The following is a 114,231-nucleotide window of genomic DNA, read 5'->3' on the forward strand; positions in this document are numbered from 1 at the left end:
GAAAATGCCGATCTGATCGAGTTCGGAAATCAAAGGCGCGGCGCATTTCGGCGCGGCTGGCGCGGGACGATGGGGCTCGAACGCGGGCTCGACACGCGCACTTCCGCCGCGGCCTATTTCCACAGCCTGATGATCGAGAATGTCCGCTATAATTATGGCGAGGTAGCGCTGCGCCGGTCGATCGGGCCGACCTTGTTGGAGGTGGGCGGAAGCTATGCCGACAATGGAGGTCTGGCGGCGCGCGCGAGCTGGCTTGCGGCATTCGGCGAGACCTATATTCGCGCCGATGCGATGCGCGGGTGGGGCGGGTTTGTTTCGGACCGTTTGATCAATAATATCAACGGTATCTCTTCGGTGTCGATCGACCAGTCGGTCAAGCTGGGGCGGACGGTGCTGCCGCTGCATTTCGACGTGCGGCACGTCGAACGATGGTCGGGGGTGGACAGTCTGGAAGCGAGCGCCCGCGCGTCGGCGAGTTTTCGCGCGCTGACCTTTACCGGGCAGCTCGATTGGAGTCGGACGAAGGTGCCGGTTGGTCCCGATCCGCCTGACAATCTGTCCGCCAGCCTGCTCGCCAACGCCCGCATCGGGCGCGTTCGCGTCCGTGGTGAGGCGCGTTTTGCGCTGTCGGGCGCCAATGCGGATTCGCGCATGACGCTGATCGGCGAATGGGCCGGAAGGGGCGATGCCGAATGGCGCACCGAACTCGGCTATGACCGGGGCCTCGATCGCGCGCGGGCGGGTCTGGGATATACGCGCCGTTTCAATAAGCTGCAGCTTACGGGCTTTGGGGAGGTCGCGAGCGACGGATCGGTCGCGGCATCGCTGGCGCTCGCCTTCAGCTTTGGGCCGAAATCGAACGGCGGCTGGCGCGTTTCGAGCGAGAAGCTCGCGAGCCGCGGACAAGTCGTCGCCGAGGTATGGATGGACGAGAATGGCGACGGGGTCCGCCAGCCCGGCGAAACTGCGTTGCCCGACGTGCCGCTGACCGCTGGCAATGCGTTCGTCGATGCGGCGACCGACAGGGCGGGGTTTGGCGCGATCGACGGCCTTGAACCTTTCCGCCCGGTGATGATCGGGATCGATGCGGGCAGCCTGCCCGACCCCTATGTCCAGCCCGCGTTGCCGGGTGTCGTGGTGACCCCGCGGCCTGGGGTGGCGACGCGCGTGCTGCTGCCCATGGCGGCGGCGGGCGAAATCGAGGGTGTGTTGCGCCGCGACGGCGGCAATCCGGTCGAGGGATTGAGCGTCGAACTGGTCGATGCCGAGGGACGTTTGCGCGCGACGACGATCACCGAATTCGACGGCTATTTCCTGTTCGAGGGCGTCGCTTACGGCCGTTACACGGTGCGGCCGGGCAAGGCGTCGGCGGCGGCGCTGCGGCTCGACGGCGCGCTTGTGCTGAGCGCGGCACCCGGCAAGGCGATGCCGCGGGTGCGGCTGGGGACGGTGGCGCTGAAGCCGCTGAGCCGCGACGTTGCGATACGGGCCGAAGCGCAATCGGGCGGCAACTTGGCCCGCGGTCCGCCGGGCGAGGGGGATGGCGGGTTGTAGTTGTCAGGTTGTTTTGGGGTAGTGAGCGGGCGTTGCGTCAGCCACTTCGTCATCCCGGGCTTGACCCGGGATCCCGCTTTTATTCGCATCCACCGGCCTTCGAAATCAAGCGGGACCCCGGATCAAGTCCGGGGTGACGATGATGGAGAGGTCGGCAACCGCTCGAATGGGGACCTTCGACCGGTATCGATGTGCCTACCCCGCCGTGGTCGGCCGCGTTAGGTCTCGAACTGCGCCCATCACCACAATTGACTTCGTTCAGGCTTCGGACGATATCGGCGGCAACGGGCCGGTGCGGACGCCCGTTCAGGCGGGGTCTTCCGCCCAAGTTCCGCTCCATCCGCTGCATTTTGCGGCGCTCGGAGCGTTAATATGACAACCGATCTTGCCTCAACCCGCCCGTCAGAGCTCAGCCTGGCGGCATTGTTCCTGAAATTCCTGCGTTTCGGATGCTTGGCCTTTGGTGGACCGGTCGCGCAGATAGCGATGATCCGGCAGGCGCTGGTCGACGAGGAGCGCTGGATCGATCCGGGGCGTTTCAACCGGCTGCTCGCGGTGCTGCAGGTCCTGCCCGGGCCGGAGGCGCACGAGCTTTGCGTGCATCTGGGCATGGTCGCGCGCGGCCGGATCGGCGGATTGCTCGCGGGGCTAGGGTTCATGCTGCCGGGGCTGGCGCTGATGCTCGTCGCCGGCTGGCTTTATGTCGAGTGGATCGCGGGCAGGACCGGGTTTGCGGGAATATTGCTCGGCGTGCAGGTCGCGGTGCTGGCGATCATCCTGCGCGCGGTGGTTCGGATCGGGCAGCATATCGTCGAGGATTGGCTGCTCGCGCTGATTGCCGCGGCGAGCTTGCTCGCCACGCTGGCGGGCGTGCCCTTCTGGATTCCGCTCGTTGCCGGGGGCCTCGTCTATGCCGCGGCGCATCGTCCCGCGGTCGCAATAGCGACCCTGATCGCCGCGACGGGCGTCGCGGTGGCGATCGATCTGATGGCTCAGCCCGCGATGTCGGCTGCTTCGGCTGCGACCGCAGCTCCCGTCACGCTCGCGGCGCTGTTTGTCGCGGGGCTGAAGGGTGGGCTGTTGACCTTTGGCGGCGCCTATACCGCGATCCCCTATGTTCGAGCCGATACCGTAGGGCGCGGCTGGATCGGCGACGGGACTTTTCTCGATGGGATCGCGCTGGCGGGCGTGCTTCCGGCGCCGCTGGTCATTTTCGCGACCTTCGTCGGTTATGTTGCGGGGGGTCCGGGCGGCGCGCTGGCGATCACCGCAGGCATGTTCCTGCCGGCCTTCGCCTTTTCGCTGATCCTGTTCGAGCGATTGGAGGCGATTGTCGAGAATCCCGCACTGCACCGCGTTCTCGCCGGCGTTGCCGCGGCGGTGGTCGGCATCATTGCCGCGACGTTCGTCCAGCTGGGGCAAGCAACGGGCGCACGGGTGGCGGATCCCCTGTTTGCGCTGTTACTCTTTGCCGCGGCGCTGGCGGTGGTGTGGCGCGTCAAGGGCGCGTGGGTCACGCCGGCGATCGTCGCGGGCGGGGGGCTTGCGGGGTGGCTCGGGATGGCGGGTTAGGGGTGGGGAGTTGCCGTTGCCCTCTTTGGACATCGCTCGGCTGGATCCGGGATCGGGTCGGCGCAATATTCCAAAGTTCAGGAAAGTTCAGCCCTGTGAGAGCCCTGATTTGCAAGTCGCGGAGTGCTGGATGTGCGCGGCACGTCCGATCATGGTCGCACCCGCAAGCAGGCAGAGACCGCTTTTTGTTCACCGAATGAAAGAGCCGGATTAAAGCTGGCACGGCCGGATAATGTAGGAAAGACCTATTTGAAGGCGATGTTTGTTTTGGGGTGAGAAGCGGGCGATCAGCCACCCACTTCAGTCATCCCGGGCTTGACCCGGGATCCCGCTTTTTGACTCACTCACTGACTTCGATTTCAAGCGGGACCCCGGGTCAAGCCCGGGGTGACGAGGAGAGAATCTGTCCGCTTCCCGTCGAAAGCTGCTGTTTGATCCATTCAGCTCAGCAACGGTTCCAGCGCGTCCCATTCGCGGTCGACGGCGCGGCGGCCGGCGTCGATTGCGGCGCGGATCTTTGCCGGGTTGAATTCGAGCGTTTCGGCGACCTCTTCCTCGGGTTCGATGATGCGGATCGGCGCGAAACGGTAGCGCGCGATCTGGACGTCGAGCGGGCGGAGGATGCGCGCGGCCTGCGCGCCGCCGATGCCTTCGTTCTGGAGCGCGCGGAGCTGGCCCTCGCGCGCCGCGATCAGGTCGTTGATCAGCGCGGCGCCGGCGAGGTCGTTCGCCGACACCTCCGATTGCAATATGTCGACCGCGCGCAGCCCGATCTTGATGAGGTTGGGAAAGGTGCGCACGGGTCCGGGGCGCGGCGCGGGAGAGGCGCGGACCGCGATCACACCGCGCGGATTCATTTCCAGCGCCGAGCTGAGGGGCGTCACATCGCGGACGCCGCCGTCGACCCATTGCTCCTCCGTTCCGTCGCTTGCCCGCGTCTTTAGCGGATCGAAGAAGAGCGGCATCGCGCAGCTTGCATAGACCCAATTGTGGATACCGGGCACACTCTCGTCGATCGTGCGATAGGTGCCGGTGCCCAAGTTGACTACACCAAGGAGCAGCTTGCGCCCGCTCGCGCGGAGTTTTGCGTCGTTCGCGAAGCCCTTGAGCAGCCGTTTGAGCGGCGCGGTGTCGTAAAGCGCATCTTCGCCGAGCAGCCCGCCGACGACGCCGAGCGGGCGCGATTTGTAGATTGAGCTGTTGCCACGAATGGCAAGCCATGTGTCGAGCAGGGCGGGGATATCATCCTGCGCTACGCCGAGCGCCTGAATCGCGCCGGTCGACACGCCCGCGACGATGTCGAGCCGGACCCCGCGATTGACGACGAGTTCGTGGACGACGCCGACCTGAAACGCGCCCTTTGCGCCGCCTCCGCTCAATACGATTGCCAAACCGCCTGCCATATCGCGCCTCCTGGCTGTCGCCAGTTTACCGCAACAGCGCCCGAAGCCCAAGGTTTGAAGCCGCGTTTTCGCGAGAATCGAGGCCCGATGTTAACCACTTTTTATCCATGATTGGCCACAGGGGTAGCGAGCAAGAATTTGCCTGTGGGGAACAATCGAAAATGTCCGAAGCCTTTGGTTCGAAAAGCCGTCCGACGGGCGTCGACGTTGCTATCATCGGCGCGGGGCCGGCGGGGCTTACCGCCGCCTATCAGCTGACACAGCAGGGTTACCATGTGACGGTAATCGAAAAGGACCCGGTCTATGTCGGCGGGATCAGCCGCACGGTCGAGCATGAGGGCTTTCGCTTCGACATCGGGGGACACCGCTTTTTTTCGAAGAGCCGCGAAGTCGTCGACCTGTGGAACGAGATTCTTCCGCATGATTTCATCGAACGCCCGCGGATGAGCCGCATCTATTACGAGGGCAAATTCTATTCCTATCCGCTGCGCGCGTTCGAGGCGCTGTGGAACCTCGGCATCTTTCGCTCGACGCTGTGCATGGTGAGCTATGCGCAGGCCAAACTGTTCCCGAACAAGGCGGTCCGCAGTTTCGAGGACTGGACGATCAACCAGTTCGGGCGGAAGCTCTATTCGATCTTTTTCAAAACCTATACCGAGAAGGTGTGGGGCATGCCGTGCGACGAAATGTCGGCCGACTGGGCGGCGCAGCGTATCAAGGGCTTGTCGCTCGGCGGCGCGGTGATCGACGGCCTGAAGCGCAGCCTCGGGCTCAACAAGAAGCCGAACGATGGAATGGCGACGAAGACGTTGCTCGAAACCTTTCGCTACCCGCGGCTCGGCCCCGGCATGATGTGGGAAGCCGCGCGCGACAAGGTCGTCGCGGGTGGCAACCATGTGCTGATGGGCCATAGCTTCAAGCAGCTGACGCAGGACCAGAAGACAGGGCGCTGGCGGATGACCGCGACCGGTCCCGACGGCGATATCGTGATCGACGCCGCGCATGTCATCAGTTCGGCGCCGATGCGCGAACTGGCGGCACGCATCCATCCGCTGCCCGCGTGCGCGCTGAATGCCGCGCCGAACCTCAAATATCGCGACTTCCTGACCGTTGCGCTCAAGATACGCTCCGAAGACCTGTTCCCCGACAATTGGATCTATATCCACGACAGCAAAGTGCGGGTCGGACGGGTGCAGAATTTCCGAAGCTGGTCGCCCGAAATGGTGCCCGACCCCGAACTGGCGTGCGTCGGGCTCGAATATTTCTGTTTCGAGGGCGACGGACTCTGGGCGTCGAGCGACGAGAAACTGATCGCGCTGGCAACCAAGGAAATGGAAGTTCTGGGCCTTTGCGACCCCGAAGATGTCGTCGGCGGCGCCGTCGTCCGGCAAGAAAAGGCCTATCCGGTTTACGACGATGATTATGCCGCGCATGTCGAGACGATGCGCAGCGAACTCGAGGCGCGCTATCCGACGCTGCACATGGTCGGGCGCAACGGAATGCACCGCTATAATAATCAGGATCACGCGATGATGACCGCGATGCTGACGGTGCGCAACATCGTCGCTGGCGAAAAACTCTATGATATCTGGGGCGTTAACGAGGATGCCGAATATCATGAGAGCGGCACCGAGGGCGAACAGGCGGCACTGGCCTCGGTTCGCGAAGTGCCGGCGCGCGTGGCGAAAGCCGCGTAGGGCCGGGCCGGGGGATCGGCATGCTGCCTGTGACAAAATTGGTCGCGTCGGTGCGGCGCGGCGAAATTCGCTGGCTGAACTATCTGCTCGCCAGCGGGCTTGCGCTCGGCAGCGACGCGGGGCTGTTCCTGTTGTTGCTCGACGCCGGTATGTCGTCGGTGATGGCGTCGGCGACGGGCTATTGCGCCGGGATCCTGGTGCATTGGATGGTGTCGAGCCGGCTCGTCTTTGCCGACGGCGCCGCGGCGCGCGGTACGGGCGAGCGGCATCGCCAGAAGCTGCTGTTTGTCGGATCGGCGCTCGTCGGGCTTACGGTCACCACCGCGATCGTCGGTGGCGGCAGTGCGCTCGGCCTTGATCCTCGGCTCGCGAAGCTCGCCGCGATCGCCGTCAGCTTCCAGACCACATATTTGCTGCGCCGTCATATCGTGTTCCGGACCGCCGCAGCATGAGCGACGCGCGCGCGCTTGCCGCGGGCGCGCCGCCGGCTCGGGCGCCGTCGTCTGATGGGATCATGCTCGGCCCATGGTTCACGCCGGTCCGTATCGCGCTGATCATCTGGGGGCTGATGAGCCTCGTCGCGATCATCGCGAAATGGCACGGCATCGGCGCGCTCGATCTGTCCGACACCGACGATGCCATGCGCATGGCGCAGGTCCGCGACCTGCTCGCCGGGCAAAGCTGGTGGGACCTGTCGCAATATCGCGTCAATCCGGCAGGCGGCGGGGTGCTGATGCACTGGTCGCGTATCGTCGACGCGCCGCTGGCGGCCGGCATCCTGCTGCTGAAGCCGCTGTTCGGACAGGCGATGGCCGAACGGATCGTGATGACCCTATGGCCCCCGCTGCTCGGCGCGGCGCTCAGCGTCGCTTGCGTCCTCGGTTATCGCAATCTCTCCGACCGGCGGATCGCCTATGCCGCGCCGCTCTTCCTGATCATGTCGGGCTATATACTGGTGCAGTTTCGTCCGCTTCGGGTCGACCATCACGGCTGGCAGATTTTCTTCGCGATGCTGATTATGGCGCAGGCGCTGCGCCCCGCGACCTGGCAGGCGGGCGTGCTCGGGGGCATTTTTGCAGCGGCGTTGCTAGCGGTGTCGATCGAAGGATTGCCGATCGTCGCACTGTTCGCGGGGCTTGCCGCGCTGCGCTGGGCACTGGGCGGAGGCGCTGAAGATCGCGCGCGGCTGTGTGGCTATATGGGATCACTGGCAGCCGGAGCGTTGCTGTTACAGTTCGCGACGCGCGGTCCGGTCGGCCTTTCGGGCACATGGTGCGATTCGCTTTCGGCGCCCTATATGGCAGCCTTCGCCGCCGCGGCGGCGGTGACCTTTTCCGCGGCCCGGATCAACCCGGCCCGGGCATCGATCCGCTTCCTGCTGCTCGGCGTTGCGGGCGCTTCGGCGGCGGTCGCGCTGGTGTGGACCGAACCGCAATGCGCGAACGGACCGTTCGCCGCGCTCGATCCGATCGTCGTGAAATATTGGTATCGCAATGTCCTTGAAGGCCAGCCCTTGTGGATGTCGCGCGCGCATGATGTGATCCATGTGCTCGTCCCCTCGGTGATCGGCCTTGCGGGATCGCTGCTTGCGTGGCGGAGCTGCACCCTCGCGGCCGACCGCAGAAACTGGGCGACGATCATCGTCGCGCTGATCGGTGCGGCCGCGCTGTCGCTGTTGGTTCTGCGCAGCGCATCGACCGCGCATCTTTTCGCCTTGCCCGGCTGCGCCTGGCTCGGCGTGCGTGCATGGGTCCGGGCGCGGACGATCACATCGACGGTGCCACGCGTTCTGGCGTCGGTCGCCGCGGTGCTGACGTTGCCGCTGCTCGGCAGCATCGCGGTCGCAGCGGTGCTCGGTCCGCTCGTCCCGTCGCTGAAAGCTGAGGACAAAAAGGCCGAGGCGGACGCTGCGCTCGCAAATCCCTATATGGCCAACTGCCTCGATCCCGCTGCCATCGCCGATTTGGCGGGGCTGCCGACGACGACGATCCTGACCCCGATCGATCTTGGCGCTCCGGTGATTTTCTGGACGCGTCACAGCCTTGTCGCGACGCCGCACCACCGCAACAAAGAGGCGATGGCCGACACAATCCGCATTTTTGCGGACGATCCGGCGAAGGCGGAAGCGCTCGTGCACAAGCAGCAGGCGACGCTGATCGTCTATTGCCGGACGGCGAATGATTTCACCCGATATCGGGGCGCCCGCAAGGATGCGCTCGCGGCGCAGCTTTATGCCGGAAAACCGCCGGCATGGCTCGAGGCCGTGCCGATCGCGTCGCGCGCAGGCCTGTCGGTGTGGCGGGTGAAGCCCCGGTAAGGCGGTCTCAGGCGGGGCGGAAGCGCAATGCCGCGCCGTTCATGCAATATCGCTTGCCCGTGGGCTTCGGCCCATCGTCGAACATATGACCGAGGTGCCCGCCGCAGCGCCGGCAATGCACTTCGGTGCGCGGGTAGCCGAGTTCGCGATCGGTCGCAGTGCCGATTGCGCCCTTGAGGGGGGCCCAGAAGCTGGGCCAGCCGGTGCCGCTGTCGAACTTGGTCTTGCTCGAATAGAGCGGCAGCGCGCAGCCCGCGCAGTCGAAGGTGCCGGCGCGCTTTTCCTTGTCGAGCGGGCTGGTAAAGGCGCGCTCGGTCGCCGCCTCACGTAGCACGCGATACTGAAGCGGGGACAGGCGTTGTTTCCATTCGGCGTCGGAAAGCTGCCAGCCGGCCTGACCTTTCGGGCGCGCGCCGGGCCTGGCGAACAGCATCGGCGCGGCGATCACCGCGCCGCCGAGCGCGAGACCGGACAAGATGGTACGGCGTTCGATCATATCGGGACTCCTTACCCGAAATACGCGCGCCGATCGCGACCGGTTACATCACGCGTCAATATCTTTCGAGTTCGACCTGCATGTGGCGATAGCCGTGGACGAAGCTGGCGTTGACGCGCTCGGGTTCGGAGAGGACGTTCACGCGCAGACGGCGCTTCTGCATTTCGGAGATCAGCGTCGTGAGCTGCAACTCGGCGACGCGCGCGCCGACGCAGCGATGGATGCCATAACCGAAGGCCAGGTGACGACGGGCATTTTCGCGGTCGACGATGATCCGGTCGCCGTCGGGGAAAATCTCCTCGTCCCGGTTCGCCGAGGCGTACCACAGGGCCAGCTTGTCGCGCTTCTTGATCTGGTGACCGAACAGTTCGGTATCTTCCATCGCGGTGCGGCGCATGTGCGCCAGCGGCGTCTGCCAGCGGATGATCTCGTGCATCGCGTTGACTGCGAGGTCGGGATCGTGATTTGCTTCAAGCTTTGCGCGCTCTTCGGGAAAACAGTGAAGGCCATAGGCATAGGCCGACATCGAATTGCGCGTCGTGTCGTTGCCGCCGACGATGAGCAGAATCAGATTCCCCATGAACTCATGCTCGCTCATATGGTTCATCGCGTCGGACTGAAGCATGATCGAGATGAGGTCGTGCTTGCCGGGATTCTTCGCCTTGTGATCCCATAATTCCTTGAACGCCGCACCCATTTCGAACGCCGTCGCGGTGCGCGCATGCCGTAGTTCGGCCGTGTCGAAAGATTCGATGTCGCCGAGCGCGTCGGACCAACGGGTGAGGTTGTGGCGATCGGCCCAGGGGAAATCGAACAGGATCGCGAGCATGTCGGTCGTCAGCTCGATCGAGAGTTTCTCGACCCAGTCAAAGGGCTGACCGACCGGCAGCGTATCGATCAACGCCGCGGTACGCGCGACGGTGTCGGCGCGCATGCGCTCGATCTCCGACGGACCAAAAGCGGGCGCGACAGTGCGGCGCTGCGCAGTATGTTGCGGCGGATCCATCGCGATGAACATCGGCATCGGGATCTCGCCCTCTTTGAGATATTCGACCCCGTCGCCGGCGACGGTGATGCCGCCATATTCCCATGAGGAAGAGAAGATTTTCGGCAGCGCTTCGATATGCTGGATCGGCTTGTAGGTCGTCACCGACCAATAGGGACCGAACTTCGAATCCTCGCAATAATAGATCGGCGATTCGGCCCGCAACTGGCGCATCGGTTCCTGCCAGACATCCTTGCGCCACAGCTCGGCGCGGCTGACGTCCAGCGGGTTGATTTCGGGTTCGACGCGGATCTGGGTGGCCATGGGGTGCTCCTCTCACGGCCGTCTTGTCCGCGGCCAATTGAGTTGCAGAATGCCACTATTTACAGCTTTGTCAACGATGGGGAGGGGGGCTTTGGGGTGGGAAGATTACGCCGCGTCGACATCCCGGACTTGATCCGGAATCCCGCTTCTTTTGACGCAGTTTCCGGATTCGGTATCGAGCGAGCCCTCGGATCAAGTCCGGATGGCGGTAACGGACGGGTTGGCGACTCCGTCGAACCCGCCGGCTCAGGCGGTCTTTCTCTTCTTCCAGAATTTCCAGCCGCTGCCGCTGCTCAGCACGCCGGCGCGGAAGAGGCGGACCGAAAGCCATATGACGAGCGCAACCCAGATCGCCTGCCAGCCGAGCGCGAGCAGGTGGACGGCTCGCGCATCGTCGGTTGCGGCGCGGGCCGCCATCGCGAGCGGGGAGGAGAAGGGAAATATCTGCGCGAAATGTGCAAGCCCGCTGCCCGGCGCGCTCGCCGCGCCTGCCGAGAGGCTGAACATGCCGACCTGAAAGATGGTGATCGGCAGGCTGAGCATCTGGATTTCGCGCACCGACCCCGCCTGTGCGCCGACACCGAGGAAGACCGCGCCGAGGAGGAGGAAGGACAGGATGAAATAGGCAAAGCCGATACCGAGGAAAAAGGGCCAGCCGGTCGCGGGCATCGCGGCGAGCGCGGTCGCCGCCTTGCCGGCCTTGCCCGCGGCGGCGATGGCAGCGGGATCGACCTGTGTCGCAGCGACCAGCCCGCCGCCCATCGCGACGACCATCCAGAAGGCGATGAACAGCACGGCGACGCCAAGCATGCCGAGCAGCTTACCGAGAAAAACGCTTTCGAGCGGGACCGCGGCGGCGAGAATCTCGATGACCTTGTTGCCCTTTTCCTCGGCGAGCGAACTCACCGTCTGGCCCGCCAGGAGCAGGGTCAGGAGGAAGATGACGAACACTGCGCCGAACCCGATCGACTGTTGCACCGCAATGCTCGCGCCGCCGCTGGACAGCGCTTCGAAATCGGGGGTGATCGATGGGAGCGGGCCGGCGGCGCGCGCGCGCTGTACATCGCCCGCGAGCAGACCGAGATAGCGGCCCGCGCTGCTGCCCCGTTCGCGTTCGACGATGCGGGGGGCGGTGAGCGGGCCGCTCATGACGGCGTAGGTGTCGCTGCCTTTTTCGCGCGCGATCGCGACGGGATCGGCATTCGCGGGCCCCGCGATCCGGATATCGAGCGTCGCGGGTTCGCGCGCCATCGCAGCGCGAAGGCGCATGTCGGCGGCGCGTAACGCTTCGATGTCCGCAGGGTCTGCGACGACGACGATTCGGCCAGCACCGCGCGCGCTGTCGGCAAGCTGTGACGCGCCGACACCGCCGGCGAGGCCCATCGCGACCATGAACAGCGGCGCAAGCAGGAACAGGAGAAAGGTCGGGGTCGCAACGATCGCGAGAAAGTCGCGCCGCGCAACAACGAACATGCTGCGGATAAAGGGGGTCATGCGCTTGCCTCCTCGACGGCGTCCTCGGTCGCATCGGCATCGAACCCCGCATCGACCTGCCGGACGATATGGACAAAGGCATCGTGCAGCGCGGGACGGCTGATCGACAGGCCGATGACGCCAAGGCCGCTCGCGGTGATGCGCGCGAGCAACGGCTCGACGTCGCTGTCCCCGATCGCAAAATGCCAGGCATCGCCGCGCAGCTCGGCTCCTGTGGGCAGGTTCGCAGCGACCGTGGCGTGATCGCTCGCCGTGCGCGGGGTGTAGCGCACCTGCATCGGCAGCAGCGCGCGCGCGTCGTCGACCGTGCCTTCGAACCGGCGCGCCGACCGCGCGATGATTGCGATGCGGTCGCAGAGCCGCTCGGCGTGCGCCATGACATGCGTCGAAAATAGGATCGTCGCGCCGCGGTCGCGTTCGCGCCGCACGAGCATTTCGAGTCGCTCCTGATTTACGGGATCGAGCCCCGAAAAAGGTTCGTCGAGAACGATGAGGTCGGGGGAGTGGACGATCGAGCCGATGAGTTGGATCATCTGCGCCATGCCCTTCGACATCTTGCGGATCTTGGTATCGACGACGCGTTCGAGCCCGAGTTCGGTCATGAAGCGTTCCGCGCGGCGGCGGCCCTCGGCCCAGTCGAGCCCGCGCAGCGCGCCCATGAAGGCGATCGCCTCGCGCGCTTTCATCCCGGGATAGAGCCCGCGCTCCTCGGGAAGATAGCCGATACGATTGCGCACGCTTTGCGGCTTGTGTCCGCCGAAGAGCTGGCTTGCGCCCTCGTCGGGGTCGATAATGCCGAGCGTCATGCGCAGGCTCGTCGTCTTGCCGGCGCCATTGGGGCCGAGTACGCCGTAAATGCTGCCCGTCGGCACCGCGAGGCTGACATGATCGACCGCCTTGTAATTGCCGAAATATTTGGTGAGGCCATTCGCCTCGACGCTGAAATCGTTCAAATTTCGGTCCCCGATCATTCGCTCACCGGACTATGGCACGGCGAGGCGGCTCGCGTATAGAGCGCCAATGGTTGCCGAAGCCTTGCCTTCCCTGGAACAACGCCTCGAAGCGGTCGCGCGCGAGCATGGATTCGCGGCGTTCGGAATCGCGCGTGCCGACGCGGCACCACAAACGGCGGCGCGGTTGAACCAGTGGCTCGCCGAGGGGCGCCACGGCGACATGATCTGGATGGAAAGCCGCGCCGAGCAGCGCGGATCGCCCAAGGGGCTATGGCCCGAGGTCCGGTCGGTGATTGCTTTGGGCATGAGCTATGCCCCCGCGCTCGACCCGCTGGCGCTCGCCGAGCATCCGACACGCGGGCGCATTTCGGTCTATGCGCAGGGCGGCGATTATCATGACATCGTCAAAAAGGCGCTGAAGGCTGTCGCACGCTGGCTCGTTGCCGAGGTCAAGGATGCCGAGGTCAAAGTGTTCGTCGACACCGCGCCGGTGATGGAAAAGCCTCTATCAGCGGCCGCCGGGCTCGGCTGGCAGGGCAAGCACACCAACCTCGTCAGCCGCGACCATGGCAGCTGGCTGTTTCTGGGGGCGATCTACACGACGTTGGAGCTTACGTCGTCAACGCCCGGGCGCGATACGTGCGGAAGCTGCGCGGCATGTCAGGACGCCTGCCCGACGCAGGCATTTCCGGCGCCATATCGGCTCGATGCGCGGCGCTGTATCTCGTACCTTACGATCGAACATAATGGTCCGATTCCGGTCGCGTTGCGGCGCGGGATCGGCAACCGGATCTATGGCTGCGACGATTGCCTTGCGGCGTGCCCGTGGAACAAGTTTGCCGACACCGCGCACACGCACCGCGCCTTCCTGCCGCGCGCCGAGCTGGTGGCGCCGTCGATCGGGGACCTGCTCGCGCTCGACGATGCCGATTTCCGGCAGGTGTTTGCGGGGTCGCCGATCAAGCGGATCGGGCGCGGGCGGATGGTACGCAACGCTGCGATCGCGGCGGGAAACAGCGGCGATGCGCGCTTCGTGCCGGCGCTCGAGCGGCTGGCGATGGACGAATCGCCTATGGTCGCCGACGCGGCATTATGGGCCCTTGCCGAACTGACGTCGTGACGTCGCTTAGCGCTGCAGGGCCTGCGCGCAGCTGTTGACCTCGGCATTGCGGCCATCCGGAGTGCGCGCGTCGACATGCGTTGCGACGGGATTGGCGCCCGCGCGCGGCGCGTAAAAATAGATATCGAGGATACAGTTCGATCCGGCGAACTGCAGCTTGCGGCCGGCGCCCTCGGAGATGTCGAGCCGCGGCTTGCCGAACATGCGGCCGATCGCGTCGGCGCTGTTTCCGATCAACGCATTGTTCTGCACCGGTTTCACGACGGTAGTTGGCGGCGGCGCAGTCGTCCGGGGCGGGGGTGTCGCGCGCGGAATCGCGGAGCCGGCGCAGGCGCCCAGCGTCAAAGTTAGAAGCAGCGAGGGGCCGGCGATGGCGGCCAGGCGGCGTTTTTCGATCGTCAATTCTGGTCCCCCTTGCCGAGATGCAACATATGGACGGCCATAGCGGCGCCGAGAATCGGCGCCAACAGATTGGCGACGGGTACCACGAAGCTTGCGGCGGACAGCAGGCCGAGCGACCAGCGCGCCGGCCGGTCAAAGCGCGCATGGCCGGGGTGGCGCGCGAGCACCATCGCCTCGAGATCGCGGCCGAGGAGCAGGGCGTTGACGAGCAGGGCAAAGATCGGCGTGCCGATGCCCGTGACGAGCAGCAGGATATAGACTGGCAGCGCGAGCAGGTTGCCGCCGATCAGCCGGCCGAGCGATGCGAGCGCGAGGCCGATATTCTGGCGCCAGCCGACATCGACGGCGCGACGGGCGGCGGCGGGATAATGGCGCCCCTCGACATCGGCGACGATCGCATCGGCGAACAGGCCGACGACCACGATAGCGACCGCGCGAAACAGCAGCCAGCTTCCCGCGATGATGAGGAGAACGATCAGGACCCCCGCCATGTCGAGCTGTGCCTCGTCGAGCCATTTCCAGTGGGCGAGCGCCCAGCGCGTGCCGAGGAAAAGCGCCGCGCCCGAAACGGCGAGGAGGAGCAGGGTGAGCGCCAGGCTCTGCGCTAGGACGCGGAGCACGCGCGGCTGGGGCAGGTCTTTGAGCGCGAGCAGGAAAGCGTGGACGGCGCGGGCCATCACCGGTGGATGAGCGGCGCGGCGCGCTGCGTCAAGCACCCGCGCTTGCGTTGACGCGCCGTCGCCCCTAAAGGCGCGCGCAGCTTTTCCCATATAGCACTGGATTTTTCATGGCCTCCACCGCCCGTTTCGACGTTGTCGCCATCGGCAATGCGATCGTCGACGTTCTTGCCCGCGCCGACGACGCGCTGATCGAGTCCGAGGGGCTGACCAAGGGATCGATGCGGCTGATCGACGGTGAAGAGGCTGAGCGGCTGTACGCGGCGATGGGCCCGGCGGTCGAGGTTTCGGGCGGCAGCGCCGCGAATACGCTTGCGGGCATGGCGGCGCTCGGCGAACGCTGCGCCTTCATCGGGCAGGTCGCCGACGACCAGCTTGGCCATGTCTTCACCCACGATCTGCGCGCGCTCGGCGTCGCTTATGAAACCCCGCCGCTCAGCGAAGGCGCGCCGACCGCGCGCTGCCTGATCCTCGTCACCCCCGACGGGCAGCGCACGATGAACACCTTCCTCGGCGCCAGCCACCTTCTCGAACAACGCATGATCGACGAGGCTTGGATCGCCGATAGCGAGATTCTGTATCTCGAAGGCTATCTGTGGGATCCCGAACTGTCGCGCGCGGCGATGCGGCGTGCAATCGACGTGTCGCGCGCGGGGGGCCGCAAGGTCGCCTTCACGCTGTCGGACGCTTTCATCATCGACCGCCACGGCGCCGATTTCCGCAAGCTGATCGCCGAAGGGCTGTTCGACATCCTGTTCGCGAACGAGGTCGAAATCTGCGCGCTCGCCGAGACCGACGATTTCGAAGCGGCGGTTGCGAAGATCGCGCCGCAGGTGCCGCTGCTGATCGTCACGCGCGGTTCGCATGGCGCGATCGCGTTGCAGGGCGGAACGCGCACCGAGGTCGGCGCCGAACCGATCGAAACCGTCGTCGACACGACGGGCGCTGGCGACCTGTTCGCGGCGGGGTTCCTCTCGGGTCTTACCGAAGGCCGTTCGATCAAGGATTGTCTGACGATGGGCGCGGTATGCGCGCGCGAAATCATCGCGCAGGTCGGCCCGCGTGCGCAGACCGACCTCAAGGCCAAGGTCGCCGAACGCCTCGGCTAGGAACTTTATCGGTCACGGAGCGTCCTATGCCGCATCACAGGCACAGGAGGATTTTCCCATGGCCGATGAAATCCACACGACGCGCGATCCCGACGGGACGACGCACACCACCACGGTTATCGATCGCGAACCGCGGCGCGGCGGGGGAATGGGCCTTGGCCTGATTTTCCTCGTTGCGATCCTGATCGCCGCCTTTTTCGCCTTTCAGTTTCTTTCTAGCGAAAAGGCCGAGAGCGGGGCGATCGCCGAAGCGGCGCAAAAGGTCGGAGACGCTGCCGAAGACGTCGGCGATGCGGCCCAGAAAGCCGTCGACTGACGATCAGGCGGCGGAGGACGCCGCCGGATCGGGGTGTTTCCTGAACAGTTCGCGGTCGGCAGGGCCGAAGCCGCGTGTCCAGATCAGCCAGCCATAGACCCCGAGGATGAAGGGAACGCCGATCAGCAGCTCGGCCCATTCGGGAAGCTGCGTCGCGCCATAGCCGAGCACAGTGGCGCCCGCGGTGGCCCAGACGAGCGCCCAACGCAGGCTGTTCACGGGCGCGCCGAGGATGCGCGCGAGCAGGCGTGCCTTCACCAGCGACGCAAATCCGAGCGCGAGCATGAGTGCGAGCGCGACGGCTCCGGCATAATAGATCGGCGGCAGGCCCATCGATTTGGCGATCAGGATCAACGCGACGCTGAATCCGGCCTGCAGCGCGAGCGTTGCGATGCTGATCAAGAGGTTGCGATGGCGCGCGACATAGACGAGCGCCGCTTCGCTCACCACTGCGGTCGCGGCGACGACCTCGGCAGCGAGCAGGAAGGCGAGCGCGGCCGTGCCGCTGACGAATTCGGGGCCGACCAGGCCCATAACCGCTTCGCCGGGGATGCCGAGCGCGAGCGCGACTCCTGCTTGGGCTGCAATGATCCAGAATCCGACCTGGCTGACCTGCGCGGCGACGGCTGCGAGCCGGTTCTCGGCAAGATTGCGTGTTATGACGGGGCCCAGGATCGGCTCGAAACTGGTCTTGAGCTTCTGCGGCAGCGAGGCGACCTGCTGCGCCATATAATAGATGCCGTAGATCGTCGGCGAGGTGAACTGACCGAGGATGAACAGGTCGAGGCGGCGTGTGCCCCATTCGATCGCGTCGGCGGCGGCAAGCGGCGCGTTGCGCCGCGCAACTGCGATCAAGTGCGCCGGGTGCGGCTGCCACCCCTGAGGGCCCCCATAATGGCGTAGCATCGGGATCAGCGCGGTCAGGAAGGCGCCGAGCATCGCGGCGCCATAGGAAAGCATCAGCCCGTCGCGCGCCGAAATGAACCAGAATCCGGCAGCGGCTATGCTGATGACCCACGGCTCGACGACCGCGCGGGCGCGCACCGTGGCGCCGACGTCGAATTTATAAGCGCAGGCGGCGAGTGCGATATCCGTCCCCGCGATCGCGAAGACGAGCAAGGCCATCCAGCGATCTGCGCTGTCGATGCCGCCCGAGGGGAACATCAACTGGGGGAATAGCACCAGCAGCAGCGATCCGGCGGCCGAGGCGATGAAGGCAACGAACATGCCGTCCCAAACGACGGTGCGCTGGTCGGCGCCCGGAGCGCTTAGCTGTTCCGCAAGGCCGCGCTTCAGCCCCAGCGTCGCGAGCTGCGCGACGAGTTCGATGACGAGCACGGCGAAGGCAAAGCGGCCGACCGCTTCGGGCCCGTACCAGCGACCCGCCACATAGAGAAAGGGCAGGCGTGCGACGAGGCGGAGGATGAAGCCGAAGAAATTGGTGCGCCCGCCCTTGGCCAACGCGGCAGTATCCGCGTCTCCCGACGGGGCGTCCGGCGATCGGGGCGCGGCTGCGCTATCGGTATGGCTCAAGCCTGGCGCCCCTTCTGCTTTACCCCGTTGCGCAGTTTAGCGCGGTCGGGGGAGGCAGGCAATTGTACGAAGCAATTCATCGCCCTTCGGGTCGCAGCGGTCGGCTGAGCAAAGCCTGAATGGCGTCGCCGACGCGTGTTTCGCCGGCTACGAGGCGCGCGACAGTGTCGGTAATCGGCATGTCGATGCCATCGGCGCGCGCGGCAGCGGCGACGACGGGTGCGCTGAAGGCACCTTCGGCAACGGTGCGGCGGTCGGCCATCAGCACGTCGGCGGCTTCGCCGCGCCCGAGCCCCTGGCCGAGCGCGAAGTTGCGCGAGGCGGACGAGGTGCAGGTGAGGACAAGGTCGCCAAGGCCAGCGAGGCCCGCGAGCGTTTCAGCTTGCGCGCCGCGTGACAGGCCGAAACGCGTCATTTCGGCAAAGCCGCGGCTGATCAGCGCCGCGCGTGCGTTGAGCCCGAGCCCGGCGCCGTCGACGATGCCGCACGCGATCGCGAGGATATTCTTGACCGCGCCGCCGATCTCGGCCCCGATGACGTCGGTCGAGACATAGGGACGGAAATGCGGGCGCGCGAGCGTCTGCGCGATGTCGGCGGCGACGCCCGCATCGGCGGCGGCGAGGGTGATCGCGGTCGGCAGCCCCGCGGCGACTTCGTGCGCGAAGGTCGGGCCGGAAAGGACGGCGTGCGGCCGCTTCGGCGCAAGATCGCGCGCCATGTCGATCGGGAAGGCGAAGCTTCCGGCCTCCATGCCCTTGCTGCAAAGGACCAGCGGCGCTCCGCCCGCGGGTAGCTCGGCGAGCACGGCGCGCAGGAAGGGGACGGGGACGACGACGAGCAACGCGTCAAGATCGGCCATGTCGGTAAGATTGCCGGTTGCGGTCAGCGAGGACGAGAGTGCTGCACCGGGAAGGAAGGCCGGATTGCGATGTTCGGCGTTGATCGCGGCGACGACATCCGCCTCGCGTGCCCACAGGCGCACGGGAGTGCCGTCGGCGGCGAGAAGCTGCGCGAGCGCGGTACCCCACGCGCCGCCGCCGATCACGCCAAAATTCCGATATGACGTCATGCTTTCACTCCCGCGCCGCGCACCGCTTCGGCCTCTGGATCAAGCGGCCAGCGTGGACGCGCGGCGGTGTCGAGCGGATCGGTGAGCCCCGCAGCGAACCGTTCGGCGCCCGCCCAGGCGATCATCGCGCCATTGTCGGTACAGAGCCACAGCGGCGGCGCGACGAAAGGCTTGTCGAACCGCGCGGCAAGATCGGTCAGCGCTCCGCGTATCGCGCCATTGGCGGCGACCCCGCCCGCGACGACGAAAGCGGTCGCATCCGGGCAAGCCGCGAGCGCGATTCGACTGCGGTCAACAAGGCAGTCGACGACCGCCTGCTGAAAGGAAGCGGCGAGATCAGGGATGCTGTGCGCGCCTGATGCGGCGGCGCGGGCGACGGCGCTCTTGAGCCCTGCGAAAGAGAAATGCGGTTCGGCGCTGCCGATGAGCGGGCGCGGCAGCGGCACTGCAAAAGGATCGCCGTCCTTTGCGACGCGCTCGACTGCGGGGCCGCCGGGATAGCCGAGCCCAAGCAGCTTCGCGGTCTTGTCGAAAGCCTCGCCTGCGGCATCGTCGATCGTCGTCGCAAGGCGGCGATAGTCGCCCACGCCGCGCACGAGCAGCAACTGGCAATGGCCCCCCGAAACGAGGAGCAAGAGGTACGGAAATTCGAGGCTTGCATCGGCAAGGCGCGGGCTGAGCGCATGGCCTTCGAGATGATTGACCGCAATCAGCGGCTTGTTCGCGGCGTGCGCAAGCGCTTTGCCGGTGACGAGCCCGACCATCACGCCCCCGATCAGCCCGGGGCCAGCGGTCGCGGCGATCGCGTCGACGTCGGCGAGCGACAGCCCCGCGTCGGCGAGCACGCCCTCGACGATCGGCGCGAGCCGGTCGACATGCGCGCGCGCCGCGATCTCGGGAACGACCCCGCCATAGGGGCTGTGCTCAGCCTCCTGCCCCGCGACGCGATGCGCCAAAATGCGCCGCTCGCTGTCGACGAGCGCTGCCGCGGTTTCGTCGCAGCTCGATTCAAGGCCGAGGATCAGGGTCATATTATTGCGCGTTCCTTTACCCGCCCCTTTATCGGCAGGGCAAGCCGCGCTAGCAGCAAAGCCCATGAACCAACTTCCGACCCCCGAAAACCCGCTGCGCATCGGTACGCGCGCGTCGCCGTTGGCAATGGCACAGGCGCATATGGCGATGGCGGCGCTGATTGCCAGCCATGGCATTGAGATGACGGCGCTCGAAATCGTGCCGATGACCGCGACGGGGGACAAGATCCAGGACCGCGCGCTTGCCGAAGTTGGCGGCAAGGCGCTGTGGACGCGCGAACTCGATGCGGCGCTCGATGCGGGGACGATCGATATCGCCGTCCACTCGCTGAAGGATGTCGAAACGATCCGCGACGCGCGATTTTTCCTCGGCGCGATGCTCGAACGCGCTGATCCGCGCGACCGGCTGGTGGTGCGCGAGGGAATCGGCGTGGCGACAATTGCGGAACTGCCGCCGGGGGCGCGGTTGGGGACGAGCAGCCCGCGCCGTGCGGCACAGGTGAAGCGGATCCGCCCCGACCTTGAGACGGTGCTGCTGCGCGGCAATGTCGCGACGCGGCTTGCAAAGATTGCGGCGGGCGATGCCGATGCGACCTTGCTCGCGGCGGCGGGGCTCGACCGCCTCGGAATGCATGACGTCGGGACGGTACAAGAGGCGAGCCTGCTGCTTCCGGCGGCATCGCAGGGCGCGATCGGGATCGAGTGCCGCGCCGACGATGCGGATACCCGCGCGTTGCTCGCCGCGGTCGATCATGCGCCGACCCATCTTGCTGTCGCAGCCGAGCGCGCGTTTTTGGCGGCGCTCGGCGGCGATTGCCGCTCACCGGTCGCGGCACATGCGTGGTGGCAGGACGACGGCGCGCTGCGCCTCGATGCCGAGATTTTCTCCGACGATGGCGCCGATCATGCGGCGGGGCATGTCATCGTCGCCGATGATGCGGCCGCGGCGGGGTTGGCACAGCGGTTGCTCGATGAAGCGCCCGATAGCGTCCGGCGGCTGTTCGCGGCATGACCGATGGCCCGCCGCTGATCGTGACGCGGCCCGAGCCGGGCAATGCGGCGACGGTGGAGCGGGCGAGGGCGATGGGATTCGACGCGCATGCGATGCCGCTTTTCGCCGCGCGACCGGTCGACTGGATGCCGCCGCAGGCCGGCGATTTCGATGCGCTGTTGCTGACCAGCGCCTTTGCCGCGCGTTTGGCGGGTCCGGGGCTGGCCGCGCTCGCGTCGCTGCCTGTCCATGCCGTCGGCGCGGCGACGGCGCGCGCGGCCGAGGCCGCGGGGCTGGCCGTCGCGATGACCGGATCGTCGGACGTCCGGCGGCTTCTTGACGATATGACGTCAGGAGATATTCGAAATATATTATGGCTTTGCGGCCGCGATCGGTCCGAATTCGATGCCCCGGGGGCCGCGATCGTGCCGGTTCCCTGCTATGCGGTGGATCCGGTCCCGCCGCCCGCCCGATGGGCCGAACTGACCGGCGCCCCGGCCACCTTGCTCGCGCATTCGCCGCGCGCTGCACGCCGTATTTCCGATCTGGTCGGCACGGCGCGCGGACATCTGTCGCTGGCCGCAATCAGCCCCGCGGCCGCGGCGGCGGCGGGTGAGGGCTGGGGCGCGCTCGTCATTGCGGCACAGCCGGACGATGTCGCAATATTGGCACAGGCGCGTGCTTTGTGGCACAAGGGTGCAAAATAGGGTCGTTCGAAAGAGAAACATGGCAATCGACAGCATCGACACGTCCTCGTCGGCGGACGAGGCGGTACCTGCACAGGGACTATCGTTTCGCGCTATCGCTATCGGTGCCTTCCTGCTGCTTCTGATCGGCATCGTCGGCGGCGGGTGGGCTGTGAATCGTTGGCTGACGGGGAATAATCTGCCGCCGCCGGCGAAAATGATTGCGGCGCCCGCAGGAACCACCGGCCCACCTGCCGTAAAGGGCACAGCCAATGCCGTGCCGTCCATGGTGGCGCCGATCGATAGCGCCAACGCGCTTGCGACGCGCGTCGCCGAACTCGAACAGCGGCTGTCGCGGATCACGCTCGAAGCCGAATCTGCATCGGGCAATGCTTCGCGCGCCGAAGGGCTGCTCGTGGCTTTTGCGGTGCGCCGCGCGCTCGATCGCGGGCTCTCGCTCGGCTATCTCGACGCGCAGCTACGGCTGCGCTTCGGCGACGACCAACCGAATGCGGTCAAGACGATCATCGATACGTCGCGCGAGCCGGTGACGCTCGAACAGCTTCGCGCCGAACTCGACGCGATGGCGCCGCAGCTTGTCGGGCGCGGCGACGACGGAAACGGCAGCCTGTGGACCGGGCTGCGCCGCGAGCTGGGCGAGCTGTTCGTCGTGCGCGCTGCGGGAACCCAATCGCCGCGCGCTTCCGAACGGCTCGATCGTGCGCGCCGCTATCTGACGGCCGGACAGGCCGACCTTGCGATCGCCGAGGTCGAGGCGATGCCGGGTTCGGAAGTGGCGAGCGAGTGGCTGATCGAGGCGCGGCGTTATCATGAAGCGCGGCGCGCGCTTGACCTGATCGAGACCGCGGCGATATTGGAGCCGCGCGACAGCCCTGCTGCCGCAATGGCCCGCAAAACGGCCGAACCGACCCCGTAGCGCGCAAGCCTCTCAAAGGGCTGCCCGCCTTTTTGAGAGAAAGCCCGTTCCATGGCCCTCGCCGATCCGCAGCGCATCGAAGCGCTCGACCCGCTCGATCCCCTCCAGCTCGACGCGGAGCTCAGCGAAGAGGAGCGGATGGTCCGCGATACGGCGCGCTCCTATGCGACCGACGCACTGCTGCCGCGCGTGACTTCGGCGTTCCTCGACGAACGATTCGACCGTGAGATCATGTCCGAAATGGGCGCGCTCGGGCTGCTCGGCGCGACGATCGACCCCGAATATGGCGGCGCGGGGCTGAATTATGTCAGCTACGGGCTGATCGCCCGCGAAGTCGAGCGGATCGATTCGGGTTACCGGTCGGCCTGTTCGGTTCAAAGCTCGCTCGTGATCCACCCGATCAACGCCTATGGCAGCGAGGAACAGAAGCGCAAATATCTGCCCGGGCTGACCTCGGGCGAGCTCGTCGGCTGTTTCGGCCTGACCGAGCCCGACGCGGGTAGCGACCCTGGCGGGATGCGCACGCGCGCCGAGAAGATCGAAGGCGGATACCGCCTCAAAGGCGCGAAAATGTGGATCACCAACTCGCCGATCGCCGACGTGTTCGTCGTGTGGGCGAAGTCGGAAGCGCATGACGGCGCGATTCGCGGCTTTGTGCTCGAAAAGGGCATGAAGGGGCTTTCAGCCCCCAAGATCGAAGGCAAGGTGAGCCTGCGCGCGTCGGTTACCGGTGAAATCGTGATGGATTCGGTCGAGGTCGGCGAGGATGCGCTGTTGCCGCATGTGTCGGGGCTGAAAGGACCGTTCGGCTGCCTCAATCGCGCACGTTACGGTATTGGCTGGGGCGCGATGGGCGCCGCCGAATTCTGCTATGAAGCGGCGCGCAACTACACCGGAGAGCGCAAGCAGTTCGGACGTCCGCTCGCAGCGAATCAGATCGTGCAGTTGAAGCTCGCCAATATGCTTACCGAAATTGCCCTTGGCACGCAGGCAGCGCTGCGCGTCGGGCGGTTGATCGACGAGGGGCGGCTCATCCCCGATGCGATCAGCTTCTTGAAACGCAACAATTGCGGCAAGGCGCTCGATATCGCCCGGGTCGCGCGCGACATGCACGGCGGCAACGGGATTTCGGCCGATTATCATGTGATCCGTCATGCGGTGAATCTCGAAACGGTGAACACCTATGAGGGCACCCACGACGTCCACGCGCTGATCCTTGGCCGCGCGATCACGGGCATTTCGGCTTTTGCCTAAACCGCTGGAGGGCATCCGCGTCGTCGAACTGGCGCGGGTGCTCGCGGGCCCCTGGTGCGGGCAATTGCTCGCCGATCTGGGCGCCGAGGTGGTCAAGGTCGAGCGCCCCGGCGCAGGCGATGATACGCGCGAATGGGGGCCGCCCTTTGTCACCGGCGCGGATGGCGAAGCGCTCGGCGCGGCTTATTATCATAGCTGCAACCGCGGCAAGCGGAGCGTCGCGATCGATATCGCGAGCCCCAAGGGGCAGGCCGAAGTGCGCGCGCTGCTCGCCGACGCCGACGTCGTCATCGAAAATTACAAGGTCGGCGGGCTCGTCAAATATGGGCTCGATCCCGCGCGGCTGCGTGCCGATTTTCCGCGGCTGGTCGTCTGTTCGATCACCGGCTTCGGCCAGACCGGGCCTTATGCGCATCGTGCCGGCTATGATTATATCGTGCAGGCGATGAGCGGCTTTATGTCGCTGACCGGCGAACCCGACGGAGCGCCGCAAAAGGCGGGGATCGCTTACGCCGACATTTTTACCGGCATGTATTCGGCGGTCGCAATCCTTGCGGCGTTGCGACGTCGTGACGTCACGAATATGGGTGCGCATGTCGATATGGCGCTGCTCGACAGCCAGGTCGCGGTGCTGGCGAATCAGGCGGCCAATTATCTTGCGAGCGGCGTCGCGCCGAAGCGGATGGGCAATGCGCACGCCAATGTCGTGCCCTATCAGGTCTTTGCGACCGCCGACGGCCAGCTCGTCATCGCGGTCGGGAACGACGGGCAATATCGGAAGCTCTGCGCGGTATTGGGTGTGCCCGAATGGGGTGACGATCCGCGTTTCGCCAACAATGCCATGCGGCTTGCGAATCGGGCCGAGCTGGTCCCGCTGCTTGCGGCGAAGATTGCGGCGTGGGACGCGCAGCCGCTGTCGCTTGCGCTTGAGGCCGAGGGTGTGCCTGCGGGGCCGATCAATGATCTGGCGCAGGTGTTCGCCGATCCGCAGGTTATTGCGCGCCGGATGCGCTTCCGGCCCGCGGGCGCGTCAATCGACGGCGTCGCGAGCCCGATCGTCATCGACGGCGAGCGTATGGTTTCGCCCAGCGGCGCGCCGCCGCTGGGCGGCTGACGACCGGAAGTTGCCGTCCCTCTAATCGTCACCCCGGACTTGATCCGGGGTCCCGCTATTCTGCGAAGTGTATCGATGCTTTCAAAAAGCGGGATCCCGGGTAAGCCCGGGATGACGAAGAAGGATGAAGCACTCCCTGCTCACCACCCCATGGCGGACGTTTCGCCGACCGGTGCGCAAGAAAAAGGGGCGCCGCGATGGACGCCCCTTTCTCCCCCTTATCCGAAAATCAGAATTTGACCGTGCCGCTCACGAAGACCTGCCGCGGGTTGCCGTAAAAGGCGGTGACCACGCCCTCCTGCCCCAGGCTGGGTGACACATTGCCGGCGGGCGTCAATATGGGGACGCCCGTCGTCGGATTGACCGCGATGAACTGATAGCCCGATGTCTTGTACTGCTTATCCAATATATTCTTGGCGTGGAGGCCGATCGAAAAGCTGTCGTCGCTGGAGGACCAGACCAGATTCGCGTCCCACAGCGCATAGCCCTTTTGATCGAGGTAGGGGCTGGGGGTTTCGAACTGGGTGGTCTTGCTGCGATAGGACAGGGTGGTTGATGCGTTGATCGAGCCCGAGAAGCCCGGCAACTGCCCCGAAAGCGTGCCCGATGCCGTCCATTTGGGCGTATTCTGGATGCGACGGAAATCGGCGACATCGACGCCCAGATTGTTGATGAACGTCAGATATTTTCCATCGATATAGCCAAGCGTGCCCGCCAGGTTGATCGCCGATCCGTCGCCGGCGAAATCGCGTGCCAGCGTGGCGGAGCTTTCGACTTCGACCCCCTGCAAACGGGCTTTCGAGGCGTTGGTGGTGATACCGGCAAAGGTTTCGAACACACCGTCGCCATTATTATCGACACCGACCGAACCCGGGATCTGCACATCCTTGTAATCGGCGCGGAAGCCGGTGACGGCAAGGCGCAGGCGGCCGTCAGCCAGCGATCCCTTATACCCGATTTCATAGCTGTCGACCGTTTCGGGGTCGAAGGTCAGAAAATTGAATATCTCGTCATAGCTGCGCACGCCGTCGCGATTGCTGTCCGGTGCGCCGGTGGAGTTGCCGCGCGGGTCGAAACCGCCGCCCTTGAAGCCGCTCGAATAGGATGCATAGATCAGATGATCGTCGGTCGGCTTGAACGCGATCGAGGCGCGCGGGGTGAATTTGGTGAACTTGCGCGACCCCGTGAAATTGGAATCGGTGACCAGCGCAATCGGCGCGTTGCCGCCAAGCTGGGGGTCCGGCCCCAGGATCCGGCGCTGCTTCAGGATGCGGGCGTCGCGAACGTCCGACGTGTAGCGTCCGCCGAGCGAGATCGACAACTGATCGGTGACGTCATAGGTGAAATCGCCGAACGCCGACCATGTGTCGGTCTTTACAGTACCCCCGGTGTAAGACGAGAATTGCGGGAAACCGAGCAGGTTGCCGGTGGTGTAAAGCAGCACGTCGAAATTGGTGATCGCCGACGCATTGAGATAATAGAAGCCGACCAGACCGTTCAGCCTGTCGCTTTGATAGAGGATCTGGAATTCCTGGCTAAGCTGCTCATTTTTATAGATGCCGGGCACGTCGACATCGACAGCGGGAAGCGCGTCGAAATCGATCGGGCCAAAGCTGGTGTCCTTGCGCCAGGCGCTGATGCTGCGCAGCGTAACCGTGTCCGACAGTTCGGCGGAGACATTCATGGCGAGGCCGTAAGCCTCGATATCCTGTTTGGGCGTGACGAGACCGCCGCGGGTATCATAGACATCGTCGAGCACGGGCGTGCCGGTCTGCAGGCTGCGGATCAGGCGATGGCCGCCGCGCGGTTGCGATTTGTCCTTGGTGTAATCGCCCGAAATCCGGATCAGTACCGGTTCGCCATAGCCGCCGAACTCGACGGTTCCCCGCCCGGCCCAGATATCCTTGTTATAATTGTCGAGCCCGGTCGTCAGATTCTTGCCGAACCCGCCGCGCGACAGCCGTGCAAGCGATCCGCCGACACGGAGCAGGTCCCCGATGGGCGCGCTGGCCGTGATTACACCCTCTGCCTGATCATAGGTGCCATAGGTCGCGCGCAGCTTCAGCGAAAAATCCTGCGGCAGCGTCTTGGTGACATATTTCACCGCGCCGCCGATGGTGTTGCGGCCGTAAAGCGTTCCTTGCGGACCACGCAGAATCTCGATCCGCTCCACATCATAAATGTCGAGAACCGCGGCCTGCGGGCGGTTCAGATACACATCGTCAAGATAGATGCCGACGCCGGCCTCGAACCCGCCGACCGGATCCTGCTGACCGACGCCGCGGATGAACGCGGTCAGGGTCGAATTGGTCGCGCGCGAATTTTCCAGCGTGACGTTGGGCGTCGTGTCGGAAATGGCGGTGATGTCGGATGCACCCGATTGCTCCAGCGCCGCGCCCGAATAAGCGGTGACTGCGATCGGCACATCGAGCAGCGATTCTTCGCGGCGGCGGGCGGTGACGACAATATCGCCGTCGCTGGCGTCGGTCGCGCCTGCTTCCTGCGCGAAAGCGGCGGGGGCGAAGGCGATCATCGAAAGCGCGCTGGTGGCAAGAATGGCACGACGCAGCGGGCGGGCGAAAGGACGCATATGACTCTCCCATGTGGCGGGTGACCCCTCGCCACCCTGTTTGGTTTATCTTGGGCCGGTGCTTGCCAAGCCGCGTCGCATCCAATAATGAAACATGAACCAAGTTTCAACTTGGAATGTGCAGCCGTCGTTTTTTGCTTGCCAGTGGTGCGGAAAAGCCACGATGCAGCGACGGAGGGGAGATGAGGGCCGTTATGGATCAAACGGAACAGGGCACGGGTGACGCGCGCGACAAGACGCCGCGTACCGAGCGAGGGCGCCGTACGCTGCGCAAGCTGCTCGACGCCGCGGCGGTCGAATTCGGCGAGCGCGGATTTCACGAGGCGTCGATCAGCGCGATCACGCGCCGCGCCGGGACCGCGCTCGGCAGTTTCTATACCTATTTCGATTCGAAGGAGGAGATCTTCCAGGCGCTCGTCCGCTATATGAGCGAGCAGCTGCGCGACCATGTCACGCCGCTGGTGCAGGCCGCGCCCGACGAGATCAGCGCCGAGCGTATCGGGCTCGAATCCTATCTCGGCTTCGTGCGCGAGCATAAGGAGATCTACCGCATCATCGATGAAGCCGAATTCGTCGATTATGCGAGCTATCGCAGCCATTATGAAACGACGGTCGCGCGCGTGCGCCAGCGCCTGGAAAAGGGCGCCGAGCGTGGCGAGATCCGGGACGACGTCAGCGAGATCCACGCCTGGGCGATCGGCGGGATGAACGTCTTCCTCGGGATGCGCTATGGCTTGTGGGATACGGAGAGCGACATTTCAGAGATCGCACGGATCGCGAATGATTTGCTCGCGAACGGCTTGAAGAAGCGCGATTAGCGCGAAATCAGGAAGATCGCATGTTCCGCGCGCCAGCTTGCCGCCGCGTCGCTGGCCGGCTTGTCGCCTGAAAGGTGCCAGACCCTTTCTACCTTGATACCCTTCGCGTGGACGAGATCGCGAAAGTCGCTGACCGTGACATGATGGATATTCGGCGTTTCGTACCAGGCGACAGGCAGGAGGCGGGTTACCGGCATCCGGCCGTTCCACAGCAAGGCCAACCGCACGCGCCAGTGCGCGAAATTGGGGAAGCTGACGAAGGCACGCGGCGCGATGCGCAGCAATTCGTCGACAATGCGGTCGGGGCGCTCGGTCGTTTGCAGCGTCTGCGACAGGATCGCATAGTCGAATGCGTCATCGGGATAGTCGGCGAGGTCGCGGTTGGCATCGCCCTGCACGACCGACTGGCCGCGCGCGATTGCGGCAGTGACATTGTCAGGGTCGATCTCCAGCCCCCGCGCATCGACTCCCTTGTCCCGCAGCGCCGCCATCAGCTCGCCATCGCCGCAGCCGACGTCGAGCACGCGCGACGCCTGGGGAACGGCATCGGCGATGATTGCCAGGTCGGGGCGCAGCTTCATCGTCAGGCCGGCCTGTAGATGTTGGGGAAATGCCGCTGCATGAACGGTGCCCTATCCTCGATCGCGGTCCAGCCGAGCGCGGCATAAAGGCCGTGGGCGTCGCTGGTCGCGAGCATCCATCGTCGCAGTCCCTGCAGGTCGGGATGATCGTGCAGCGCGGTTACCATGCGAGCGGCGAGGCCGTTCCCGCGATGCGCGTCGAGCACATAGACGTCGGCCAGATAGGCGAAGGTCGCACGATCGGTGACGACGCGGGCAAACCCGACCTGATCGCCGCCCGGTGCGAAGACGCCGACACATAACGATCCCTCTATCGCGCGCTCGACGGTCGCGGGGGCAATATTTTCCGCCCAATAGCTCTTGGTCAAAAAGGCGTGGATTGCGCCGAGCTGCATGTCGGATCGGTCGAAGGACAGGCGATAGGTTTCACTCATGGCGGACCTGCCCGAAGCGACCCTGCGACAAGGCGATCGAGCGCGGGCACGTCGAGGAGGAAACTGTCGTGGCCGAAGGGGGCCGACAGTTCGACGAAGCTTGCCGCAGCGCCGACGCTTTGCAGTGCCTGCACGATGCGGCGCGATTCGGAGGTCGGATAGAGCCAGTCGGTATCGAAGCTGACGAGCGTGAAGCGCACGTCCTTCGCCGCGGCGAAGGCGCCCGCGAGGCGGCCGTCATGCGTGTCGGCGAGGTCGAAATAATCCATCGCGCGCGTGATGTAGAGATAGGCGTTGGCGTCAAAGCGGTCGGTGAAGGCAAGCCCCTGATGCCTGAGATAGGATTCCACCTGGAAATCTGCGTCGAAACCAAAGCTCTTGATATCGCGCGCCTGCAGGCGGCGGCCGAATTTCTCGGTCAGCCCTTCCTCGGAGAGATAGGTGATATGGGCCGCCATGCGTGCGACCGCGAGGCCTTTGGTGGGCGCACGCGCGCTGCCGTAATATTGGCCGTCCTGCCAGTCGGGGTCGGCCATGATCGCCTGCCGCCCAACCTCGTGAAAGGCGATATTCTGCGCCGAATGCCGCGCAGCGCTTGCAATGACGAGTGCCGAGGCAAGGCGATCGGGATAGGTCGCGGCCCAGGCAAGCGTCTGCATTCCGCCCATCGAGCCGCCGACGACGGCATGAAGTCGCGAAATGCCGAGATGATCGAGCAGCATGGCCTGCGCGCGTACCATGTCGGTGATCGTGATGACGGGAAAGGCCATGCCGAGCGGCGCGCCGGTCACGGCGTCGGGCGAAGCGGGGCCGCTCGTCCCCATGCAACTGCCGAGCACATTGGCGCAGATGACATGGAAATGGTCGGTGTCGATCGGCTTTCCTGGGCCGACCATGCGCGCCCACCAGCCGGGCTTGCCCGTCGCCGGATGGTCGCTCGCAACATATTGGTCGCCGGTCAGCGCGTGGCAGATCAGCACCGCGTTCGACTTGTCGGCATTCAGCGCGCCATAGCTTTGATACGCGATCGTCACCGAGCCCAGCAATTGTCCGCTGTCGAGCGGCAGCGGCATGGCGATCGTCACGCTTTGGTGCTGAATCTGGTGGAGCAGGCTCGCCATGGTTCGCGCCGGGCTAAGCGGGCGGACGGGACGTGTCAACGTGCTGGACTCGCGCGGTACAGCCGCTAAACGGCGCGGCATGACCGACACCAGCGCCACCCTCGCTCCGAAGCCGTGGATCAGCGGCATCGCTCCCTATGTTCCCGGCAAGTCGGCCGGCGCCGATGGCCGGCCGCTGATCAAATTGAGCGCGAACGAAAATCCGCTCGGAACGGGCGAAAAGGCACGCGCGGCGTTTGCTGCGGCGCAGGCGGCGCCCGATGCGCTCTCCCGCTACCCCGACCCTGGCTCGGCGATCTTGCGCGAGACGATCGCGGCAAAGTTCGGGCTCGATCCGGCGCGGATCATCTGCGGCAACGGGTCGGACGAACTGCTCCACCTCGCGGCGGGCACCTATGCGGGCGCGGGCGATGAGATACTCTATGTGCGCTATGGTTTCGCGGTCTATGAAATCGCGGCGCGCCGCGTCGGCGCGGTGCCGATCGAGGCCGATGACAAGGATTATGCGACCGACGTCGACGCGTTGCTCGCGGCGGTGACCGAGCGTACGCGCGTCGTCTATCTCGCCAATCCGAACAATCCGACCGGCACGCTCGCGACGCGCGACGAGGTCGCGCGGCTCTATGCCGGGCTCCCCAAGAACGTCCTGTTCGTGATCGACCAGGCCTATTCGGAATATCTGTCCGACGCCGAGGACGACGGCGGGCTCGAACTCGCGAAGACGCAGCCGAATGTCTTTATCACGCGCACCTTTTCGAAGATCCACGGGCTTGCCGCCGAACGCATCGGCTGGGGCTATGCCGCGGCCGAGGTGATTTCGGCGCTGCACCGCATCCGCCTGCCGTTCAACGTCACGCGTGCGGGACAGGCGGCGGCGGTCGCGGCGCTCGGCGACGAGGAATTTGTTGCGCACAGCCGCGAGCATAATGCGACATGGCGCGACTGGCTGGCCGGAGAGCTCGAAAGTCTTGGCAACCATGGCATTCGCGTCGTTCCGTCGGCGTGCAACTTCCTGCTCGTGCTGTTCGAGGGCGATGTCAGCGCCGAGACCGTCTATAATCGGCTGATGGACGCGGGTTACATCGTCCGCTGGCTGCCCGGACAGGGGCTGCCGAACGCGCTGCGCATGACGATCGGTACCGAAGAGGAGACACGCGGGCTTGCGGCGGCGATCCGCGCGGCGCTGAACGGCTGATGCCAAAAGCGTCGAGCGTTGATCGCGTCGCGATTGTCGGATTGGGCCTGATCGGCTCGTCGATCGCGCGCGCGATCGGCGAGCGGTTGCCGCAGGTCGTGGTGACCGGCCACGATGCCAGCGGCGACGTGCGCAAGATTGCTCGCGAACTCGGGATTTGCGACGAGATCGCCGACGACGCCGTTGCGGCGGTGGCCGATGCCGACCTTGTGATCCTGGCGGTGCCGGTGGGGCGTATGGCCGATGCGGCCGTGGCGATTGCGCCTGGGCTCAAATCCGATGCGATCATTTCGGACGTCGGCTCGTCGAAAGCGGGGGTCGCCGACGCGCTGGCAAAGACGCTGCCCAACCATGCCGTCATTCCGGCGCATCCGGTCGCGGGGACCGAGAATAGCGGTCCCGCGGCAGGTTTTGCGACTTTATTCGAAGGCCGCTGGTGCATCGTGACGCCCGGCGCTAATGCACCCGACGCGGCCGTGACGGCGGTGACGTCTTTCTGGCAAGCGCTCGGCGCAAAGGTCGAGATGATGGATGCAGCGCACCACGACATGGTGCTCGCGGTCACGAGCCATTTGCCGCACCTTATCGCTTACACGATCGTCGGCACCGCGAGCGAGCTGGAGGAGGTCACCGAAAGCGAGGTGATCAAATATTCGGCCGGCGGTTTCCGCGATTTCACGCGCATCGCGGCGAGCGATCCGGTGATGTGGCGCGATGTGTTTCTCGCGAACAAGGACGCCGTGCTCGCGACGCTGCAACGCTTCAACGAGGATCTGACCGTGCTGCAGCAGGCGATCCGCCGCGGCGATGCCGACAAGCTGGAGGACTGGTTCACGCGCACGCGCGCGATCCGTCGTTCGATCATCGAACAGGGGCAGGATGATGCGGCGCCCGATTTCGGGCGCAAGCATTAAGCCGAGGCTTTGTTCGCCAGCAGCGCTTCGGGCGGGTTCAGCGCATTGATCGCGCGCCAGACGCGTTCTTCGGCTTCCTCGCGTGGCAGGCCCGCGGGGATCGTCTCGCCGACCTTATAGGTGATCGTGCCCGACCATTTGACCCAGCGGCGCGGCGGATAAGCGATGCCGCTGTTCACCGCGACCGGGATCACGGGCACGCCGAGCAGGCGGTAGATGCCGGCAAAACCCGAACGCAGCGGCGGCGCCTCGCCATGGGGAATTCGCGTTCCTTCGGCGAACAGCACCAGCGGGCGGTCCTTGGCGAGTGCGGCCTTGGCCGCGTTCAGCATCGCGCGCATCGCCTTGCCGCCGCCGTCGCGATCGACGGGGATCAGACCATAGAAACGCGCCGCCTGTCCCCAGACGGGAATCGAGAAGAGCTGCTCCTTTGCAAAGACGGCCGGATGCTTGAACAGGCCCGGCTGTTCGATCGTCTCGAACGCGCCCTCATGCTTGAAGACATAGAGCACCGGAATATCGGGCATCTCGCCCTCGACGACGATCTTTTGCGCTAGCACGAAGCGGCAGATCAGTCGGTGGAACTGCGCCCAGATACGGACGAACCAGATCGTCGCGCGGTGCGAGATCGGCAGGGCGATCACCGCGCCGATCGAGCTGAAGCTGCTCATCAACACGAACAGCAGCCAGAACAGGATCGAGCGGAAAAGGGCGACAGTGTAGCGCATCGGCGCTCGCTTTAGAGCCCGAGGAGGCCGCCCGCCAGCCCCGCGAGATATTTATGATATTCGCGGAACAGGGTGGCGAAATTGGGCTGGCTGCGCACGGCATCGGGCAGGATCGTCACCGTGTCGCCGACCGCGCGGCCGATTTCATATTCGGCGCGGCGCATGTGCCAGTCGGTGGTGATCAGCCGGATGCTCTTATACTTGCGCCGCTGCGCCCAGGTCGCGACCTCGGTCGCGTTCGAGCGGGTATCCTCGGCCTCGAACCCCAGCGCGATGCAGCAATCGAACAGCGATACCGGGCGCTTATATTCGGCCGCAAGCTCGCGGGGCTTTACCTCGCGAGCGACGCCGCTGATGAGCAGGCGTTTGGCATCGCCCGCTTCGAGCCGTTCGAGCGCGCGATCGATGCGTCCCGGGCCACCGGTGAGCACGACGATAGCATCGGTTTTTTGTGCGCCGGCGGGCAGGGGCAGCAGCAGCGCGAACCATGCGAAGCCGAGCACCCAGGCCAGGAACAACAGGGAAATCAGGCGCTTGATCATAGAATCTTCTTAAGCGCGGCGAGCAAGGTCTGCCGCGCCGTGAGAGCGGCTAGCGCGATAGCCAATAGCGGCAGTGCCAGCAAGAGCGCCCAGCCGGCGGGGCCGAACGACGCGGTCGCGGCAAGGCCCGACGTGACCCCCGACCATTGCCAGCCGATCAACAGCAGGATCGCGGCGGCAACCGCGCTGCCGAGCGCGATACCATAGGCGGTGTCGATCGCGATGCGGCGCTGGAACAGCCGCGTGATCTGGCGGTCGGTGGCACCGATCATGTGGAGCATTTCGATCGTCGGGAAATGGGTGGCGAGCGCCGCGCGTGCGGTCATGATCACCACCGCGGCACTGGCGAGCGTCATCAGCACCACCATGCCGCCGGCGATCCATGCGAGCGAACGGATCAGCCGGGCGACCGGACCGAGCCATTCGGCGTGCGGGATGATCCGCGCGCCGGGTGCTTCGCGCGCGACCAGCGCCTGCAACTGGCGCATATGGCCGCTGCGGCCCTCGCCGGCGAAGTCGATGTCGACGAGCGCGGGCAGGGGCAATGATTTCAGTACCGGATCGTCGCCCCCCTCGCCGCCCGCTTCGCTGCCGAACCATTGGCCCAGCGTCGCCTGCAACTCTTCCTGCTCGACCGCGCGCGCCGAAAGGACGAAGGGCTGGGCGGCGGCGGCGCGGCGGAGTGCGGCGGCCTGTTCGGCGCGCGTCACCGGGTTGGCCGTAACGATCTGGACCGTCACGCGTCCCGCAATCGCGGCGCCGATGGCGTTCGCCGACCGCGCGAGTCCGACCCCGGCGGCGGCGGCAAGCAGGGTCAGCATCATCAGTATCGCGATCACCCACGGCGTCGGCCCCGACAGGCGGCGGTCGGGGAGCAGGCGGCGATGTTGGACGGGCACGCGCGGGATGATCATCGATCAGGTCCGGTTCGCTGGCGGATAGCGCAAGGCGCCCGTCGGGTCGGAGAGGCGGCCCCGTTCGAGCCGCATCATCTGCGCATTTTCGATACGGCTGATCAGATGGATATCGTGGGTGGCGACGACGACGGTGGTGCCAAGGCGGTTCAATGCCTCGAACAGCCCGAGCAGGCGCATTGCCATTTCGGGATCGACGTTACCCGTCGGCTCGTCGGCGACGAGCAATTGCGGCCGCGCGATGACCGCGCGCGCGATCGCGACGCGCTGCTGCTCGCCGCCCGATAATGTCGCGGGGCGGGCATCGGCCCGGTCGCCGAGGCCGATCCAGCTCAGCATTTCGCCGACCGGGCCCGACAGATCCTCTTCGCTGACCCCTGCAATCCGCAGCGGCAGCGCGATGTTGTCGCGCGCGCTGAGGTGGGGGATCAGGCGGAAGTCCTGAAACACGACGCCGATGCGACGGCGAAAGCCGGGCAGGCGGTGGCGCGGCATCGCGACCAGATCCTCGCCGAACAGGCGAACGATGCCGCGGCTCGGGCGCTGCGCGAGATAGAGCATCTTGAGCAGCGACGTCTTGCCCGCTCCCGATGCGCCGGTGAGGAAATAGAAGCTGCCGGGCTGGAGGTTGAAGCTGATATCGCTCAAAATTTCGGCATCGGGGCCATAGCGGAGGCCGACGCCGTCGAACTCGACCATCGCGCCGCCTGGCCGCGCTGAAGCCGCGTCCGTCATGGCGCTACCAGCGCGCTATTGCGCGCCGACGCCGGGTCAAGGAACAGGGGCGCTGGTCCGCTCATCCGGCAGCATCTCGCACGGCTATCCACAGAGGACAAGTGCCGTAGCCGCCTCAAACGCCACGCGGCGCTTGCAACGTGCGAATCGGCGTGTTTAGAGGAAGCCCATGATCCTTGCCTGTCCGTCCTGTCACACGCGCTATGTCGTTCCCGATACGGCGATCGGACCCACGGGCCGCACCGTGCGCTGCGCCAATTGCCGCCATAGCTGGTTTCAGGAGCCCGCCGCAGCGCCGATGGCGGCCGTCGCCCCGCGTGTCGTGAACGCGCCCGAACCCGGCGCCGCGCCTGCGCCAACGTCGGTTCCGGAGGTTTCGCCCGTCCCGGCAGCCACTTATTCCGATTATCCCGAACCGGAGGCGGCGCGTGCGCCGGTGCCATCGGGCTTTGCTGCCGAACCGGTGCGCCGTGCCGCGCCGCCGATTGACGATGCACCGCTGCCGTTCCGCCGCCCGCGCCGCAATCCGGCCAAGCGCTGGACGATCATTGCCGCGAGCGCCGCCGCGCTGATGCTCGCGGCGACGGCGGGGCTCATGTATTTCGGTCTGCCGGGCTGGGCGCAGGGCCTTGGCCTGCCGGGCGGGGTCGACGAGCCCGATCTGGTGATCGAACTGCCGCCGAACCAGGATCATCGCGAACTGGCCGACGGTACGATCTATTTTGCCGCGTCGGGGGTGATCATCAATCCGACCGACCGCGAACAGCGCGTGCCGCCGATCCTTGCCGAACTGCGCGATGCGCAGGGGACGATCGTCTATAGCTGGACGATCAAGCCGCCGGTGCGGATGCTGCCGCCGAACGAAAAGGTCAATTTCAGCGAGGCAAAGCTCGACATTCCGCGCCGCGCGACGCAGTTGACCGTCAGTTGGGCGCTGCCGAAAAGCTGAGATTCGAAGGGCTTGCCATGACGTCGCGACGTCATAGGCTCATCGCGGCCGCCAACGACAACAGAAAGCTCGTGACCGTCGCGACGATGATCGGTGCAAAGCTGCGCCATCCCTGATCGAGCAGCAGGTGCAGCCGCGCCTTCATCGCGGTGGCGACGATCGCGAGCAGTAACAGCGCCTGCGCGCCCGTTGCCGCGCCGTCCTGTAGGGGCTTCGGGATTGCAACGAGCGAATTGACCGCCGCTACGCCGAGAAAGCCCAGAATGAACCAGGGGAGACGCAGCGGGATGCGCGACTTGCCGCCATTTTCGCCGCTGTTTCCAAGCCAGAGCGCGACGAGCATCAGCATCGGCGCGAGCAGCGCGACGCGCGTCAGCTTGACGATCGTCGCAATCTCGCCCGCCGGCTGCGAGAAGGAAAAGCCGCCGCCGATCGCCTGCGCGACATCGTGAATCGACGCGCCGATCAGGAAACCCGCCTGTGCGTCGGTCAGCCCGAGCTCCGCCGCAAGCACGGGATAGAGTGTCATCGCAAGCGCGCTTGCCACAGTGATGCCGACGAGTGTCAGCGTGAAGCGTGCTTGGTCGACGCGCCGATCGCCGATCAGCGAATAGAGCGCGAGCGCTGCCGAAGCGCCACAGATTGCCGTCGCCCCGCCTGCGAGCAGCGCGGCGTGCCGATCCTGCGCGAACAGGCGCGCGCTCGCGACGGTAATCAGGATGACGGCGAGCATGATGAGGACGAGCAGCGCGAAGGGCAACGGCCCAAGCTCGACCAGCTGTTCGGCAGTAATCCGCGCGCCGACGAGTACGATCCCGATACGCAGGGCAGTCTGCGACATCAGGTCGAGCCCTGCGTGCGTGCGGGGGTCCTGCGACAGGAAGGAGAGGGCGAGGCCGATGAGCAGGCCCATCAAGACGATCGGTGCGGCATAATGGTCGGCGAGCCACGCGGCCGCGAGCGCGGCGATGGCGGTGACGAGGATGCCGGGCAGAAAGTCGCGCCACCGCCGCCTGGCGGGCGGGTGCGCCTCGAGCTGCATCTCGCCATAAAGATCGGCGGCCATCGGCCAGCCTTGTTCGGATGATTTCACGCCGGATGCCCTATGCCCATCCGCCGCGCTTCGCACATCGGCGCGCGCTGGTCGATAGGCCATTGCTGGCGACGCGCGGGCTTGCTAGAGGCCGCGCTCTATCAGCACCCGTAGCTCAGCTGGATAGAGCGCTGCCCTCCGAAGGCAGAGGCCAGGGGTTCGAATCCCTTCGGGTGCGCCAGATAGCTTCAACCGGCGGTTCCGCCCGGTGACTTCAGGGAGACGGGCGCCCGATGTACGACCTGCTGGCCGGCTTGTCGGTGATCGAAGCATCATCTTTCGTCGCCTCTCCGACCGCCGGGCTTTATTGCGCGCAAATGGGCGCCGAGGTGATCCGCGTCGACCAGATCGGCGGCGGCCCCGATTTCCGGCGCTGGCCGGTGACCGACGCCAATGACTCGCTCTATTGGGAAAATCTCAACCGCGCCAAGAAATCGGTCGCGCTCGACCTTGGCAGGCCTGAGGGGCGCGAATTGCTGCAGGCGTTGGTGCGCGCGACGGGCCAGTTCGTTACCAATTTCCCGGTCGGCGGCTTCCTGTCGCACGATCTTTTGGCGGAGGGGCGGCCCGACCTGATCACCGTGCGCGTCATGGGCTGGGCCGATGGCTCGCCCGCGCTCGACTATACGGTGAACAACAGCGTCGGTTATCCGATGCTGACGGGTGCGGGCCCCGACCCCGTCAATCATGTGCTGCCCGCATGGGACCTTCTCACCGGGGCCTATGCCGCCTTTGCGCTGCTCGCGGCGATGCAGCGGCGGAGCATGACGGGCGAAGGCGGCGAGGTGCGGTTGCCACTGTCCGACGTCGCGATCGGCACCGTCGCCAATCTTGGCGGCATTGCCGAGGTGCTTTACGCGGGCGCGAACCGGCCGCGGCTGGGCAATGCGGTCTATGGTCTGTTCGGGCGCGATTTCGTGACGCGCGACGGCCGGCGCACGATGATCGTCGTGGTGACGCCGCGCCAATGGACGAATCTGGTCGCGGCGCTCGGCCTTGGCGAGGCGGTCGCCGCGATCGAGACCGCGCGCGGCGTCTCCTTCGCGACGGACGACGGGCTCCGCTTCACCCATCGCGACGCGCTCTATCCCTTGTTCGAAACCGCGATCGCGAGCCGCGACCATGCCGACCTTGCTGTCGTGTTCGACGCCGGGGGAATCGTCCATTCGCCTTACCGAACGATGCGCGATGCGGTGCAGGATCCCACGCTGGTCGCCCACAACCCGATCTTCGGGCAAGCCGACAATCCTAGCGGATTTGCCTATCCCGCCGCAGGCGCTTTCGCGACATTGCCGCAGCAGGAACGTCAGCCGCCGCGCTCGGCACCCTGCAACGGGCAGCATAGCGAGGAAATATTGAGCGAGCGCCTGTCGCTTTCATCGGGAGAGCTTGCCCGGTTGATCGATGCCGGTATCGTCGGCATCGCCTGACCATGGAGAATTGACGTCATGCCCCTTCGCCCCGCCGCCATCATTGCCGATCCGCACCGCCGTCGGCAATTTCGCGGCAGCTTTGTCGTTGATGACGGCGGGCGAGCAGCATGCGGAGAATCTGAAAGCGTTGGTGGAGCGGACGAAGATCGACCTGGCGTGCATCGACAAGGATGAAGCCGCCATCTCAACAAAAAGCCGTTTGTGCTGAGCTTGTCGGAGCGCCGTCTTTTTTCGCAAGGTCCGAAACGAAGAACGGCCCTTCGACAAGCTCAGGACAAACGAATTGTTGGTAATACAAGCCGATCTGAAGAACGCGCTGAACGCAGCGCAAGCCTATCGTGACGCCGCGCGAATGGCGCTCGCGGAACGACTCGCGTCGCGGCCCATCGACAGCGAGCAGCGCGCGGCGCATGGGTTCGCGTGGGTCGCGACGACGGTCGCTTCGCTGGAGGCGGTGCTTGACTGGTTTGAGGCCGGCCAAGGCGCGAACCCGCTCGACGCAAAGATCGCGACGCTCGCCTTCGCAGAAGGGATCGGCCAGCTCGTCGGCGGCTTGCCGATGGGGCAGAATGAGATATTCCGTCCCGCAGACCTTGGCCTGGGGATGCAGGCGCGCGGGCTCGCCGATGCTTGCGCCGCGCTGCTCGACACCGATCATGCGGCGATGCGTGCGGATGTCGCTGCGGCGCTTGCTGGCGGACATTGGCCGAGCGAGTCGCTGTACGACGCCGATCTCGATTCGATCCGCGACCAGTTTCGCCGCTTCACCGATGCCGAGATTTTGCCCAACGCGCATGGCTGGCACCTCGCGAATGCGCTGATCCCCGATGCGACCGTACAGGCGATGGCCGATCTTGGCACCTTCGGCGTCTGTATCCCGGAGGCGTTCGGCGGGCTCGGCCTCGGCAAGCTGGTGATGTGCATCGTCACCGAGGAATTGTCGCGCGGCTGGATCGGCGCGGGGTCGCTTGGCACCCGGTCGGAGATTGCGGGCGAGCTGATTGCGACAGGCGGCACCGACGCGCAGAAGGCCGAATGGCTGCCGCGGATCGCGAGCGGCGAAGTCCTGCCGACCGCGGTGTTCACCGAACCGGATGTCGGATCGGACCTCGGTTCGCTTCAGACGCGCGCGCGCCGCGACGGCGATCATTGGGTGATCGACGGCGCGAAGAATTGGATCACCCACGCCGCGCGTTCGGACCTGATGACGCTGCTTGCGCGCACCGTTCCCGACGCGAAGGGCTATGCCGGTCTGTCGATGCTGCTGGTCCCCAAACCGCGCGGCAACGAAGCCGAACCATTCCCCGTCGCCGGCATGACCGGCAGCGAGATCGAGGTGCTCGGTTATCGCGGGATGCGCGAATATGCGCTGCAGTTCGATGCAATGGTGGCGCCCGCCAATGCGCTGCTCGGCGGCGCCGAAGGGCAAGGGTTCAAACAGCTCATGCGCACCTTCGAGGGCGCGCGCATCCAGACCGCCGCGCGCGCCGTGGGGGTGGCGCGGCGTGCGCTCGAACTCGGGCTCGACTATGCGCTCAGCCGCAAGCAGTTCGGCAAGGCGATCGTCCACTTTCCGCGCGTAGCCGACAAGCTGGCGATGAGCCTTGTCGATTTCACCGTCGCGCGCGAGCTGAGCTATGCCGCTGCGCGCGCGAAGGATTCGGGCAAGCGTTGCGATATCGAGGCTGGGATGGCGAAGCTGCTGGCCGCGCGCGCCGCCTGGACGAATGCCGATGCGGGCCTGCAGATCCACGGGGGCAATGGCTATGCGCTCGAATATGAGATCAGCCGTATTCTGTGCGATGCGCGCATCCTCAATATCTTTGAGGGCGCCGGAGAGATTCAGGCACAGGTGATCGCGCGCGGTCTGGTCGAGGGCCGCAACTAGAGCCAGAGCAGCGGCTGGCGCACCGGGAAGTTGCGCACGACTTCGGCGATCGTGGGATCGGGGTTCAGAGCTTGCCAAAGGTCCAGCCAGTCGCGGCGTTTCCGCGCTAGGCCACCAAAGAGCAGGCTCGGCTGGCGCACCGGGAAGCCGTCCCAATATTCGATGTCGGGCGGCAGCGGCCATTTCGTCTTGTCGGCGATGAACGGCGCCATCCATGCGATCGCGCCGCTGATCGAGCGGCCGTCGGGGGTCGTCCAGTCGACCAGTTCGCGGCCTCCGAGCAGCCATGCCGTGGCGGCAAGCACGTCGAGGTTGAACAATGAATAGGCAAAAGGCTTGGTGCGCGCGAGTTCGAGCGGCTGACGGCCGTCGGGTTCGATCTGGGTCGGGATGATGATCGTCTTCAATCGGATTCGCGCATCGGCAAGGACGTCCGCGCGGCCAAGCAATGCGGCGAAAGACGCCGTCTGGAGCAGCCAGCAGGTGCCGTGATTATTCTTCTCGTCGCGTTCGGTGGTGCCGAAGGGCGATGTTGTGAGCCAGGTCAGATATTCGGCAAACCAGCGCTCGACCTCCTCATGGATCGCGGCGTAACCTGGTGCATTCTTGCGGGCAAACAGCGCGGCGGCGCGCGCGACTTCGACGATCTGCAGCGTGTCGATCACCCCGATCGCGCGGCCGCTATTTACCCCGATGATTGCCTGCGCGTGGTTGAGGTTCGGGTTCATCCGCGTCTTGGGATCGACGAACCATGCACGAAGATGGCGCATCGCGGCGTCGGCGAAACGCGCGTCGCCGGTGAGATCCCATAGCGTCGCCAGCGCGGGCACGGTGCGGCCAAAGGCGATCAGCGAGTCGCGGTGGCCGTCGAACTTGTCGGGGTTCGAGCGCCCGTCGCGGCGGACATAGGGACCGCCGGCGTTCGCCGGATCGGGCCACCAGTAATCGCCCTCGGAATAATAGTCCTGCGGCCCCGCCGGGCTGCGCGGCGCGGGGATCGCGGCGATCGTCCGCGGTTCGGCGCCGAGCAGGGTAGCGGCTTGGGGCAGCAGGCGGCGGCGCTCGATCGTGCGGGTGTCGGGCGCGCGGAACCGCGGCCGTGCCCAAGCTGCCGGGGCAGCGAGCAGGGCGGCAAGAAGCAGCGAGCGGCGCGCGATCATCCCTCGTCCTTATCGCGTGCGATGGCGCAGCAACAGGTCGCCGCTTATCGTGCGCGGATAGGCGCCGGGACCCCAGGCATCGTCAGCGTGCACCAGCAGTTCGTCGAGCATTTCGGCGGGCCAGCCCTGTTCCTTATACGGCCATTCGGCGCCGCGGCCGCGATATGCGGCGACATAATCGGTCGCCCCGCGCAACGAACGTCCCTTTTCTTCGGCGCGATAAAGGTCGACGCCGAGGCACGCCGCGCTGTCGGCGACGGTATAGGCCGCGTCCAGCGCATAGAGCGAATAATGGAAGCTGCGCGTCCGCGTCAGTTCCCTGGGCAGCGCACCCGACGTGTCGATCTGCTGCGCGATCCGCCCCTTTGGAAAGGCGAGGGCGATCCCGCGTGCGATTTCGGGCTTGCGCGCGAAAAGCGCGAAGCGCGCGACTTGCGCATCGTACCACAGGCCGTGGTTGTTCGACGCCTTGCCCTCGGCCTTGCCATTGGCGCTCTTCAGCATCCAGTCGAGATAGTGCGCGAACCAGTCTTCGAGCGCGGTCGTCTCGTCGGGCGTCAGCGCACCCGATGGCGCGATCAGCCCCGCGGCATCGATCACGCCGATAAAGCTGGCGCCGTCGAGCACGCCTTCGGCGCGGCCGTTCGATACGCCGGGCACCGCCTGCGCGAAATTCATGTTCGGGTTCATGCGCGTCGCAGGGTCGAGGAACCATGTGCGGATCACCCGCGCCGCACCCTCGGCATATTTACGCTCGCCGCTGTAATAATAAGCGAGCGCGAGCGTGTCGGCCTCGCGCGTCATGCGGCTCAGCGCGCTGCGGTCGAAGCGGTTGCTTTCGACGTCGGGATTGGTGTCGCCGTCGCGGCGCACATAGGCGCCCTTCGGATTGGCGGGGTTCGGCCACCAGTAACGCGCAAGGCTGACATAGTCGTGGCGGTCGCCCGATACGGGGATGCTGCGCTTGTCCATCACCGAGGCGGGTTTTGCCGCGATCGCCTTGTCGGCGCGCGCGATCAGATCGCGGTAAGCGGCGCCGATCGCCGGATCGGACGGCAGCGCAGCCTTGATGGCCTCAAGGTCGCCCGGACGCAGCGTGAAGGTGCGGCGCCCGTCGAACGAGGCCGAATAGCCCTCGCTCGCCTCGCACGTCGAATCCGGGGAAAAAGCCGCCGCCGCGGACGGAAATGACGCGGCGGCGGCCAGTATAGCCCAAGGGAGTCGGGCTAAAGTCGCTCGCTTCACAGGCGGACCCGGAAGCCGAAGAAATATTGCGGGCCGCTGCGCGACACCTCGGCGATGCTGTCGTATCCGCCCTTGTACATGATATCCTGCGTGTTCGTGACGTTGAGCGCCTGCAGCTTCAATTGGACGTTTTTGGTGATGTCATATTGTGCCGACAGGTTCAGATATGTGCCGCCGCGGATCTCACGGTTGGTGCCGCCGTTGGGCTTGTAATAGCCGGAGCGGTAACGAAGGTTTGCGCGCAGCGAGAGGCCCCATTTTTCGAACCACACCGATCCGCTCGCGGTCCATTTCGACAGCCCGATCAGATTCGCCGGGTCGACATAATCGGCGATGGGCGAGGTATCGGGATATTCGAAATTGGCGAAGGCCCGGTTCACCGATCCCTGCACGCCAAAACCGTCGAGCGGGTCGGGCAGCCACGTAAAGGCATGGCTCGCGGTCGCCTCGACACCATAGAGATGGCGCGTCTCGAGGTCGTTCGACGGCGCAACGGGGTTGATCGTGAAGGTTTCGGTCACCGGCGCTCCGCCGTCGCGAATCGTCGTCACGGTGATGTCCGACGGGATCGGTTCGGAGCGGCCGATCACGGTGCCCTTTGCCCATTTATAATAGCCCGCGACCGAGATCAGCGTGTCCTGCGACGCGTAAATTTCAAGGCTGGCATCGAGGTTCCATGCGCGCAGAGGCTTGAGGTTCGGGTTGCCGGTGGTCGCGTTGAAGATAATGTTGTCGACGCCCGTGGCCGAGGTCGTCGGGTTGAGGTTGACCCCGGCGCCGAAGCTTTCGATCCCCGACCGCGCGATCGCGCGATAGGCGGCGAGGCGCAGCTTGACCTGCTGCGACAGGTCAAAGGCGATGTTCGCCGACGGCAGGAAATAATCGTAACCGCCCTTGGCCTTGTTCGTCTGGAGCTGGCCCGCCGGGTCGACCCCGATCGAATAGGTGTCGCCGACGGTGTCGATCACGATGCGATACGGCTGGCGGAAACCGATCGAGGTGATGTCGGTCTTGACCCAGCGCAGGCCGACGTTGCCACTGAACGGCACGCTGCCGGCGTCGGACGCGAAATTCGCCATCGCATAGGCGGCATAGATGCGTTCGGTAACGTCGATGTCGCTCGGGTCGCGGCCGTCTGCCGGATAGGGCAGCGCGTCATCCGAACCGGCAAAGGTACGGAACAGGCAGTCATTGTCGAACGTCGCCCATTTGGTGACGTTCGTGCCCATGCCCCTCATATAGCTGGTCGTCGTGAACGGCACGCGGCACTGCTGGTTCGCCTGTGTGATCAGCGCGGTCACCTGGGCGGGCGTGCCGGGAATCGTGTTGAGGTCGTTGTTGCGCGCATTGTCGTTCGTGCGCTGGTGATCCGACACGCGCCCGCCGAATTTGATCCCGGTGATGAAGCCGTCGAGTTCGCGGTCGATGTCGAGCCGCGCCGCCCAGATTCGGTCCTTGCGGTCGGTGACGAAGCGGTTGCGCGCATAGACGGCGTTGTTTGCGGTCGCGAGGAACAGGCTCGGGTCGGTGATGTCGAAATTGTCGAACGCGACGACGGGAACGACATCGTCGCCCTCATAGGTCAGCGTATAGCCGACGCGGCGCGTCGATCGCATGCGCGTCTGCTTCTGCGTCTCGGTCCGGTGGCTGTTCGAATAGGAGGCGTCGAACGCGACGTTCCAGCGGTCGGGCGACCAGATCAGGCTCAAACCGCCGCCCAGATATTCCTCGACGCGGCGGCGCGTTTCGAGCTGGTTTTCGAGGTTCGAATTGCCGCGATAGCTCATCAGCGCGCCGGGCGAATAGCCGTTGCTGCCATTGCCGATGATCAGCGGCTGAATCCCGCGCAGCCCCTCGGTGATGCCCAGGACATTGCGATCCTCCAGGCTGTTGCGCTTTGAATATTGGCCGTCGAGCGAAATCTCGAAATCGGGCGACGGGCGCCACTGGATCGCCCCGATCAGGCCGTCGCGCACTTCGGAGGTCGTCTGGGTGCGGAAACTGCGCGACGAATTGGCGAAATAGGCATCGCCTCGCGTCTCTCCGACCACGACGGCGGGCGTACCGGCGCTGCGCGGGCCGGTGGCGAAGGTGCAATTCTGGTTCGCGCCGGCGCCCGTCTGCACTGCGGTCGTGCCAGTCAACTGGAAGGGATTGTTCGCCGAGGTATTACAGAGCTGGAAGGTCGCGTTGGCGTTATAATAATCTTCGGGCGCGGTCGTGTCCTGCCGCTGATAACCGATCGAGATGCCGATATCGCCTAACCCCGTCGTGAATTGGTCGGTGTAGGAAAAATTGGCGCGATAGCCGAGCCCGTCGTGCTGATAGACGTCGTTGTCCTGCGGCTGGAAATCGCCGCGCACTTCGAACTGGATGCGGCGCTTGCCATAATCGAGCGGCTTCATCGACTTGAGCTCGATGACTCCGCCGACGCCGCCTTCGAGGAAGTCGGCACGCTGGGTCTTATAGACGAGCACGCCGTTGACGAGTTCGGACGGGAATTGCTGAAAGGCAACCGAACGGTCGGGACCCGCGGTCGACACCTCGCGGCCGTTGAAGGTCGAGAAGCTCAAGGTCGGGCCAAGGCCGCGCACCGACAGTTCGTTGGCGTTGCCCTTGAAGCGGTCGGCTGAGACGCCCACGATGCGTTCGAGCGTATCGCCCACCGAATTGTCCGGCGTCGCGCCGATCTCGTCGCTGACGAGGCCGTCGACGACGACGTCGGCGGCGCGCTTGAATTCGATCGAACTGCGCTGCGTTGCGCGCGTGCCCGTCACCAGAATCTCATCGCCGCCATCGACCGCTGCGGGCTGTTCGCTTGCGATTTTTTCGGGCGCTTCCTGCGCCTGCGCCGGCAGGGCGGCGAACAGCGCGGCTGAGGCCAGTAGAGCTGCGCGGGTCGGCAAGGCCGATGGTGACTTCATTTCCCTCTCCTTTTTGGCGCCGCCCCTGTTGGCGGCCCTGACCCGGTTGATACCGGTGTCAATTTTAGATGTAATACAACTTGCGAAATGTATTACAACTTTGAGAGGGTAAGTCAATCGCCCGCGATGCAAAGCGGGAATGGGCCGATCAGGTTGGATCGGCCCGTTTCATATCAACGCTTTACGCGCCTTTTCGACAGGTCGTACATTGCAGTGCCGGCGAGCAGATAGGCGCCGCTGCCGTAAAATTGCGTTTCCTTCGCGGACACGCTGTCGGGGCGATCGCCGACCTGCTGGACCCAGCCGAGCATCCCGTCGGGTTGCACGGCGCGCTGCAATGCATCCCATCCGCGCACGGCCGAAGGCTCGTATGTCGTGCGGTCGAGCAGGCCGTTGTCGACGCCCCATGCAAAGGCATAGGTGAAAAAGGCGGTGCCGCTCGATTCGGGCGGTGTGCCGGGGTCGTTGTCGAGCAGCGACGCGGGCCAATAGCCGTCGGCCTTTTGCAGCGTGACGAGTTTCGCCGCCATGTCCTTGAACAATTTTTCGTAATAGGGACGCTGCGGATCCTTCTTGTCCAGCACCTGCAGCACGCGGACGAGGCCTCCCATCACCCAGCCGTTGCCGCGACTCCAGAACAGCTTGCGTCCCTTGGCGTCGCGCATGTCGAAAAAGCGGCTGTCGCGGAAATAGAGCTGTTCCGACGGGTCGAAAAGATAGTCGGTGGTGGCCTTCCATTCCTCGTGCACGAAATCGGCGTAACGTTTGTCGCCCGTCGCCTTGGCTAGGCGCAGCATCGTCGGCGGTGCCATGAACAGGGCATCGCACCAGCACCAGCGGTCGGTGCATTTCGACGTTCCCTTGCCCGGCGCGACCGGAATGAATTCGAGGCTGATCGTCGGGCGATTGGCGAGGACATGGTCGAAATAGGCGCGCATCGGGGCGATCGCCTTCTTGCCCTCGCCATTCTGCGCCGCCCACAGCCACGCCTGCCCGATCAACTGATCGTCGGCGTGAAAGGGCAGGTCGCCCATCTGCCATTTTTCGGCGCGGCCGAGGTCAAGGAGCGGCTTTGCATAAGCCTTGTCGCGGCTTGCGAGTTCGGTGAGTGCGATCCAGAAGGTAGCCTGTTGCCAGTCGCGTACTTCCTGCACGCTTTTGCGCGCGGCGGGCATCGTCGCCCAGTTGGTCCGGTTTGCGAGCTGCCAATCGGCGACGCGGCGCGTCTGCGCCAGGATTGCGGCGGGCCGCGGCATCACAGGCTCGGCGGGCGCCATCGCGGCGGCGGGGGCGGTCATCATCAGGGCAAAGAGGCTCAGCGACATGGCGTTTCCTTTACGGGCGTGAGGGCGATCGACGAGAGGGTGAGGCGCATCGGCGCGCTCGATGACAGCGCGAAGGGCGCTGTGACATGGTCGAGCCGCGCGCCGGACAGGCAGGAAAGCGGGATCGTCAGCGTCTGCCAGCCCTGGCCAGCGATCACGGCGAGGCGAGGGCTGATGTCGAGCCGCGCGGTGCAGCCGGGACCGCAGCGCAGTTCAAGCGTCGCGGGGGCGGTCGGCGCCTGATCGACCTTGAGGTCGATGGACAGCGCGATCGGCCCCACGCCCGACAGGTCGGCGGCGCGCGCGTTGGCGACGATCAATGTTCCGCGCGCCTTGCCCGACCAGTCGATCTCGCGCGCATCCTCCTGCGCGTCGCGGTCGACCGGGCGCACCGCGATCGCGCCATTGTCCGCCGCGCCGCTGATCGCCTGCGGACTGTCGTTGGCGCCGTCGATTTGCAGCAGGCGTGTGCCGACCCCGCGTCCGCGCGCGAATATCGGCCCGGTGAGCGATTGTTCGACGATGATAGCGGGGTCTACGGAGAGCGCGGCGGCAGCGGCGCGGTCAGCGAGTTTCAGTCCGAAGCCGAAAGGATAAAGCGGCTTGTAATCCGGATCGCCGACGTTGAGCGGCGCACCCTTGGCGTCGGCGGGCCATGAGAAGGGGAGTTTTCCCTTGAAATCGGCCTTGCCGAACAGGACGTCGGCGACCCCGTCGCCTTCCGATCCCGGCAGCCATGCCGCGACAAAGGCGTCGGCTGCATTGATGTGGCGATTGACCCACAGCGGGCGGCCCGAGAGGAAGACGGCGACGACTGGAATACCGTCCGTTTTCAGTCGTTTCATGATGCCGAGATTATCGTGCGTGTCGTCGAAATAGAGGTCGGCGCGGTCGCCCTGAAATTCGGCATAGGGATCTTCGCCGAAGACGATGATCGCGGCGTCGGGCTTCGCCGTGTAGCGACCGTCGACCGCCAGCTCCGCGGTGCCGCCACCGGCGATCATCGCTTCATGCACCCCGGCGAAGATCGAGGTCGCGCCGGGAAAATGTTCGGGACGCGTGCCGGTGCCCTGCCAGGTCAGCGTCCAGCCCCCTGACTGCTTGGCGACATTGTCGGCGCCGTCGCCCGCGACAAGGATGCGCGCGCTGGACTTGAGCGGGAGCACGCCATCATTCTTCAACAGGACCAGCGATTCTTGAACGGCTTGCCGCGCGACCGCGCGGTGATCGGGCGCGCCGAGCAATTCGTAGCGGCCGGCATAGGGCCGCATCGACGGCTTGCCCGCTTCGAACAGACCGGCGCGCAGCTTGACGCGCAATATGCGGCGCACTGCGTCGTCGAGCCGCGTCATCGACAGCTTTCCCGACCGCGCGGCGGCGAGCGTCGAGGCATAAAGACCCTTCCAGCTTGCGGGCCCCATATACATGTCGAGCCCCGCCGCGATCGATGCGGGACAATCGGTGGGCGAGCAGCCCGGCACTTTCGCATGGCCGTCCCAGTCGCCGACGACGAGCCCGTCGAACCCCCAGCGCTGCTTGAGCACACGCGTCAGAAGGCTGGCGTTGCCGTGCATCTTGACGCCATTCCATCCCGAGAAGCTTGCCATCACGCTTTGGACATCGGCCCCCAGCGCGGCGACATAGGCGGGCGCATGAAGGCGGACCAGTTCCGCTTCGTCGATCCGGGCATCGCCGCGGTCGCGACCGTCCGCCGTGCCGCCGTCGGCAAGGAAATGCTTGGCGGTGGCGATGATATGCGGACCTCTCAGCCAGTCCTTGTCGCCGCGGCGTCCCTGAATGCCGTGGACGAGCGCGGCGGCGTAGCTCGTCGCGATCGCCGGGTCCTCGCCAAAGCTTTCATAGGTGCGCCCCCACCGGTCGTCGCGTGCGACCGCGATCGTGGGCGCGAAAGTCCAGTCGAGCCCGGTGACGCGCATCTCGATCGCCGTTGCCTGCCCGATCTTCTCCATCAGTGCGGGATTTCGCGCCGCGCCGAGGCCAATATTGTGCGGAAACAGCGTCGCGCCGACGATATTGTTGTGACCATGGACAGCGTCCGACCCCCACATCACCGGGATGCGCGGCAGCGTGCCGTTCGGGCGCATCGATGCGTCATAATAGGCATCGGCGGCCGCGACCCATGCCGACGCGGGGCCGAATTCGTCGCCGCCGGGCGACGAACTGCCGCCGTTGAGAATCGATCCGAGGTGATATTGCGCGACATCGTCGGGGGTCGTGCTGCCGATATCGCCCTGAATGATCTGCCCAACCTTCTGTTCGAGCGACATTGCCGCGATCAACGCGTCGATTCGCGTCTCGATCGCCGGATCGGCGGTGCGTGCGGTTATCGCGGGCCATAGGTCAGGATGCGCCGTGCCCGCCGTGTCGGCGGCAGCGGATGCCGGAGCCGCGAACAACGCGGCAGCGGACAGGCTGGCCACGGCCAAGGCGCGCCAGGCGCTTCGCATCACTTCACCCTCTCCCTCGACCTGTCCGGCTTTTCGTCTTGACACCGGTGACATATGTCTTTCCTTTTGGATCGAGTGTCAATAAGGTTGTCACACAACTAGGCTATTTGGCGGTGAGGGGATAGAATGCCGAAGATCGTGTCAGCCCGGGTGATTTTGACCTCGCCGGGCCGCAATTTCACGACGCTGAAGATCGAATGCGACGACGGGACGACCGGTGTCGGTGATGCGACGCTCAACGGCCGCGAGCTCGCGGTCGCGGCCTATCTGTCCGAACATGTCGTCCCCTGCCTCATTGGGCGCGACGCGCACCGGATCGAGGATATCTGGCAATATCTCTACAAGGGTGCCTATTGGCGGCGCGGGCCGGTGACGATGGCGTCGATCGCCGCGGTCGACATGGCGTTGTGGGATATCAAGGGCAAGGTCGCGGGCCTGCCGGTGTACCAGCTGCTCGGCGGCGCGGCGCGCGAGGGCTGCATGGTCTATGGCCATGCCAACGGAACGACGATCGAGGACACGATCGAGGCGGCGCTCGACTATCAGCGCCAGGGTTACAAGGCGATCCGCCTGCAATGCGGCGTGCCCGGAATGGCGTCGACCTATGGCGTAAGCAACGATCGCTATTTTTACGAGCCCGCGGACAATGACCTGCCGACCGAAAATATCTGGTCGACGGCGAAATATATGCGCGTCGTCCCCGAACTCTTTGCGGCGGCGCGTGAGGCGCTGGGCTGGGACGTCCATCTGCTCCACGATGTCCATCACCGGCTGACCCCGATCGAAGCGGCACGGCTCGGCAAGGATCTTGAGCCGTACCGTCCTTTCTGGATCGAGGATGCCACGCCTGCCGAGGATCAGGACGCCTTTCGCCTGATCCGCCAGCATACGACGACGCCGCTCGCGGTGGGCGAGATTTTCTCGTCGATCTGGGATTGCAAAGCGCTGATCGAAAACCGGCTGATCGACTATATTCGTGCAACGGTGCTTCACGCGGGCGGGATCACGCATATGCGCCAGATCGCCTCGCTCGCCGACCTTTATCAGGTTCGCACCGGCTGCCACGGCGCGACCGATCTGTCGCCGGTGACAATGGCGGCAGCGCTGCATTTGGGGCTGTCGATCCCCAATTTCGGCGTTCAGGAATATATGCGCCATACGACCGAAACCGATGCGGTCTTCCCGCACGCATATAGTTTCGCGGACGGCATGCTCCATCCCGGCGACGCGCCGGGGCTGGGGGTCGACATCGACGAGGCGCTCGCCGAAACCTTTCCCTACGCTCGCGCCTATTTGCCGGTGAACCGGCTCGAGGACGGCACGATGTGGAGCTGGTGATGCGGCCGGCCTTGCTCGCGCTTGCCCTGCTGGTCATGCCGGCCGCGGCGCAGGAGCATACGCCGCTTCGCCCCGCCACAGCGCAGGAGCAGAAAGCGCGCGCGGCGGTTGTGGTCGCCGATTACCGCTTCGACGACCTGCTCTGGGAAAACGACCGGATCGCGCACCGCATTTATGGCCGCGCGCTTGAGCGGGCTGAGCCGCCCTCGTCATCGGGGATCGACGCATGGGGAAAGCGCGTCCGCTGGCCGTTCATGGACCGTCAGCTCCGCACGGGCGATCAGCACGCCGACCATGGCGAGGGGATCGACTTCTATAATGTCGGCACTGGGCGCGGTATCGGTGGGCTCGGCATCTGGTACGACAACAAGCTTTGGACCTCGCGGAACTATGTGCGGCCGAATATCTTGCAATCGGGCCCCGAGGTCGCCGACTTTACCGTTGATTATGACCCCTGGCCCGTCGATACGCTGCGCAGCGTGAGCGAGACGCGGCGCTTCACTTTGCCCGCGGGGACGAATTTTACGCGGATGACCTCGACGATCGCGTCGAGCAGCGAGGCGGAGCTGATCGTCGGGATCGGTATTTCGAAACGGCCTATCAATGGAAGCAAGCTGGGCACGATCAGAAAGGATAGCGCGAATGCACGCATGAGCTGGTGGGGCCCTGCCGAGGGCGACGGCGATAGCGGAAAGGGCCGAATGGCGGCGGCGGTGATTGTCGACCCGGCCGTTTTTGTAGGCTTTGTCGAGGATGCCGACAATTATCTGGTCCTCGTTCGCGTGCAGCCGGGAAGGGCCTTTGTCTATTACAGCGGCGCGGCGTGGGATCGCGGGGGTGATTTTGCGAGCGAGGACGCGTGGAATAGCTATGTCGATACGCAGCGGCCCGATTTCCGGCCCTAGCCAGTTCTGCGGCGCAATGATAACGCAGCATCCATGGCGGTAACCAAGGCGGCGTCGCTGGCGGACGATCTGGTCCAGCGCTTCGAGGAACAGATCGAAACGGGCGAAATGCCCGTCGGATCGCGTTTCCCGACCGAAAAAGAAATCACAGAGACGTTCGGCGTCAGCCGCACCGTCGTGCGCGAAGCCTATTCACGCCTCGCGGCCCGCGGCCTGCTCGTGTCGCGGCGGGGGTCGGGCGCCTATGTTCCCGACGGTGCGCAATATCGCGCGTTTCAGGTCACCGCCGAGGAAATCGGCGAAATCGAAGATGTTTTGAAGCTGCTGGAAATGCGCATGGGGTTCGAGGCCGAAATGGCCGACCTTGCCGCGCGCCGCCGCACCGATGCCGACCTGGCTGCGCTGCGCCGTGCACTCGACGCGATGGAAGAAAGCAGCGATGTCGACGCCTCGGTCGCTGCCGATGCGGCGTTTCATGCGGCGATCGCGAGCGCTACCGGCAATTCCTATTTCCTGCGCTTCACCCAGTTTCTCGGCGTGCGCCTCGTTCCGTCGCGGCGGCTCTATCTGCAGGGCGATGATCCGGTTCAGCATCAACGCTATGCCCATACGATCAACCGGGACCATGAAGCGATCGTCGTCGCCATCGAGGCGGGCGACCCCGTCGCGGCACGTCGCGCAGCGCGCCGGCACATCGAAAAGTCGATCCTGCGTTATCGGACGCTCAAGGAAAGCCGTTAAGTTAACTCGCCTGTGGCTGGCCGAAACGCGCGACACCGGTGGCCGGGAATGAGGCAGGCAGGAAATTAGGCGGCTAGTGACCTTGATTTCGACTCGTGATGCTCTATTCCAACCCCGTGCAAGGCGACCCTGACAACTACATAAGCCTGCTGTCTGCCGCGCAGATCGAAACGTTGCGGCATGTTTACGAGCACAAAAATTCCAAGCAGATCGCCAGGCTGATGAACGTCTCGCCACACACCGTCGATGAGCGGGTGCGGCGGGTGTTAAAGAAACTTAATGTTTCCAACAGAATAGAGGCTGCGCGTATCCTGGCGGTTAACGGTGTCTTCGACCATGTTACCCCTTATCAGCCTTTGACATATCAATTGATCGACCTTGGCGACGTTTCTCCGTCCGACGATGCGGATCCGGGGCGCAGTTCGTTTCGGCGATTTTTCGATATAGGTTCGCCATTTCCTACCGCGTCCCAGCCGGCCAACCGGCACGGGTTGATGGAAAGGATTATCTGGCCGATTTTGATCGCATTTGCGACAATCCTGGCCTTCTCCGCCCTCTATTCGATCCTTGTCGGGCTCGGTCGTGTTCTGACTTGATGCTCGAACGAATGCTGCGGGGGGGAACCGGTAGCATTCTTTTTCAAGGAAAAAGAAGATGCTGAATCAACGAGTTTCTGCAGCGAAGAAGATCGCTTCCGACCTGCACCACGCCGAAGACGCTATCGACGAAGCGATGATCCGTATCGCCCAGCTTGCCGCGACGCTGCCCACGGCGCGCCGCGAAACCAACATGTCGGCGATCGTCGGGCAGGAAGCGATGGCAAAGGTCGCGCATGCACTGGCGGCCGCCGGTGAAGTCCGGCAGCTCTTGACCGACGCGCATCTGGCACTGACGGTGACCCAGAAGGAAGTCGGCCTGGGCACGCGCATGTTCGGTGCGGGCGTCAAGCCGGCTGCCAAGCTGGTCGATGAAGGCAGCAACGATCGCTCGGGCGACGGGGCCACTACGTTCGCGAAGGCCGGTTGATCCGCAAGAAAGGCTGACAGCCACAATGTGGTCCGTCGCGATCTATTATGCTGTTCTGCTCATTACGGTGGCCGTCGCGATCCAACGCGGCGGGCCGCTCGAACGCTGGGCAGCTTATACAGCGTTGATCGCCTCGGTTCTCACCAGTGCCGTGACGCCTTTCCCCACCTGGAACGATATTGAACTGAATATCTTCATCATAGACGTGCTGGTTCTGCTGAGCTTCTGGTTCATCGCCATGAGGACTCACAGTTTCTGGCCTTACTGGATCACCGGATGGCAGCTGATCGCCATCTTCGGTCACATCCAGAAATATATGTTCTCGGAGATATTGGCGCGACCCTATTCGCTCCTCTCGGTCTATATATCGTACCCGATCCTGTTGCTCATCATCTATGCATCGGGATCTCACGGTCGGCGGAACGACGTCACGGTCTGATGTGGCTGCCCAAAGGGCATCTTCACATGCAGCAATTTTCGAACCAAGAAATTGCCGAACTGAAATCACGGGTCGACCAGATCCATCAGCTGCTTGCAGGTCGCGGCGAGGAATCGCCGGCGGCCATGCGCGTCGTCGACGCTGCCGGAACGCCGCTCAAGGCGGGCCTGCTCGACCAGTTGTCGTTCAGTATCCAGATTCGGCGCATCCGCCGTAGCCATTTCGGCACCACCGAAATGTCCGGTCCCGTCTGGGACATGATGCTCGACCTGATGCTGGCGGGCGCACACGGCCGCGTGCTCAGCGCCAGCGACCTTGCAACCGGTGCGGGCGTTCCGTTGTCGTCGGGCTTGCGCATGATCAGCGCGCTCGATCGGCTGGGGCTCGTACATCGCTCGATCGACGAGCGCGATCGGCGGCGTACCATCGTTCGGCTGACTGACATTGGGACCGAGCGGATGGCGAGCTATTTCGAGAAAATCGGCGCCGCCTGGCAGGATGGGCAGACGCTGGCGGCTTGATCCCCCCTTGATCGGGTGCGGGGCCGACTGGTCGCGCGCACCGCACCCGGTCGCCCTTATTCGGTCATTTCCTTTATCATGCGGTCGACTTTGATCATCGCCTCGCGCTTGATCTGGCAGATCCGCGCGGCGCTGACGTCGAGCGTCAGTCCGATCTCATGCAGGTTGAGTTCTTCGAAGAAATAGAGCTGGAGCACCATTTGCTCACGTTCGGAGAGTCGGCCGACACATTGGCGCAGCGCGCCCATCAGATCCTCCTGCTCGCACCGCTCGTCCGCGCTGTCATCCTCGTCGGCCGCCAGGAAGGCGCCGATGTCCGTGAGTTCGTCGAGCGAGGTCGAGCGGCCGTGCGTCGCATTGCGTTCGAGCGCAAAATAATCTTCCGCCGACATGTCGAACGCGACCGCCATTTCGGCAGGGGTCGGCGTCCGCATCAACTGCTGTTCGAGCGTGGCGCGCATTGCGTGGATGCGCTTTGCCGCGACCATCGCCGAACGGCCAACATCGGCCTCCCGGCGCAGTTGGTCGATCATCGCGCCGCGTATGCGGGTCGTTGCATAGGTAGCAAAGGCGAAACCGCGTTCCTCATAGTTGCGGCTGGCCTCGATCAGCGCGATCAGACCTGTCTGGATCAGGTCGTCGAGCTCGCTCGTCCGCGATACGCGCGAAAACACCTGCCAGGCGATCTTGCGGACCAGCGGCGAATATTCCTCGACCAGTGCCTCGACGCTTTCGCCATAGCCGCGCGCACGCGACGTCCGGCCGGTGGCCCCGGCAAACTGCTCGGCGGGCTCAATTCTCATGCGGTTGGTCCTCCATGTGGGCGTCGGGCCCGGACGCGAGGCGGGGCACTTCGGCGCCGATCGTCGCGACGATTTCGGTCTGCTTGGTCGCTGGAATCTCGAGGTAGGAGATGACGGCGACGTCGGGGAAAGTGGCGCGCACAAGGCGCGAAAGGGCGGAGCGGCAAATCGGCGAGGCGACGAGCGCGAAGCTGCGCGTCTGGAGCAGAAGCGGTTCGACCGCTTGTCCGACCTGTTCGATGATCGTCATCGCCATGCCATGTTCGAAGGGCCATTCGGCCGCGGGGTTGGCGCGCACCGCCTGGTTCAGCAGCACCTCCACCTCGGGGCTGAAGGTGACCACGGGAAGCGGCATCCGGCTCGGCACGATCGTCTGCACGATCAGCGCGCCGATGCGTTGGCGCACCGCTTCGATGAGGTCGATCTCGCTCAGTTGCTGGGGCGACAGCGCCACCATCGCCTCGGCGATCTTGCGGAAATCGCGCAGTGGCACCCGCTCGACGAGCAGCGATTTGCAGAGGCTCGCGACGCGCGGCAGCGAATAGCCTTGTGGGCTGAGATTCTGTGCGAGCTGCGGATAATGTGTCTTCAGATTTTCGATCAGCGCCTGCGCGTCGTCGATGCCGAACAGTTCGGCGGCCGAACCGACGATGCTGTTGTTGAGGTGCGTAGCGACGACGGTCGCCGGATCGACAACGGTATAGCCCGCCGCGATCGCGTCATTCTGCATCGCTTTCGGAATCCACAGCGCGTCGAGGCCGAAGGTCGGATCCTTGCACGGACGCCCTGCAACCTTGGTGACAAGATCGCCTGAATCGAGCGCGAGCATTTCGTTCGGGAAGACCTCGTCCTCGCCCACGATCACACCAGCTACCGAGATGCGATAGACGTTGCCGGGCAGCGACAGGTCATCGGTGACCTTCACCGGCGGCACGACAAAGCCGAGTTCCTTCGACAACTGGCGGCGGATGCCAGTGATACGCGTCATCAGCGGCGAACCCTTGCGTTCGTCGACGAGGGTAACGAGCGCATAGCCGATCTCGAGCTGGCACGCGCTCGCGTCGCTGACGTCGGCCCATTCGATATGCGACGGATCGGGTGCCGGGGCGACGGGTTCGGGCAGGTCGGCGACCGCTGCGGCGCTGCGGCGCAACTGCCAGCCGATGCCAAAGGAGAGCGCCGCGGCGGGCAGAATCAGCATCTGCGGCATCGAGGGGACCAGGCCGAGGATGAAGAGGATGCCGCCAACCGCCATCCACACCGTCGGCGAGGCGAACTGGCTGCTGATCTGACCGCTAAGGTCGAACGGCGAGGCGACCCGGGTGACGATCGCGGCGGCGGCGATCGAGAGGAGAAGCGCCGGGATCTGCGCGACGAGTGCGTCGCCGATCGCGAGCGTGACATAGTTGCTACCCGCGTCGGAAAAGCTGAGGCCGTGGCTGAAGATACCGAGGATCAGCCCGCCGACGATATTGACGAACAGGATCAGCAGGCCCGCGATCGCGTCGCCCTTCACGAATTTCGAGGCACCATCCATCGATCCGTAGAAATCGGCTTCGGTCGCCACTTCGACGCGGCGCGCCTTCGCTTCTTCGGGGCTGAGCAGCCCGGCGTTGAGGTCGGCGTCGATCGCCATCTGCTTGCCCGGCAAGGCGTCGAGGGTGAAGCGCGCCGACACTTCGGACACGCGCCCCGCACCCTTGGTGATGACGACCATGTTGATGATCATCAGCACGAAAAAGACAAACAGGCCGACGACATAGTCGCCGCCGATCAGGACCTGCCCGAACGCCTCGATGACATGGCCGGCGGCGGCGGTGCCCTCGTGCCCGTGGACGAGCACGACGCGCGTCGAGGCGACGTTGAGCGCGAGGCGGAACAGCGTTGCGAGCAGCAGGACGGTCGGGAAGGACGAAAAGTCGAGCGGCTTGGCGGCCGACAAAGCGACCATCAGGATCGCAAGGCTGATCATGATATTGGCGACGAAGCTGATGTCGAGGATCAGCGGCGAAACCGGGATCACCATCAAGCCGACGAGGATCAACATCCCAACGGGGAGCGCGGCGGCGCCGGCCATGCGGCCCATGTTGCCGAGGCTGAAGTTGTCGGTCATGCCGCGCCTCCCGAAAGCGACGCGAGCCGCCGATAGGCATCGGCGGCAAAGCCCATCGAGAGCTTCTTGGGCATAGGCTGGATATCCATCATCTGCAGGGGCGGTCTTCCGCCGTTTGCGCCCGCGAGGCCCGCCGAACTGCTCGCCTGCGCGTGCCAGCCCGATGGGGCGAAGGGCTTCATATTTTCGATCTTGCCGCCGTCTTCGAGTTTCACGCGAAAGCGCTCGCGGATCTCGGCAAGACTGCGCATGCTGCCGTCCGGGGCGTAAAAGACCGACCGGTTTGCGGCCGCCGCCTCGGGCATCATCGATGCGCCGGGCTGGTCGGGATTGGTTTCGAGTGCCGTCAGGAATTTGGCGGCGCCGCCGCTTCCTAGGAAATGCGCGAGATAGAGGTCGACCGGTTCGGCGGCGCGGCCGATGCGGCTTTCAAGATAGTCGCGATTGTCGCCGGTCAGCGCGGCGGCCATGCTTGACGATGCCGTCGGATCGTCGCGCAGGTCGAGGATTTGCTGGCGGAGCACCGGATCGGCAACGGTCAGCCGGCCCGACGCGTCGCGGCCGATGGCATCGGCGGCCCAGGCAAGCCCGTGGTTCGCGCCATGGCGGTCGAGCGTCGCGAGCCACGTTTGTTTGGTGAACTGATACAGGCCGCGCGCCGAAGAGGTCGGTGCCTTCGCGGTCGGATTATAGCCGCTCTCGACGCGCGCAACGTCGAACAGATAATCGAAATCGATCCCCGTGCGCGCCGACGCGCTCTGCACCGCATCCATGACGGGTGCGGCGATGCGCGTCGCTGCATTGGGATTGTTGATTGCGTTCATGGTTCTTGGTTCCGCTTGTTCGGCAGAACCAAAAGCAATCATCGTGCCATTTCGTCGAAACGGCAGTTAATTAACATATTATCAGTAGCTTAAAGCCGCTCCGCGCGGACGGGTGCCGCGGATCTCGTGACTCTTGTCAATCCTCTGACGCGTCCAGTTCTTCAGGATGTTGACGCGCATCGCGGCGGCCTCAAGCTGATTGAGCGTCTGGCCCATCAGTGCCCGCGCGCGATGTTCACTCCCCGCGGGAATCGTGACGCCGCGGAACAGGATTACCGCGGTCGCGAGCTCTTCGGTGGCGGCGATAATCGCTCCAGCATCGTGCCCGTCCAGTGCGCCGACCAGATCGTTGAGCCGCGATTGCAGGTCTTCCATCTGTGCCTGCATCATTCGCCCCCGCGGCCGTGGAAGTCTATCATTGCACTCGCGATGATCGCAGGATGCACGCCATAGCTGCCGTTCGCGATCGCGGTACGCAGCGATGCGACGCGCGCGACGTCGACCGGCGGTGCCTGGTCGGCGAGGCTGCTCGCAAGGCGGGTCAAGCGTGCGGTTGGCAGATTGTCCTGCACCGGCTGGAGCTGCGCCGGCGCGCGCATCGCGGTCGTCGCTTCACTGGCGACCCTGCGCAGCGGGCCGGCACGGCCGATGCCACCGACTGGTCCGATCTTGCTGTCACCCGACATAAAAGCCTCCATCCGATGCCGTCAGAAAAGTGACGACGCGGTTCACGAAGGCTTTAACGGATGGTGTACGCGGCGATTAAGGCGACCCGTCGCAAAAAAACAAAAGAAAGGCCCGGCGCCGTCGGAAAGCCGACAGCCCGGGCCAGTGGGTGGGTAGTGAGAGTTGGGAATCAGTCGTCGAGGCGCGCGCGGCCGGGGCCGGTGACGGTCGCGCTGAGCGTCGATTTGGCGTCGCTCCCTCGCAGTGCGATCGTCTCGCCGACGCGGCCGTCCTGCGTTGCAATCGCGGCATAGCTGATCGAATAGCTTTCGGTTTCGATCGTGACGCGGACGTTGTCGCCGCGACGAATGACGGGGGCGCTCGCCGCGGGGCGGGCGAAGCTGGCGGCGACCGGTGAGGCATTGGCGGGGCCGGTCATCGGGACGCGCAGGCGCCAACCGAGCGAGGCGCAGCGGACGGCGAGCGTGTGGGCGTCGACCGCGGTGACCGACGCCTGTTCGGGGCAGCGTGCGAGCTTGATGCGCCGGTCGACGGGGGTCGCGTTGCGGCCCATCGCGTTTGCGACCATGTCGGTCAGCACGTCGATCGTCTGCCAATCCTCATTGCCCTGCTGTGCATGCGCCGCGATTGGGGCGGCGAGCGACAGGGCGGCAGCGCATGCGGCAAAGCGCGCGAGAATGTTACGGGACAAGGTCCATCTCCTTTGGTCCAAAATGGTCGCCCGATAATCTGCAGGAAGCGTGCCAGTCGCGCTTTGGTGCGTCGTTCCACGGCGTGTCGCGCTGCCTCGTCAGATTTTTGACGAGCTTTTAGCGCGGCAAGGACCTTTCGAAGTTAAATATCTGAAAAACATGAATTATTATCTTTTGGCACGGCCATTGCATTATACCTTGGTGTTTTTCCGCGCGTCCGTGCCCAGCGGCCCGAGCCCCGGCGAAAGGAATTTGATGATGGCATCCGAGAAACTCTTTGGCCTGCATGCGACGGCGCTGCAGTTGCGCAGTCAGCGCATGATGATGCTCGCGTCGAACATCGCGAACTCCGCGACCCCTGGTTACAAGGCGCGCGACATCGATTTCGCCAAGGCGCTCGACCTCGCGCAGCAAGGTACCTCGACCGAGGGTGCGATCAGCTATCGCGTCCCGGTGCAGGCGTCGCTCGATGGAAACACCGTCGAAATGGCGACTGAGCAAACCGCCTATGCCGAAAATGCGCTCGCCTATCGCTCCAGCCTGTCGTTCCTCAGCGGCCGCATCAACACGCTTTCGCGCGCGATCAAGGGCGAATGACGATGAACGGCAATTTCTCCGTCTTCGACATCAGTGGTCGCGCGATGTCGGCGCAGCTCGTCCGGCTGAACACCACGGCGTCGAACCTCGCCAACGCGGGGACGGTCGCGGGCAGCGAGGCAGGTGCCTTCCGCTCGCTCAAGCCCGTCTTTCGTACCGTGATGGACGATCATGGCCGCGCGACGGTCCAGATCGACCAGGTCACGACCTCGAAAATGGCGCCGTCGAAGCGCCACGATCCGTCTAACCCACTCGCCGATGCCGACGGCAACGTCTGGGAAGCCGCGGTCGATAGCGCCGCCGAACTGGTCGAGATGGTCGAGACCGCGCGCCAGTATCAAAACAATGTCCAGGTCCTCGAAACCGCGAAGGGCCTGATCAACGAAACCCTCAGGATGGGACAGTAAAATGAGCGTCAACAGCATCACCAACAACAACCCCGTGATCCACCCCAAAGGCACCAGCCAGCAGATGGACCAGGGCGATTTTCTGCGCCTGATGACCGCGCAGCTTTCGCAGCAGGATCCGTTTAACCCGGTCGATAACCAGCAGATGGTCGCGCAGATGGCGCAATTTTCGAGCCTCGCCGGGATCAGCGAGACGAACACGGTGCTTTCGAAGATTTCGGAACAGCTCACCGCGCAGACCCAGCTGCTCAAAGACATCAAGGCTGCTCAGCCTTCGACCCCCACCACGCAGGAAGGATAAGTCCATGTCATTCTATACTTCGCTTTCGGGCCTTAAGGGCGCGCAGACCGACATGTCGGTCATCTCGAACAATATCGCGAACGCCGGCTCGATCGGGTTCAAGCGCAGCAAGGCGCAGTTCGGCGATATCTTCGCCTCGTCGCCGACGCAGTCGACGAAGATGATCGCTGGCCAGGGCACGCGCCTCAACGGCATCACCCAGCAGTTCACGCAAGGGTCGTACGAAGCGAGCGAAAAGACGCTCGACCTCGCGATCGTCGGTGAAGGCATGTTCATCGTGAAGGGCGAGCCCCCGCGTGAAGCCATCACCTATACGCGCAACGGCTCGTTCGAACCGACCCCCGACCGCTATGTCATCGATTCGACGGGCGCGAAGCTGCAGCTTCTTCCGGTCGACGCGAACGGCAATGTCACCAACAATACGCTGGCCGGCGCCTTCGACATGCGCCTGCCCGCGGGGGCTCCGACGGACCCGACCTCGGGTCTCGTCAACGTCTCGATCGGCCTCGATGGTCTCGTCACCGCGACCTTTGCGAACGGGGAAGATCAGGTGCTCGGGAAGGTCGCGATGGCGACTTTCCCGACGATGTCGGGCCTACGCCCGACCGGCGACGCGCACTGGCAGTCGACGGGCGAAAGCGGCCCGCCCACGATCGATGCCGCAACCAATGGCCCGATGGGTGCGATCCGCTCGGGCGCGCTCGAACGCTCGAACGTCGATATCACCGAGGAACTGGTGATGCTGATGTCGGCGCAACGCAACTTTCAGGCGAATGCCAAAGCGATCGAGGGCGCGTCGCAGCTGACCCAGACGATCATCGGCATGCGTTGACGCATCGCTGACCGCCGCCTGCCGGGAGTAATCAGATGGACCGCCTTATCTATACCAGCCTCGCCGCGATGCGGGGCAGCATGTCCCGGCAGACGGCGATCGCCAACAATCTGGCGAACGCCCAGACGCCGGGTTTCCGCGCCGACATGGCGAGCGCGCAGGCGCTGTGGCTCGATGGCAGCGGGCTCGATGCGCGCGCCATGTCGTCCGAGGAAGTGCTCGGCGCCGATATGAAGGCCGGCACCGTCACCCAGACGGGCCGCGACCTCGATATCGCGATGCAAGGTGACGCGCTGCTCGTCGTGCAGGCCAAGAATGGCGAAGAGGCTTATACGCGCCGCGGCGATCTGCAGATCTCGCCAAGCGGGCTGCTCACCACCGGCGACGGCAGTCCCGTGCAAGGGACGCAGGGCCCGGTGACGATCCCGCCCGCCGACGCGATCAATATCGATCAGGAAGGCCGTGTATGGATCGTTCCGCAGGGCGGCGATCCCGAAAACCCGCAGGAAGTCGACCGGCTCCGTCTCGCGACCCCGACTGGGTCGGATATCGCCAAGGGGCTCGATGGCCTGTTTCGCGTGAAGGGCGGCGGCATCCTGCCCGACGATCCCGAAGCGCGGTTACTGACCCGCTCGATCGAAGGATCGAACGTCACCGCCACCACCGCGCTCGTCGAGATGATCGAGGCGAGCCGCAGCTGGGACACCCAATTGAAGATGATCAGCGACGCGCGCGACATGGACAGCGCGACCGCCAATCTGATGCAGCTCCCCCGTTAAGGAGAATATGAAATGAGTATCGGTGCTTTGCACGTCGCGCGGACCGGTCTGGATGCCCAGGGCTTCCGGATGCAGGTGATCGCCAACAACCTCGCCAACGTGAACACCACGGGCTTCAAGCGCGACCGCGCAAGCTTCGAGACGTTGAGCTATCAGATGATGACCGCGCCGGGCGCGCCGTCGACGGCGGAAAACCGTTATGCCACCGGTCTCAATCTCGGTACCGGCGTTGCGCTCAATGGTACCGCGCGCATGGACACGCAGGGCACGTTCCAGACGACGGGCAACGGCCTCGACGTCGCGATCGACGGCGCCGGCTATTTCCAGGTCGAAATGCCCGACGGACGAACCGGTTATACTCGCGCGGGCAATTTCGGCCGCGCCCCCGACGGCACGATCGTGACCTCGGATGGCAAGCCGCTGAGCCCCGCGATCCAGATTCCCGAAGATGCGAGCAATGTGACGATCGGGCTCGACGGCACCGTTTCGGCGACGGGCGCCGACGGCACCGCGCTTGAACTCGGGCGGATCGAAATTGCGCGCTTCGCCAATCCGGCGGGGCTGCAGGCGATCGGCGGCAATATGCTCGTCGAAACGCAGGCCTCGGGCGCGCCGCTTGTCGGCGGCGCTGGTGAGGAAGGTCGTGGAACGCTGCGTGGCGGCATGCTCGAAGGATCGAACGTCAATGTCGTCGAGGAACTCGTCGACATGATCGAGACGCAGCGCGCCTATGAGGTCAATTCGAAGATGATCTCGGCCACCGACGAGATGATGAAAAATGCCTCGCAGACTCTCTAAACTGGTGATGCTGACCCTCGCGCTGGCGCCCATGACGGCGCTCGCGAAGGACAAGCTGCCGCCCGATGCCTTTTCGGTTTCGATGCCGGCACCGCCGGCATCGCCGCCGGCGAATGGCTCGATCTTTCAGGGCAGCTATGTCGCGCTCACCTCGGGCGGCCGCGCAGGCGCCGTCGGCGATATCGTCACGATCCAGCTCGTCGAGCGCACGGCGGCAACGAAGAGCAATGCCGCCGGCACACAGCGCGACGGCAGCATCGGCCTGACCCCGCCGACCACTGGTCCGCTGTCGCTGTTCAGCCCCAGCGATATCGCGGCGGGCGGCGGTCAGCAGTTCAAGGGCAAGGGCGATGCGTCGCAGTCGAACGCGCTGTCGGGGGAAGTCAGCGTGACGATCGCCGCAGTCTATCCGAACGGGACGATGTTCGTGCGCGGCGAAAAGCTGCTCACGCTCAATCGCGGCGACGAACGCGTCCAGATTTCGGGGATCATCCGCGCGATCGACATCAGCCCCGACAACCGCATCCTGTCGACGCGCGTAGCCGATGCCAAAATCCGTTACGTCGGCAAGGGCGAGATCGCCCGCGCAAGCCAGCAAGGCTGGTTGCAGCGCTTCTTCTCGATCATCAGCCCGTTCTAACAGAGGAATTTGAAGTGACCCAGCGTCCGACCCTGTTCACCCTTTTTGCGCTCCTCGTCGCGAGTCTCGCCTTTGCGGCGCCCGCGCACGCTGAGCGCATAAAGGATATGGGCCAGTTCCAGGGCCTGCGCGCCAACCAGCTCACCGGCTACGGCATCGTCGTCGGCCTCGCGGGCACTGGTGACGACAGCCTCGATTATTCGACGCTGGGCATGAAGGGCGCGGTATCGCGCTTTGGCCTGACCTTGCCGCCGGGGGTCAATCCGGCGCTCAAAAATGCCGCGGCCGTGATGATCACCGCCGAACTGCCGCCCTTCGCCAAACCCGGTCAACGTCTTGACGTCACGGTGTCGGCGATCGGCAAGTCCAAAAGCCTGCGCGGCGGCACGCTCGTGCTCGCGCCGCTTTATGGCGCCGACGGCCAGATTTATGCGATGGTGCAGGGCAATCTCGTCATCGGCGGGCTCGGCGTCGATGCCGCCGACGGGTCGAAGCTGACGGTCAATGTGCCGTCGAGCGGCCGCATCGCGAGCGGTGCGACGGTCGAACGCGCGGTCGATACCGGCTTTGCGACTTCGAGCTATCTGACTTTCAACCTGCATCAGTTCGATGCCACCAATGCCAAGCGGGTGACCGATGCGATCAACGCCGCGCTACCCGGCTCGGCATCGATGATCGACGGTGCCAGCATCGCCATTCGCGCGGCGGGCAGCGGTGACGAGCGCATGCGGCTGATCTCGCAGATTGAGAACCTTGGCGTCCAGCGCGCCGAGCCTCCTGCAAAAGTAATTGTTAATGCGCGCACCGGAACGGTCGTTATCAATGGCGCGGTCCGCGTTGGCACCGCGGCGGTCACGCAGGGCAAGCTCACCGTCTCGATCAAGGAATCGCCGACGGTCGTGCAACCGGCTCCATTCAGCCGCGGTCAGACCGCAGTCGAACAGTCGAGCGATATCAGCGTCGAGCAGGACTATCGTCCGGTGATGCTGGTCAAGCCGACCGCTTCGCTTTCTGAACTCGTCGATGCGATCAATCGCATGGGCGTTCCTCCCGGCGACCTTGTCGCCATTCTCGAGGCGCTGAGCCAGGCCGGCGCACTCACTGCGGAACTGGTGATCATATGACGAGCTCCATTTCTTCGATCGGTGCCACCCCGTCTCCCGCTGCCGCGGGCGGCGGCGATGGCGGGCTGCGCAAGGCGGCCGAGGCTTTCGAAGCCGTGATCCTGCGCCAGTTGATGGCCTCGATGCGGCAGGCGAAGCTTGGCGACGACATTTTCGGATCGAGCGCGACCGACAATTTTCGCGAAATGGCCGACGCGCGCACTGCCGACAGCCTGGCCGCGATGCGCCAGTTCGGGATCGCCGACATGGTCGAGCAGCAGTTTCGCGGCCAGCTTGCCGGTCTCGCTGGTCGTGCCGGGGGAGGCGTGCAATGAGCGACCTTCTCGGCATCGGCTATAGCGGGCTCAAGGCCTATTCGCGCGCGCTCTCGACGATCGGCGACAATATCGCCAACGCCCAGACGCCCGGATATGCGCGGCGGCGGCTTGAGATGATGGAGGCCGTCGGCGGCGGCAACTCGATCTTCTATCGCGGCAACACCAATCCCGGCGGGGTCGACATCCGCGGTCTCGATCGTTCGGTCGACGGCTGGTTGATCGAAGATTCGCGCATCACTTCCGGCGATGCTGAACGTTCGGGGGTAAAGCTCTCCTGGCTCGACAAGGTCGAAGGCGCACTCAGCGACGAAACCAATGGAATCAAGACCGGGCTTACCAAGCTCTATACCACGGCCGACCAGCTGACCTCCGATCCAACGAACCGGACGCTGCGCGCGCAGTTCCTGCAGTCGGTCGACGATATCGCCTCGGGTTTCCGTACCGCCGCGAACCAGCTCGACAAGATGGGCGAGGGGATTGAGGGGGCGGCTGCGAGCGGCGTCGACCAATTCAACGCAGACCTCAATGCGCTCGAACAGATCAACGTCGGGCTGCGCAAGGCGCGGCCGGGTTCCACAAACGAGGCGAGCCTGCTCGACGAACGCGACCGGCTGCTCGACAAATTGTCGTCGCAGGCGGGCGTCAGTCCGACGTTCGACAATAATGGCGCGGTGACGTTGCGCGCGGCCGGATCGGGCGACCTGCTCGTTGGCGGCGGCGTGGTGAACCCGATCTCAGTCACTGCGGCGCCCGACGGCCGCCTGTCGTACAGCGTAGGTGGTTCGCCGCTCGCGATCTCGACGGGCTCGCTCGCCGGTCTTGCGGAGGGCGCGAACCATGTTGCCGACCAGCGAGCATCGCTCGATACGATGGCGACGCAGTTCGCGAGCCAGCTCAACGCCGCGCATCAGGCGGGTACCGACGCCAATGGCAATCCGGGCCAGCCCCTGTTCACCGGCACCAGCGCGGCAACGCTGACCGCGACGGCGCTGGCTCCCGATCAGGTGGCAGCGGCCAACGCATCGGGCAGCAACGGCAATATGCTGGCGCTCGGTACGATGCGCGGCGCGAACGATCCCGAAGCGCGCTGGTCGGGACATCTCGCGACGCAGGCGCAGGCCGTTTCGTCGGCGCGCGCGCAGGGCGCCGCCGCAGCAACGCGCGCCGATGCGTCGGCGGCTGCGCGCGATGGCGTCAGCCAAGTCGATCTGGATACCGAAGCCGCCGAGTTGCTGCGGTTCCAGCAGGCCTATTCGGCCGCCGCGCGGACGATTCAGGTCGCGCGCGAAACGATGCAGACGCTCCTGAGCTCGCTGTAAGGAAGGCAGGATCATGATCAACGCCGTGGGCAATCGCATGACGCGCGAAATAGCGCGCCAACAAAAACTCGCCGATGCGCTTGAGCGGACGCAGATCCAGATTTCGGGCGGCAAGAAACTGCTTCGCATGTCCGACGATCCGGTTGCGGCGCGGCGCATCGCGACGATCGGCACGACCCAATCGAGCATGTCCGCATGGTCGTCGAACATCAATTCGGCGTCGGCGCTCGTGTCGCAGGCCGACGGCGTGATGAAGTCGGTGACCAATCTGATGACGCGCGCGCGCGAGCTGACGATTGCGGCGTCGAGCGATACGGCGAACCCCGCTGACCGCGCGACGATCGCCGCCGAGCTTGGCACGATTGCCGACGAACTCGACGCACTCGCGGCGACGCGCGATTCCAATGGCGAACCCGTATTCGCGACGGGCACCGCCCGTGTGATGCGCTTCGATTCCGACGTGACCTTCGCGCCGGTTCCTTCGGCAGCGGATGTTTTCGTTATCGGCGGGAATAGCCTTTCCACCGGCATCCGCGATGCCGCCACGGCGGTGGCTGCTGGCGACAAGGCCGGGATGAGTGCCTCGATGGGCGCTCTTGCCACTGCCATCGGTCATGTCGCCGACAAACATGCCGAAATCGGCCTGGCGGGCGGGCGGCTCGATCGCATTGGCGACGGGCTCGCGGTGCGCGGGATCACGCTCAAGGACGAACGATCGGATATCGAGGACACCGACCTCGACGTCGCGATCGCGCAGCTCAATGCGCAGGATCTGACGCTGCAGGCGGCGCAGGCGGCCTTTGCAAAGATCAACCGCCAGACCTTGTTCGATATTTTGAACTGACGCCCCTCAACTTTGCGGCGTTGCTGCCGTTAATCATCAAGACGCCCTGAATTTGCGGAGGCCGGCCTCGACAGCCGGTTCCTAATGGAGTTGCTCGCACATGTTTCCCGTTGTCGGCATTGTCGTACTGATCCTGCTGGTCTTCGGGGGCTTCGCGCTGACCGGGGGCAATCTGGGTCCCGTCATGCACGCGCTGCCCCACGAGATGCTGATCATCGGTGGCGCCGCGCTCGGGTCGCTGATCATCGGCAATTCCGGCGCTGACCTGAAGGCACTCGGCGGCGGGCTCGGCAAGGTTTTCAAGGGCCCGCAGTACAAGAAGCAGGATTATCTCGACTGCATCCTGCTCGTCTCCACCTTGATGAAGATGATGCGCACCGAAGGGCCGGTCGCGGTCGAGCCGCATATCGAGGATCCGAAGAACTCGACGATCTTCCAGCAATATCCCAAGCTTCTGAAGGACGATACGCTGGTCCACCTGATTTGCGATACGCTGCGCCTCGTCGTCGTATCGTCGGGCACGCTTGATCCGCACGCGGTCGAAGAGGTGATGGACAATGCGCTGAAGAGCCACAACCATCATTCGATGAAACCTGCCGAGGGCCTGCAGAGCCTCGCCGACGCGCTGCCCGCACTGGGCATCGTCGCCGCGGTGCTCGGGGTCGTGAAGACGATGGGTTCGATTGACAAGCCGCCGGCGATCCTCGGCGGGATGATCGGTTCGGCGCTCGTCGGCACCTTCCTCGGCGTGCTTCTCGCCTATGGTCTCGTCGGCCCGTTCGCGACGCGAGCGAAGTCGGTGATCGAAAGCGACAACGCCATCTATCACACCGTCAAGCAGCTGATCATCGCGTCGCTCCACGGCCATCCGCAGCCGCTGGTGATCGAGGCTGCGCGCTCGGGTGTCGACCACAGCAACCAGCCCAGCTTTGCCGAAGTCTTTGACGGAATGCGGGGTCGCTGATGGCCGCGCGTCCCAACATGCCGCGGCCGATCATCGTCAAGAAGGTGATCCAGGAAGCGCACGGCGGCCACCACGGCGGCGCGTGGAAGGTCGCCTATGCCGACTTTGTCACCGCGATGATGGCCTTCTTCCTGTTGATGTGGCTGCTCGGCGCCACGAACGAAAAGCAGCGCAAGGCGCTTGCCGACTATTTCGCGCCGACGATCGTCCAGAGCAAGCAGGACACGGCTGGGTCGAACGGCCTGTTCGGCGGCGACTCGCTCGTCTCGGTCGACAAATATCCGCACGGTGCGGCGCAGACGGGGACGCGCGCGATGACAATTCCGCGCGACGCCGACGGCGGGCCGCGCGAAGCGTCGGGCCGCGAGCGTGCGAGCGACAAACAACGTTTCCAGCGCCTCGCGCAGACGCTGATGCAGCAATTGCAGAGCAAGGGCGACCTCAAGCGTCTCGCGCCGAACCTCCGCTTTACCGAAACCCTCGAGGGGCTGCGTATCGATGTCATCGACGACGCCGATTTCTCGATGTTCGTGATCGGCACCAGCCAGTTGACCGCGGACGGCGCGCGGCTGTTCAGCGAAATCGCCAAGCCGGTCGCGGCCGTATCGAACCAGGTGATGATCCGCGGCCATACCGATGCCGCGCCCTGGTCAGCGAAGTCGGGCACGAACAACTGGCGCTTGTCGGTCGACCGCGCCGAGGTCACGCGTCACTATCTCGAGTTCCGCGGCATCTCCTCAGGCCGCTTCTCGCGTATCGAAGGGGTCGCCGATCGGGAGCCCTATGTCCCCTCCGACCGATTCGATCCGCGCAATCGCCGCATCTCGATCACGCTCGGCTGGCGATCCGCTGGAGACAATTAGTGCCAGTTTGGCAGTATATCGACGTTAGTTAACGCGATTGCGCGACAGATGCTGCCAAACTGGCAATATCGCTTTGTTATGAATGACTTAGCTAACGGCCGATAAGCTTTTGTTTACCAGTTTCGTCAATTCCTGAATCCATCGAAGGGGCACCGAGCGGGCGGTGCGGTGGAGACCAGAATGACTGTGGGGCATAACAATAATCCGGCGCTCGAAGCGCTGATCATCGGCACGAGCGCGGCGGCTTGCCGGCTGCGCGAGATGATCCGCCGCGTGGCGCGTTCAAACGCCTCGGTGATGCTCTGCGGCCCGTCGGGCTCCGGCAAAGAACTCGTCGCCCGTGCGATCCACGACGAAGGCGCTCGTTCGGGCAAAGCCTTTTCCGCGATCAATTGCGGCGCGATCCCCGGCGAACTCATCGAATCCGAATTGTTCGGGCATGAAAAGGGCAGCTTTACCGGCGCCCATGCCCGCCGCATCGGCCATTTCGAAGCGAGCGAGGGCGGTACGCTCTTCCTCGACGAAATCGGGGACATGCGTTTCGACATGCAGGTGAAACTGCTCCGCGTGCTTGAAGACCGGACGATCGTCCGCGTTGGCAGCAGCGAGGTTAAGGCCGTCGACGTCCGCGTCATCTCGGCCACCCATCAGGATCTCGGCGCTGCGATCGCCGATGGCAAATTCCGCGAAGACCTGTTCTTCCGGCTCGGCGTGGTTGTGCTGCAGGTCCCCAGCCTTGCCAGCCGCGCCGAGGATATTCCGGCGCTCATCCGTCACTTCCAGCGCAACATGACGGCGGAGACCAAGTGCCGCTATGACGATGCCGCTATGGCGCTGCTGATGCAGCACGCTTGGCCGGGCAACGTCCGCGAACTGCGTAACTTCGTGGAACGCGCCAGTGTTCTCCATGGCGGCGAGACGCTCGGTCTCGAAGATGTCGTCATCCTTCTGAACCCCACCGCAGCGCTTGCGCCGCGGCAGGCTGTCCCCAGCAGCCCTGCCGCGGTGCAGGCCAGCGCGGAAGACTTTGCCGCCGCGCCCTTCGCTTCGGCCGCGCCGCAGACGAAGACGCCGGCGCCGGGGCGCCCGATCGACCTCAAGCGTGAGATCGAGACAATCGAACTCGAACAGATCCACGTCGCGCTCGACCTTGCCGATGGCATCATTTCGGAAGCTGCGCGTCTCCTGACGCTGAAGCGCACGACGCTTATCGAAAAGATGCGCAAATATGGGGTTCACCAGCAGGCTGCCTGACCGGCCTTGCGATACGAGTTTCAGCACCCGCTGGAAAAGGGAGCTCTGGTCCGCTCCCGCACCACCCGGCCGCCCGTCCCCACCTTGGGCGGCCGGGTAACCAGCGGGCTCGCAAGCCCACAAACGGCAACGGCCCGCTCTTTCATTAGAAAGGGCGGGCCGTTTTGCCGTCGGCTGATCGGGTCGGTGTCAGCGGAGCTGGCGCCAAGCGGCACTGATCGTCAGAATTCCTTCGAGCAGCTCGGCCAGCCCCTCGGCGCTGTTCGCCGCCACGGCATCATCAAGCTTGCGTCGCATGCTGCGATAGACGCGCGATAGAGCCGTCGCGACATCGCCGCCTTTGTCACGGTCGAGATTGACGTCGAGGCCGATCAGGATTGCACGGGCGCGATGCGCCGGCTCGGTCGCCGAAATACGCTGCCCCTGGCGTACCATCGCCCCGAGCACGCCGACGGCGGTCTCCAACTCGTCATAGAGCATGGTGACGAGTTCGACGGGGTCGGCGGCCGCGGCGCGACTTTCGTTCTGCAATCGGCGGTAAAGCCCGGTCGCCCGGACGGTTGAGGCTGTAGCGGTCACGTCGGAGGCCTTTAGTCGTTACCCTGGTTCGACCAGAGCTTGATCTGTTGTTCGAGATAGGATTGCGTGGCCTTGAATGCCGCAAGCTTGGCTTCGAGCGTGCCATATTGCTTCTCGAGCCTTTTTTTGTACGCGGACTCGCGTTCCTCGATCTTTTCGAGCTGGTCGGCGAGATTTTCCTTCTTGGCATCGAGCGATTTCGACACGCGGTCAATCGCGCCGTTGGTTCCGACTGCCTTGTCCCGGATCGCATCGAGCGCAAAGGCGATGCCCGGATCGGTGGTTTCGGTGTGCGTTGCATCGCGGCGCGGATTGAACAGCGCCTCGACCGCCCCCGCGTCGCTGGCGAGCACCTTGTCGAGCTTGGCGTTGTCGACGGAGAGCAGGCCCTCTTTCGTCGTCGAAATGCCGATATCCGACAGTTTGTTAATCGTGCCGTGGCTTGACAGCACCTTATTGACGAGGCTGCCGAGTTCGCGTTCGAGTTCGCGGAGCGAAGACCCGGCGCCCGAGATATTCGAGGCTGCGACCAAGCTTTTCTTGAGCTGGTTATAGACCGAGACGAAATCGCCGACGGTCTGCTTGATCATGTCGAGCGGCCGGCTCGCGCCGATGTCGACGCCCTGTCCGGGGGCTGCCTTTTTCAGCGTCAGCGACATGCCCGGAACGACATCGTCGATGATATTGCTCGCGCGGCTGAATGCCACTCCGTCGATCGTGAATTCAGCGTTCGCCGCAGTCTGGCCGACGGTCATGCCGCCGCTGGTCGAGAAGGCGGCGAGTCCCGGATCGGCACCCGCGTCGGCGGTAAGCGTAAAGGCGCCGACGTCGCCCGTCGGGCCTTTCAGGATCAGGCGCTGGCCGCCTTCGTCGGCGATGATCGACGCCGTGACGCCGGCTCCGCTCGCGTTGATAGCATTGGCCAGCCCGTCGAGGCTGTTGTTCGTCGCGTCAATGGTGATCGTCTTGGCGACGCCTCCGACGGTCAGCGTCATCGTCCCCGCGCCGATCGCGGCAGTGCGGTCGGCGACGACGCCCGAATAATTGGTCTGCGCACGCGCGAGCTGGTTCACCACGACGGTCGCGGCAAAGCTGTCGGCGGAAAGGCCGGCGCGACTGGTGGCGCTGAGCACGCTTTCGTCAGAAACCGTCGGCGTGCTGCGGAGCGTGCCGTCGCTGACCATCTGGCCCAGCGAATTGGCAAACCCGTCGAGGTCCGACCGCGCCTGCGCAAGCGCGCTGATGCGCGTTTGATTCGCCTGCGTCAGTTCGGTCATGCGCTTAATCTTGGGATCGCGCGACGCATTCGACAGGTCGGTGACAAGCTGTTTGACGTCGAGGCCGGACCCGAAGCCCAGGCTGTTGGCAATTGAACTGACCATGGCAAATATCCTTCGCACTCCTTAACGGCGGTGCGCGGGGAAGATTAAGCCTGTCGGCGACCCTCGGGATCGAAACGATGCGACGGCGGGATATCGACCGCGGGCTGCGTGAGCCCTTCGGCGGCGGCGCGCTCAAGCTGGAACACGAAGGCGAGCACGGTCGCAACCGCGACGAAGAGTTCCTCGGGAATCACGCGGCCAGCGCGTGCGGTAAAATAGATAGCACGCGTGAGCTGGGGATATTCGAGCATCGGGACGCCGGCGGTTCTTGCGAGCTCGCGGATCGACAGCGCGACATCCCCGCGCCCGCGTGCGACGACGACCGGGGCCGCGTCGTCCCCTGGGCGATAGCGCAGCGCGACAGAGAAATGCGTCGGGTTGGTCAGGACGACGGTCGCCTCCGACACCGCCTTGCGCGCCGACCCGCTCAAAATCTCATGCGCCCGCTGGCGCTGTGCCTGCTTGAGTTCGGGCGCGCCATCGGACTGGCGCATCTCCTCCTTGATCTCCTGCTTGCTCATCATCAGCCGCTTGTTGCGCTGGAACCATTGCACCGGCACGTCGATCAGCGCGATGACAACAAGGCCGCCCGCGAGGGTCAGCATCGCATGGCCGATCGCCTTTCCAGCGAGGCCGATCGCGGCCATCAGGTCGGCCTGCGCCATCGACATGATCGCGGGCAGGCTGTTCTGGACCAACCAGTAACCGATCGTACCGAGCAGGAGCACTTTCGCCAGCGCCTTGCCGAGCTCGGTCGCGCCCTGCATCCCGAACATGCGTTTTAGGCCGCTCATCGGGTTCATCCGGTTGCCCTTGAAACCCAGGGCTTTGCCGCGCCAACCCATCGAGCCGAGCATCGCCGGACCCGCGACCGCGGCGCCCAGCGCGAGCGCGAACAGGCTTGCCAGCGGCAGCAATATCTCGACTCCGTTGCGCATCAGCGCTTCGCCGGGAGCGAAGTCGGCGACGTCGGCGGCTGTCAGCGTCAGCCCGCGACGGACGAGGTCGCTCGCCGACTGGACGAACCAGCCGCCGGCGGCGACGATCCAACCCGCGGCGGCGAGCATCATCAGCGCGGTCGCCAGCTCGCGCGACATCAGCACATCGCCTTCGCGGGCCGAATCGGTGAGCTTCTTTGCCGTCGGCTGTTCGGTCTTCTGGTCCTTGTCGCTGCCTTCCGCCATCGATCAGATCCCCGCCACCATTCGTGCGGCGTCGAGAGCGTCGGACAGGATATGCGCGACCGCCTCAGCCATCGCCGGCGTCGCTACCCCAAGAAGGACGATCCCCGCGAGCAATGTCGCGGGAATGCCGACCGCGAACAGGTTGAGTGCGGGTGCTGAGCGGCCGATCACGCCCATGATGATCTGGACCAGGATCAGCACGAATCCGACCGGCATGGCGATGGTCAGGCCCGCCGCGAACATCAGGCTGCCGAAGCGGATGACGCCGCCGATCGCGTCCCACGACGGGAAGGCATTGCCGGGGGGCAGCGCAGTATAGCTGCTCACCACGATGTCGATCAGCAAGAGATGGCCGTCGGCGGCGAGGAACAGCGCGGTCGCCATCATTGATAGGAACTGGCCGATCGCCGAACTTGACGCGCCGCTAAGCGGATCGACCATCGACGCGAAGCCAAGCCCCATCGCGTTGCTGATCACTTCGCCCGCGAGCAGCGCGGCGGCAAGACCCATCTGGAGTACGAAACCGATCGCCAGCCCGATCACGACCTCTCCGATGACGAAGAAGAAGCCCGGTACCGAGACGATACCCTCGGGCGGTAGCGCCATGCCCGATGCCGCAACCGCCGGCACGCCGACCGCGAGTGCGATCACCAGCCGCAACTGCACCGGCACGCTCGTCGCGCCGAACACCGGTGCGGCGATGAACGCCGCGCCGGGACGAATCATCCCCAGCATCCACAGCTGAAGCATCGCCTCGATGTTCGGGATGTCGGCGGGATTCATCCCTGGATTACTTCACCAGGCTGGGGATCTGCGCGAAGATTTCGCGGGTGAAATCGGTGAGCAGAACAAGGATGCTGCCGCCGAAAATAGCGAGGCAGATCGCCGCGACGATCAGCTTGGGTACAAAGGTCAGCGTCTGTTCGTTGATCGATGTCGCAGCCTGTACCATGCCGAGCAGCACGCCGATGACGAGCACCGGCAGCAGCAGCGGCGCCGAGGCGAGCGCGAGAATCCACAGCGACTGCTGTGCCACCCCAATGAAATAGTCAGCCTCCACGCCGCTAACTCACAAAAGAGGAAGCGAGCGATCCCATCGTCAGCGCCCAGCCGTCGACGAGAACGAAGAGCAGCAGCTTGAACGGCATCGAGATGATCGTCGGTGACAACATCATCATACCCAAGGACATCAGCGCCGAGGCGACGATCAGGTCGATGACGAGGAAGGGCAGGAAGATCAGGAAGCCGATCTGGAACGCGGTCTTGAGCTCGCTGGTAACGAACGCCGGCAGCAAGATCGAGAAAGGCACGTCCTTCGGGCTCGCATAGGTCGGCGCTTTCGCGATTTTGGCGAACATCATCAAGTCGGTCTTGCGCGTCTGCTTCATCATGAAACCGTGGAGCGCGGTGCCCGAGCGCGACACAGCCTCGCCGATGTCGATCTGTTCCTGGCCATAAGGCTCGATCGCGACGCGGTTCACTTCGCTGATCACGGGTTGCATCACGAATAGCGAGAGAAAGAGGCTGAGGCCCACCAGTACCTGATTCGGCGGCGTTTGCTGTAGCCCGAGCGCGTGGCGCAGAATCGACAGCACGATGATGATGCGTGTAAAGCTGGTCATCATGAGCAGCAGCGACGGCAGCACCGTCAACAGGCTCATCAGGACTAGGATCTGGAGCGACAGGCTCAGCGGCCGACCGTCGCCGCCGATTTCGCTCACCGCGCGATTGAGGCCGTCCGCCGCCTGCGCCCAGGCAGCAGGCGCCGCACAAAGCAGCGCGGCGCCGCCCGCGAGTGCGGCGGCGCGCAGCCAGAAGCGGCGATCAGTCCGCATGGAAATCGCCCTGGCTGTCGTCGGCGATGCGGGTAATCCCGTTACGCGAAACCGCGATCAACACGCGTTGTCCCGCGAATTCGACCACCGCGAGCTTCGATCCCGGGCCGAGCGGAAGCACGTCGATCATTTCGACTGCGCGCGTCTTTGTGGCGCCGCCGACGAGCGGTACGCCCATCTGGACGCGCTTCCACAGCCACAGGCTGCCCCACGCCATGCCGCCGACGAGCGGCAGCAGGATGAGCAGGCGGAGGATATATTCGAACATCAGCCTCTCCGCTCGAAACCTTCGAGGCCGCGTGCGGGCGCGACGACTTCGGCAACCTGAATGCCATAGCGGCCGTCGACGCTGACGATCTCACCCTTCGCGATGAGGGTGCCGTTGGCGTAGATGTCGAGGAGGTCGGTCGCGGCGCGGTCGAGTTCGATCACGCTGCCCTCGTCGATCGCAAGCAGTTCGGAAAGCGTCATCGACGTCGATCCAACCTCGACCGACACGCGCAGCGAGACGCCGGCAAGCAGGTCGAAATTGGGCGCGGCAGCAATGCTCTTGTCGCGCCGGTCGGCGCGCGCCTTCGGGGCGTCGCTGATATCAGTCATTGTCCGGTCCTTTTTCGATATGGTCTATCATGATCGCGGCATTGCCATTGGCTTCGCCGATGCTGCCGAGCGCGAAGCTGCGTCCGGCGACGGTCACCGGCACATGGCGCGGCATGGTAAGCGGGATGATGTCGCCGACCTCGAGCGCGAGCAACTTGACGAGGCTGATCTCTGGACGTGCGAGCACCGAGCGGACCGGCATGCGCACGTCGCGCAGCGCCTTGTCGAGCGCGCCCGCCCAAACAGGGTCGCCGCCGCCATTCGCCTGCATGTCGGGAAGCAGTTCGTCGCCTGCGATCCCCCGCAGCGCGGCGACGGGATAGGCGCACATGATCGTCCGTCCCTCGAACGGCGCGCCGCGCAGCGTGAAGCGCTGGACGAACAATTCATCGTCGGCGCGTACTGCGGCGAGCTTTGCGGGGTCGGCGGTGACGCAATCAAGTTCGGGTTCGATCGCAAGCTTGCCGCGCCATGCGGCGGCAAGTTGCAAACCGATGTCACGGCCGAGACGTGCTGCGAAGCGATCCTCGGCGTCGGTCAGTTCCTCGCGCTCGGCGGCGAGCTGGCCGCGACCTCCGTAGAAGATGTCGACCAGCTGGAGCAGCAGCGAGCGCGACCCTGCGAGCAGCACCGGGCCCTTGAGCGGCGGTGCATGATAGCGCCAGAAAATGGCGGGGGCCGCGGACGCGCTCCACTCGGCAAAGCTCATCTGTTCGGCGCCCGACCGTTCGACCTGGATCGCCGGCGCGCCGAGCGCGCGGACGAGATCGCGCAAGCTGCGCGCAAACTGGTTCGCCACGCTCTCAAGCGCGGGGAAGGCATAGCCGTCCGCTGCTCTGCGCAGCAGCAGCGACTCTTTGGTGTCCGCAGGTGCGGCCGCAGCTGCGGCCGGTGCCTTCACGGCTTTGACGGTTTTGGTGCTGGTGGTCACTGAATCACCAGGCTTGTGAAATAGACATTGTCGATACCCCCGAAACCTTCCTTTTCACGCAGCACATCGTTGATTGCGGCGGTCAACTGACGTTGAAGCCGCTGTTTCCCCTGTGATGTGGAGAGCAGAGCCGGATCCTGTTCGGCGAGCACCATTAGCACGACCGAACGAATTGGCACGGCCTGCCGTTTGATATTATTGATAACCTTGCCGTCATAGAAGGTCGAAAGGCTGATACCGATCTGCAGGAAGCCTGAACCGTCGGCAAGGTTCGTCGTGAAGCTGTCGGTGATCGGATAATAGGTGATCTCATATTTCTTGGGATCGACCTTGAACTTGTCGTTCGGGACCGACACGGTGCCGACCTTCGGCGGCGCTTCCTTTTCCTCGCCTTCGGCACCGGCCGCTTCGGCCTCGCCTTCGCTGCGCACGACAAGCTTGGGAAAATGATCCTCAGGCTTCGCCTCATGTGCGGAGAGCGCGCCGAAATAGATGCCGGCACCCGCGCCCGCGCCGATCAGCGCGATGGCGGCGATGCCGATGAACAGCAGCTTCTTGAACTTGCCCTTTTTCTTGGGGGCGCCTTCGACATTATCCTTGGCCATGGTGGGACCCTTTCTGATCAGGCAAAGCGGCCGCGGCGGTCGGCGGCACGCTCTTCGTCACGCGGCTCGGCGCGTTCGGTGGCGGTTTCGATTAGGTGGGTGGTTGCGCGGCCATGGCCTTGGCTGTGGCTTTGCGACTGGCGTCCGGTCTCGCCGGGCGTGCAGGTTACTTCGGCGCCGGCGACGCGGACGCCTTGCTGGCGCAGTTCGTCGACGAGGCGGCCCTGCGCGACGGTGACGATCGTCGCGGTCGCTTCATGATGGGTGTCCATCTTCAACGACACGCCTTCGTCGCCCATTTGCATCGCAACGTCGAGCCGGCCGAGATGCTTCGGCATCAGGCGAAAGCTGATGTCGCCGCTGTCCGATTTCGTCGCGGCGATGTCATGCGCGAGCTGGTCGATCCATGCGCCGTCGCTGTCCATGTCGAGCACCCGTTCGGCGATCACCGCGGGCGCCGCCGCTTGTGCGAGCGTTGCAGCCCCTTGTGCGGCGGGCTGGGCGAAGAGGATCGTCATCGACGGCGCTGCCTCGATAGGCTTGGCGATGGGTGCGTCGATGCCGGGGAGGACCGCCGCCGCTGCGGCATCGCGCGGGCGCGGGGCAACGGGAAGTGCAGGCGCGCCGGCGTCGGCCGGAGCTGCGGCGGCTTCTGCAGGTTTTGCGGGTTTCGTCGCAGCAGGGACGACGGCCGCCACGATCGCGGCCCAATTCGTGGCCGGCGCAGTCGCCACGGTTTCACCGGTTTCCAGGGTTTCGGGCGACGCGGCGTCCGCTTCGGGCTTCGCTGTTACCGGCTTGCCTGGTGCGGGCGCCGCGCCGGCGATGTTGCCGTTCAGCGCGATCAAAAGATTTGTGGCCAATGCCGCCGGATCGGCTTTGGCCGGTTCAGCCTTTATCACCGGGGTTTCGACGGCGACGTCGGCTTCGGCCGGGGTTTCGGCCTGCGGAGCAGGCGAATTGGCGCCCAGCGCGGGATCAATCTTGATCGCGACGGCGGTATGAGCGGCCGGGGCGACCGCGACCGGCGCTGCGGCGAGTAACTGGTCGAAACCGCCTTCGCCGCCTTCCACCGGAAGCTGGCCGATGTTGGCGAGGAAGGTCGCAAAGCCTGCGGGCATTGCGCCCTGCGGCGTGGGGAGAGAGGACGCGCTCATCATGCCGCGCCGCCTTCGATCAGACGCAGGCGCATACCCGTGCGCGGACGGTGCGGGCGATTGGCGTCGTCGCGGCGTTCCTGTTCGGCTTCGGCCGACTTGCGGCTGCGTTCGTACAGGCGAACCGCCGATTCTTCCTTCGCCATCGCGCTCTGCGCGAGCGCACCCGCCTGGTCGCGACGCTGGCTGGCATTGCTCAGCGGTGCGGTCAGGCTTTCCTGCGCGATATCGAGCCGCATTGCGAGCTCGCCCATCGTGTTGAGCGCGCGACCCGCGACCGCACCCTTCGCCATGGCGAGGTCGACGCGCAGCGTCTCAAGCCGCTTCGCCAGTTCGACCAGGCTTGCCAGTTCGCCATTGGCGCGCGCCAGATTGGCTTCCGCCATCTGATGTTCGACGGAGCGCACGCGGATGATACGTTTGCGGCGTGCGGTACGGGCGTTCATGCGGAATATCCTTCAATCAGGGCTTGGCGGGAAATGTCGAAATCGACCTGCGCCTTGGCAGGCTGCGAAACATAGGCGAGCTGGTCGGCGTGGCGTGCGATCGCGGTGTCGAGCACGGGGTCGGCGCCGGCGACGTAGGCGCCCATCAACATCAGGTCGCGATTCTCTTCATAGGCGGACCAGAGCTGGCGGAAGCGCGCGGCGGCGGCGGCATGCTCGGGATCGACCGAATCGACCATCGTGCGCGATAGCGAACGGGCGACATCGATCGCGGGATAGACGCCCTGTTCGGCGAGCTGGCGCGACAGGATGATATGGCCGTCGACGATCGCGCGTGCCGAGTCGACGACCGGGTCGTCGATATCGCCGCCGTCGGCGAGCACGGTGTAGAGCGCGGTGATCGAGCCGCCGGTCTCGCGGTCGATGCCGGCGCGTTCGCACAGCGACGGAATGAGCGCGAACACCGATGGCGGGTAGCCCTTCATCGTCGGCGGCTCACCCAGCGTCAGGCCGATCTCGCGCTGCGCATGGGCGACGCGGGTCAGGCTGTCGATCAACAGCAGCACCTTCTTGCCCTCAGCGCGGAAGGCTTCGGCGATCGCGGTCGCGCGCATCGCGGCGCGCAGGCGGAGCAAAGGCGGATGGTCGGCGGGAACCGCGACGACGACCGATTTTTTGCGGACTTCGGGGGGCAGCTTGGTTTCGACGAAATCGCTGACTTCGCGGCTGCGCTCGCCGATCAGCCCGACGACGATGACGTCGCATTCGGTCCCAGCAATCATCTGGCCCATCAGCACGGACTTGCCGACGCCCGAACCCGCGATGATCGCGACGCGCTGGCCTTCGCCGACGGTGAGCAGGCCGTTGATCGCGCGCACGCCCATGTTGAGCGCGCGGGTGACGCGGCCGCGGCGCAGCGGATTGACCTTGCGCCCGGCGAGCGGCCATTGGAATTGCGACTTGATCGCGGGGCGACCGTCGAGCGGGTTGCCCTGTGCATCCATGATGCGGCCGAGCAAGGTCTTGCCGACGGGCACCATGCTCGATGCGCCATGCGGTTCGACCGGCGCACCGGTCACCAGCGGCTTGTTCATGTCAAAGGGAAGGACAAGGCTGCGGTGACCGCGAAAGCCGACGACCTCGCCATAGACATAGTCGTTGTCGGCCGACCGGATGCGGACATTGCTGCCGAGCGGCATCGGGAAACCCGACACTTCGAGCATGATGCCTTCGTGCGAGACGAGCGTCCCGACGCGGCGCGGGCTGGCGTGCGCCAAGTCGACGGGATCGAGCAATTGCTGTGCGGAGAGGGCGAGGCGGCGCGTCACGCGGCTTCCCTTTCGCCAAGTGCCGAGCGCAGCTCTTCGAGATAAACCGCGCGGCCATGCTCGATCCAGCCGGTCGAGGTTTCGATCCGCACCGTACCGCGCATCATCGCGGTATCGCTTTCGATCGCCATTGCGAGCGGCGCATCGGCGAGCAGCGCGGCATCCTCGGGATGGACCCAGAGCGTGCGCGCCTTGTCGGCGTCGGCGATCATCGCGGCGGCCGTTTCGACCTGCGCTTGCAACCATTCGGTATCGATCGGCGCGGTCGCGACGATCTGGCGGACCAGCCGCTCGACGGTGGTGGCGATCAGTTGCGCCAGTTCCTCGCTCGGCTCGTCCTGCAGTGCCTCGGCGCCGGCGAGCAGCGCTAGGAGCTGGTGGCGTTCGGCGACAAAGGCCGCTTCGGCGAGGCGCTGGCCTTCGGCGAGGCCAAGCGCGAACGGGTCGTCGAGATCGGGCTCGTCGAAGCTTTCCTCGACAGGCTGCGGCGCATAGGCCGATGGTGCGAAGGAGATCGGGCGAAAGCCGTTACCGCGCGCCATCGCGTCGGTAAGGCTGACAGGCGCGAAGCCGGTCTCGGAAGTGCGATCAGACATAGTCGTCGCCTCCGCCCGCGATCATGATTTCGCCGGCTGCGGCCATCTGGCGCACGATCTGCATCACGCTCTTCTGCGCGTCGTCGACGTCGGCGCGCTTGACCATCGTCATTTCGGCCATCTCGTCGCGGATCGTTTCGGCGGCACGCTGCGACATGGTGGCGAGGCACATGTCGACCATATCCTCGTCGGCGCCCTTGAGCGCGATCGCGAGCTGGGCGGCATCGACCGAGCGCAGCACGCTGCTGAGGCTCTTTTTGTCGAGGTCGCGCAGATTTTCGAAGATGAACATTTCCTCCTCGATCGTCTGGGCGAGGATGCGGTCGTGCTTCTTCAGCGAACGGAGCGTGCGTTCCGAGAGCTGCTTCGGCATCTTCTTCATGATCTTTGCGACGTCGCTCGGGCCGCCGATCGCCTGTTTGGCGACGCGCTGGCCGTCGACATTCGCGCTGGCGAGGACCGATTCCAGATCTTCGATCGCGGCGGCGGGGACCGAGGTGAGCATTGCGGCGCGCAGCACCAGGTCGGCCTGCAGCACTTCGTCGAGCGTTTCGATCGCACGCGCGGCGACATCGGGGACGAGCACCGAAAGGATCAGCGCGCCGACCTGCGGATGCTCGCTGGCGAGCAGGCCGCTGATCGCATCGACGTCCATCCAGCGCAGCATTTCGAGCGACGCGGCGCTCCGCTGCGGTGCGACGGCGGCCAGGATATTGTCGGCGCGGACGTTGCCGACGGCTTCGTTGATCACGGTACGGATGCGCATGTCGGCGCCGATCGCGAGCGCGCTGACGTCGCGGCTGCGCGTTACGAAGCGGTCGAGCGCGAGCCCGATCTGCTGTTCGCTGGCATTGGCGGTGTCGAACATCGCCTTGGCAAGCTGGCGTACTTCATCGGGATCGAGCTGCTTCAGGATCGTTGCGGCTTCGCTTTCGTCGAGCAGCATCAGCAGGATCGCGGCGGCGGCCGACCCTTCGATTGCGGCCGGTACGGGGGCGTTATCCAGTTCGGCGACGTCAGGCACGGGCGCCCTCCTGCATCAGGTGGCGGACGACGAGCGCGGCGCGCGCCGAGTCCTGGCGGACAAAGGCGCGGACCAAGTTCGCGCGCGCTTCATAGCTCGGCGCCTGCTCGATCATCTCGAGCGTGATTTCGCGCCCGGCGTGACCGCTGGCGAGCGCCGGGCGGTCGGTGGCGGCGAGCAGCGAGGCTTCGAGTTCCTGATTTTGCGCGATGCGCTTGGCGGCGCGCTCCTTGGCGGCGCGGATCATGGGACGGCCGATGAACAGGAAAGCGAGCAGTGCGGCGAGGATCGCGCCGACCTGCTTGACCAGCGGCAGGAACCAGCCCTGGTCGTAGAAAGCGGGCGACGTGTCCTCGACCAGTGCGAACGGGCGCTGGTTGATCGCAACCAGATCGCCGCGCGTTGCGTCATATCCGATCGCGCCCTTCACCAGATTGTCGATCTTGGTGAGGTCCGCCTGCGTCAGCGCCTTTTTGCCCTGATTGAGCGCGACGGCGACCGAAACGCGGCGCAGCTTGCCCTGGGGCGAGTGTGTCACCGAAATCTCGCGGCCGACTTCATAGGCGCGCGCGGCATTTTCATTGCTCTCGGTTCCGGGCGCGGGCGCCGCGCCGGGGGGAACCGTCTGCGGGCCGGTCGCGGTGACCGTCGTGGCCTGCGGCGGCTGGTTCGACAGGGCGCCGGGGATGCCGACCGCAGGGGCGCTCGTGCCGCTGGTCGAACGGGTGATTTGTTCGCTGGTCAGCGCGCGGTCATTCTCAGGAAAGCTTTCGCGCGTCGCCTGGCTTTCCGACATATCGACGTCGGCGTGGACCTCGACGGTATAATTGCCGGCACCGAGCATCGGGCCAAGCAGCGTGTCGAGCGCGCGGCGGAAGCGGTCTTCGACCTGAAGCTGGAGCTGGAACGCTTTCATGTCGCTACCCGATGCGGTGTCGGAGAGCAGGGCGCCGCGCTGGTCGATCACGGAAACCTGATCGGCGTTCATGCCGGGGACCGACGAGGCGACGAGGAAACGGATCGCCTGAACCTGGCCGTCGCTGAGTGAGCGGCCGTTCTGAAGCGTCAGCATGACCGACGCGGTGGCGGGCTTGTCTTCGCGGACGAATAGGCTGGGTTCGGCGGCGGCGACGTGGACGCGGGCGCTCTTGACCGCGTCGATCGTCTCGATCGTCCGCGACAGGTCGGCTTCGCGCGCCGAACGCAGCGCTTCGCCCTCGATCGCGCGGCTCGACCCCATGGGAAGCGCGGCGATCAGGCTGTCGCCGCTCGGCGCCGCCTTGGGCAACCCCTGTCCGGCGAGCGCGATGCGCGCCTGATGCAATTTGTCGGCATCGACGGTCAGCGCGCCGGTGGTGGGGTCGATGCTGTGCGCGATGCCCTGCGTCTGCAGCGCGTCGGCGACCGCGGCCTTGTCGGTGTCGTCGAGCCCGGCGAAAAGCTGCGCCTGCGGCGCGGCCTGCATCGTGAAATAAGCGAGCGCGGCGATGCCGATCGCCGAGGTCATCGCAATCGCGGGCAGCGCGCGCTGCACCGCGGGCTGGCGGAAGAAGCCGGTGAGCGGGGCGAGCCGGCCGCCGAGGACGGGGGCGGGGAGGCGGTTCGCGGAGCCGTCGTCGACGGGGGTAAGGATCTGGGTCTCGGCCATGGATTATACCGGCATGTTCATGATGTCGCGATACGCGGACAGCAGCTTGTTGCGGACTTGCAGGGTGGTTTCGAAACCGAGCGAGGCTTTCTGCCGTTCGATCATCACGCTGACGATGTCGTGCGTGTCGCCGCGCTCATAGGCTTCGCTGATCTGGCTCGCCTTCGACTGCTGCGCGTTGACCTGTTGCAGCGCATTGTTGATCGCGGCGCCGAAATCGGGGGCGCCTTCGGTGCTTGCGCCGCCGCCGATACCGCCACGCCCCGCGGCGCGCTGCAGCGCCTGGTTCTGATTGAGAATCGAACTGCGCATCTGCAGCAGCCGGCTCGGGTCAATCGTGCTCATTGCTTCTTCATCCGTCCTGATGCGCGGCGGTCTGCCGCACGCACAAATAAGAATGCAAAGCGCGTGCCAAAAATTTTAATGGCGTATTTTCAATAGATTGATCGAGGTGCAGCCAGTCCTTCGGTGGCCTTTGGCGTTTTTTTGACGCGGGCGCTTAATCGCCGGTGGGCGCCGCCGTTACTGCTTTCGTGACCGCTCCTCGAGCCCTCACATCATGGGAATGGCCATCGAGGCCGGAAAGGAACAAGTAATGACCGTCATCAACACCAATGTGAGCGCGCTTCGCGCCCAGAATAACTCGCGTGTTGCCAACCAGATGCAGTCGCAGGCGATGGAACGCCTGTCGAGCGGCAAGCGCATCAACGCTGCCAAGGACGACGCTGCCGGTCTCGCCATCGCGACTCGTATGGAAGCCAACGCCCGCGGCCTGACGCAGGCGATCCGCAACGCCAACGACGGCATCTCGCTGGCGCAGACCGCCGACACCGCCGCCGGCAGCATTTCGGACATTCTGGTCCGTATGCGTGAACTGGCGCTTCAGGCCTCGACCGGCACGAACGGCACGACCGACCGCGCCGCCGTCCAGACCGAAGTCGCCGCGCTGATCTCGCAGATCGGTGACGTTGCATCGCGTACCACCTTCAACGGCAACACGCTGATCAACGGCGGCGTCTCGACCACCGCTGGTTTCGACATCCAGACCGGCCTTAACGCCACGGAAGTCGTGAACATCCGCATCGCCAACCTCAACGCTACGGGTCTCGGCGTGAACGCGCTCGACTTCTCGACCGCTGCCGGCGCGACCGGTGCGCTTGCGACGCTCGACACGGCGATCCAGACGGTTGCTACCGAACGTGCGAACCTTGGTGCGCAGCAGAACCGCCTGACCTCGGCTGTCGATAATTTGACGTCGAGTGTCACGAATATGTCGGAATCGAAGTCGCGCATCGAAGACGCCGATTTCTCGGTCGAATCGACGAACCTCGCGGCTGCCGGCATCCTGGCGCAGGCATCGACCGCGATGCTCGCCCAGGCGAACCAGAGCTCGCAGGGCGTGATGAACCTGCTCCGCGGCTAAACTTCGCGAACAAATTTCAGGCTATATTTGGTTGGTCCCTTAGATAGCCTGATCCGATGCCCCGGCCCCCACAGCCGGGGCATCATCTTTTCTCGCGAAGGCGCGGCACCGGCCCGCTCCCCCACCCGGCCTCCCATAGAATACTATGTGGGGAGGCCGGGTGGGGGAGCGGGCCGGTGCTGCTTCCGGCGTCAGCCGGAAAACGCAGCTCAATGAAAATCACGCGACTTGGGCAGGATGCGGACGTCGCGCGGATGACCATGTTTCGTCGCATAACCGCGCGGTAGCTGCGGATGCTTGACCTCGTCGGCACGGCAGACTTCGGGTTCGAAACGCCGGTCGCTCCCCAGCGTGTCGAGCATTTGGGTGCGATCGACGATCCGCGTCGCCATCAGGTGGATCACGCCTTCCTTGCTGCGCTGTACTTCGCCCTCGGCCAGCATCAGCCGCGACGCCATGACGGCACGGCGATAGCGTTCGAAATGGCGCGCCCATAACAGGATGTTGACGATCCCGCCCTCATCCTCGAGCGTGATGAAGATCGCATTGCCCTTCCCCGGCCGCTGACGGATCAGCACGACGCCCGCGGTGCGGACGATCGACCCGTTCTTCGCGGCAGAGACCTGCGAAGCGCTCAATATGCCTTCGCGCTCGAAATCGCGGCGCAGGAACGCCATCGGATGGCCTTTCAGCGACAGCCGCGTCGTCTGATAATCGGTGAGCACATGTTCGACCATCGGTGTCGGCGGCAACTGCGGATCCTCCTCGGCGCCAAGCTCGTCGGTTTCGGCCGCGCCGAACAGCGGCAGCACGCCCTGCCGGACGCGGCGGGCATCCCAGAGTGCAGGACGGCGGTCGAGCCCCATCGACCGGCACGCATCCGCCTCGGCCAGCAGGCGCAGCGCGCGTGAGGGCAGGTTCGCGCGGCGCGCCAGCTCCTCGACCGAGGCGAAGGGCGTAGCGCGCGCATCGGCGATTGCTTTCGCCCATTCCTCACGAAACCCGTCGACCTGCCGAAAGCCGAGCCGCAGCGCGAGGCTGCCGTCGTCGCGCCGTTCGAGGCTGTTGTCCCAATGGCTGGCGTTGACGTCGACCTCGCGCACCTCGACCCCATGTTCGCGCGCATCGCGGACGAGCTGGGCCGGGGCATAGAAGCCCATCGGCTGCGAATTAAGGATACCGCACGCGAAGACCGCGGGGTGATAATGCTTGATCCACGAGGAGACGTAGACAAGCCGCGCGAAGGATTGGGCGTGGCTTTCGGGAAAGCCGTAACTGCCGAAGCCTTCGATCTGCTTGAAACAGCGTTCGGCGAATTCTTTTTCGTAGCCGCGCGCAACCATCCCGCCGACCATTTTCTCACGGAAATTGTCGATCGTTCCGACGTTGCGAAAAGTTGCCATTGCTCGTCGCAGACCGTTGGCTTCCTCGGGCGTGAAGCCAGCCGCTGTGATCGCCAAGCTCATCGCCTGCTCCTGAAACAGCGGCACGCCAAAGGTGTGGCCCAGAACTTCGCGCAATTCATTGGGGTCATGGGGCGGAGCGGGGGAGGGATATTCGACCTCCTCCTCCTTATTTCGGCGGCGCAGATAGGGATGCACCATATCGCCCTCAATCGGCCCGGGACGAACGATCGCGACCTGCACAACCAGATCATAGAGCTTTCGGGGCCGCAGGCGCGGCAGCATGTTGATCTGCGCGCGGCTCTCGACCTGAAAGACCCCGATGCTGTCGCCCTTGCAAAGCATGTCGTAAACCGCCGGATCCTTGGAATCGATGTCGAGTTCCAGCGTGTGGTCGCCCAGCCCATGCTCGCGCATCAGATCGTAGCATTTGCGGATACAGGTCAGCATGCCGAGTGCCAGCACATCGACCTTCATCAGCCCAAGCGCGTCGATGTCGTCCTTGTCCCATTCGATGAAGGTGCGATCCTCCATCGCGGCATTATGGATCGGCACCAGCTCGTCGAGCCGCCCTTCGGTGAGGACGAAGCCCCCGACATGCTGTGATAAATGCCGCGGTGCCTTTAGAAGTTCGCCGACGAAGCGGTGCAGCCGCTCGATTTCGCCGTTGTGGGGATTGAGTCCGGCTTCGGCGAGCCGCTCGACGGGTACCTCGTCGCCCCAACTGCCCCAACTCGTGTCCGCGAGCCGCGCCGTGACGTCCTCGCTGAATCCCAGCGCCTTGCCGACCTCGCGGATCGTACTGCGCGGACGATAATGGATGACGGTTGCAGCGATCGCCGCACGGTCGCGCGTATAGCGGTCGTAGATATATTGGATCACCTCTTCGCGTCGCTCATGCTCGAAATCTACGTCGATGTCGGGGGGCTCGTCGCGCTCGGCCGATACGAAGCGCGAAAAGAGCAGCTTGTGTTCGTCCGGATCGACCGAGGTGACCCCAAGCAGAAAGCAGACGATCGAATTGGCCGCCGACCCACGGCCCTGGCACAGGATCGGCGGCTCCTGCGCCCGTGCGAAACGGACGAGATCGTAGACGGTCAGGAAATAATAGACATAGTTCCGTCGTCGGATCAGGCGGAGTTCGTTGCCGATCATCTTGCGGATCTTCGGCTTCAGCGGTGCGCCATAGCGTTTTTCCGCCGCCGTCTTCACCAGATGGTGGAGATAGTTGAAGGGCTTCCAGCCTGGCGGCACCGGCTCGTGCGGATATTCGTAGCGCAGATCGTCGAGGCGAAAGCCGATACGGCCGAGCAGCTTCGCGCTCGCGTCGATTGCCCTGGGATGAAACGCGAAAAGTCGTCGCATTTCGGCCGGCGGCTTCAGATAGCGTTCGGCATTGGCGCGCAGCCGCTTGCCCGCCTTATGAATGGTGACGCCTTCGCGGATGCAGGTGATGATATCATGGAGAGGGCGCTGTGCGGCGGTCGCATACAGCGCGTCGTTGGTCGCGAGCAGGGGGACGTTGGTTGCTGCCGACAGCCGCTGAAGTTCGGCCAATCGCCGCGCGTCGGCACCCGATTGCGGCATCGTCGCCGCCAGCCACACCGATTTCGGACGCGCGCGCTTGAGCGTGCGGAGCAGCGCCTCGTCACCATCCATCGCGATCAACAGCAGATCGTCACAATGGCCAAGCAGATCTTCGAGGTGGAGGATGCAGTCGCCCTTTTCGGCTCGCAGGTTGCCGGTCGAAAGGAGCCGCGTCAGCCGGCCCCAGCCGTGTCGGCTGATCGGATAGGCGACGATGTCGGGCGTGCCGTCGGCGAAGACGAGCCTTGCGCCGACCACCAGCCGAAAGTCTTTCACCATCTCGGGCTGCTTCACCTGCACCTCTTTGAGGAATGCCCACGCCCTGACCACCCCCGCGACGCTGTTGCGGTCGGCGATGCCGATGCCGGTCATGCCGAGGGCGATTGCCTCTGCCACCATCTCGGCGGGGTGCGAGGCGCCGCGCAGGAAGCTGTAGTTGGTCGCCGCGATCAGTTCGGCGAAGCCGGTTTCGGGGCCGGGCTGGGGCGCCTCGCTCATGCGAAGACCCCGTGGATATACCAGCGGGGGTCGGGCTTTTCATCGTAGAGACCGTGGCGGAAGAGCCAGAAGCGCCGGCCCTGCGCATCCTCGACCCGGTAATAGTCGCGCGTCAGTCCGCCATTGTCTCGGCGCCGCCACCATTCGGCGGCAATGCGTTCCGGCCCTTCGTAGCGGCGCACGGCATGAAAATCGCGGCGCCAACGGAAACGCTGCGGAGGGCCGTCAGGCACTTCGGCGATCACCTCGATCGGTTGCGGCGGATCGAACAGGTGGAAAGGGCGCGTCGGCGGCTCGCCGGGCTCGGGCGTCTGCCAAGGTAGCAGCGACGGTGCGTCGACTGCGGGCAGCTCGAGCTGCGCCTGCTCGGGAATATGCGTGTCGACGGGGCGGAGGCGTCGCACACGACCGCGTCCAAGCCGCGTCGCGAGACGGTCGGCGAGCTCGTCGATCGCGGCCTCCTTTACCGCGCCGCCCTCGAGCCTCAGTTGGCTTGCGCCGAGCGCCTCGAGCCGCGGCACCGCAAGGCGGATCATGTCGAAGCCGAAGCCGGGGTCGAGCGGGTCGGCGAGGCTGTCCATACGCTCGGCGAACAGGCGCATGACGAGTCCGGTGTCGCGGGTCGGGTGGCCGGTTTCGATCGCGATGCTGCGCGCAAGGCCGTCGCTGCGAAAGAAGGTCGCCCTGAAATGGCGCCCGCCCTTGCCGCGCTCGGCGAGGTCTTCGATCGCTTCGGCAGCAAGTTCGGCAAGGATTTTGGTGGCGTGCGCGGTACTGCCAAGCGGCTCGGCAAAGCGGCGTTCGGTGATCACTGGCGGCGCTGCGACGCGCGGATCAAGCGGGCTCGGCGCGTCGCCCAATATCCGGCGCAGCGCCATCGCGGCGTCGGCGCCGAAGCGCGCGGCGAGGTTCGCCATCGGGCGGCTCGCAAGGTCGCCGATCGTCTTGAGCCCCGCGCGCACAAGCGCGGTTGTCGCCTCGGTCTCAAGTTCGAGCGCGGCAACCGGAAGACGGCGGATCGCTTGTCCTTCGTCGGGGGCGGGGCGTGCCTGATACCGCGCGAGCGCGCGTGCGGCGTCGGCGGTAGGGCCCAGTGCGTGGCGGAGTGTTACGCCAAGCCGCGTAAGGCGCATATCGAGGTCGGCGATCAGTCCCGCCTCGTCGCCGAAGAGATGCCCGGTGCCAGCAATGTCTAGGATCAGGCCGTCGGGGGCGTCGAGCGCGACAAGCGGAGAATAGCGTGCGCAGCCCTGTGCGAGTCGATCGAGCCATTCATGGTCGAGTCCCGGATCGTGCGACACGACGGCGAGTTCGCCAACCTGCGCGCGCGCATCGGCAAGCGGCATGCCGGGGCGCAGTCCGACCGCAAGCGCCGCCGCGTCGACGCTCGCGATTCGCATCGCGCCGCGCTGCTTTTCGGCGAAGACGAGCGGTGCGTCAGGCGGCCGCGGCGCCGTGCGAAGCCATCGCTCGGCGGGCAGGAAGGGGAAGAAGAGCGCCAGATAGCGCCGTGTCCCCAAATCGGTTTTCGTCATGGTTCCAGTCCAGTCGCCAGCGAGCGGGTGCAGAGCCGCCGCGCCAGCGCAGCAATTCGAGGTCGAAGGCGGGTGCGCCGGGGGCGTTTGCTTCGAGAGCATGTGATGCGGCCGCTGCGACGCTCCAGCGCGTCTCGGCGACACTCGGTGCCGGCACCGCATTGAGGCGGAGCATCAGTAAGGTCGTGCCAGCATCGCGTGCTCCGAGGGCGAGGCGGCGTCCCGCTGTCAGATCGAGCAAAGGGAATTTGCCCCAGCTTTCGACGATCACCGCCGCCGATCCCGCGCAGCGGATCGCATCGTTCGCGCAGGCGAGCAGCATTTTGGGATCGGCGGTCTCGACGAGCAAAAGCCGGTCGGGGTCGCCACCCAGCTCGGCGATGCCAGGGGCGTAGATATGGCCGGTACGCTTCCCGGCATCGGTGGTACGCAGCCAGATCAGCGGCGCTTTGCCCGGGGTGCGTAAGGCCATGAGCCCCGCAAAGGCAGCGGCGCTCGTCGCGTCGAGCGCATCGGCGGCGAAAAATTCATGGGTACGTCCGACTGCAAGTCCGCCGCCGATCGCGGCGTCGAAGCGCGCGTGCCCGCTCTCCAGCCAGCCGTCGGTCCGGCGGCTTTCGAAACCGCCATCGGCGGCCAGCCGGGCGATGCGTTGGCGCAGCCCGGCGAGTATGGGGGACGACTCGCGCATCATTTGTTCCTGATATGTTCCATTAGCGCTTTTGGGATGGCGCTTGTCAAGAAGGGTCGGGAAATGGTGCAGCTAGAAAGGGTTAGCGAGCGACTGTCGCGATTCCCGCGCTGCTGTCGCCGCCCAGCGTACGGAACAGAGTGATTCGCGTGCTAACGAGCAGCAATTGCGTTCCGATCTCGCTCCGCCGCGCCGAATAGAGGCTGCGCTGCGCATCGAGACTGGAGAGGAAGCTGTCGACGCCCCCCTTGTAGCGCGCATCGGTGAGCGTTGCCGTGTCGCTTGCGGCTTCGGTGTTCGCAGCGGCGGCGCGGACCCGCTCGGATATCGTGCCCTGCACCGCGAGTGCGTCGGCGACCTCGCGGAATGCGGTTTGGATAGCGCCTTCATAGCCCGCGAGCGCGGCATCGCGCTGCGCCTCGCTCACTGCGACCCCCGCGCGGCGGCCGCCGGCGTCGAAGATCGTCGCCGTCGCATCGCCGCCCGCCGACCAGTTGAACGACCCGCTGTCGAACAAACCGGAGAGCGCGTTGCTCGCAAAACCAAGCAAACCGGTGAGCGAGATCGACGGGAAGAGCCGCGCGCGCGCGACGCCGATGTCGGCATTGGCGGCGCGGAGGCCATATTCGGCTTCGATCACGTCGGGACGGCGGAGCAGAATCTCCGAACTGACTCCGGCGGGCAGCGACACGATCGACGGCGTTACTTCGGTGAGGCTCAGGGGGAGCAGGGCGCGGTCGATATCGCCGCCGACGAGCAGGCGGATGAGATTCTCGTCCTGCGCGAGTGCGGTCCGTTGCTGCGCGATCGAATCCTCGGCGGTCGCGAGTATCTGTTCGGCCTGGCGCAGGTCGGTGCGCGGCGCGACGCCGCCGTCGAGTCGCGCCTTGGTCAGCCGCACGCTTTCGCGGGCATTCGCGGCAGTGTCTTCGGCGATTTTCAGCAGGTCGCGGTCGGCGCCATAGGTCGCCCAGGCGTCGGCGAGATTGGCGATCAGCGCGAGGCGTACGGTACGCGACGCCGCCTCTGTACCAAGTGCGCGATTGCGGTCGGCCTCGGTCGCATTGGCGAGCTTGCCGAACAGGTCGAGTTCGAAGGCGGTAATGCCGCCGCGCAGCGAGAAATCGCCGCTGCCGTTCCCGGTTCCACTATCCGAATAGTCCGCGCCGGCATTGATCCCGAGTTCGGGGAATTGCCCCGACCGCGTGACGCGCACCTGCGCACGCGCCGCGGCGACATTGGCATAGGCGACGCGCAGGTCGCGGTTGTTGGCTAGCGCCTGATCGGTCAGCGCCTGTAGCCGCGGATCGGTAAAGACGCTTTTGTACGAGAGGATCGGAAGCGCCGCCTCGCTCTGCAGCAGATAGGCGTCGCCGGCAGGCCAGCTTTGTGGGACAGGCAGGGCCGGCAGCACCGTCTTCGGCGCGAGCGAGCAGCCCGCGAGCGCGAGCGTAGTGGCGAGGAGGAAGGCACGGGTGCCAATCATGCCGGCACCTCGGCCGAGCCTTCATCCTTATTCTTGCCGAACCGCGCACGCGCCGCCGCAAGCCCGTCGCGCACGCCACGGCGGACGAGGACGAAGAAGAGCGGAATGAAGAAGATTGCGAGGAAGGCGGCGGTGAGCATGCCGCCGATCACCGAGGTGCCGATCGCGACGCGGCTGTTCGCGCCGGCGCCGGTCGCGATGGCGAGCGGCAGCACGCCGAAGATGAAGGCAAAGCTCGTCATCAAAATCGGGCGCAGGCGGATACGCGCCGCGGCGATAGCGGCCTCGATCACGCGCTTGCCCTTGCGTTCTTCCTGTTCAGCGAACTCGATCATCAGGATCGCATTCTTTGCGGCGAGGCCCATTGTGGTGAGCAGCCCGATCTGAAGATAGACGTCGTTTTCGAGACCGCGCAGATTGACGGCAAAGATAGCGCCGATCAGACCGAGCGGAATGACCAAGATCACCGCGAGCGGGATCGACCAGCTTTCGTAAAGCGCGGCGAGGCAGAGGAAGACGACGAGCAGCGACAGGCCATAGAGCAGGGGCGCCTGCCCCGAGGAGAGGCGCTCCTGATAGGAGGAGCCCGACCAGGCGACGCTGGTGCCGGGGATTTCGCCCGCCATCCGCTCCATCTCGTCCATCGCCTCGCCCGAGCTGGTGCCCGGCGAGGGCTGGCCCGAGATTTCAAAGGCGGGCACGCCCTGGAAGCGCGAGCTGCTGCTCGGCGTCGTCGACCAGCTCGTCTTGGCAAAGGCAGAGAAAGGCGACATTTCGCCGTCGGCCGAACGGACAAACCATTGGCCAAGATCTTCGGGACGCGCGCGATAGGGGGCGTCGCCCTGAACATAGACGCGCTTGACGCGGCCCTTGTCGATGAAGTCGTTGACATAGCGCCCGCCCCAAGCGGTGGAGAGGGTCGAGTTCACGTCGGCATTGTTGATGCCATAGGCGGTCAGCCGCTGTGTATCGACGTCGATCTTGAGCGTCGCTACGTCGGGCAAGTCTGACAGGCGCACCGAAGTCAGCTTGGGATTTTCATTCGCCATTGCGAGCAGCTTGTCGCGCGCTTCGGCAAATTCGGCGCGGCTCATCCCGCTGCGGTTCTGGAATTGCATCGTAAAGCCCGACGAATCTCCGAGGCCGCGGACCGCGCCGGGGACGAGCGCGAAGATCTGGGCATCGCGCAGGCCGCTCAGCGCCTTGCGCGCGCGCTCTGCAATCGCGTCGGCGGTGTTTTCCTTGCCCGGACGGTTGTCCCAATGGGTGAGGTTGACGAAGCCCTGGCCGGTATTCTGCCCCGCCGCGGCGCCGCCACCGCCGCCTGCGATCAGGAACAGCGCCTGCGTGTTCGCCTTTTCCGACGTCAGCATATATTTTTCGATCGCGTCGCGCACTTCGAGCGTCCGGCCCTGCGTCGCGCCCGCGGGTAGGCGGAACTGGACCTGCACGCGCCCCTGATCCTCATTGGGCAAAAAGCCGCTCGGCAGCCGCAGGAAGAGGAAGGCGAGCGCCACGAGCAGCACCGCATAGATGCCGAGGAACAGCCATTTGCGGTCGACGACCTTGGTGACGCTGCCGACATAACGTTCGACCGTGCGGTCGAAGCGTGTGTTGAAGCCATTTTTGGCGCGCTCGAAAAAGGCATGGACGCGCGGGAAGCGGCCGCCGTTTGCGGAGGCATCGCCGTGGCTCTTCGGCTTGAGCAGGGTAGAGGTAAGCGCAGGGCTCAGGATGAGTGCGACGAGCACCGACAACGCCATTGCCGAGACGATAGTGACGGAGAATTGGCGATAGATGACGCCGGTCGACCCGCCGAAAAAGGCCATCGGCATAAACACCGCCGACAGCACGAGCGCGATCGCGATCAGCGCGACCTGCAGTTCCTTCATCGACTGGATCGTCGCGTCACGCGCCGACATGCCGGGATTTTCTTCCATCAACCGCTCGACATTCTCGACCACGACGATCGCGTCATCGACGAGCAGGCCGATCGCGAGCGTCAGCCCGAACAGCGTAAGCGTGTTGATGCTGAACCCCAGCATATAGAAGATCGCGAAGGTGCCGAGCAGCACGACGGGCACCGCGATCGCGGGGATCAGAACCGCGCGCCAACTCTGCAGAAAGACGAACATCACGAGGATGACGAGCAGGATCGCCTCGAACAGCGATTTCTGTACCTCGCTCACCGACAGCTTGATGAACTCGGTCGAATCATTGGCATAGCTGTAGGTGAGGCCGTCAGGGAAATCGGCGGCGAGTTCCTTCATGCGCGCCTTGACCCGGTCGGCGGTTTCGAGCGCATCGGACCCCGGCGAGAGCGAGATCGACATGCCCGCACCCGGATGTCCGTTAATGCGGCTGACGACGGCATAGCTTTCGGCGCCAATTTCGACGCGCGCGACATCCTTGATCCGTACCGTCGCGCCATCGGGCAGCGTCTTCAGCACGATATTCTCGAATTCCGGCACCGTCTGCATGCGCGATTGCGCGGTGACGGTCGCGTTGAGCATCTGCCCCTGCGGCGAGGGGAGGCCGCCGACGTCGCCCGCGGCGACTTCGCTGTTCTGCGCCGTGATTGCCGAAATCACGTCGCTCGGCATCAACGACACGGCCGCGAGCCGCTGCGGATTGAGCCAGATGCGCATCGCGTGCGGCGCGCCAAAGATATTGACCTCGCCCACCCCTTCGACCCGCGACAGCGGGTCCTGGATATTCGACGCCATATAGTCGGAGACGTCCTGATTCACGCGCGTATCGGTCGAATCATAGACGCCGACGAGCAGCAGCGTGTCCGAGTTCGACTTTGTAACGCGGAGGCCCTGCGCCTGCACCTGTTGCGGCAGGCGTGACAGCGCCGACTGGATCTTGTTCTGGACCTGCACTTGCGCGATGTCGGGGTCGGTACCCTTTTCGAAGATCGCGGTGATATTCGCCTGTCCGCGCGAGCTCGACTGCGAGCTGAAATAAAGAAGGCCGTCGATTCCCGTCAGCTGCTGTTCAAGCACCTGCGTCACGCTGTTCTCGATCGTCTCGGCCGACGCGCCCGGATAGCTGGCGCGAATATTGACCTGCGCCGGTGCGATGTCGGGATATTGCTCGATCGGCAGGGTGAATAGCGCGCCCACGCCGCCGAGCATGACGATGATCGCCAGCACCCAGGCGAATATCGGCCGGTCGATGAAAAGGCGCGACATAAGAGGTTACTTGCCCTTTGCCTGGGCGTCGCCGCCCTTGGCCGGTGCGCCGACGCGCTGCGCGCTGTTCGCCGGGACCGGGCGGATCGGTGCACCCTGCCGCAGATTGCCGATGCCCTGCGTAATCACCCGCTCGCCGGGCTTCAGCCCGTCGGTAATGACCCAGTTGGGGCCGGACGTGCGGTCGGCGACGATCTTGCGCCGGGCTGCCTTATTGTCCTTGCCGACCAGATAGACAAAGGCCGACCCGTCGAAATCGCGCTGCACCGCGGCCTGCGGCAGCAGGATTGCTTTCGGGTTCACCGCCTGATCGAACAGGGCGGTCACGAACATACCGGGCAGCAATATGCCCCGGGGGTTGGGGAAGCGCGCGCGCAGCGTGACCGTGCCCGTCGCCTCGTTCACCGTGACATCGGAAAACTGAACGGTGCCGGCAAAGGGATAGGCGCTGCCATCCTCCATGCGCAGCCGGACCGAGGTGCTGCCCGCGGTCACTCCGCCGCTTTCGATCGCCTGCCGCAACGTCGTAAGCTCCGCGCTCGACTGCTGCATGTCGACATACATCGGGTCGGTTTGCTGGATCACCGCGAGCGGGGTCGCCTGGCTGGCGCTCACGAGTCCGCCCGGCGTGACAAGGCTGCGCCCGATCCGGCCGCTGATCGGCGCGGTAATCGTCGCGAAGCGCAAGTTGATGCGCGCGGTTTCTAGTGCGGCGCCATTCTGGGCGATTGCGGCTCGCGCCATGCGCGCCTGTGCAAGCGCATCGGTATAATCCTGCTCGGCGACCGCTTGCATCTTTGCGAGCGGTTCGAGCCGCCGTGCGCGTTCCTCGGCGGCCTGCGCGCTGGCGCGCGCGCTCGCCAGATTGGCGGCGGCCTGATCGACGCCGGCCTGATAGAGGCTCGCGTCGATCTGATAAAGCGGCTGACCCGCGCGGACGAAGCCGCCTTCGGTGAACAGGCGGTGGCGGATCAGGCCGTTCACCTGCGGACGCACTTCGCTCGTCTCGAACGCGACGGTGCGCGCGCCGAGCGACGAGGTCACGGGCACCGGCTCGACCTTGACGGTAACATAGCCGACCTCGGGCGCGCCGCGGCCGCCCTTTTCTTCTTCCGCAGTGCAGGCGGCCAACGACAGCGCGATGGCGCACAGCGCTCCGACGCGGAGCAGCGGCCTCTTGTCCAGCATAAAGGTCAATCTCGTTTCGGGTCGCAGCGGAAAGGGAGGTTTTGCGCCTATTCAGCCCATTGCCCCCCTGCTGGCAAGTGCAATGGGCGCGATGAGACAATTTGCGACAATTTTTCCGTCAGTCAGGCCCGATCGGGACATGAGGCAAAGTTGTCATACTACCAGGGTAGTTGTCATACAATTATCGCTTGACAGGGGCGTGGTAGTTCCCGCATCATTCGTGACACCGGTTACCAGTTCCGGGCAACGAAATAGAAAAGGGGAGGGCGACCGATCGCGCCGCGAAGCCGCGGTCGGCAGGCGCCACCTCCGTGGGAAATCATGGGCGAACGGGCATGGTCCGCCGCCGGCGTGGGAGGATGAAAATGGCGATTCAGGCAAGGCGGGGTATCCGGACATTGGCGAAATTGGCGGGCGGCGCATCGCTCGCGGTGCTGGCGATGTCGCCGGCACACGCACAGGATGCGGCGCCCCCGGCGGACGACGACGCGATCGTCGTCACCGGCATCCGTGCCTCGCTCGAACGCGCAGCCGATATCAAGCGCGAAGCCGAGCAGGTGATGGACGTCATCACCGCCGAGGATGTCGGCAAGCTTCCTGACGCGAACGTCGCCGAAGCGCTGCAGCGCGTGACCGGCGTCCAGATCACCCGCGTCTTCGGCGAGGGTCAATCGGTCTCGGTGCGTGGTCTTCAGCAGGTCCGCGTCGAAGTCGACGGCCGCACGCTGCTCGGCTGGTCGGCCCGCCTGTCGCCGCCCGAGAACGACCAGCTCGGACGCTCGTCGGGCCTCGATTCGGTGCCATCCAGCCTGTTCGGCCGCCTCGAAGTCCGCAAGTCGCCGCTCGCGAGCAACGCCGAGGGTGGGCTGGGCGGCACCGTGAACCTCGTCACGCCGAAGCCGCTGTCGTTCAAGGAGCCGACGATCTCGGTCCGTGCGCAGGGCGTCTATTCGGAAAACAGCGACAAGTTCGAACCCGCGATCACGGGTTTTGCGACGACCAAATTCGCCGACGACCGGATCGGCGTGATGATCGCGGGCGAATATCAGAAGCGCACGTCGAAGACACAGACGTTCGAGCGTAACAATTTCCTCAACCGCACCTACACCGGCACCGGTGGCGGCGTGGTCCCGACCCCGGTGCTGCTGCAATATGAGGAATTCACGGTCGACCGTTCGCGCCTCGGCCTCAACGGCGCGATTCAGTTCGAGGTGACGCCGGAATTCACGATTACCGCCGATGCGCTTTATTCGAAGCTCAAGACCGGTCGGCGGCAGGACTTTTTCGCTTTCCGCCTGCCCACCGGTGCCAACCCCGTCACCAACCGCATCGTCGAGGACGGCGTGGTCGTCGCGGGCAACGCCAATGGCACCGTCACCACCGCTGGGCAGATCCGCAACGAGCCGACCGAAAGCTTCCTCTATGGCCTCAACGGCAAATATGAGGGCGACAACGGGCTGACGATCGAAGCCGACGGCTATTACAGCAAGGGTACGATCGACCAGACGATCCAGATCATCACCTTGCAGGGGACCGCGCTGGTTCCGGGCGCATTCGATTTCCGCGACACCACCATCCCGTCGCTGACGCTGACCGGGCCGTTCAACCCGACCAGCTATGCGTCGTACAACCCGGCCACGAACGGGGTACGCAGCAATCGCCTTATCGGCCTGCTCGACGAATATACGGGGAAGCTCGACGTCAGCTACGAAACCGGCGGCGTCACGATTGCCGCGGGGGTCCGCTATACAGACCTCCATGCGCGCTCGAATGCCTTCCGCAGCCAAGTCACTCCGACCCGCGCCGAGATCGAGCCCTATCTGAAGCTCGTCGATGCGGGCGATTTCCTGTCGGATATTCCGGGAACCTTCCCGCGCAGCTTTCTGAGCACCGCGCCGACATTCGACTACGTGTTCAACCGTGCGCAGGCCGCCGAACCCAATCCGAATGCGAACGGCCGCTCGACCCTGCTGCCCAATCTCCAGCGCGATTATGATTTCAGCGAAAAGACGCTCGCCGGTTACCTGATGGTGTCGGGCGAGGGCGAGATTGCCGGGATCCCGTATAAGGCGAACGCCGGCGTGCGCATCGCATCGACGCGGCTGTCGGTCGACAGCTATGTCAATGTCGGCACCGTCAGCACGCTGCGCACCGACAAGAATCGCTATACGAACATACTGCCCAGCGCGAATATCGCGTTCAACGTCAGCGACGACTTCCTGATCCGCGTGTCGGGATCGCAGACGATGCAACGCGCGTCGATCGCCGACCTTGCACCCTCGACCTTCTTCAACGCGACCAACCTTTCGGTCACCGGGGGCAATGTGAATCTGGAGCCGCCGATCTCGACGCAGGCCGATATCAGCTTCGAATATTATACGGGCAAAAGTTCGCTGATCTCGGGCGCGGTCTTCTACAAGGACGTCAAAAATTTCATCGCGAGCTTTGTGACCACCGGCGTCGACACGACGCTCGACCCGCAGGGGCGTGAACTGACTTTCTCGCGCCCCGAAAATCTGTCGAGCGCGAAGATCAAGGGCTTCGAAATCGGCATCCAGCAGTTCCTCGACTTCCTGCCCTCGCCGCTCGACGGTTTCGGCGTGATCGCAAACTACACCTATTCGGATTCGGAGGACAGCGCGGGCTTCCCGCTCGTCGCGGTGTCGAAGAACAGCTACAACCTCGTCGGCCTGTATGAGAAGGGCCCCTTCTCGGCGCGCATCGCGTATAACTACCGCGACGAGGCGGTGTTCGAATTCTCCGAAGGCCGGCCGAGCTTCGTCGGCTCGCGCTCGCAGCTCGACGCGCAGGTCGGGGTCGACATCACGAAGAATATCGCGCTGTCGCTCCAGGCACAGAATCTGATGCCCAAGAAATCCGCGACGACCGAGTATAGCAATTTCAACACGACCGCGCTCAACAGCTATGCCCTGTCCGAGCGGCGTTTCTCCGTCGGCGTGCGCGCGAAGTTTTAAAAGAGGTCCCCGGACCGGCGGCCCCGACCTTTTTTCGGGTCGTGCGCCGCCGGTCCACCGGATCACAAGGAGTGTATCGGATTATGGTTTCGGGTGATCGGCGCGCGCGCCTTGTTTCGGTTCTGGCGCTCGGCGCGGCGCTCACTCTACCAGTTCAGGCGCAACCGGCGAAATTGCCCAAAATCCTGTCGGACCCTGCGACGGCGGCGGCAAACCCGCTGCCCGACTTCAGCTACGCCGGTTATGGCTTCGGGGTGGCGCCGATCCCCGCCGATGCGGGCACGATCATCGACGTGACCGATCATGGCGCGATCCCCGACGATGGACTCGACGATAGCAAGGCGGTGCTGCGCGCGCTCGCCGCAGCAAATGCGGTGAAGGGCAAGGTGACGCTGCGTTTCCCGAAGGGGCGCATACAGATCACCGAAGTGTTGCGCATCACGCGCAGCGACATCACCCTGGACGGTGCGGGCAATGGCGCGGGCGGCAGCGAACTCTGGTTCCCGCGGCCGCTGAAGCTGATCGACAAAAGCCACGATTATGACGAGCTGCGCGAATATCTGGTGCGCGAGAAGAAGCAGCAGGTCGAGCCCGAGCATAATATCGACTATCTGTTCACCGAATATACCTGGGCGGGCGGGATGATCTTTGTCGCGCCGGCGGGCGGCCGGCCGGTCTCTTATGACGGGACAAAGGATGTCCGCGACCCGGTGCTCGCCAACGGTGTATCGGGCAAGCAATTCGCGCGAACGCTGACGGTAAACGATGCATCGAAGCTTAAGGTCGGCGATGTCGTGCAGCTACAATGGTTCTCGGTTGACGGACCCAAAAGCCAGATATTGAAATCGCTCTATGGCGATACCGACCTGCCGATCGGCTCGCATCATTGGACCTTCCCGAACCGGCCGGTGGTCGCGCAGGCGACGCGCGTCGCGGCGGTGCGCGGCAAGACGGTCACGCTCGGCGATCCATTGCTTCACGATGTCCGTGCGGACCAGCCCGCGGTCGTCGCCGACTGGACGCATCTTTCGAATGTCGGCATCCAGAATCTGCGGCTGCAATTCCCCGAGGCGCCAGCGTTCGGCCATCATCTCGAGCAGGGCTATAACGGCATCTATATGACCGGCGTGTTCGACGGCTGGGTCAAAAAGCTGACGATCGACCGCGCGGACAGCGGCATCCTGACCGACAATGCCGCGAGCCTGACGATCGCCGACATCACGACGACGGGCGACCGCCGCGCGCATTATTCGGTGCATGTCGGCGCCGTGCACAATGTGCTGGTCAAGGATCTGAAGGTCGAGAATCCGGTCGTTCACCCGGTGAGCATCAACACGCGTTCGACGCGTTCGGTCTTCCTGCGTTCGGTCGTCGACAAGGAGGCGATCATCGATCAGCACAGCGGATCGAACCATCAGAATCTGTTCGACGCGATCGAGATGCATATCGATCCGAAGCAGGGCAAGGACGGCTGGCATTACCAGCTGTGGGTCGGCGGCGGCGCACCCTATTGGAAGCCGGGGCATGGGCTCTACAACACGCTGTGGAATGCAAAGCTGGTGGTGCCCGAAAGCGTGCCCGCCGATGCCACGGTTGCGATCACGAGCGGCCTCGAAGGTCCGGGCGAGCGGATCGTCGGGCTGCATGCGAACCGCAATATCACGGTCAGCTATGATCCCGCGCCCTATATCGAGGGGACGGGGCAGGCGGTCGATGCGGCGCCGTCGCTTTACGAATATCAGCTCGCGCGCCGGCGGCGCTGAGGATTAGCGCCCCGGCGGCGGCGCGACCGACTGCCGCTCGACGAAGGTCGAGGCGAGGACGTTGCTCTCATCGTCGCCGCCCTTGGTGCCCGGACTGAGGAAGTCGGGGACGAGCGTCTGCGCGGCGCGGATGCCCATCTCGCGGATCGGCCAGCGCACCGTGCTGAGCGCGGGCCAGATATGCGTCGCCGTCGGACTGTCGTCGAAGCCGATAATGGACAATTCGCCGGGAACCTTGATTCCCTTTCCGTGCGCAACGCTCATCACGCCCGCCGCCATCTCGTCGTTCGAGCAGAAGACCGCGGTCGGCGGCGCGGGCAGCGAAAGCAACGCCTCACCGGCCTCGATCCCGGCGGTATAGCGGTAGTTGCCCGGCGCATAAAGTTCGGCGGGCAGGTCGAGCCCTGCCTCGGCCAGCGCCTCGCGGAAACCCTCTTCGCGCTCGGCCGCCGAACGGAAGCCGACGGGGCCGCGCACGAAACCGATCCGGCGATGGCCGAGAGCGACCAGCCCGCGCACCGCCTCGGCAACCACCTCGCGGTCGTTCGACGAGATACAATGCTTCGCATCGTCGATCCGCGCCGACCCGATGCGCACGTAACGCACGCCAAGATCCTCGCAGAGCGCGGCAAGATCGTCATTCTCAGAAATCGGCGGCAGCAACATCGCGCCGATCGGGCGCTGTTTTTCCAGGAAAGTGCGGACATCGTCGAGCATCTTGTCCGACCCGCGATCGACCGGACGGACGAGCAGCGCAAGATCGCTGTCCTTGATCGCGTCGAGCACGCCGCGCTGAAAATTGAGCACGGTCTGCGCATTCGGATTGTCGTGCAGCAGCGCGATCAGGAAATTCCGGCGAAAGGCGAGCGCGCGTGCCTGCGGATTGGGGACGAAGCCAAGCTGCTCGATCGCCTTTTCGACAGCCGCGCGCGTCTTGTCGGTCAGGAATTCGGAGCGGTTGATCACCCGGCTCACGGTCTTTTTCGAAACCCCTGCAAGCGCTGCGACGTCGTTGATCGTCGGTTGCTTGCTCCCCGGCCCCTTATTCTGTGCCGCCATATTCTGTCTTTCCCCTGCAAGCCTCTGGCCCGGCTCGCGCTTTCCCTGCAGATGGGCGCTCGAAAGCGTAAAATCAACCGCCCGGCGGGGGTGCCAACACCTCTTGACACCGGTTACCATCAAATCTAGCAAGGCAGCAAGCCAGAAATATCGAGCGAGGATGCGATCCCATGTTTTCCAAGACCTATTACGCCACCCATCCCGTAATGATGGAAGAGGTGTCGAACGCCGAACTGCGCGATCGCTACCTGATCCAGAACCTGTTCCGTGAGGGCGAGTGCGTCCTCAACTATACCCACGCCGACCGTTTCGTGATCGGCGGCGTTGCCGTCGGCTCGGCGCCGGTCAAGCTGCCCGCGCAGAGCGAGCCGCCGTCGGCCGCGGGGCATCCGTTCCTCGAACGCCGCGAGCTCGCGATCGTCAACGTGTCATCGGTGGAAGGCACCGTCACCGTCGACGGCGAGAGCTTCACGCTCGGCAACAAGGACTGCCTCTATGTCACGATGGGTGCGAAGGACGTCGAATTCGCGGGTGCCGGCGCGCGCTATTATCTGGCGTCGTGCCCCGCGCACAAGGCGTTCACGACGCGCAAGCTGGGCATCGCCGACGCCAATGCGCTCGATCGCGGCAGCCTGGCAGAATCGAACGAGCGCACGATCTTCCAGCTCGTCATTCCGGGTGTCTGCGACAGCGCGCAACTCGTCATGGGGCTGACCGTGCTCAAGGAAGGAAGCGTCTGGAACACGATGCCGCCGCACATTCACGAGCGCCGCAGCGAGATCTATTTCTATTTCGAACTCGACAATGTCGACACCGACCGCGTGATGCATTTCATGGGCGAAGGCGAGGCGACGCGTCACATCGTGATGCAGAATGAGGAAGCGGTGATCAGCCCGCCCTGGTCGATCCACATGGGCGCGGGCACCAAGGCCTATGCCTTTATCTGGGCGATGGCGGGCGAGAATCAGGACTATACCGACATGAACGTCCTCGACATCTGTCAGCTTTCGTAATGGCGGGCCTGTTCGATCTTTCGGGCAAGGTTGCGCTCGTCACCGGTGCCAACACGGGCATCGGGCAGGGGATCGCGCTTGCGCTTGCCGAAGCGGGAGCCGACATTGCTGCCGCCGGCCGTTCCCCCGCCGACGAGACCGTCGGCAAGGTGCGCGGGCTCGGCCGCAAGGGCGAGAATTTCGCCGCCGACCTGTCGAGCGTCGGCGCCGTGCAGCCGCTCGTCGATGCGGTGCTCGCCGAATTCGGACGCATCGACATCCTCGTCAACAATGCCGGCATCATCCGCCGGGCGGACGCGGTCGATTTCACCGAGGCCGACTGGGACGCGGTGATGGACACCAATTTGAAGACGCTCTTCTTCCTCTGTCAGAGCGTCGGCCGTCACATGATCGCGCGCGGTTCGGGCAAGATCATCAACATCGCCTCGATGCTCACCTTTCAGGGCGGCATTCGCGTGCCGAGCTATACCGCATCGAAATCGGGGGTCGGCGGGCTCACCAAGCTGCTCGCGAATGAGTGGGCGGCGAAGGGCGTGCAGGTCAACGCGATCGCGCCCGGCTATATCGCGACGAACAACACCGCCGCATTGCAGGGTGACGAGACGCGCAACCGCCAGATCATGGAGCGCATCCCGGCCGGCCGCTGGGGCGACCCCAGCGACATCGGCGGCGCTGCGGTCTTCCTCGCGTCATCGGCGTCGGACTATGTGCAGGGCCATATCCTCGCCGTCGACGGCGGCTGGCTCGCGCGATAACAATATAGGCCACCCTCCGGCACGGACGGGGTGAGCGGGGAGTGAGATGACCGAAGGCCGCCTTGTCTTTTTCGGCGAACTGCTGATCCGCCTGACTGCGCCCGGCAACGAATTGCTGATGCAATCGCCGTCGCTCGCGCTCCATGTCGGGGGCGCCGAGGCGAACGTTGCGATAGGTCTCGCCCATCTTGGCCACGATTGCGCGATGGTCAGCCGCGTCCCTGCGAATGCGCTGGGCCGCGGTGCCGTCGCCGCGGTGCGGGGTGCGGGCGTCGATTGTTCCGACGTCTCCGATGCGCCGGGACGAATGGGGCTCTATTTCCTCAGCGTCGGGGCGGGGCTGCGCGCGTCGGAGATCGTCTATGACCGCGCCGGGTCGAGCTTTGCGGCGACGGGTGCCGAGGATTATGATTTCGACCGGCTGCTTACGGGCGCGGGTCTGCTCCACCTGTCGGGGATCACCCCCGCGCTCGGGCCGCGCTCTGCCGAAGCCGCGCTCGCGGCGGCACGTGCAGCGAAACGGCTCGGCGTGCCTGTCAGCTTCGACGGCAATTATCGTGCGATGCTGTGGGAGGCATGGGACAGCGATCCGCGCACGATCCTGTCGGAACTGATCGGCTCGGCGGACATATTGTTCGGCAATCACCGCGACCTGTCGCTTGTGCTGGGCAAGGCCTTCAGCGGTGAAGGCGAAGACCGGCGGCGCGAAGCCGCCGAGGCTGGTTTCTCAGCCTTCCCGGGCCTCAAACTGATCGCCTCGACCGCGCGCCATACGGCCACGGCCGACCATCACCGCATCGCGGCGCGCGTCGACCTGCGCGATGGTGGTTACCAGACCCCCGAGATCGACGTCACCGGCATCGTCGACCGCATCGGCGCGGGCGATGCCTTTGCTGCAGGCGTCCTCCATGCGCATCTGTCGGGCAGCGATGCGCGTGCAATGGCTGAAAGCGGTCTCGCGCTGACCTGTCTCAAACATTCGCTGCCGGGCGACGCGAGCCGCTTTGGTCAGGCCGATATCGACGCCTTCCACGGCGGCGGGCTCGATGTCCGGCGCTGAACGGGTCAGCCGCCGTACTTTGATCGGCGGCGGCCTTGCGCTTGGCGTCGCGACTGCCTTTCCGGCGAAGGCCCGCCACGATCGGGCTTCGATGATCGAGACACCCGATGGTCTGTATGCAAACGTCAATGGCGGCGGCGGGCTTCCCTATCGTTTCGCCGGCATCCGCTATGCGCGTGCTGCGCGCTTCGCGGCGCCGGTCGCCGTGCTCAGGGCCGAGCAATTCGGTCCGGACCCGCAAGCCCCGTTGCGGCCTGACGGGCGGAAGGGCCGGGATATGGTCTTCGGCCCGGCGTGCCCGCAGCAGGGCGACCGATATCATCCGCAATCCGAGGACTGCCTTTTTCTCAACGTCTGGACACCGTCGCTAGAGGGCGAGGGGCGTCGCCCGGTCATGGTCTATTTCCACGGCGGTGCCTATTCGACCGGCAGCGTCACCGACCCGGTCAACGACGGCGCAAGCCTCGCGGCGCGCGGCGATGTCGTCGTCGTCACCGTGAACCACCGCCTCAACGCGCTCGGCTATCTGTATCTCGCCGGGCTAGATCCGCGTTTCCCCGATAGCGGCAATGCCGGGCAACTCGACCTGATCGTCGCGCTCAAATGGGTGCAGCGAAATATCGCGGCGTTCGGCGGCGATCCGGGCAATGTCACCGTTTTCGGCCAGTCGGGCGGCGGTGCGAAGATCGCAACGCTGATGGCGATGCCTGAAGCCAAGGGGCTTTTTCACAAGGCGATCACGATGAGCGGGCAACAGGTCACTGCCTCGGGCCCGCTCAACGCGACAAAGCGGGCGCAGGCGTTTCTGGCCAAGCTGGGCACGGGCTTCGATCCCGCGACCGCTCCGGTCGAGCAGCTCGTTGCCGCGCTGTCGGCGACCGACCCGATCCTTGGCGGCGGCGTCTATATGGGCCCGGTGCTCGACATGAAACATCTGACGCGCCACCCCTTCTGGCCCGACGCCGCGCCGCAGTCGCTCGGCATCCCGATGATGCTTGGCAACACGGTGATGGAAACGCGCGCCTTCTATGCGCCCGAAGGCAAACAATTGTCGGGCCTGAGTTTCGGGAATCTCGCGGTGCGGATCGCGCCGGAGATGCGCATCGATATCGAACCATCGTGGGTGGTCGGCCAGTTTCGCAGCCGATATCCGCAGGCCGCGCCGCTCGAGCTGTTCCACCGCATCGTCACTGCCGCGCGCAGTTGGCGCGGGCAGGTCGAGGAGGCCGAAGCGCGCGCACGCGCGGGTCATCCGGGCTTCGTCTACCAGCTCGATTTCGAGGGCGCGAAACATGCCGACGATATCGCGCTCAGCTTCGGCACGATCCCCGATCCGACCCCCGCGCAGCAGGCGATGAGCGATCGCGTCATGGACGCTTTCGTCCGCTTTGCCCGCACGGGTGATCCGGGTTGGCCGGCCTATGATCTCGATAAACGGCGGACGATGATCTTCGATACGTCGAGCCGCGTAGAGAATGATCCGAGAAAATGGGAGCGCGAGCTGTTCGCGCGCGTGCCCTATATCCAGCCGGGCAGCTAGACGATCCTGTGCCCGCCGAGCCAGTTCCACAGCAGCTCGGGCCAGATTGCAACGGGTAGTCCCGCCGTCTTCATCAGTCCGAAGCCATGTTCGCCGCGCTCGAAGAAATGCGCTTCCACCGATGCTCCAACGGCGCGCGTCGCTTCCCGTAGCCGAACGCTGTTCTCGACCTTCACGACGCTGTCGTCCTCGGCGTGGAGCAGCCACAGCGGCGGCTGGTCGGCGCGGACATTGCGTTCGGGCGAGTAAAGTTTCTCGCGCGCCGCGTCGGCGTTGGCGCCGATCAGTTTCTCGCGGCTCACCGCATGCGCGATCGCCGGGTCCATCGATACCACGGGATAGATGGCCCCGAGGGCATCGGGACGCGCCGGCAAGGCGTCGGCGGCATCGACCGGATCGTAAATCTTTGCGTCGAAGCGCGTAAGCAGGCTCGTCGCGACCTGCCCGCCCGCCGAGAAGCCGCCGAAGGCGACGCGCGCCGGGTCGATCCCGTCGGCCTTTGCGCGGCTGCGCACCAGCCGTACCGCACGCTGCGCATCGGCGAGCGGCACGTCGGCGCCGTTCGTCCAGCCGTCGCCGGGCAGGCGGTAGAAGAGCACATAGACGGTCACGCCGCGCGCTCTCAGCCAGCGGGCGAGTTCATAACCTTCCTTGTCGACCACGACGTAGCGATAGCCGCCGCCGGGCGCGAGGATCACCGCCGCGCCATTGGGCCTTGCCGGGCGGAAGATGTCGAGCCGCGGGCGCGTAATGCCTTGCAGCATCCGGTCGCTGGCGTTCGGATCGTGGCTCCGCTGTACGACCTGTTCGACAAGCCCGGGTGGAGGGTTGATATGACCTTCGGGCCAGAGCGCGATGCTTGCATCGGGCGCGAGGCCTGCCGGCCGTGTCCATACTGCTTGCCCCGCTGCCGCGCTCGCAAAGGGCAGCGCCAGGCTGGCCGTCAGCAGCGCGCGACGGTCGAGGCTCATGGTGCGGGGGCCTTGTTCGGATAGGCGATGATCAGCACCAGCGGCGCGCCTCCGGTCTGGCGGATGCCGACCCTGGCGCCCTTGTAGAGCCACGCCGCCATGCCGGCCTTCAGCTCTTTCTCTTCGCCGTCCGAATGGACGACGCCGGTGCCCGAGACGACATAATAAATCTCGTCATGATCGATCGGATGCACGCCGATCGCGGCGCCGATATGCAGCGCGCGCTTGCGGAATTCGAAGCTGCGCGGCGCAGGGACCGAATCGCTGATCCGGTAGGCGGTCGACATGCCGATCGCGCCGTGCGGCGGCGCCTCTTCGCGGACCGTCGCCGCTTCGTCGATCACGACCATTGCAGGTGCGCCGGCGCTCGCGAGTATCAGAGCAAGAAGCGCGTTCATCGTCAGTTAGCCGTTCGCGACGCGCGGTCGCGTGCCGACAAATGCTCCTGCGGCATGGGCGCGGTCTGGCCGGGATAGCTGCCCGATTTGGGTTCCATCGTCGCAAGGTCCCACTCGGCTGCGACAAAAGGCGCGCGCGCCTCCTTGACCGTGGGATAGCCGCTCACTTCCTTTTCGTCGTCGATTACCTCGCCGCGCCCTTCGGCGACGAAAAAGAGCACGCGAATCTCTTCGGCGTCGCGCGCCCAGGGCCGCGCGCCGGCGGTCGACAGCACCGAGGTTTCGACGTCGCGCACCGGCAGGACATTATAGCCTCCGACCGGCGCGAGCGGCGCCTTGGCACGGATCAACTTGGCCTGCGTCTCGCCATAACGGCCGAACTCGGGCAGCGGCTGGCCGTGACGGTCGACCGCCAGATTGTCCTTGCCATAATATTCAAGGTCGCCGTCGCCGCCGAGCATCAGAAAGGGCAGGTCGGGATCGGTGTCGTTGCCGCCGCGCATGACATTGCCGATCGCGGTGATCTGTCCGGTCACATAGTCGTGCCCGACCCATTCGAGATTCATCAGGTTATAATGCACCGCGCGATGCTGTGGATTATAGATCAGATTGTTGATCATCAGCGCCTGTCCGCCGCCCTTGATCAGCGGGTTGCGCTCGACATTATGCGCCCAGACATTGCGATAGAAGACGATGCCCGTGGCATTGTCGTGGATCAGCGACCCTTTGCTATGCTCGCCCTTCGGATGGCTGGCATCGGCGAGGCCTTCGGCCGCCAGATTGTTCGAAAAGGTGATGTTGTGGCTCGTGCCCCGCCGCCACTCATCGACATTCTTGCCGGTGAAACGCGGGCCGGAGGCCGACATATTCTCGTCGATCCCCCACATGAGCGTGCAATGATCGACGATGACATTATGCGCCGCGACGGTCGAAAACGTGTCGGCTTCCCACCCGCTGCGCTTCGGCTGGCCGTCGACGCCGGTATAGATGCGCAAATGGCGCATCACGACGTCGTGCGTCTTCACATCGATCCCTGTGCGGATCAGCGTGACGCCGGGGCCGGGTGCGGTCTGGCCGGCGATGGTCAGGAACGGATGTTGGATCTCGATTGTCGTGCGGCCCATGTCGATCACGCCGCCGACCTCGAACACGATGATACGCGGCCCCGGCGTCTCGATCGCGGCCTTCAGCGACCCCGGACCATCGGGGGCGAGCGTGGTCACGCGCAATATCTGTCCGCCGCGTCCGCCTGGGGTCTGTGCCGCAGGACCGACCGCGCCCGGAAAGGCCAGCGGCGCCGCATCGGCCGCGATCGCCGAGCCCGATGACAGGCTAAGGGCTAGAAAAAGCGCAGTTATCCAGGGCTTTTTGGCCATCCCATCTCTCCTCATCATTGGGGTATTGACATGTTCGTCGCAATCCGCAATCTTTCTGACACCGGTTACCCCAATCGGTCAACGAGAAAATATTTCCAAGGGAGAGGGTCTGATCCGGTTCGTCGCGACACGCGGCGGGCCATCTCACTCTCTGAAAAATCGACGGACGAAGCGGTGTGCCAAATCGCTTTGTCCAACAAAGTAACCGGTGTCATTCCTTGCGCGAGCGGGGGCAACGGGGCGATAAGGGAGGATGATAATGGCAATTCATGCAATGCGGAGCATTCGCACTTTGACCCGGCTGGCGTGCGGTGCATCGCTTGCCGTAATCGCGGCCGCGCCGGCCTGGGCGCAGGACGTCACAGCCGCCGACGAACCCGTAGCCAGCGCAGACGAGATCGTCGTCACCGGCTTTCGTGCGTCGCTCGGCGCTGCGCTCAACGTCAAGCGCGAGTCGGTTGCTGCGGTCGATGCGATCGTCGCCGAAGATATCGCCAAATTCCCTGACCAGAACCTCGCCGAATCGCTGCAGCGCATTCCCGGCATCACGATCCAGCGCGACGGCGGCGAAGGCCGCGGGATCACCGTCCGCGGGCTCGGCTCGCAATTTACCCGCGTTCGCGTCAACGGGCTCGAAACCGTCGCAACCTCGACCGACGGCGCGTCGGCGAACCGCGACCGTGCGTTCGATTTCAACGTTTTCGCATCCGAGCTGTTCAGCTCGATCGTCGTCCACAAGACCGCGTCGGCCGAACTCGACGAAGGGTCGCTGGGGGCGGTGGTCGACCTCAACACGGGCAATCCGCTCGCCGGCAAGGGTGGCTTCACCGCGGCGCTGTCGGCGCAAGGCAGCTACAACGACCTCTCCGAAAAAGTCGGGCCGCGCGTTGCGGGGCTGCTGAGCTGGGTCAACGACGCCGGCACGCTCGGCTTTGCGGTTTCCGCTGCCTATTCGGACCAGAAGACGCTCGAACTCGGCAATAATAGCGTTCGCTGGGCGCAGGCGCGCTTCGACTCGGTCGACGGCACGCCTTGCTGGACCGCCGCCAATGCGGGCGGCACCTATATCCCGAGCGCCGCATGCAATGCCGTGTCGCTCGCCTTTCACCCGCGTATCCCACGTTACGGCGAAATCGCGCACGACAAGAAACGCCTCGGCCTCACCGGGACGATTCAGTTCGCGCCGAGCGATGCGACCAAAATCTCGATCGACGGTCTTTATTCGAGCTTCAAGCACCAGCGCCGCGAGCGTTGGGCCGAAGTGCTGCTGCGCAGCAACGAACGTTCGATCAACGTCAGCGACTATGAAATCGACGACGACAATAATCTGATCTCGGCGACGCTCGACGACGCCTGGGTGCGCACAGAACATTATCTGCGCAAGGCAAAGACCGAATTCTGGCAGGTCGGCGCGACGTGGGACCAGGACGTCAGCGATACGTTCCGCTTCACTCTGCTGGGCGGCCTGTCGAAATCGACCGCGTCGATCCCGCTCGAAACGACGATCGTCTTCGACGACCGCGATGCGCAGGATTATCGCTACGACTATAGCGACATGGCACGCCCGCTGCTGACCTTTGGCACCAGCGTCACCAATCCGGCGAACTTCCAGCTTGCCGAAATCCGCGACCGTCCGTCGGAGGTGGAGAATAAGTTCCGCACCGCCCAGTTGCGCACCGAATGGGACATCAGCGATGATTTCACGGTGAAGGCGGGCGGCGTCTATCGTCGCTTCGACTTCGCCAGTATCGCCTTCACGCGCGACACGGTGGTGTGCGGCAACGGGGGCGTCGACCGCGTTCTCGGCACGCTAGCCTGTTCGCCGTCGTCGGCATTCGGGCCCGCCGCCATCTATGGCTTCCCGGTCACCTCGGCACTCGCCGAGCTGTTCACGCTCGGCAAGGCGGGGCAACCGTCCGGCACGACGACCGAATGGCTGGTCGCCAACCTCGACGCGACGACCGATTTCACCAAGCTCTATGACCGTGTCGCCGCAGTCGACGCCGGCAACAATCGCGCCGTGCGCGAAGAGGTCACCGGCGGCTATCTGCAGTTCGATGCCAAGGGCGAACTCGGCGGGCTGCGTTACGCACTCAACGCGGGCGTGCGCTATGTTCACACCGCGCAGACCTCGAGCGGGCTGAACAGCGGCGCGGCGGTGACGGTGAAGCGCAGCTATGAGGACTGGCTGCCTTCGGTGAACCTCGCGCTCTTCCCGCACGAGGACATCATCATCCGCGCCGCGGTCGCCGATGTGATGACGCGTCCGACGCTCGGCAACCTGACCCCGGGCGGGTCGGTCGACGGGTTCAACTATCGCATCAACTACGGCAACCCGTTCCTCGACCCGTTCCGCGCGACCTCCTACGATCTCGCGTTCGAATGGTATTTCGCGCCGCAGTCGATCTTCTCGGTCGCGCTGTTCAAAAAGGACATCGCGAGCTTCCCGGTCGCGACGACGACGAGCGGGACTTTCGCATCGACCGGTCTGCCGACGTCGGTGATCCCGCCGAGCAGCCCGGGCTCGATCAATCCCGAAGGCCAATTGTGGACGATCACCTCGATCGGCAACGGCGAAGGTGCAAAGCTGAAAGGCATCGAAGTCTCGTTGCAAGCACCGTTCAAATTCCTGCCGGGCTTCCTGTCGAACTTCGGCGGCATCGTGAACGCGACCTACGTCGATTCGGACGCCGACTATACGGTCGCCGGCCCGTCGATCGTCCCCGGCGGGGCGAATGTGTCGGCGGTGCGCAACGGCACGCTCTTCAACCTGTCGAAGCGCGCCTATAACGGCACGCTCTATTATGACGACGGCAAGTTCAGCGCGCGTGCCTCGGTCAGCTATCGCAGCCGCTATGCCGACGCCAACAGCGGCACCGGCAACGTCTTCGAAGGCTATGGCTCGACGATCAACGTCGATGCGTCGGTCCGTTACGCGATCACCGACAATATCGAAATTTCGGTCGAGGGCATCAATCTGACCGACGAATATCGCTATCGCTTCACCGATATCGATGCCGACCGCAATTACGAGAACAACCACTTCGGCCGCACCTTCCTGTTCGGCGCACGCGTCAAAATCTGACGCCAATGGGTTAGTCCCGGTGAGGCCCGGTTTCCGATTTCAGGGGACCGGGTCTTTCTTTTTTGAGGAGAAGATTAGGTGACCGATCGCCGCGACATGCTCAAACTCGCCGGCACCGGTCTGCTTGCGACCGGCCTGTCGGGCATCGGCGCGACCGCCACATGGGCCGGGGCGACGCCTGCATCTGCGGCTCGCGTTCCGGCCTGGGCCAAGGGCTTCGACGGGCAGCGCAAGGCCGATCTTGGCGACGGGCGCTTTCTCAACCCGATCATGGCGGGCGACCATCCCGATCCGTCGATCCTGAAGGACGGATCCGACTATTATATGACTTTCTCGACCTTTGACTCCTATCCGGGTCTGGTCATCTGGCATTCGCGCGACCTGGTGAACTGGCGCCCGATCGGCCCCGCGCTCCACAAGAATATCGGATCGGTGTGGGCGCCCGAACTCTGCAAGCACAAGGGGCGCTATTATCTCTATATTCCCACGAAAGGCCCCAACACGAGCTGGGTGATCTGGGCCGACCGGATCGAGGGGCCGTGGAGCGAGCCGGTCGACCTCAATCTGCCGAACCATATCGATCCCGGCCATGCGGTCGGAGAAGATGGGTCGCGCTGGTTGTTCCTGTCGGGGGGCGACCGCGTGCGCCTGTCCGACGACGGATTGTCGCGCGTCGGCGAGCCCGAGCATGTCT

At 64.9% G+C, this 114,231-nt stretch carries 107 protein-coding genes and 1 tRNA gene (2 of these 108 cut by a window edge); 51 read left to right on the top strand and 57 right to left on the bottom strand.

What is annotated here, in order from left to right; translation table 11 throughout:
- Together KEC45_RS19310 and chrA are read left to right on the top strand one after the other, a co-directional pair.
- Positions 1-1,554 carry the 3' portion of a carboxypeptidase-like regulatory domain-containing protein gene (locus KEC45_RS19310; protein ID WP_238586788.1) on the top strand. It extends 1,221 nt beyond the left edge of the window, so 1,554 of the gene's 2,775 nt are visible here — the last part of the coding sequence; its start codon lies off the left edge, out of view; its stop codon occupies positions 1,552-1,554.
- A gap of 372 nt (positions 1,555-1,926) precedes the next feature.
- Positions 1,927-3,126 carry a chromate efflux transporter gene (chrA, locus tag KEC45_RS19315; RefSeq protein WP_062186219.1) on the top strand — a complete coding sequence of 400 codons (1,200 nt, stop codon included), beginning with the start codon at positions 1,927-1,929 and terminating at the stop codon, positions 3,124-3,126.
- Positions 3,127-3,566: 440 nt separating this feature from the next.
- Here chrA and KEC45_RS19320 read toward each other — a convergent pair whose 3' ends face one another.
- Positions 3,567-4,529, bottom strand: a complete 963-nt coding sequence (locus KEC45_RS19320) for a patatin-like phospholipase family protein (RefSeq protein ID WP_252171254.1) — start codon at positions 4,527-4,529, stop codon at positions 3,567-3,569.
- A 161-nt stretch (positions 4,530-4,690) separates the two neighbouring features.
- Between KEC45_RS19320 and KEC45_RS19325 the strand changes: the two genes are divergently transcribed.
- The 3 genes from KEC45_RS19325 to KEC45_RS19335 are packed head-to-tail and all read left to right on the top strand — an operon-like array spanning position 4,691 to position 8,543.
- Complete coding sequence (locus KEC45_RS19325) at positions 4,691-6,226, top strand: NAD(P)/FAD-dependent oxidoreductase (protein WP_062186215.1); 1,536 nt, start codon at positions 4,691-4,693, stop codon at positions 6,224-6,226.
- Positions 6,227-6,246: 20 nt separating this feature from the next.
- Entirely contained in the window at positions 6,247-6,678 is a 432-nt protein-coding gene (locus tag KEC45_RS19330; protein WP_252171255.1) for a GtrA family protein, read from the top strand.
- Entirely contained in the window at positions 6,675-8,543 is a 1,869-nt protein-coding gene (locus KEC45_RS19335) for a hypothetical protein (protein ID WP_062186211.1), read from the top strand. The genes KEC45_RS19330 and KEC45_RS19335 overlap by 4 nt, the downstream gene beginning before the upstream one ends.
- A 7-nt stretch (positions 8,544-8,550) precedes the next feature.
- On the opposite strand, the gene msrB is transcribed toward KEC45_RS19335, so the two are convergent.
- The 4 genes from msrB to KEC45_RS19355 all read right to left on the bottom strand — a co-directional run bounded on the left by msrB (position 8,551) and on the right by KEC45_RS19355 (position 12,813).
- The gene (gene msrB / locus KEC45_RS19340) at positions 8,551-9,039 is read right to left on the bottom strand and encodes a peptide-methionine (R)-S-oxide reductase MsrB (protein WP_062186209.1); all 489 of its coding nucleotides are present in this window, start codon (positions 9,037-9,039) and stop codon (positions 8,551-8,553) included.
- Positions 9,040-9,094: 55 nt separating this feature from the next.
- Positions 9,095-10,348: a cytochrome P450 gene (locus tag KEC45_RS19345; protein WP_062186207.1), complete on the bottom strand. Its 1,254-nt coding sequence runs from the start codon at positions 10,346-10,348 to the stop codon at positions 9,095-9,097.
- Positions 10,349-10,594: 246 nt separating this feature from the next.
- On the bottom strand, positions 10,595-11,842 hold the full coding sequence (locus KEC45_RS19350; protein ID WP_062186205.1) for an ABC transporter permease: 1,248 nt from the start codon (positions 11,840-11,842) through the stop codon (positions 10,595-10,597).
- Positions 11,839-12,813 (bottom strand): ABC transporter ATP-binding protein, encoded by a 975-nt coding sequence (locus KEC45_RS19355; protein WP_062186203.1) that lies wholly within the window; start codon positions 12,811-12,813, stop codon positions 11,839-11,841. Before KEC45_RS19355 ends, KEC45_RS19350 begins: the two co-directional genes overlap by 4 nt.
- A gap of 49 nt (positions 12,814-12,862) precedes the next feature.
- Between KEC45_RS19355 and queG the strand changes: the two genes are divergently transcribed.
- Positions 12,863-13,915, top strand: a complete 1,053-nt coding sequence (queG, locus tag KEC45_RS19360; RefSeq protein WP_062186201.1) for a tRNA epoxyqueuosine(34) reductase QueG — start codon at positions 12,863-12,865, stop codon at positions 13,913-13,915.
- 6 nt (positions 13,916-13,921) lie between these two features.
- On the opposite strand, the gene KEC45_RS19365 is transcribed toward queG, so the two are convergent.
- Together KEC45_RS19365 and KEC45_RS19370 are read right to left on the bottom strand one after the other, a co-directional pair.
- Positions 13,922-14,317: a hypothetical protein gene (locus KEC45_RS19365; protein WP_238586787.1), complete on the bottom strand. Its 396-nt coding sequence runs from the start codon at positions 14,315-14,317 to the stop codon at positions 13,922-13,924.
- The gene (locus tag KEC45_RS19370; protein WP_368389950.1) at positions 14,314-15,033 is read right to left on the bottom strand and encodes an EI24 domain-containing protein; all 720 of its coding nucleotides are present in this window, start codon (positions 15,031-15,033) and stop codon (positions 14,314-14,316) included. The genes KEC45_RS19365 and KEC45_RS19370 overlap by 4 nt, the downstream gene beginning before the upstream one ends.
- Positions 15,034-15,104: 71 nt before the next feature.
- Here KEC45_RS19370 and KEC45_RS19375 point away from each other — a divergent pair, with 71 nt between their 5' ends.
- Together KEC45_RS19375 and KEC45_RS19380 are read left to right on the top strand one after the other, a co-directional pair.
- The gene (locus tag KEC45_RS19375) at positions 15,105-16,103 is read left to right on the top strand and encodes an adenosine kinase (RefSeq protein ID WP_062186199.1); all 999 of its coding nucleotides are present in this window, start codon (positions 15,105-15,107) and stop codon (positions 16,101-16,103) included.
- Positions 16,104-16,161: 58 nt separating this feature from the next.
- The gene (locus tag KEC45_RS19380; RefSeq protein WP_062186197.1) at positions 16,162-16,419 is read left to right on the top strand and encodes a hypothetical protein; all 258 of its coding nucleotides are present in this window, start codon (positions 16,162-16,164) and stop codon (positions 16,417-16,419) included.
- 3 nt (positions 16,420-16,422) lie between these two features.
- Here KEC45_RS19380 and KEC45_RS19385 read toward each other — a convergent pair whose 3' ends face one another.
- The 3 genes from KEC45_RS19385 to tsaD all read right to left on the bottom strand — a co-directional run bounded on the left by KEC45_RS19385 (position 16,423) and on the right by tsaD (position 20,052).
- Positions 16,423-17,952, bottom strand: coding sequence for a lipopolysaccharide biosynthesis protein (locus KEC45_RS19385; protein WP_062186196.1), 1,530 nt, complete (start codon positions 17,950-17,952; stop codon positions 16,423-16,425).
- A gap of 76 nt (positions 17,953-18,028) precedes the next feature.
- Positions 18,029-19,021 (bottom strand): NAD(P)H-dependent glycerol-3-phosphate dehydrogenase, encoded by a 993-nt coding sequence (locus tag KEC45_RS19390; RefSeq protein ID WP_062186194.1) that lies wholly within the window; start codon positions 19,019-19,021, stop codon positions 18,029-18,031.
- On the bottom strand, positions 19,018-20,052 hold the full coding sequence (gene tsaD, locus KEC45_RS19395; protein ID WP_062186192.1) for a tRNA (adenosine(37)-N6)-threonylcarbamoyltransferase complex transferase subunit TsaD: 1,035 nt from the start codon (positions 20,050-20,052) through the stop codon (positions 19,018-19,020). Before tsaD ends, KEC45_RS19390 begins: the two co-directional genes overlap by 4 nt.
- Before the next feature lie 64 nt (positions 20,053-20,116).
- On the opposite strand from tsaD, the gene hemC reads away from it, so the two are divergent.
- From hemC to KEC45_RS19420, 5 genes are read left to right on the top strand one after another with little or no spacing between them, the layout of a single operon-like run.
- Positions 20,117-21,064 carry a hydroxymethylbilane synthase gene (hemC, locus tag KEC45_RS19400; protein ID WP_062186190.1) on the top strand — a complete coding sequence of 316 codons (948 nt, stop codon included), beginning with the start codon at positions 20,117-20,119 and terminating at the stop codon, positions 21,062-21,064.
- The gene (locus tag KEC45_RS19405) at positions 21,061-21,750 is read left to right on the top strand and encodes a uroporphyrinogen-III synthase (protein WP_062186189.1); all 690 of its coding nucleotides are present in this window, start codon (positions 21,061-21,063) and stop codon (positions 21,748-21,750) included. The genes hemC and KEC45_RS19405 overlap by 4 nt, the downstream gene beginning before the upstream one ends.
- Positions 21,751-21,769: 19 nt before the next feature.
- Positions 21,770-22,666 carry a mitofilin family membrane protein gene (locus KEC45_RS19410; protein WP_062186187.1) on the top strand — a complete coding sequence of 299 codons (897 nt, stop codon included), beginning with the start codon at positions 21,770-21,772 and terminating at the stop codon, positions 22,664-22,666.
- Between the two features lie 51 nt (positions 22,667-22,717).
- The gene (locus tag KEC45_RS19415; RefSeq protein ID WP_062186185.1) at positions 22,718-23,920 is read left to right on the top strand and encodes an acyl-CoA dehydrogenase; all 1,203 of its coding nucleotides are present in this window, start codon (positions 22,718-22,720) and stop codon (positions 23,918-23,920) included.
- Entirely contained in the window at positions 23,913-25,034 is a 1,122-nt protein-coding gene (locus KEC45_RS19420) for a CaiB/BaiF CoA-transferase family protein (protein WP_062186182.1), read from the top strand. The genes KEC45_RS19415 and KEC45_RS19420 overlap by 8 nt, the downstream gene beginning before the upstream one ends.
- A 229-nt stretch (positions 25,035-25,263) precedes the next feature.
- Here KEC45_RS19420 and KEC45_RS19425 read toward each other — a convergent pair whose 3' ends face one another.
- On the bottom strand, positions 25,264-27,567 hold the full coding sequence (locus KEC45_RS19425; RefSeq protein ID WP_238586810.1) for a TonB-dependent receptor: 2,304 nt from the start codon (positions 27,565-27,567) through the stop codon (positions 25,264-25,266).
- Positions 27,568-27,818: 251 nt separating this feature from the next.
- Here KEC45_RS19425 and KEC45_RS19430 point away from each other — a divergent pair, with 251 nt between their 5' ends.
- Complete coding sequence (locus KEC45_RS19430; protein WP_062186179.1) at positions 27,819-28,442, top strand: TetR/AcrR family transcriptional regulator; 624 nt, start codon at positions 27,819-27,821, stop codon at positions 28,440-28,442.
- On the opposite strand, the gene metW is transcribed toward KEC45_RS19430, so the two are convergent.
- The 3 genes from metW to KEC45_RS19445 are packed head-to-tail and all read right to left on the bottom strand — an operon-like array spanning position 28,439 to position 30,578.
- Positions 28,439-29,023, bottom strand: a complete 585-nt coding sequence (metW, locus tag KEC45_RS19435) for a methionine biosynthesis protein MetW (protein WP_062186177.1) — start codon at positions 29,021-29,023, stop codon at positions 28,439-28,441. The genes KEC45_RS19430 and metW overlap by 4 nt on opposite strands.
- Before the next feature lie 2 nt (positions 29,024-29,025).
- Positions 29,026-29,457, bottom strand: a complete 432-nt coding sequence (locus KEC45_RS19440; RefSeq protein ID WP_062186175.1) for a GNAT family N-acetyltransferase — start codon at positions 29,455-29,457, stop codon at positions 29,026-29,028.
- Entirely contained in the window at positions 29,454-30,578 is a 1,125-nt protein-coding gene (locus KEC45_RS19445; protein ID WP_062186173.1) for a homoserine O-acetyltransferase, read from the bottom strand. The genes KEC45_RS19440 and KEC45_RS19445 overlap by 4 nt, the downstream gene beginning before the upstream one ends.
- 79 nt (positions 30,579-30,657) lie before the next feature.
- On the opposite strand from KEC45_RS19445, the gene hisC reads away from it, so the two are divergent.
- Together hisC and KEC45_RS19455 are read left to right on the top strand one after the other, a co-directional pair.
- Complete coding sequence (hisC, locus tag KEC45_RS19450) at positions 30,658-31,773, top strand: histidinol-phosphate transaminase (RefSeq protein WP_062186170.1); 1,116 nt, start codon at positions 30,658-30,660, stop codon at positions 31,771-31,773.
- The gene (locus KEC45_RS19455; protein ID WP_062186168.1) at positions 31,773-32,687 is read left to right on the top strand and encodes a prephenate/arogenate dehydrogenase family protein; all 915 of its coding nucleotides are present in this window, start codon (positions 31,773-31,775) and stop codon (positions 32,685-32,687) included. The genes hisC and KEC45_RS19455 overlap by 1 nt, the downstream gene beginning before the upstream one ends.
- Here the strand turns inward: KEC45_RS19455 and KEC45_RS19460 are convergent.
- The 4 genes from KEC45_RS19460 to ftsE are packed head-to-tail and all read right to left on the bottom strand — an operon-like array spanning position 32,684 to position 35,606.
- Positions 32,684-33,415, bottom strand: a complete 732-nt coding sequence (locus KEC45_RS19460; protein WP_062186166.1) for a 1-acyl-sn-glycerol-3-phosphate acyltransferase — start codon at positions 33,413-33,415, stop codon at positions 32,684-32,686. The genes KEC45_RS19455 and KEC45_RS19460 overlap by 4 nt on opposite strands.
- Before the next feature lie 11 nt (positions 33,416-33,426).
- On the bottom strand, positions 33,427-33,957 hold the full coding sequence (locus tag KEC45_RS19465; RefSeq protein ID WP_062186164.1) for a YdcF family protein: 531 nt from the start codon (positions 33,955-33,957) through the stop codon (positions 33,427-33,429).
- The gene (locus tag KEC45_RS19470; RefSeq protein ID WP_062186162.1) at positions 33,954-34,871 is read right to left on the bottom strand and encodes an ABC transporter permease; all 918 of its coding nucleotides are present in this window, start codon (positions 34,869-34,871) and stop codon (positions 33,954-33,956) included. Before KEC45_RS19470 ends, KEC45_RS19465 begins: the two co-directional genes overlap by 4 nt.
- Positions 34,872-34,874: 3 nt before the next feature.
- Entirely contained in the window at positions 34,875-35,606 is a 732-nt protein-coding gene (gene ftsE, locus KEC45_RS19475; protein WP_062186160.1) for a cell division ATP-binding protein FtsE, read from the bottom strand.
- A 169-nt stretch (positions 35,607-35,775) separates the two neighbouring features.
- On the opposite strand from ftsE, the gene KEC45_RS19480 reads away from it, so the two are divergent.
- Positions 35,776-36,555, top strand: coding sequence for a zinc-ribbon domain-containing protein (locus tag KEC45_RS19480; protein WP_062186157.1), 780 nt, complete (start codon positions 35,776-35,778; stop codon positions 36,553-36,555).
- A gap of 31 nt (positions 36,556-36,586) precedes the next feature.
- On the opposite strand, the gene KEC45_RS19485 is transcribed toward KEC45_RS19480, so the two are convergent.
- Positions 36,587-37,648, bottom strand: coding sequence for a YeiH family protein (locus tag KEC45_RS19485; protein WP_083436073.1), 1,062 nt, complete (start codon positions 37,646-37,648; stop codon positions 36,587-36,589).
- A 104-nt stretch (positions 37,649-37,752) separates the two neighbouring features.
- On the opposite strand from KEC45_RS19485, the gene KEC45_RS19490 reads away from it, so the two are divergent.
- The 4 genes from KEC45_RS19490 to KEC45_RS19505 all read left to right on the top strand — a co-directional run bounded on the left by KEC45_RS19490 (position 37,753) and on the right by KEC45_RS19505 (position 40,969).
- Positions 37,753-37,829, top strand: a tRNA-Arg gene (locus KEC45_RS19490).
- Between the two features lie 52 nt (positions 37,830-37,881).
- Positions 37,882-39,078 carry a CoA transferase gene (locus KEC45_RS19495; protein ID WP_062186154.1) on the top strand — a complete coding sequence of 399 codons (1,197 nt, stop codon included), beginning with the start codon at positions 37,882-37,884 and terminating at the stop codon, positions 39,076-39,078.
- A 43-nt stretch (positions 39,079-39,121) separates the two neighbouring features.
- Entirely contained in the window at positions 39,122-39,289 is a 168-nt protein-coding gene (locus tag KEC45_RS19500; protein ID WP_193749230.1) for a hypothetical protein, read from the top strand.
- A 144-nt stretch (positions 39,290-39,433) separates the two neighbouring features.
- Positions 39,434-40,969 carry an acyl-CoA dehydrogenase family protein gene (locus KEC45_RS19505; RefSeq protein ID WP_252172048.1) on the top strand — a complete coding sequence of 512 codons (1,536 nt, stop codon included), beginning with the start codon at positions 39,434-39,436 and terminating at the stop codon, positions 40,967-40,969.
- On the opposite strand, the gene KEC45_RS19510 is transcribed toward KEC45_RS19505, so the two are convergent.
- From KEC45_RS19510 to KEC45_RS19530, 5 genes are all read right to left on the bottom strand, one after another.
- Positions 40,966-42,129: an alginate lyase family protein gene (locus tag KEC45_RS19510; RefSeq protein WP_062186152.1), complete on the bottom strand. Its 1,164-nt coding sequence runs from the start codon at positions 42,127-42,129 to the stop codon at positions 40,966-40,968. The two genes, KEC45_RS19505 and KEC45_RS19510, sit on opposite strands and share 4 nt — an antisense overlap.
- Positions 42,130-42,138: 9 nt before the next feature.
- A complete protein-coding gene (locus KEC45_RS19515) occupies positions 42,139-43,374 on the bottom strand; it encodes an alginate lyase family protein (protein ID WP_152682497.1) in 1,236 nt (411 codons plus the stop codon).
- On the bottom strand, positions 43,371-46,298 hold the full coding sequence (locus KEC45_RS19520; RefSeq protein WP_083436008.1) for a TonB-dependent receptor: 2,928 nt from the start codon (positions 46,296-46,298) through the stop codon (positions 43,371-43,373). Before KEC45_RS19520 ends, KEC45_RS19515 begins: the two co-directional genes overlap by 4 nt.
- Positions 46,299-46,471: 173 nt before the next feature.
- Positions 46,472-47,623 carry a glycoside hydrolase family 105 protein gene (locus KEC45_RS19525; protein WP_062186148.1) on the bottom strand — a complete coding sequence of 384 codons (1,152 nt, stop codon included), beginning with the start codon at positions 47,621-47,623 and terminating at the stop codon, positions 46,472-46,474.
- Entirely contained in the window at positions 47,614-50,091 is a 2,478-nt protein-coding gene (locus KEC45_RS19530) for an exo 1,3/1,4-beta-D-glucan glucohydrolase (protein ID WP_062186147.1), read from the bottom strand. Before KEC45_RS19530 ends, KEC45_RS19525 begins: the two co-directional genes overlap by 10 nt.
- Before the next feature lie 126 nt (positions 50,092-50,217).
- On the opposite strand from KEC45_RS19530, the gene manD reads away from it, so the two are divergent.
- The 7 genes from manD (at position 50,218) to KEC45_RS19565 (ending at position 55,061) form a co-directional block, all read left to right on the top strand.
- The gene (manD, locus tag KEC45_RS19535; RefSeq protein WP_252171256.1) at positions 50,218-51,429 is read left to right on the top strand and encodes a D-mannonate dehydratase ManD; all 1,212 of its coding nucleotides are present in this window, start codon (positions 50,218-50,220) and stop codon (positions 51,427-51,429) included.
- Entirely contained in the window at positions 51,429-52,334 is a 906-nt protein-coding gene (locus KEC45_RS19540) for a DUF4861 family protein (RefSeq protein WP_062187020.1), read from the top strand. Before manD ends, KEC45_RS19540 begins: the two co-directional genes overlap by 1 nt.
- A gap of 33 nt (positions 52,335-52,367) precedes the next feature.
- Complete coding sequence (locus KEC45_RS19545; RefSeq protein WP_062186143.1) at positions 52,368-53,075, top strand: FadR/GntR family transcriptional regulator; 708 nt, start codon at positions 52,368-52,370, stop codon at positions 53,073-53,075.
- A 98-nt stretch (positions 53,076-53,173) separates the two neighbouring features.
- Complete coding sequence (locus KEC45_RS19550) at positions 53,174-53,671, top strand: response regulator transcription factor (RefSeq protein ID WP_238586786.1); 498 nt, start codon at positions 53,174-53,176, stop codon at positions 53,669-53,671.
- 58 nt (positions 53,672-53,729) lie between these two features.
- Positions 53,730-54,101: a hypothetical protein gene (locus KEC45_RS19555; RefSeq protein ID WP_062186140.1), complete on the top strand. Its 372-nt coding sequence runs from the start codon at positions 53,730-53,732 to the stop codon at positions 54,099-54,101.
- A gap of 25 nt (positions 54,102-54,126) precedes the next feature.
- On the top strand, positions 54,127-54,540 hold the full coding sequence (locus tag KEC45_RS19560) for a hypothetical protein (protein WP_062186138.1): 414 nt from the start codon (positions 54,127-54,129) through the stop codon (positions 54,538-54,540).
- 26 nt (positions 54,541-54,566) lie between these two features.
- Complete coding sequence (locus tag KEC45_RS19565; protein WP_062187018.1) at positions 54,567-55,061, top strand: MarR family winged helix-turn-helix transcriptional regulator; 495 nt, start codon at positions 54,567-54,569, stop codon at positions 55,059-55,061.
- Positions 55,062-55,117: 56 nt separating this feature from the next.
- Here the strand turns inward: KEC45_RS19565 and KEC45_RS19570 are convergent, their stop codons facing one another.
- The 6 genes from KEC45_RS19570 to KEC45_RS19595 form a co-directional block, all read right to left on the bottom strand.
- Positions 55,118-55,864 carry a sigma-70 family RNA polymerase sigma factor gene (locus tag KEC45_RS19570; protein ID WP_062186133.1) on the bottom strand — a complete coding sequence of 249 codons (747 nt, stop codon included), beginning with the start codon at positions 55,862-55,864 and terminating at the stop codon, positions 55,118-55,120.
- Positions 55,854-57,977 (bottom strand): flagellar biosynthesis protein FlhA, encoded by a 2,124-nt coding sequence (flhA, locus tag KEC45_RS19575; protein ID WP_062186131.1) that lies wholly within the window; start codon positions 57,975-57,977, stop codon positions 55,854-55,856. The genes KEC45_RS19570 and flhA overlap by 11 nt, the downstream gene beginning before the upstream one ends.
- On the bottom strand, positions 57,974-58,801 hold the full coding sequence (locus KEC45_RS19580) for a transglycosylase SLT domain-containing protein (protein WP_062186130.1): 828 nt from the start codon (positions 58,799-58,801) through the stop codon (positions 57,974-57,976). The genes flhA and KEC45_RS19580 overlap by 4 nt, the downstream gene beginning before the upstream one ends.
- Positions 58,802-58,882: 81 nt before the next feature.
- A complete protein-coding gene (locus KEC45_RS19585; RefSeq protein ID WP_062187016.1) occupies positions 58,883-59,188 on the bottom strand; it encodes a hypothetical protein in 306 nt (101 codons plus the stop codon).
- Entirely contained in the window at positions 59,188-59,487 is a 300-nt protein-coding gene (gene flgM, locus KEC45_RS19590; protein ID WP_062186129.1) for a flagellar biosynthesis anti-sigma factor FlgM, read from the bottom strand. The genes KEC45_RS19585 and flgM overlap by 1 nt, the downstream gene beginning before the upstream one ends.
- A 170-nt stretch (positions 59,488-59,657) precedes the next feature.
- Complete coding sequence (locus KEC45_RS19595) at positions 59,658-60,179, bottom strand: flagella basal body P-ring formation protein FlgA (RefSeq protein ID WP_062186126.1); 522 nt, start codon at positions 60,177-60,179, stop codon at positions 59,658-59,660.
- Positions 60,180-60,435: 256 nt separating this feature from the next.
- On the opposite strand from KEC45_RS19595, the gene KEC45_RS19600 reads away from it, so the two are divergent.
- The 14 genes from KEC45_RS19600 (at position 60,436) to KEC45_RS19665 (ending at position 71,219) form a co-directional block, all read left to right on the top strand.
- Complete coding sequence (locus KEC45_RS19600) at positions 60,436-60,777, top strand: flagellar basal body protein (RefSeq protein WP_083436071.1); 342 nt, start codon at positions 60,436-60,438, stop codon at positions 60,775-60,777.
- Complete coding sequence (flgC, locus tag KEC45_RS19605) at positions 60,774-61,184, top strand: flagellar basal body rod protein FlgC (protein ID WP_037512556.1); 411 nt, start codon at positions 60,774-60,776, stop codon at positions 61,182-61,184. Before KEC45_RS19600 ends, flgC begins: the two co-directional genes overlap by 4 nt.
- Position 61,185: 1 nt before the next feature.
- Positions 61,186-61,485, top strand: a complete 300-nt coding sequence (locus tag KEC45_RS19610) for a flagellar hook assembly protein FlgD (protein WP_062186124.1) — start codon at positions 61,186-61,188, stop codon at positions 61,483-61,485.
- 4 nt (positions 61,486-61,489) lie between these two features.
- Positions 61,490-62,317, top strand: a complete 828-nt coding sequence (locus KEC45_RS19615; protein WP_062186122.1) for a flagellar hook-basal body complex protein — start codon at positions 61,490-61,492, stop codon at positions 62,315-62,317.
- Between the two features lie 35 nt (positions 62,318-62,352).
- Complete coding sequence (flgF, locus tag KEC45_RS19620; RefSeq protein WP_062186120.1) at positions 62,353-63,096, top strand: flagellar basal-body rod protein FlgF; 744 nt, start codon at positions 62,353-62,355, stop codon at positions 63,094-63,096.
- Between the two features lie 12 nt (positions 63,097-63,108).
- The gene (gene flgG / locus KEC45_RS19625; protein WP_062186119.1) at positions 63,109-63,894 is read left to right on the top strand and encodes a flagellar basal-body rod protein FlgG; all 786 of its coding nucleotides are present in this window, start codon (positions 63,109-63,111) and stop codon (positions 63,892-63,894) included.
- Between the two features lie 31 nt (positions 63,895-63,925).
- On the top strand, positions 63,926-64,534 hold the full coding sequence (locus tag KEC45_RS19630) for a flagellar basal body L-ring protein FlgH (protein ID WP_238586809.1): 609 nt from the start codon (positions 63,926-63,928) through the stop codon (positions 64,532-64,534).
- Positions 64,535-64,566: 32 nt separating this feature from the next.
- The gene (locus KEC45_RS19635; protein WP_062187011.1) at positions 64,567-65,658 is read left to right on the top strand and encodes a flagellar basal body P-ring protein FlgI; all 1,092 of its coding nucleotides are present in this window, start codon (positions 64,567-64,569) and stop codon (positions 65,656-65,658) included.
- Positions 65,655-65,972 carry a rod-binding protein gene (locus tag KEC45_RS19640; protein WP_083436005.1) on the top strand — a complete coding sequence of 106 codons (318 nt, stop codon included), beginning with the start codon at positions 65,655-65,657 and terminating at the stop codon, positions 65,970-65,972. The genes KEC45_RS19635 and KEC45_RS19640 overlap by 4 nt, the downstream gene beginning before the upstream one ends.
- Entirely contained in the window at positions 65,969-67,294 is a 1,326-nt protein-coding gene (gene flgK, locus KEC45_RS19645) for a flagellar hook-associated protein FlgK (RefSeq protein WP_062186115.1), read from the top strand. The genes KEC45_RS19640 and flgK overlap by 4 nt, the downstream gene beginning before the upstream one ends.
- A 13-nt stretch (positions 67,295-67,307) precedes the next feature.
- Complete coding sequence (locus KEC45_RS19650; RefSeq protein WP_062186113.1) at positions 67,308-68,138, top strand: flagellin; 831 nt, start codon at positions 67,308-67,310, stop codon at positions 68,136-68,138.
- A gap of 100 nt (positions 68,139-68,238) precedes the next feature.
- Positions 68,239-69,102, top strand: coding sequence for a flagellar motor stator protein MotA (motA, locus tag KEC45_RS19655; RefSeq protein WP_062186111.1), 864 nt, complete (start codon positions 68,239-68,241; stop codon positions 69,100-69,102).
- Positions 69,102-69,965 carry a flagellar motor protein MotB gene (locus KEC45_RS19660; protein ID WP_062186109.1) on the top strand — a complete coding sequence of 288 codons (864 nt, stop codon included), beginning with the start codon at positions 69,102-69,104 and terminating at the stop codon, positions 69,963-69,965. The genes motA and KEC45_RS19660 overlap by 1 nt, the downstream gene beginning before the upstream one ends.
- A 180-nt stretch (positions 69,966-70,145) precedes the next feature.
- Positions 70,146-71,219: a sigma-54-dependent Fis family transcriptional regulator gene (locus KEC45_RS19665; RefSeq protein ID WP_062186107.1), complete on the top strand. Its 1,074-nt coding sequence runs from the start codon at positions 70,146-70,148 to the stop codon at positions 71,217-71,219.
- A 189-nt stretch (positions 71,220-71,408) separates the two neighbouring features.
- Here the strand turns inward: KEC45_RS19665 and fliS are convergent, their stop codons facing one another.
- From fliS to fliE, 17 genes are read right to left on the bottom strand one after another with little or no spacing between them, the layout of a single operon-like run.
- A complete protein-coding gene (gene fliS / locus KEC45_RS19670) occupies positions 71,409-71,798 on the bottom strand; it encodes a flagellar export chaperone FliS (RefSeq protein WP_062186105.1) in 390 nt (129 codons plus the stop codon).
- Between the two features lie 11 nt (positions 71,799-71,809).
- A complete protein-coding gene (fliD, locus tag KEC45_RS19675) occupies positions 71,810-73,180 on the bottom strand; it encodes a flagellar filament capping protein FliD (protein WP_062186103.1) in 1,371 nt (456 codons plus the stop codon).
- 44 nt (positions 73,181-73,224) lie between these two features.
- Complete coding sequence (gene flhB, locus KEC45_RS19680) at positions 73,225-74,364, bottom strand: flagellar type III secretion system protein FlhB (protein ID WP_062186101.1); 1,140 nt, start codon at positions 74,362-74,364, stop codon at positions 73,225-73,227.
- Positions 74,365-74,367: 3 nt separating this feature from the next.
- A complete protein-coding gene (fliR, locus tag KEC45_RS19685) occupies positions 74,368-75,147 on the bottom strand; it encodes a flagellar biosynthetic protein FliR (RefSeq protein WP_062186099.1) in 780 nt (259 codons plus the stop codon).
- Between the two features lie 7 nt (positions 75,148-75,154).
- Positions 75,155-75,424 carry a flagellar biosynthetic protein FliQ gene (locus tag KEC45_RS19690; RefSeq protein WP_039577709.1) on the bottom strand — a complete coding sequence of 90 codons (270 nt, stop codon included), beginning with the start codon at positions 75,422-75,424 and terminating at the stop codon, positions 75,155-75,157.
- Positions 75,425-75,428: 4 nt separating this feature from the next.
- A complete protein-coding gene (gene fliP, locus KEC45_RS19695; RefSeq protein WP_062186097.1) occupies positions 75,429-76,199 on the bottom strand; it encodes a flagellar type III secretion system pore protein FliP in 771 nt (256 codons plus the stop codon).
- Positions 76,189-76,467, bottom strand: coding sequence for a flagellar biosynthetic protein FliO (locus tag KEC45_RS19700; RefSeq protein ID WP_039577703.1), 279 nt, complete (start codon positions 76,465-76,467; stop codon positions 76,189-76,191). The genes fliP and KEC45_RS19700 overlap by 11 nt, the downstream gene beginning before the upstream one ends.
- Positions 76,467-76,799 carry a flagellar motor switch protein FliN gene (gene fliN, locus KEC45_RS19705; RefSeq protein WP_062186095.1) on the bottom strand — a complete coding sequence of 111 codons (333 nt, stop codon included), beginning with the start codon at positions 76,797-76,799 and terminating at the stop codon, positions 76,467-76,469. Before fliN ends, KEC45_RS19700 begins: the two co-directional genes overlap by 1 nt.
- Positions 76,792-77,730: a flagellar motor switch protein FliM gene (locus KEC45_RS19710; RefSeq protein ID WP_062186093.1), complete on the bottom strand. Its 939-nt coding sequence runs from the start codon at positions 77,728-77,730 to the stop codon at positions 76,792-76,794. Before KEC45_RS19710 ends, fliN begins: the two co-directional genes overlap by 8 nt.
- Positions 77,727-78,335 (bottom strand): flagellar basal body-associated protein FliL, encoded by a 609-nt coding sequence (gene fliL, locus KEC45_RS19715; protein ID WP_062186091.1) that lies wholly within the window; start codon positions 78,333-78,335, stop codon positions 77,727-77,729. The genes KEC45_RS19710 and fliL overlap by 4 nt, the downstream gene beginning before the upstream one ends.
- 17 nt (positions 78,336-78,352) lie before the next feature.
- Positions 78,353-79,495: a flagellar hook-length control protein FliK gene (locus KEC45_RS19720; RefSeq protein ID WP_083436004.1), complete on the bottom strand. Its 1,143-nt coding sequence runs from the start codon at positions 79,493-79,495 to the stop codon at positions 78,353-78,355.
- Positions 79,492-79,938, bottom strand: a complete 447-nt coding sequence (locus KEC45_RS19725) for a hypothetical protein (protein WP_062186087.1) — start codon at positions 79,936-79,938, stop codon at positions 79,492-79,494. Before KEC45_RS19725 ends, KEC45_RS19720 begins: the two co-directional genes overlap by 4 nt.
- Positions 79,935-81,266, bottom strand: coding sequence for a FliI/YscN family ATPase (locus KEC45_RS19730; RefSeq protein WP_062186085.1), 1,332 nt, complete (start codon positions 81,264-81,266; stop codon positions 79,935-79,937). The genes KEC45_RS19725 and KEC45_RS19730 overlap by 4 nt, the downstream gene beginning before the upstream one ends.
- The gene (locus KEC45_RS19735) at positions 81,263-81,862 is read right to left on the bottom strand and encodes a FliH/SctL family protein (protein ID WP_062186083.1); all 600 of its coding nucleotides are present in this window, start codon (positions 81,860-81,862) and stop codon (positions 81,263-81,265) included. Before KEC45_RS19735 ends, KEC45_RS19730 begins: the two co-directional genes overlap by 4 nt.
- Positions 81,855-82,886, bottom strand: coding sequence for a flagellar motor switch protein FliG (fliG, locus tag KEC45_RS19740; RefSeq protein ID WP_062186081.1), 1,032 nt, complete (start codon positions 82,884-82,886; stop codon positions 81,855-81,857). Before fliG ends, KEC45_RS19735 begins: the two co-directional genes overlap by 8 nt.
- Positions 82,879-84,534, bottom strand: coding sequence for a flagellar basal-body MS-ring/collar protein FliF (gene fliF, locus KEC45_RS19745; protein WP_062186079.1), 1,656 nt, complete (start codon positions 84,532-84,534; stop codon positions 82,879-82,881). Before fliF ends, fliG begins: the two co-directional genes overlap by 8 nt.
- Before the next feature lie 3 nt (positions 84,535-84,537).
- Positions 84,538-84,879: a flagellar hook-basal body complex protein FliE gene (gene fliE / locus KEC45_RS19750; protein WP_062186077.1), complete on the bottom strand. Its 342-nt coding sequence runs from the start codon at positions 84,877-84,879 to the stop codon at positions 84,538-84,540.
- Positions 84,880-85,129: 250 nt separating this feature from the next.
- On the opposite strand from fliE, the gene KEC45_RS19755 reads away from it, so the two are divergent.
- On the top strand, positions 85,130-85,957 hold the full coding sequence (locus KEC45_RS19755; protein ID WP_062187009.1) for a flagellin: 828 nt from the start codon (positions 85,130-85,132) through the stop codon (positions 85,955-85,957).
- A gap of 209 nt (positions 85,958-86,166) precedes the next feature.
- On the opposite strand, the gene KEC45_RS19760 is transcribed toward KEC45_RS19755, so the two are convergent.
- From KEC45_RS19760 to KEC45_RS19785, 6 genes are all read right to left on the bottom strand, one after another.
- A complete protein-coding gene (locus KEC45_RS19760) occupies positions 86,167-89,445 on the bottom strand; it encodes an error-prone DNA polymerase (RefSeq protein ID WP_062186075.1) in 3,279 nt (1,092 codons plus the stop codon).
- Positions 89,442-90,980 carry a DNA polymerase Y family protein gene (locus KEC45_RS19765; protein WP_062186073.1) on the bottom strand — a complete coding sequence of 513 codons (1,539 nt, stop codon included), beginning with the start codon at positions 90,978-90,980 and terminating at the stop codon, positions 89,442-89,444. The genes KEC45_RS19760 and KEC45_RS19765 overlap by 4 nt, the downstream gene beginning before the upstream one ends.
- On the bottom strand, positions 90,883-91,671 hold the full coding sequence (locus KEC45_RS19770) for an ImuA family protein (RefSeq protein WP_062187008.1): 789 nt from the start codon (positions 91,669-91,671) through the stop codon (positions 90,883-90,885). The genes KEC45_RS19765 and KEC45_RS19770 overlap by 98 nt, the downstream gene beginning before the upstream one ends.
- Before the next feature lie 82 nt (positions 91,672-91,753).
- Positions 91,754-93,157, bottom strand: coding sequence for an efflux transporter outer membrane subunit (locus KEC45_RS19775; protein ID WP_062186071.1), 1,404 nt, complete (start codon positions 93,155-93,157; stop codon positions 91,754-91,756).
- The gene (locus KEC45_RS19780; protein ID WP_252171257.1) at positions 93,154-96,354 is read right to left on the bottom strand and encodes an efflux RND transporter permease subunit; all 3,201 of its coding nucleotides are present in this window, start codon (positions 96,352-96,354) and stop codon (positions 93,154-93,156) included. Before KEC45_RS19780 ends, KEC45_RS19775 begins: the two co-directional genes overlap by 4 nt.
- A 6-nt stretch (positions 96,355-96,360) precedes the next feature.
- Entirely contained in the window at positions 96,361-97,542 is a 1,182-nt protein-coding gene (locus KEC45_RS19785; protein ID WP_062186067.1) for an efflux RND transporter periplasmic adaptor subunit, read from the bottom strand.
- 365 nt (positions 97,543-97,907) lie between these two features.
- Between KEC45_RS19785 and KEC45_RS19790 the strand changes: the two genes are divergently transcribed.
- Entirely contained in the window at positions 97,908-100,517 is a 2,610-nt protein-coding gene (locus KEC45_RS19790) for a TonB-dependent receptor (RefSeq protein ID WP_193749228.1), read from the top strand.
- Between the two features lie 83 nt (positions 100,518-100,600).
- Complete coding sequence (locus KEC45_RS19795; RefSeq protein ID WP_252171258.1) at positions 100,601-102,280, top strand: glycoside hydrolase family 55 protein; 1,680 nt, start codon at positions 100,601-100,603, stop codon at positions 102,278-102,280.
- Positions 102,281-102,283: 3 nt separating this feature from the next.
- On the opposite strand, the gene KEC45_RS19800 is transcribed toward KEC45_RS19795, so the two are convergent.
- Positions 102,284-103,339, bottom strand: a complete 1,056-nt coding sequence (locus tag KEC45_RS19800) for a LacI family DNA-binding transcriptional regulator (RefSeq protein ID WP_062186062.1) — start codon at positions 103,337-103,339, stop codon at positions 102,284-102,286.
- A gap of 170 nt (positions 103,340-103,509) precedes the next feature.
- On the opposite strand from KEC45_RS19800, the gene kduI reads away from it, so the two are divergent.
- Genes kduI through KEC45_RS19820 form a run of 4 tightly spaced genes read left to right on the top strand, consistent with a single transcriptional unit; the run spans position 103,510 to position 107,707 of the window.
- Positions 103,510-104,352, top strand: coding sequence for a 5-dehydro-4-deoxy-D-glucuronate isomerase (gene kduI / locus KEC45_RS19805; protein ID WP_062186060.1), 843 nt, complete (start codon positions 103,510-103,512; stop codon positions 104,350-104,352).
- Positions 104,352-105,107 carry a 2-dehydro-3-deoxy-D-gluconate 5-dehydrogenase KduD gene (kduD, locus tag KEC45_RS19810; protein WP_062186057.1) on the top strand — a complete coding sequence of 252 codons (756 nt, stop codon included), beginning with the start codon at positions 104,352-104,354 and terminating at the stop codon, positions 105,105-105,107. The genes kduI and kduD overlap by 1 nt, the downstream gene beginning before the upstream one ends.
- Positions 105,108-105,153: 46 nt before the next feature.
- A complete protein-coding gene (locus KEC45_RS19815) occupies positions 105,154-106,167 on the top strand; it encodes a sugar kinase (RefSeq protein WP_062186055.1) in 1,014 nt (337 codons plus the stop codon).
- Positions 106,154-107,707 (top strand): carboxylesterase/lipase family protein, encoded by a 1,554-nt coding sequence (locus KEC45_RS19820; protein ID WP_062186053.1) that lies wholly within the window; start codon positions 106,154-106,156, stop codon positions 107,705-107,707. Before KEC45_RS19815 ends, KEC45_RS19820 begins: the two co-directional genes overlap by 14 nt.
- Here KEC45_RS19820 and KEC45_RS19825 read toward each other — a convergent pair.
- The 3 genes from KEC45_RS19825 to KEC45_RS19835 are packed head-to-tail and all read right to left on the bottom strand — an operon-like array spanning position 107,704 to position 110,452.
- Complete coding sequence (locus KEC45_RS19825; protein ID WP_062186051.1) at positions 107,704-108,678, bottom strand: alpha/beta hydrolase; 975 nt, start codon at positions 108,676-108,678, stop codon at positions 107,704-107,706. The genes KEC45_RS19820 and KEC45_RS19825 overlap by 4 nt on opposite strands.
- Positions 108,675-109,076 carry a cupin domain-containing protein gene (locus KEC45_RS19830; protein WP_062186050.1) on the bottom strand — a complete coding sequence of 134 codons (402 nt, stop codon included), beginning with the start codon at positions 109,074-109,076 and terminating at the stop codon, positions 108,675-108,677. The genes KEC45_RS19825 and KEC45_RS19830 overlap by 4 nt, the downstream gene beginning before the upstream one ends.
- 2 nt (positions 109,077-109,078) lie before the next feature.
- Positions 109,079-110,452, bottom strand: a complete 1,374-nt coding sequence (locus KEC45_RS19835; RefSeq protein WP_062186048.1) for a polysaccharide lyase family 1 protein — start codon at positions 110,450-110,452, stop codon at positions 109,079-109,081.
- A gap of 253 nt (positions 110,453-110,705) precedes the next feature.
- Here KEC45_RS19835 and KEC45_RS19840 point away from each other — a divergent pair, with 253 nt between their 5' ends.
- Positions 110,706-113,537 carry a TonB-dependent receptor gene (locus KEC45_RS19840; RefSeq protein ID WP_062186046.1) on the top strand — a complete coding sequence of 944 codons (2,832 nt, stop codon included), beginning with the start codon at positions 110,706-110,708 and terminating at the stop codon, positions 113,535-113,537.
- Positions 113,538-113,615: 78 nt separating this feature from the next.
- On the top strand, positions 113,616-114,231 hold the 5' portion of the coding sequence (locus KEC45_RS19845) for a family 43 glycosylhydrolase (RefSeq protein WP_238586785.1). 998 nt of this gene lie beyond the right edge of the window; the window shows 616 of its 1,614 coding nt (coding positions 1-616); its start codon is at positions 113,616-113,618; its stop codon lies beyond the right edge, outside the window.

The sequence above is a fragment of the Sphingopyxis sp. USTB-05 genome (assembly GCF_023822045.1).
Lineage (GTDB): Bacteria > Pseudomonadota > Alphaproteobacteria > Sphingomonadales > Sphingomonadaceae > Sphingopyxis.

Coding starts and splice junctions, on each gene's coding strand:
- chrA (WP_062186219.1), top strand. CDS start 1,927: ATGACAACCGATCTTGCCTCAACCCGCCCGTCAGAGCTCAGCCTGGCG.
- KEC45_RS19320 (WP_252171254.1), bottom strand. CDS start 4,529: ATGGCAGGCGGTTTGGCAATCGTATTGAGCGGAGGCGGCGCAAAGGGC.
- KEC45_RS19325 (WP_062186215.1), top strand. CDS start 4,691: ATGTCCGAAGCCTTTGGTTCGAAAAGCCGTCCGACGGGCGTCGACGTT.
- KEC45_RS19330 (WP_252171255.1), top strand. CDS start 6,247: ATGCTGCCTGTGACAAAATTGGTCGCGTCGGTGCGGCGCGGCGAAATT.
- KEC45_RS19335 (WP_062186211.1), top strand. CDS start 6,675: ATGAGCGACGCGCGCGCGCTTGCCGCGGGCGCGCCGCCGGCTCGGGCG.
- msrB (WP_062186209.1), bottom strand. CDS start 9,039: ATGATCGAACGCCGTACCATCTTGTCCGGTCTCGCGCTCGGCGGCGCG.
- KEC45_RS19345 (WP_062186207.1), bottom strand. CDS start 10,348: ATGGCCACCCAGATCCGCGTCGAACCCGAAATCAACCCGCTGGACGTC.
- KEC45_RS19350 (WP_062186205.1), bottom strand. CDS start 11,842: ATGACCCCCTTTATCCGCAGCATGTTCGTTGTTGCGCGGCGCGACTTT.
- KEC45_RS19355 (WP_062186203.1), bottom strand. CDS start 12,813: ATGATCGGGGACCGAAATTTGAACGATTTCAGCGTCGAGGCGAATGGC.
- queG (WP_062186201.1), top strand. CDS start 12,863: ATGGTTGCCGAAGCCTTGCCTTCCCTGGAACAACGCCTCGAAGCGGTC.
- KEC45_RS19375 (WP_062186199.1), top strand. CDS start 15,105: ATGGCCTCCACCGCCCGTTTCGACGTTGTCGCCATCGGCAATGCGATC.
- KEC45_RS19380 (WP_062186197.1), top strand. CDS start 16,162: ATGGCCGATGAAATCCACACGACGCGCGATCCCGACGGGACGACGCAC.
- KEC45_RS19390 (WP_062186194.1), bottom strand. CDS start 19,021: ATGACGTCATATCGGAATTTTGGCGTGATCGGCGGCGGCGCGTGGGGT.
- tsaD (WP_062186192.1), bottom strand. CDS start 20,052: ATGACCCTGATCCTCGGCCTTGAATCGAGCTGCGACGAAACCGCGGCA.
- hemC (WP_062186190.1), top strand. CDS start 20,117: ATGAACCAACTTCCGACCCCCGAAAACCCGCTGCGCATCGGTACGCGC.
- KEC45_RS19405 (WP_062186189.1), top strand. CDS start 21,061: ATGACCGATGGCCCGCCGCTGATCGTGACGCGGCCCGAGCCGGGCAAT.
- KEC45_RS19410 (WP_062186187.1), top strand. CDS start 21,770: ATGGCAATCGACAGCATCGACACGTCCTCGTCGGCGGACGAGGCGGTA.
- KEC45_RS19415 (WP_062186185.1), top strand. CDS start 22,718: ATGGCCCTCGCCGATCCGCAGCGCATCGAAGCGCTCGACCCGCTCGAT.
- KEC45_RS19425 (WP_238586810.1), bottom strand. CDS start 27,567: ATGATCGCCTTCGCCCCCGCCGCTTTCGCGCAGGAAGCAGGCGCGACC.
- KEC45_RS19430 (WP_062186179.1), top strand. CDS start 27,819: ATGGATCAAACGGAACAGGGCACGGGTGACGCGCGCGACAAGACGCCG.
- metW (WP_062186177.1), bottom strand. CDS start 29,023: ATGAAGCTGCGCCCCGACCTGGCAATCATCGCCGATGCCGTTCCCCAG.
- KEC45_RS19440 (WP_062186175.1), bottom strand. CDS start 29,457: ATGAGTGAAACCTATCGCCTGTCCTTCGACCGATCCGACATGCAGCTC.
- KEC45_RS19445 (WP_062186173.1), bottom strand. CDS start 30,578: ATGGCGAGCCTGCTCCACCAGATTCAGCACCAAAGCGTGACGATCGCC.
- hisC (WP_062186170.1), top strand. CDS start 30,658: ATGACCGACACCAGCGCCACCCTCGCTCCGAAGCCGTGGATCAGCGGC.
- KEC45_RS19455 (WP_062186168.1), top strand. CDS start 31,773: ATGCCAAAAGCGTCGAGCGTTGATCGCGTCGCGATTGTCGGATTGGGC.
- KEC45_RS19460 (WP_062186166.1), bottom strand. CDS start 33,415: ATGCGCTACACTGTCGCCCTTTTCCGCTCGATCCTGTTCTGGCTGCTG.
- KEC45_RS19465 (WP_062186164.1), bottom strand. CDS start 33,957: ATGATCAAGCGCCTGATTTCCCTGTTGTTCCTGGCCTGGGTGCTCGGC.
- KEC45_RS19470 (WP_062186162.1), bottom strand. CDS start 34,871: ATGATCATCCCGCGCGTGCCCGTCCAACATCGCCGCCTGCTCCCCGAC.
- ftsE (WP_062186160.1), bottom strand. CDS start 35,606: ATGACGGACGCGGCTTCAGCGCGGCCAGGCGGCGCGATGGTCGAGTTC.
- KEC45_RS19480 (WP_062186157.1), top strand. CDS start 35,776: ATGATCCTTGCCTGTCCGTCCTGTCACACGCGCTATGTCGTTCCCGAT.
- KEC45_RS19495 (WP_062186154.1), top strand. CDS start 37,882: ATGTACGACCTGCTGGCCGGCTTGTCGGTGATCGAAGCATCATCTTTC.
- KEC45_RS19505 (WP_252172048.1), top strand. CDS start 39,434: ATGGCGCTCGCGGAACGACTCGCGTCGCGGCCCATCGACAGCGAGCAG.
- KEC45_RS19510 (WP_062186152.1), bottom strand. CDS start 42,129: ATGATCGCGCGCCGCTCGCTGCTTCTTGCCGCCCTGCTCGCTGCCCCG.
- KEC45_RS19520 (WP_083436008.1), bottom strand. CDS start 46,298: ATGAAGTCACCATCGGCCTTGCCGACCCGCGCAGCTCTACTGGCCTCA.
- KEC45_RS19525 (WP_062186148.1), bottom strand. CDS start 47,623: ATGTCGCTGAGCCTCTTTGCCCTGATGATGACCGCCCCCGCCGCCGCG.
- KEC45_RS19530 (WP_062186147.1), bottom strand. CDS start 50,091: ATGCGAAGCGCCTGGCGCGCCTTGGCCGTGGCCAGCCTGTCCGCTGCC.
- manD (WP_252171256.1), top strand. CDS start 50,218: ATGCCGAAGATCGTGTCAGCCCGGGTGATTTTGACCTCGCCGGGCCGC.
- KEC45_RS19540 (WP_062187020.1), top strand. CDS start 51,429: ATGCGGCCGGCCTTGCTCGCGCTTGCCCTGCTGGTCATGCCGGCCGCG.
- KEC45_RS19545 (WP_062186143.1), top strand. CDS start 52,368: ATGGCGGTAACCAAGGCGGCGTCGCTGGCGGACGATCTGGTCCAGCGC.
- KEC45_RS19550 (WP_238586786.1), top strand. CDS start 53,174: ATGCTCTATTCCAACCCCGTGCAAGGCGACCCTGACAACTACATAAGC.
- KEC45_RS19555 (WP_062186140.1), top strand. CDS start 53,730: ATGCTGAATCAACGAGTTTCTGCAGCGAAGAAGATCGCTTCCGACCTG.
- KEC45_RS19560 (WP_062186138.1), top strand. CDS start 54,127: ATGTGGTCCGTCGCGATCTATTATGCTGTTCTGCTCATTACGGTGGCC.
- KEC45_RS19565 (WP_062187018.1), top strand. CDS start 54,567: ATGCAGCAATTTTCGAACCAAGAAATTGCCGAACTGAAATCACGGGTC.
- KEC45_RS19570 (WP_062186133.1), bottom strand. CDS start 55,864: ATGAGAATTGAGCCCGCCGAGCAGTTTGCCGGGGCCACCGGCCGGACG.
- flhA (WP_062186131.1), bottom strand. CDS start 57,977: ATGACCGACAACTTCAGCCTCGGCAACATGGGCCGCATGGCCGGCGCC.
- KEC45_RS19580 (WP_062186130.1), bottom strand. CDS start 58,801: ATGAACGCAATCAACAATCCCAATGCAGCGACGCGCATCGCCGCACCC.
- KEC45_RS19585 (WP_062187016.1), bottom strand. CDS start 59,188: ATGCAGGCACAGATGGAAGACCTGCAATCGCGGCTCAACGATCTGGTC.
- flgM (WP_062186129.1), bottom strand. CDS start 59,487: ATGTCGGGTGACAGCAAGATCGGACCAGTCGGTGGCATCGGCCGTGCC.
- KEC45_RS19600 (WP_083436071.1), top strand. CDS start 60,436: ATGATGGCATCCGAGAAACTCTTTGGCCTGCATGCGACGGCGCTGCAG.
- flgC (WP_037512556.1), top strand. CDS start 60,774: ATGACGATGAACGGCAATTTCTCCGTCTTCGACATCAGTGGTCGCGCG.
- KEC45_RS19610 (WP_062186124.1), top strand. CDS start 61,186: ATGAGCGTCAACAGCATCACCAACAACAACCCCGTGATCCACCCCAAA.
- KEC45_RS19615 (WP_062186122.1), top strand. CDS start 61,490: ATGTCATTCTATACTTCGCTTTCGGGCCTTAAGGGCGCGCAGACCGAC.
- flgF (WP_062186120.1), top strand. CDS start 62,353: ATGGACCGCCTTATCTATACCAGCCTCGCCGCGATGCGGGGCAGCATG.
- flgG (WP_062186119.1), top strand. CDS start 63,109: ATGAGTATCGGTGCTTTGCACGTCGCGCGGACCGGTCTGGATGCCCAG.
- KEC45_RS19630 (WP_238586809.1), top strand. CDS start 63,926: ATGACGGCGCTCGCGAAGGACAAGCTGCCGCCCGATGCCTTTTCGGTT.
- KEC45_RS19640 (WP_083436005.1), top strand. CDS start 65,655: ATGACGAGCTCCATTTCTTCGATCGGTGCCACCCCGTCTCCCGCTGCC.
- flgK (WP_062186115.1), top strand. CDS start 65,969: ATGAGCGACCTTCTCGGCATCGGCTATAGCGGGCTCAAGGCCTATTCG.
- KEC45_RS19650 (WP_062186113.1), top strand. CDS start 67,308: ATGATCAACGCCGTGGGCAATCGCATGACGCGCGAAATAGCGCGCCAA.
- motA (WP_062186111.1), top strand. CDS start 68,239: ATGTTTCCCGTTGTCGGCATTGTCGTACTGATCCTGCTGGTCTTCGGG.
- KEC45_RS19660 (WP_062186109.1), top strand. CDS start 69,102: ATGGCCGCGCGTCCCAACATGCCGCGGCCGATCATCGTCAAGAAGGTG.
- KEC45_RS19665 (WP_062186107.1), top strand. CDS start 70,146: ATGACTGTGGGGCATAACAATAATCCGGCGCTCGAAGCGCTGATCATC.
- fliD (WP_062186103.1), bottom strand. CDS start 73,180: ATGGTCAGTTCAATTGCCAACAGCCTGGGCTTCGGGTCCGGCCTCGAC.
- flhB (WP_062186101.1), bottom strand. CDS start 74,364: ATGGCGGAAGGCAGCGACAAGGACCAGAAGACCGAACAGCCGACGGCA.
- fliR (WP_062186099.1), bottom strand. CDS start 75,147: ATGAATCCCGCCGACATCCCGAACATCGAGGCGATGCTTCAGCTGTGG.
- fliP (WP_062186097.1), bottom strand. CDS start 76,199: ATGCGGACTGATCGCCGCTTCTGGCTGCGCGCCGCCGCACTCGCGGGC.
- KEC45_RS19700 (WP_039577703.1), bottom strand. CDS start 76,467: ATGTTCGAATATATCCTCCGCCTGCTCATCCTGCTGCCGCTCGTCGGC.
- fliN (WP_062186095.1), bottom strand. CDS start 76,799: ATGACTGATATCAGCGACGCCCCGAAGGCGCGCGCCGACCGGCGCGAC.
- fliL (WP_062186091.1), bottom strand. CDS start 78,335: ATGGCCAAGGATAATGTCGAAGGCGCCCCCAAGAAAAAGGGCAAGTTC.
- KEC45_RS19720 (WP_083436004.1), bottom strand. CDS start 79,495: ATGATGAGCGCGTCCTCTCTCCCCACGCCGCAGGGCGCAATGCCCGCA.
- KEC45_RS19725 (WP_062186087.1), bottom strand. CDS start 79,938: ATGAACGCCCGTACCGCACGCCGCAAACGTATCATCCGCGTGCGCTCC.
- KEC45_RS19735 (WP_062186083.1), bottom strand. CDS start 81,862: ATGTCTGATCGCACTTCCGAGACCGGCTTCGCGCCTGTCAGCCTTACC.
- fliF (WP_062186079.1), bottom strand. CDS start 84,534: ATGGCCGAGACCCAGATCCTTACCCCCGTCGACGACGGCTCCGCGAAC.
- fliE (WP_062186077.1), bottom strand. CDS start 84,879: ATGAGCACGATTGACCCGAGCCGGCTGCTGCAGATGCGCAGTTCGATT.
- KEC45_RS19755 (WP_062187009.1), top strand. CDS start 85,130: ATGACCGTCATCAACACCAATGTGAGCGCGCTTCGCGCCCAGAATAAC.
- KEC45_RS19760 (WP_062186075.1), bottom strand. CDS start 89,445: ATGAGCGAGGCGCCCCAGCCCGGCCCCGAAACCGGCTTCGCCGAACTG.
- KEC45_RS19765 (WP_062186073.1), bottom strand. CDS start 90,980: ATGACGAAAACCGATTTGGGGACACGGCGCTATCTGGCGCTCTTCTTC.
- KEC45_RS19770 (WP_062187008.1), bottom strand. CDS start 91,671: ATGCGCGAGTCGTCCCCCATACTCGCCGGGCTGCGCCAACGCATCGCC.
- KEC45_RS19775 (WP_062186071.1), bottom strand. CDS start 93,157: ATGATTGGCACCCGTGCCTTCCTCCTCGCCACTACGCTCGCGCTCGCG.
- KEC45_RS19780 (WP_252171257.1), bottom strand. CDS start 96,354: ATGTCGCGCCTTTTCATCGACCGGCCGATATTCGCCTGGGTGCTGGCG.
- KEC45_RS19785 (WP_062186067.1), bottom strand. CDS start 97,542: ATGCTGGACAAGAGGCCGCTGCTCCGCGTCGGAGCGCTGTGCGCCATC.
- KEC45_RS19790 (WP_193749228.1), top strand. CDS start 97,908: ATGGCGATTCAGGCAAGGCGGGGTATCCGGACATTGGCGAAATTGGCG.
- KEC45_RS19795 (WP_252171258.1), top strand. CDS start 100,601: ATGGTTTCGGGTGATCGGCGCGCGCGCCTTGTTTCGGTTCTGGCGCTC.
- KEC45_RS19800 (WP_062186062.1), bottom strand. CDS start 103,339: ATGGCGGCACAGAATAAGGGGCCGGGGAGCAAGCAACCGACGATCAAC.
- kduI (WP_062186060.1), top strand. CDS start 103,510: ATGTTTTCCAAGACCTATTACGCCACCCATCCCGTAATGATGGAAGAG.
- kduD (WP_062186057.1), top strand. CDS start 104,352: ATGGCGGGCCTGTTCGATCTTTCGGGCAAGGTTGCGCTCGTCACCGGT.
- KEC45_RS19815 (WP_062186055.1), top strand. CDS start 105,154: ATGACCGAAGGCCGCCTTGTCTTTTTCGGCGAACTGCTGATCCGCCTG.
- KEC45_RS19820 (WP_062186053.1), top strand. CDS start 106,154: ATGTCCGGCGCTGAACGGGTCAGCCGCCGTACTTTGATCGGCGGCGGC.
- KEC45_RS19825 (WP_062186051.1), bottom strand. CDS start 108,678: ATGAGCCTCGACCGTCGCGCGCTGCTGACGGCCAGCCTGGCGCTGCCC.
- KEC45_RS19830 (WP_062186050.1), bottom strand. CDS start 109,076: ATGAACGCGCTTCTTGCTCTGATACTCGCGAGCGCCGGCGCACCTGCA.
- KEC45_RS19835 (WP_062186048.1), bottom strand. CDS start 110,452: ATGGCCAAAAAGCCCTGGATAACTGCGCTTTTTCTAGCCCTTAGCCTG.
- KEC45_RS19840 (WP_062186046.1), top strand. CDS start 110,706: ATGATAATGGCAATTCATGCAATGCGGAGCATTCGCACTTTGACCCGG.